At 61.1% G+C, this 112,273-nt stretch carries 107 protein-coding genes, 2 tRNA genes and 2 pseudogenes (2 of these 111 running past the window's edge); 57 read left to right on the top strand and 54 right to left on the bottom strand.

Annotated elements, in window-relative coordinates; genetic code table 11:
• Window positions 1-1,418, bottom strand: the 5' portion of a protein-coding gene (locus AC1Q9F_RS14715; protein ID WP_207984723.1) for a TonB-dependent receptor. 694 nt of this gene lie to the left of the window's left edge; 1,418 of the gene's 2,112 nt are visible here — the first part of the coding sequence; the start codon lies at window positions 1,416-1,418; its stop codon lies off the left edge, out of view.
• A gap of 255 nt (window positions 1,419-1,673) precedes the next feature.
• On the opposite strand from AC1Q9F_RS14715, the gene AC1Q9F_RS14710 reads away from it, so the two are divergent.
• From AC1Q9F_RS14710 to AC1Q9F_RS14685, 6 genes are all read left to right on the top strand, one after another.
• On the top strand, window positions 1,674-2,342 hold the full coding sequence (locus tag AC1Q9F_RS14710; RefSeq protein WP_492620198.1) for a DsbA family protein: 669 nt from the start codon (window positions 1,674-1,676) through the stop codon (window positions 2,340-2,342).
• A gap of 299 nt (window positions 2,343-2,641) precedes the next feature.
• Window positions 2,642-3,928, top strand: coding sequence for an OprD family porin (locus AC1Q9F_RS14705; protein ID WP_179692993.1), 1,287 nt, complete (start codon window positions 2,642-2,644; stop codon window positions 3,926-3,928).
• A 233-nt stretch (window positions 3,929-4,161) separates the two neighbouring features.
• A complete protein-coding gene (locus AC1Q9F_RS14700) occupies window positions 4,162-4,908 on the top strand; it encodes a 2OG-Fe dioxygenase family protein (protein WP_007952620.1) in 747 nt (248 codons plus the stop codon).
• Between the two features lie 79 nt (window positions 4,909-4,987).
• Entirely contained in the window at window positions 4,988-5,365 is a 378-nt protein-coding gene (locus tag AC1Q9F_RS14695; protein WP_007952618.1) for a GNAT family N-acetyltransferase, read from the top strand.
• Window positions 5,362-6,078, top strand: a complete 717-nt coding sequence (locus AC1Q9F_RS14690; RefSeq protein WP_085702720.1) for an AzlC family ABC transporter permease — start codon at window positions 5,362-5,364, stop codon at window positions 6,076-6,078. Before AC1Q9F_RS14695 ends, AC1Q9F_RS14690 begins: the two co-directional genes overlap by 4 nt.
• The gene (locus AC1Q9F_RS14685) at window positions 6,057-6,374 is read left to right on the top strand and encodes an AzlD domain-containing protein (protein ID WP_007952614.1); all 318 of its coding nucleotides are present in this window, start codon (window positions 6,057-6,059) and stop codon (window positions 6,372-6,374) included. The genes AC1Q9F_RS14690 and AC1Q9F_RS14685 overlap by 22 nt, the downstream gene beginning before the upstream one ends.
• Here AC1Q9F_RS14685 and AC1Q9F_RS14680 read toward each other — a convergent pair.
• Complete coding sequence (locus AC1Q9F_RS14680) at window positions 6,291-7,217, bottom strand: LysR family transcriptional regulator (RefSeq protein WP_085647967.1); 927 nt, start codon at window positions 7,215-7,217, stop codon at window positions 6,291-6,293. The two genes, AC1Q9F_RS14685 and AC1Q9F_RS14680, sit on opposite strands and share 84 nt — an antisense overlap.
• Before the next feature lie 378 nt (window positions 7,218-7,595).
• Here AC1Q9F_RS14680 and AC1Q9F_RS14675 point away from each other — a divergent pair, with 378 nt between their 5' ends.
• The 4 genes and pseudogenes from AC1Q9F_RS14675 to AC1Q9F_RS14660 all read left to right on the top strand — a co-directional run.
• A complete protein-coding gene (locus tag AC1Q9F_RS14675) occupies window positions 7,596-7,814 on the top strand; it encodes a tautomerase family protein (protein WP_007952610.1) in 219 nt (72 codons plus the stop codon).
• Window positions 7,811-8,455 (top strand): DsbA family oxidoreductase, encoded by a 645-nt coding sequence (locus tag AC1Q9F_RS14670; protein ID WP_492620038.1) that lies wholly within the window; start codon window positions 7,811-7,813, stop codon window positions 8,453-8,455. Before AC1Q9F_RS14675 ends, AC1Q9F_RS14670 begins: the two co-directional genes overlap by 4 nt.
• 33 nt (window positions 8,456-8,488) lie before the next feature.
• Entirely contained in the window at window positions 8,489-9,199 is a 711-nt protein-coding gene (locus AC1Q9F_RS14665) for an SDR family NAD(P)-dependent oxidoreductase (protein ID WP_492620039.1), read from the top strand.
• A 48-nt stretch (window positions 9,200-9,247) separates the two neighbouring features.
• A pseudogene (locus tag AC1Q9F_RS14660) lies at window positions 9,248-9,343 on the top strand (helix-turn-helix domain-containing protein); the annotation flags it as partial.
• Between the two features lie 130 nt (window positions 9,344-9,473).
• Here AC1Q9F_RS14660 and AC1Q9F_RS14655 read toward each other — a convergent pair.
• The 7 genes from AC1Q9F_RS14655 to AC1Q9F_RS14625 form a co-directional block, all read right to left on the bottom strand.
• Window positions 9,474-9,549 (bottom strand) — tRNA-Thr (locus tag AC1Q9F_RS14655).
• Window positions 9,550-9,625: 76 nt separating this feature from the next.
• Window positions 9,626-10,441, bottom strand: coding sequence for an FkbM family methyltransferase (locus tag AC1Q9F_RS14650; RefSeq protein ID WP_492620040.1), 816 nt, complete (start codon window positions 10,439-10,441; stop codon window positions 9,626-9,628).
• A gap of 344 nt (window positions 10,442-10,785) precedes the next feature.
• Window positions 10,786-12,021, bottom strand: coding sequence for a methyltransferase (locus tag AC1Q9F_RS14645; RefSeq protein WP_492620041.1), 1,236 nt, complete (start codon window positions 12,019-12,021; stop codon window positions 10,786-10,788).
• Complete coding sequence (locus tag AC1Q9F_RS14640; RefSeq protein ID WP_007952568.1) at window positions 12,002-12,691, bottom strand: ABC transporter permease; 690 nt, start codon at window positions 12,689-12,691, stop codon at window positions 12,002-12,004. Before AC1Q9F_RS14640 ends, AC1Q9F_RS14645 begins: the two co-directional genes overlap by 20 nt.
• The gene (locus AC1Q9F_RS14635) at window positions 12,688-13,383 is read right to left on the bottom strand and encodes an ABC transporter permease (RefSeq protein ID WP_007952567.1); all 696 of its coding nucleotides are present in this window, start codon (window positions 13,381-13,383) and stop codon (window positions 12,688-12,690) included. The genes AC1Q9F_RS14640 and AC1Q9F_RS14635 overlap by 4 nt, the downstream gene beginning before the upstream one ends.
• A 78-nt stretch (window positions 13,384-13,461) precedes the next feature.
• Entirely contained in the window at window positions 13,462-14,211 is a 750-nt protein-coding gene (locus AC1Q9F_RS14630) for an ABC transporter substrate-binding protein (RefSeq protein WP_492620042.1), read from the bottom strand.
• A gap of 13 nt (window positions 14,212-14,224) precedes the next feature.
• Window positions 14,225-14,998, bottom strand: a complete 774-nt coding sequence (locus tag AC1Q9F_RS14625) for an ABC transporter ATP-binding protein (protein ID WP_007897462.1) — start codon at window positions 14,996-14,998, stop codon at window positions 14,225-14,227.
• Between the two features lie 552 nt (window positions 14,999-15,550).
• Here AC1Q9F_RS14625 and gabP point away from each other — a divergent pair.
• A complete protein-coding gene (gene gabP, locus AC1Q9F_RS14620) occupies window positions 15,551-16,942 on the top strand; it encodes a GABA permease (protein ID WP_492620043.1) in 1,392 nt (463 codons plus the stop codon).
• A gap of 70 nt (window positions 16,943-17,012) precedes the next feature.
• On the opposite strand, the gene AC1Q9F_RS14615 is transcribed toward gabP, so the two are convergent.
• From AC1Q9F_RS14615 to AC1Q9F_RS14605, 3 genes are read right to left on the bottom strand one after another with little or no spacing between them, the layout of a single operon-like run.
• Window positions 17,013-17,465 carry a hypothetical protein gene (locus AC1Q9F_RS14615; protein ID WP_492620044.1) on the bottom strand — a complete coding sequence of 151 codons (453 nt, stop codon included), beginning with the start codon at window positions 17,463-17,465 and terminating at the stop codon, window positions 17,013-17,015.
• Window positions 17,466-17,471: 6 nt separating this feature from the next.
• A complete protein-coding gene (locus AC1Q9F_RS14610) occupies window positions 17,472-17,885 on the bottom strand; it encodes a hypothetical protein (protein ID WP_096821942.1) in 414 nt (137 codons plus the stop codon).
• Window positions 17,886-17,905: 20 nt separating this feature from the next.
• Window positions 17,906-18,859 (bottom strand): alpha/beta hydrolase family protein, encoded by a 954-nt coding sequence (locus AC1Q9F_RS14605; protein WP_492620045.1) that lies wholly within the window; start codon window positions 18,857-18,859, stop codon window positions 17,906-17,908.
• A gap of 266 nt (window positions 18,860-19,125) precedes the next feature.
• Between AC1Q9F_RS14605 and AC1Q9F_RS14600 the strand changes: the two genes are divergently transcribed.
• On the top strand, window positions 19,126-19,575 hold the full coding sequence (locus AC1Q9F_RS14600; RefSeq protein WP_207984754.1) for a carboxypeptidase regulatory-like domain-containing protein: 450 nt from the start codon (window positions 19,126-19,128) through the stop codon (window positions 19,573-19,575).
• Here the strand turns inward: AC1Q9F_RS14600 and AC1Q9F_RS14595 are convergent.
• From AC1Q9F_RS14595 to AC1Q9F_RS14575, 5 genes are all read right to left on the bottom strand, one after another.
• Complete coding sequence (locus AC1Q9F_RS14595) at window positions 19,572-19,910, bottom strand: hypothetical protein (protein WP_492620046.1); 339 nt, start codon at window positions 19,908-19,910, stop codon at window positions 19,572-19,574. The two genes, AC1Q9F_RS14600 and AC1Q9F_RS14595, sit on opposite strands and share 4 nt — an antisense overlap.
• A gap of 136 nt (window positions 19,911-20,046) precedes the next feature.
• Window positions 20,047-20,122, bottom strand: a tRNA-Phe gene (locus AC1Q9F_RS14590).
• A 104-nt stretch (window positions 20,123-20,226) separates the two neighbouring features.
• The gene (locus tag AC1Q9F_RS14585) at window positions 20,227-20,499 is read right to left on the bottom strand and encodes an oxidative damage protection protein (RefSeq protein WP_007952551.1); all 273 of its coding nucleotides are present in this window, start codon (window positions 20,497-20,499) and stop codon (window positions 20,227-20,229) included.
• A complete protein-coding gene (mutY, locus tag AC1Q9F_RS14580; protein WP_492620047.1) occupies window positions 20,496-21,563 on the bottom strand; it encodes an A/G-specific adenine glycosylase in 1,068 nt (355 codons plus the stop codon). Before mutY ends, AC1Q9F_RS14585 begins: the two co-directional genes overlap by 4 nt.
• Entirely contained in the window at window positions 21,560-23,785 is a 2,226-nt protein-coding gene (locus tag AC1Q9F_RS14575) for an AsmA family protein (RefSeq protein WP_492620048.1), read from the bottom strand. The genes mutY and AC1Q9F_RS14575 overlap by 4 nt, the downstream gene beginning before the upstream one ends.
• A gap of 355 nt (window positions 23,786-24,140) precedes the next feature.
• Between AC1Q9F_RS14575 and AC1Q9F_RS14570 the strand changes: the two genes are divergently transcribed.
• The 7 genes from AC1Q9F_RS14570 (at window position 24,141) to AC1Q9F_RS14540 (ending at window position 29,982) form a co-directional block, all read left to right on the top strand.
• Window positions 24,141-25,805, top strand: coding sequence for an OFA family MFS transporter (locus AC1Q9F_RS14570; protein ID WP_115076218.1), 1,665 nt, complete (start codon window positions 24,141-24,143; stop codon window positions 25,803-25,805).
• A 292-nt stretch (window positions 25,806-26,097) separates the two neighbouring features.
• Entirely contained in the window at window positions 26,098-26,691 is a 594-nt protein-coding gene (gene hisB, locus AC1Q9F_RS14565; RefSeq protein ID WP_007952547.1) for an imidazoleglycerol-phosphate dehydratase HisB, read from the top strand.
• On the top strand, window positions 26,691-27,329 hold the full coding sequence (hisH, locus tag AC1Q9F_RS14560; protein WP_192563169.1) for an imidazole glycerol phosphate synthase subunit HisH: 639 nt from the start codon (window positions 26,691-26,693) through the stop codon (window positions 27,327-27,329). The genes hisB and hisH overlap by 1 nt, the downstream gene beginning before the upstream one ends.
• Entirely contained in the window at window positions 27,330-27,590 is a 261-nt protein-coding gene (locus AC1Q9F_RS14555; RefSeq protein WP_011332018.1) for a DUF2164 domain-containing protein, read from the top strand. It begins immediately after the preceding gene.
• A 42-nt stretch (window positions 27,591-27,632) separates the two neighbouring features.
• Window positions 27,633-28,370, top strand: a complete 738-nt coding sequence (gene hisA / locus AC1Q9F_RS14550) for a 1-(5-phosphoribosyl)-5-[(5-phosphoribosylamino)methylideneamino]imidazole-4-carboxamide isomerase (RefSeq protein WP_003220753.1) — start codon at window positions 27,633-27,635, stop codon at window positions 28,368-28,370.
• Between the two features lie 9 nt (window positions 28,371-28,379).
• Window positions 28,380-29,150, top strand: coding sequence for an imidazole glycerol phosphate synthase subunit HisF (hisF, locus tag AC1Q9F_RS14545; RefSeq protein ID WP_007897430.1), 771 nt, complete (start codon window positions 28,380-28,382; stop codon window positions 29,148-29,150).
• Window positions 29,151-29,226: 76 nt separating this feature from the next.
• Window positions 29,227-29,982 carry a substrate-binding periplasmic protein gene (locus AC1Q9F_RS14540; protein WP_492620049.1) on the top strand — a complete coding sequence of 252 codons (756 nt, stop codon included), beginning with the start codon at window positions 29,227-29,229 and terminating at the stop codon, window positions 29,980-29,982.
• On the opposite strand, the gene AC1Q9F_RS14535 is transcribed toward AC1Q9F_RS14540, so the two are convergent.
• From AC1Q9F_RS14535 to gpmI, 5 genes are all read right to left on the bottom strand, one after another.
• Window positions 29,963-31,309, bottom strand: a complete 1,347-nt coding sequence (locus AC1Q9F_RS14535; RefSeq protein ID WP_492620050.1) for a Vps62-related protein — start codon at window positions 31,307-31,309, stop codon at window positions 29,963-29,965. The two genes, AC1Q9F_RS14540 and AC1Q9F_RS14535, sit on opposite strands and share 20 nt — an antisense overlap.
• 111 nt (window positions 31,310-31,420) lie before the next feature.
• On the bottom strand, window positions 31,421-32,197 hold the full coding sequence (locus AC1Q9F_RS14530) for a divergent polysaccharide deacetylase family protein (RefSeq protein ID WP_492620051.1): 777 nt from the start codon (window positions 32,195-32,197) through the stop codon (window positions 31,421-31,423).
• Window positions 32,198-32,199: 2 nt separating this feature from the next.
• Complete coding sequence (locus AC1Q9F_RS14525) at window positions 32,200-33,519, bottom strand: S41 family peptidase (protein WP_007952532.1); 1,320 nt, start codon at window positions 33,517-33,519, stop codon at window positions 32,200-32,202.
• A 31-nt stretch (window positions 33,520-33,550) separates the two neighbouring features.
• Window positions 33,551-34,837 (bottom strand): murein hydrolase activator EnvC family protein, encoded by a 1,287-nt coding sequence (locus tag AC1Q9F_RS14520; protein ID WP_115076224.1) that lies wholly within the window; start codon window positions 34,835-34,837, stop codon window positions 33,551-33,553.
• Window positions 34,838-34,973: 136 nt separating this feature from the next.
• Window positions 34,974-36,500, bottom strand: a complete 1,527-nt coding sequence (gpmI, locus tag AC1Q9F_RS14515; protein WP_085684054.1) for a 2,3-bisphosphoglycerate-independent phosphoglycerate mutase — start codon at window positions 36,498-36,500, stop codon at window positions 34,974-34,976.
• Between the two features lie 152 nt (window positions 36,501-36,652).
• On the opposite strand from gpmI, the gene AC1Q9F_RS14510 reads away from it, so the two are divergent.
• Genes AC1Q9F_RS14510 through secB form a run of 3 tightly spaced genes read left to right on the top strand, consistent with a single transcriptional unit; the run spans window position 36,653 to window position 37,865 of the window.
• Window positions 36,653-37,066 (top strand): rhodanese-like domain-containing protein, encoded by a 414-nt coding sequence (locus AC1Q9F_RS14510; protein WP_007952524.1) that lies wholly within the window; start codon window positions 36,653-36,655, stop codon window positions 37,064-37,066.
• 1 nt (window position 37,067) lies between these two features.
• A complete protein-coding gene (grxC, locus tag AC1Q9F_RS14505) occupies window positions 37,068-37,322 on the top strand; it encodes a glutaredoxin 3 (RefSeq protein ID WP_007952522.1) in 255 nt (84 codons plus the stop codon).
• A 57-nt stretch (window positions 37,323-37,379) separates the two neighbouring features.
• Window positions 37,380-37,865, top strand: coding sequence for a protein-export chaperone SecB (secB, locus tag AC1Q9F_RS14500; RefSeq protein ID WP_169428457.1), 486 nt, complete (start codon window positions 37,380-37,382; stop codon window positions 37,863-37,865).
• A 64-nt stretch (window positions 37,866-37,929) separates the two neighbouring features.
• On the opposite strand, the gene AC1Q9F_RS14495 is transcribed toward secB, so the two are convergent.
• On the bottom strand, window positions 37,930-38,385 hold the full coding sequence (locus AC1Q9F_RS14495) for a tRNA (cytidine(34)-2'-O)-methyltransferase (RefSeq protein ID WP_007952520.1): 456 nt from the start codon (window positions 38,383-38,385) through the stop codon (window positions 37,930-37,932).
• Here AC1Q9F_RS14495 and AC1Q9F_RS14490 point away from each other — a divergent pair.
• On the top strand, window positions 38,384-38,824 hold the full coding sequence (locus tag AC1Q9F_RS14490; protein ID WP_045121688.1) for a hypothetical protein: 441 nt from the start codon (window positions 38,384-38,386) through the stop codon (window positions 38,822-38,824). The two genes, AC1Q9F_RS14495 and AC1Q9F_RS14490, sit on opposite strands and share 2 nt — an antisense overlap.
• A 410-nt stretch (window positions 38,825-39,234) precedes the next feature.
• Here the strand turns inward: AC1Q9F_RS14490 and ntrC are convergent, their stop codons facing one another.
• The 5 genes from ntrC to glnA all read right to left on the bottom strand — a co-directional run bounded on the left by ntrC (window position 39,235) and on the right by glnA (window position 44,662).
• Window positions 39,235-40,671 (bottom strand): nitrogen regulation protein NR(I), encoded by a 1,437-nt coding sequence (gene ntrC, locus AC1Q9F_RS14485; RefSeq protein ID WP_007952518.1) that lies wholly within the window; start codon window positions 40,669-40,671, stop codon window positions 39,235-39,237.
• Entirely contained in the window at window positions 40,668-41,753 is a 1,086-nt protein-coding gene (glnL, locus tag AC1Q9F_RS14480) for a nitrogen regulation protein NR(II) (RefSeq protein ID WP_007952516.1), read from the bottom strand. The genes ntrC and glnL overlap by 4 nt, the downstream gene beginning before the upstream one ends.
• 230 nt (window positions 41,754-41,983) lie before the next feature.
• Window positions 41,984-42,607 (bottom strand): DUF4124 domain-containing protein, encoded by a 624-nt coding sequence (locus AC1Q9F_RS14475; RefSeq protein WP_492620052.1) that lies wholly within the window; start codon window positions 42,605-42,607, stop codon window positions 41,984-41,986.
• Window positions 42,604-43,113: a DUF4124 domain-containing protein gene (locus AC1Q9F_RS14470; protein ID WP_492620053.1), complete on the bottom strand. Its 510-nt coding sequence runs from the start codon at window positions 43,111-43,113 to the stop codon at window positions 42,604-42,606. The genes AC1Q9F_RS14475 and AC1Q9F_RS14470 overlap by 4 nt, the downstream gene beginning before the upstream one ends.
• A gap of 142 nt (window positions 43,114-43,255) precedes the next feature.
• The gene (gene glnA, locus AC1Q9F_RS14465) at window positions 43,256-44,662 is read right to left on the bottom strand and encodes a type I glutamate--ammonia ligase (protein WP_179692968.1); all 1,407 of its coding nucleotides are present in this window, start codon (window positions 44,660-44,662) and stop codon (window positions 43,256-43,258) included.
• Window positions 44,663-44,989: 327 nt separating this feature from the next.
• Here glnA and thiI point away from each other — a divergent pair, with 327 nt between their 5' ends.
• Window positions 44,990-46,444 (top strand): tRNA uracil 4-sulfurtransferase ThiI, encoded by a 1,455-nt coding sequence (gene thiI / locus AC1Q9F_RS14460; RefSeq protein WP_492620054.1) that lies wholly within the window; start codon window positions 44,990-44,992, stop codon window positions 46,442-46,444.
• A 139-nt stretch (window positions 46,445-46,583) separates the two neighbouring features.
• A complete protein-coding gene (gene typA / locus AC1Q9F_RS14455) occupies window positions 46,584-48,404 on the top strand; it encodes a translational GTPase TypA (RefSeq protein WP_007952502.1) in 1,821 nt (606 codons plus the stop codon).
• 148 nt (window positions 48,405-48,552) lie between these two features.
• Here typA and AC1Q9F_RS14450 read toward each other — a convergent pair whose 3' ends face one another.
• Window positions 48,553-48,990, bottom strand: a complete 438-nt coding sequence (locus AC1Q9F_RS14450) for a YkgJ family cysteine cluster protein (RefSeq protein WP_007952500.1) — start codon at window positions 48,988-48,990, stop codon at window positions 48,553-48,555.
• Between the two features lie 258 nt (window positions 48,991-49,248).
• On the opposite strand from AC1Q9F_RS14450, the gene AC1Q9F_RS14445 reads away from it, so the two are divergent.
• The 5 genes from AC1Q9F_RS14445 to AC1Q9F_RS14425 all read left to right on the top strand — a co-directional run bounded on the left by AC1Q9F_RS14445 (window position 49,249) and on the right by AC1Q9F_RS14425 (window position 58,565).
• Window positions 49,249-51,699: a glycogen/starch/alpha-glucan phosphorylase gene (locus tag AC1Q9F_RS14445; RefSeq protein ID WP_007952498.1), complete on the top strand. Its 2,451-nt coding sequence runs from the start codon at window positions 49,249-49,251 to the stop codon at window positions 51,697-51,699.
• Between the two features lie 102 nt (window positions 51,700-51,801).
• Complete coding sequence (locus AC1Q9F_RS14440; RefSeq protein ID WP_492620055.1) at window positions 51,802-55,392, top strand: DUF2339 domain-containing protein; 3,591 nt, start codon at window positions 51,802-51,804, stop codon at window positions 55,390-55,392.
• Window positions 55,389-56,753, top strand: a complete 1,365-nt coding sequence (locus AC1Q9F_RS14435; protein ID WP_492620056.1) for a DUF3999 domain-containing protein — start codon at window positions 55,389-55,391, stop codon at window positions 56,751-56,753. The genes AC1Q9F_RS14440 and AC1Q9F_RS14435 overlap by 4 nt, the downstream gene beginning before the upstream one ends.
• Window positions 56,754-56,948: 195 nt before the next feature.
• The gene (locus AC1Q9F_RS14430) at window positions 56,949-57,959 is read left to right on the top strand and encodes a class 1 fructose-bisphosphatase (RefSeq protein WP_007952492.1); all 1,011 of its coding nucleotides are present in this window, start codon (window positions 56,949-56,951) and stop codon (window positions 57,957-57,959) included.
• Window positions 57,960-57,962: 3 nt separating this feature from the next.
• Window positions 57,963-58,565 (top strand): DUF924 family protein, encoded by a 603-nt coding sequence (locus tag AC1Q9F_RS14425; protein ID WP_492620057.1) that lies wholly within the window; start codon window positions 57,963-57,965, stop codon window positions 58,563-58,565.
• A gap of 13 nt (window positions 58,566-58,578) precedes the next feature.
• Here the strand turns inward: AC1Q9F_RS14425 and AC1Q9F_RS14420 are convergent, their stop codons facing one another.
• The 3 genes from AC1Q9F_RS14420 to AC1Q9F_RS14410 all read right to left on the bottom strand — a co-directional run bounded on the left by AC1Q9F_RS14420 (window position 58,579) and on the right by AC1Q9F_RS14410 (window position 61,204).
• Window positions 58,579-58,911 carry a type II toxin-antitoxin system RelE/ParE family toxin gene (locus tag AC1Q9F_RS14420; RefSeq protein ID WP_085698076.1) on the bottom strand — a complete coding sequence of 111 codons (333 nt, stop codon included), beginning with the start codon at window positions 58,909-58,911 and terminating at the stop codon, window positions 58,579-58,581.
• Window positions 58,908-59,180 (bottom strand): type II toxin-antitoxin system Phd/YefM family antitoxin, encoded by a 273-nt coding sequence (locus tag AC1Q9F_RS14415; RefSeq protein WP_492620058.1) that lies wholly within the window; start codon window positions 59,178-59,180, stop codon window positions 58,908-58,910. The genes AC1Q9F_RS14420 and AC1Q9F_RS14415 overlap by 4 nt, the downstream gene beginning before the upstream one ends.
• Window positions 59,181-59,311: 131 nt before the next feature.
• Window positions 59,312-61,204 (bottom strand): methyl-accepting chemotaxis protein, encoded by a 1,893-nt coding sequence (locus AC1Q9F_RS14410; protein ID WP_492620059.1) that lies wholly within the window; start codon window positions 61,202-61,204, stop codon window positions 59,312-59,314.
• A 282-nt stretch (window positions 61,205-61,486) separates the two neighbouring features.
• Here AC1Q9F_RS14410 and AC1Q9F_RS14405 point away from each other — a divergent pair, with 282 nt between their 5' ends.
• Both AC1Q9F_RS14405 and AC1Q9F_RS14400 read left to right on the top strand, forming a co-directional pair.
• Window positions 61,487-61,741, top strand: a complete 255-nt coding sequence (locus tag AC1Q9F_RS14405) for a hypothetical protein (RefSeq protein ID WP_007952486.1) — start codon at window positions 61,487-61,489, stop codon at window positions 61,739-61,741.
• Window positions 61,742-61,772: 31 nt separating this feature from the next.
• Complete coding sequence (locus AC1Q9F_RS14400) at window positions 61,773-62,342, top strand: lipocalin family protein (protein WP_492620060.1); 570 nt, start codon at window positions 61,773-61,775, stop codon at window positions 62,340-62,342.
• A 48-nt stretch (window positions 62,343-62,390) separates the two neighbouring features.
• Here the strand turns inward: AC1Q9F_RS14400 and AC1Q9F_RS14395 are convergent, their stop codons facing one another.
• A complete protein-coding gene (locus AC1Q9F_RS14395) occupies window positions 62,391-63,755 on the bottom strand; it encodes a formimidoylglutamate deiminase (RefSeq protein ID WP_492620061.1) in 1,365 nt (454 codons plus the stop codon).
• 146 nt (window positions 63,756-63,901) lie between these two features.
• Here AC1Q9F_RS14395 and hutC point away from each other — a divergent pair, with 146 nt between their 5' ends.
• The 20 genes from hutC to AC1Q9F_RS14295 all read left to right on the top strand — a co-directional run bounded on the left by hutC (window position 63,902) and on the right by AC1Q9F_RS14295 (window position 88,318).
• Complete coding sequence (gene hutC, locus AC1Q9F_RS14390) at window positions 63,902-64,612, top strand: histidine utilization transcriptional repressor HutC (RefSeq protein WP_170844914.1); 711 nt, start codon at window positions 63,902-63,904, stop codon at window positions 64,610-64,612.
• Between the two features lie 9 nt (window positions 64,613-64,621).
• Window positions 64,622-65,191, top strand: coding sequence for a HutD/Ves family protein (locus tag AC1Q9F_RS14385; protein ID WP_492620062.1), 570 nt, complete (start codon window positions 64,622-64,624; stop codon window positions 65,189-65,191).
• A 420-nt stretch (window positions 65,192-65,611) separates the two neighbouring features.
• Entirely contained in the window at window positions 65,612-67,294 is a 1,683-nt protein-coding gene (gene hutU, locus AC1Q9F_RS14380) for a urocanate hydratase (protein ID WP_039764719.1), read from the top strand.
• A gap of 163 nt (window positions 67,295-67,457) precedes the next feature.
• Window positions 67,458-68,930, top strand: coding sequence for a purine-cytosine permease family protein (locus tag AC1Q9F_RS14375; protein WP_127796656.1), 1,473 nt, complete (start codon window positions 67,458-67,460; stop codon window positions 68,928-68,930).
• A 70-nt stretch (window positions 68,931-69,000) separates the two neighbouring features.
• Entirely contained in the window at window positions 69,001-69,969 is a 969-nt protein-coding gene (locus AC1Q9F_RS14370) for an ABC transporter substrate-binding protein (protein WP_007952476.1), read from the top strand.
• 84 nt (window positions 69,970-70,053) lie between these two features.
• Window positions 70,054-70,905 carry an ABC transporter permease gene (locus AC1Q9F_RS14365; protein WP_007952475.1) on the top strand — a complete coding sequence of 284 codons (852 nt, stop codon included), beginning with the start codon at window positions 70,054-70,056 and terminating at the stop codon, window positions 70,903-70,905.
• Window positions 70,902-71,732 carry a quaternary amine ABC transporter ATP-binding protein gene (locus AC1Q9F_RS14360; RefSeq protein WP_207984768.1) on the top strand — a complete coding sequence of 277 codons (831 nt, stop codon included), beginning with the start codon at window positions 70,902-70,904 and terminating at the stop codon, window positions 71,730-71,732. The genes AC1Q9F_RS14365 and AC1Q9F_RS14360 overlap by 4 nt, the downstream gene beginning before the upstream one ends.
• An 89-nt stretch (window positions 71,733-71,821) precedes the next feature.
• Window positions 71,822-73,345 (top strand): histidine ammonia-lyase, encoded by a 1,524-nt coding sequence (hutH, locus tag AC1Q9F_RS14355; RefSeq protein ID WP_007952450.1) that lies wholly within the window; start codon window positions 71,822-71,824, stop codon window positions 73,343-73,345.
• Window positions 73,346-73,461: 116 nt separating this feature from the next.
• Complete coding sequence (hutH, locus tag AC1Q9F_RS14350) at window positions 73,462-74,994, top strand: histidine ammonia-lyase (RefSeq protein WP_007952448.1); 1,533 nt, start codon at window positions 73,462-73,464, stop codon at window positions 74,992-74,994.
• Between the two features lie 130 nt (window positions 74,995-75,124).
• On the top strand, window positions 75,125-76,330 hold the full coding sequence (gene hutI, locus AC1Q9F_RS14345) for an imidazolonepropionase (protein ID WP_492620063.1): 1,206 nt from the start codon (window positions 75,125-75,127) through the stop codon (window positions 76,328-76,330).
• Window positions 76,331-76,340: 10 nt separating this feature from the next.
• Entirely contained in the window at window positions 76,341-77,144 is an 804-nt protein-coding gene (gene hutG / locus AC1Q9F_RS14340; protein WP_492620064.1) for an N-formylglutamate deformylase, read from the top strand.
• Between the two features lie 275 nt (window positions 77,145-77,419).
• Entirely contained in the window at window positions 77,420-78,367 is a 948-nt protein-coding gene (locus AC1Q9F_RS14335) for a choline ABC transporter substrate-binding protein (RefSeq protein ID WP_492620065.1), read from the top strand.
• Complete coding sequence (locus AC1Q9F_RS14330) at window positions 78,367-79,284, top strand: alpha/beta hydrolase (RefSeq protein ID WP_492620066.1); 918 nt, start codon at window positions 78,367-78,369, stop codon at window positions 79,282-79,284. Before AC1Q9F_RS14335 ends, AC1Q9F_RS14330 begins: the two co-directional genes overlap by 1 nt.
• Window positions 79,285-79,388: 104 nt before the next feature.
• On the top strand, window positions 79,389-80,360 hold the full coding sequence (gene pip, locus AC1Q9F_RS14325; RefSeq protein WP_007952436.1) for a prolyl aminopeptidase: 972 nt from the start codon (window positions 79,389-79,391) through the stop codon (window positions 80,358-80,360).
• The gene (dtd, locus tag AC1Q9F_RS14320; protein WP_064592873.1) at window positions 80,357-80,794 is read left to right on the top strand and encodes a D-aminoacyl-tRNA deacylase; all 438 of its coding nucleotides are present in this window, start codon (window positions 80,357-80,359) and stop codon (window positions 80,792-80,794) included. Before pip ends, dtd begins: the two co-directional genes overlap by 4 nt.
• A 321-nt stretch (window positions 80,795-81,115) precedes the next feature.
• A complete protein-coding gene (locus AC1Q9F_RS14315) occupies window positions 81,116-82,930 on the top strand; it encodes a glucan biosynthesis protein G (protein ID WP_230734841.1) in 1,815 nt (604 codons plus the stop codon).
• Window positions 82,923-85,493, top strand: a complete 2,571-nt coding sequence (gene mdoH, locus AC1Q9F_RS14310) for a glucans biosynthesis glucosyltransferase MdoH (RefSeq protein WP_262195755.1) — start codon at window positions 82,923-82,925, stop codon at window positions 85,491-85,493. The genes AC1Q9F_RS14315 and mdoH overlap by 8 nt, the downstream gene beginning before the upstream one ends.
• A 207-nt stretch (window positions 85,494-85,700) precedes the next feature.
• Window positions 85,701-86,498, top strand: a complete 798-nt coding sequence (locus AC1Q9F_RS14305) for a transporter substrate-binding domain-containing protein (protein WP_492620067.1) — start codon at window positions 85,701-85,703, stop codon at window positions 86,496-86,498.
• Window positions 86,499-86,631: 133 nt separating this feature from the next.
• Entirely contained in the window at window positions 86,632-87,591 is a 960-nt protein-coding gene (locus AC1Q9F_RS14300) for an amino acid ABC transporter permease (protein WP_114881120.1), read from the top strand.
• A complete protein-coding gene (locus AC1Q9F_RS14295) occupies window positions 87,584-88,318 on the top strand; it encodes an amino acid ABC transporter ATP-binding protein (protein WP_064592877.1) in 735 nt (244 codons plus the stop codon). The genes AC1Q9F_RS14300 and AC1Q9F_RS14295 overlap by 8 nt, the downstream gene beginning before the upstream one ends.
• Window positions 88,319-88,370: 52 nt before the next feature.
• Here the strand turns inward: AC1Q9F_RS14295 and AC1Q9F_RS14290 are convergent, their stop codons facing one another.
• From AC1Q9F_RS14290 to ubiE, 11 genes and pseudogenes are all read right to left on the bottom strand, one after another.
• On the bottom strand, window positions 88,371-89,084 hold the full coding sequence (locus AC1Q9F_RS14290) for a methyl-accepting chemotaxis protein (protein WP_371857706.1): 714 nt from the start codon (window positions 89,082-89,084) through the stop codon (window positions 88,371-88,373).
• Between the two features lie 141 nt (window positions 89,085-89,225).
• Window positions 89,226-90,170, bottom strand: a pseudogene (locus AC1Q9F_RS14285) (methyl-accepting chemotaxis protein); the annotation flags it as partial.
• A 228-nt stretch (window positions 90,171-90,398) separates the two neighbouring features.
• Window positions 90,399-91,106 carry a 16S rRNA (uracil(1498)-N(3))-methyltransferase gene (locus tag AC1Q9F_RS14280; protein WP_207984774.1) on the bottom strand — a complete coding sequence of 236 codons (708 nt, stop codon included), beginning with the start codon at window positions 91,104-91,106 and terminating at the stop codon, window positions 90,399-90,401.
• Window positions 91,103-91,891, bottom strand: a complete 789-nt coding sequence (gene tatC, locus AC1Q9F_RS14275) for a twin-arginine translocase subunit TatC (RefSeq protein WP_007952425.1) — start codon at window positions 91,889-91,891, stop codon at window positions 91,103-91,105. The genes AC1Q9F_RS14280 and tatC overlap by 4 nt, the downstream gene beginning before the upstream one ends.
• On the bottom strand, window positions 91,888-92,334 hold the full coding sequence (gene tatB, locus AC1Q9F_RS14270) for a Sec-independent protein translocase protein TatB (RefSeq protein WP_007952424.1): 447 nt from the start codon (window positions 92,332-92,334) through the stop codon (window positions 91,888-91,890). The genes tatC and tatB overlap by 4 nt, the downstream gene beginning before the upstream one ends.
• A 10-nt stretch (window positions 92,335-92,344) precedes the next feature.
• Window positions 92,345-92,623 carry a twin-arginine translocase TatA/TatE family subunit gene (locus tag AC1Q9F_RS14265; protein WP_007952423.1) on the bottom strand — a complete coding sequence of 93 codons (279 nt, stop codon included), beginning with the start codon at window positions 92,621-92,623 and terminating at the stop codon, window positions 92,345-92,347.
• Window positions 92,624-92,648: 25 nt separating this feature from the next.
• Window positions 92,649-92,981 (bottom strand): phosphoribosyl-ATP diphosphatase, encoded by a 333-nt coding sequence (locus tag AC1Q9F_RS14260; protein WP_007952422.1) that lies wholly within the window; start codon window positions 92,979-92,981, stop codon window positions 92,649-92,651.
• Window positions 92,974-93,375, bottom strand: a complete 402-nt coding sequence (gene hisI / locus AC1Q9F_RS14255) for a phosphoribosyl-AMP cyclohydrolase (protein WP_007909357.1) — start codon at window positions 93,373-93,375, stop codon at window positions 92,974-92,976. Before hisI ends, AC1Q9F_RS14260 begins: the two co-directional genes overlap by 8 nt.
• An 80-nt stretch (window positions 93,376-93,455) precedes the next feature.
• Window positions 93,456-95,060 carry a ubiquinone biosynthesis regulatory protein kinase UbiB gene (gene ubiB / locus AC1Q9F_RS14250; RefSeq protein WP_492620068.1) on the bottom strand — a complete coding sequence of 535 codons (1,605 nt, stop codon included), beginning with the start codon at window positions 95,058-95,060 and terminating at the stop codon, window positions 93,456-93,458.
• Window positions 95,057-95,680 carry a ubiquinone biosynthesis accessory factor UbiJ gene (locus AC1Q9F_RS14245; protein WP_007952419.1) on the bottom strand — a complete coding sequence of 208 codons (624 nt, stop codon included), beginning with the start codon at window positions 95,678-95,680 and terminating at the stop codon, window positions 95,057-95,059. The genes ubiB and AC1Q9F_RS14245 overlap by 4 nt, the downstream gene beginning before the upstream one ends.
• Window positions 95,680-96,450, bottom strand: a complete 771-nt coding sequence (ubiE, locus tag AC1Q9F_RS14240; protein WP_007952418.1) for a bifunctional demethylmenaquinone methyltransferase/2-methoxy-6-polyprenyl-1,4-benzoquinol methylase UbiE — start codon at window positions 96,448-96,450, stop codon at window positions 95,680-95,682. The genes AC1Q9F_RS14245 and ubiE overlap by 1 nt, the downstream gene beginning before the upstream one ends.
• Window positions 96,451-96,615: 165 nt before the next feature.
• Between ubiE and AC1Q9F_RS14235 the strand changes: the two genes are divergently transcribed.
• The 3 genes from AC1Q9F_RS14235 (at window position 96,616) to AC1Q9F_RS14225 (ending at window position 98,352) form a co-directional block, all read left to right on the top strand.
• A complete protein-coding gene (locus tag AC1Q9F_RS14235; RefSeq protein ID WP_007952417.1) occupies window positions 96,616-96,891 on the top strand; it encodes a polyhydroxyalkanoic acid system family protein in 276 nt (91 codons plus the stop codon).
• A gap of 161 nt (window positions 96,892-97,052) precedes the next feature.
• Window positions 97,053-97,475 (top strand): phasin family protein, encoded by a 423-nt coding sequence (locus AC1Q9F_RS14230; protein WP_007952416.1) that lies wholly within the window; start codon window positions 97,053-97,055, stop codon window positions 97,473-97,475.
• Window positions 97,476-97,485: 10 nt separating this feature from the next.
• Window positions 97,486-98,352, top strand: coding sequence for a phasin family protein (locus AC1Q9F_RS14225; RefSeq protein WP_115076253.1), 867 nt, complete (start codon window positions 97,486-97,488; stop codon window positions 98,350-98,352).
• A 70-nt stretch (window positions 98,353-98,422) separates the two neighbouring features.
• Here AC1Q9F_RS14225 and AC1Q9F_RS14220 read toward each other — a convergent pair whose 3' ends face one another.
• The 10 genes from AC1Q9F_RS14220 to AC1Q9F_RS14175 form a co-directional block, all read right to left on the bottom strand.
• Window positions 98,423-99,043 carry a TetR/AcrR family transcriptional regulator gene (locus AC1Q9F_RS14220; protein ID WP_492620069.1) on the bottom strand — a complete coding sequence of 207 codons (621 nt, stop codon included), beginning with the start codon at window positions 99,041-99,043 and terminating at the stop codon, window positions 98,423-98,425.
• A gap of 28 nt (window positions 99,044-99,071) precedes the next feature.
• Entirely contained in the window at window positions 99,072-100,754 is a 1,683-nt protein-coding gene (gene phaC / locus AC1Q9F_RS14215; RefSeq protein WP_179692938.1) for a class II poly(R)-hydroxyalkanoic acid synthase, read from the bottom strand.
• Between the two features lie 152 nt (window positions 100,755-100,906).
• Window positions 100,907-101,761, bottom strand: a complete 855-nt coding sequence (phaZ, locus tag AC1Q9F_RS14210) for a poly(3-hydroxyalkanoate) depolymerase (RefSeq protein WP_007952412.1) — start codon at window positions 101,759-101,761, stop codon at window positions 100,907-100,909.
• 68 nt (window positions 101,762-101,829) lie between these two features.
• Window positions 101,830-103,509, bottom strand: coding sequence for a class II poly(R)-hydroxyalkanoic acid synthase (phaC, locus tag AC1Q9F_RS14205; protein WP_039772445.1), 1,680 nt, complete (start codon window positions 103,507-103,509; stop codon window positions 101,830-101,832).
• Between the two features lie 258 nt (window positions 103,510-103,767).
• On the bottom strand, window positions 103,768-104,145 hold the full coding sequence (locus AC1Q9F_RS14200) for a gamma-butyrobetaine hydroxylase family protein (RefSeq protein ID WP_085698107.1): 378 nt from the start codon (window positions 104,143-104,145) through the stop codon (window positions 103,768-103,770).
• A 153-nt stretch (window positions 104,146-104,298) separates the two neighbouring features.
• Window positions 104,299-105,636 (bottom strand): ATP-dependent protease ATPase subunit HslU, encoded by a 1,338-nt coding sequence (gene hslU, locus AC1Q9F_RS14195; RefSeq protein ID WP_207984779.1) that lies wholly within the window; start codon window positions 105,634-105,636, stop codon window positions 104,299-104,301.
• 55 nt (window positions 105,637-105,691) lie between these two features.
• Window positions 105,692-106,222 carry an ATP-dependent protease subunit HslV gene (gene hslV, locus AC1Q9F_RS14190; RefSeq protein WP_003196958.1) on the bottom strand — a complete coding sequence of 177 codons (531 nt, stop codon included), beginning with the start codon at window positions 106,220-106,222 and terminating at the stop codon, window positions 105,692-105,694.
• 257 nt (window positions 106,223-106,479) lie between these two features.
• Window positions 106,480-107,196, bottom strand: coding sequence for an SPOR domain-containing protein (locus tag AC1Q9F_RS14185; RefSeq protein WP_011332070.1), 717 nt, complete (start codon window positions 107,194-107,196; stop codon window positions 106,480-106,482).
• Window position 107,197: 1 nt separating this feature from the next.
• Window positions 107,198-108,934, bottom strand: coding sequence for an arginine--tRNA ligase (argS, locus tag AC1Q9F_RS14180; protein ID WP_102718298.1), 1,737 nt, complete (start codon window positions 108,932-108,934; stop codon window positions 107,198-107,200).
• A 142-nt stretch (window positions 108,935-109,076) separates the two neighbouring features.
• Window positions 109,077-111,296 carry a primosomal protein N' gene (locus AC1Q9F_RS14175; protein WP_492620070.1) on the bottom strand — a complete coding sequence of 740 codons (2,220 nt, stop codon included), beginning with the start codon at window positions 111,294-111,296 and terminating at the stop codon, window positions 109,077-109,079.
• A gap of 169 nt (window positions 111,297-111,465) precedes the next feature.
• Here AC1Q9F_RS14175 and rpmE point away from each other — a divergent pair, with 169 nt between their 5' ends.
• Together rpmE and AC1Q9F_RS14165 are read left to right on the top strand one after the other, a co-directional pair.
• A complete protein-coding gene (gene rpmE / locus AC1Q9F_RS14170; RefSeq protein ID WP_007952398.1) occupies window positions 111,466-111,684 on the top strand; it encodes a 50S ribosomal protein L31 in 219 nt (72 codons plus the stop codon).
• Between the two features lie 41 nt (window positions 111,685-111,725).
• Window positions 111,726-112,273: the 5' portion of a thermonuclease family protein gene (locus AC1Q9F_RS14165; protein WP_492620071.1), read on the top strand. The gene runs 235 nt beyond the window's last position; only the first 548 of its 783 coding nucleotides appear in the window; the start codon lies at window positions 111,726-111,728; its stop codon lies off the right edge, out of view.

Genomic DNA, 112,273 nt, shown 5'->3' with positions numbered 1-112,273 from the left:
CAGACCACGCCGAAACGCGGGCTGGTGCTGTGGCTGTCACGGTCTTCGGAGATGTTGCGCAGCTTGTTGGTCGACTCGATGTCGAAGGTGTCGTAGCGCAGACCTGCAAGCAGTTGCCATTGATCGTTCAGGCGCAGTTGATCCTGAACGTAGACCGCGCGGCTTTCGACTTCGGTGTGGCTGCTGCTCGACACCTGCATGCGCCCGGTGTGGCGCAGGTCGCGGTTGGGGTTGTACAGATCCAGCGACGGCACGGCGGAACTGCCGCGCCCGGATGTGGCGGCGTTGTAGAGCGTCGGGTCGCGGCGCTGGCTGCCGGTTTCGAGGCCGGTCAGCAGGCGGTGCTCGAGGCCGAAGGTTTCGAATCCACCTTCCAGTTCGACGTTGTTGTAGACGTTGCGGGTGGTCAGGTCCTGTTGCCAGTGCTGGCGGATGACCTTGTTGGTTTTCGGATCGAAGTTGGTGAGATAGGTGTTGTCGAAATCGCTGTCGAGCTTGAACACCCCGAGCGTGTGGCGCAGCTGCCAGTTGTCGTTGATTTCATAGGCCAGCTTCGAACGCAGGGACTGGGTCTTGTCGTCGATGAAATCGTGATCGTTGCCGTAGGTCGTGTCCCGGCCGACGTCGGCCGGGCGCCCTTTGGCCCCGTTGATTCCGGGAATCGATGGAATACCACGATCCGGTGTGCGGTTGTAGCGGCTGTATTCGTATTGCACCAGCCAGTTCAGGTCAGGCGTGAGCTGCCAGCTCATCGAGGGTGCGAACAGTTGGCGGTTGCCGCTGACGCCGTCGCGGAAGCTGTTCTCGTCCATGTTGCCCATGTTCAGGCGCAGACTGATGTTGTCGCTCGGGTCGGTGCTGAGGTCAGCGTACAGGCTGCGCAGATCTTCGCTGCCCCCCTGGGCCTCGATGGTCGAGCGGCGGCCGGCCTCGGGTGCCTTGCTGACGCGGTTGACGATCCCGCCCTGGCTGCCGCGGCCGTACAACACAGCGGCCGGGCCCTTTAGCACTTCGACGCGTTCGATGTTGTGCAGATCGCGCTTGTACTGGCTGTCGTCTCGGATGCCGTCCAGATAGAAGTCGTTGCTGGCGTCGAAGCCGCGGATACGCAGGCTGTCGAAGCGCGTATCGCCGCCGCTGCTCACGTTGGGCATGCCGCTCAAGGCGTCGCCCAGGTCATTGGTGCCGTAGTTGGCGAAGTTGGCGGTCTTGACCGAGTCGATCGCCTGCGGCACATAGCGCACAGGGGTTGAGGTACGCGTGGCGGTGTTGCTGACCTTCACGCGCGGGTCGTCGGCCTGGGCAGTTTCAGCGCTGATTGAAGTGGCAGGCAGTTCGGTTGCGGAGTAAGCGAAACCGGAAGACAAAAAGGCAGAAAGCCCAAGCGTGACGGGCGTGAGACGGAACGGGGCAGGCATTGAAAAGCGCATCCGAAAGGGTGGAAGAATTCGAGCGCGCGAATGGTAATGCTTTGCATTTACTTCCGTTAATTATTCCTGAAAGGTTCCGTTGTTTGATTGTGTCAATTTATTTCAGCTTTCTATCGGAGCGGACAATGAGCGCATTTGACCGATTGCCGAAACAGACTGAAAGCCATTCCGGCGTTTTTCCGCAACGACCGAGGGACTAATGTGCCGACATCGTTTTTCCCACTTTCTGAGCGGAGCTTTCCGATGACGCTTCATTACATTTACGACCCTCTGTGCGGCTGGTGCTATGGCGCCAAACCACTGGTGCAGGCCGCGCAACAAGTGCTGCCGGTGATCGCCCACGCCGGCGGGATGATGACTGGCGCCAACCGCCAGAACGTTTCACCGCAACTGCGCAATTACGTGATGCCACACGACCGACGCATTGCCGAATACACCGGTCAGCCCTTCGGCGAAGCTTATTTCGAAGGTCTGTTGCGCGATCAAACAGCGGTATTCGATTCGGCACCGCCGATTGCCGCTGTGATGGCCGCCGAAAAAATCGACGGCCGTGGCCTGGAACTACTTGGCCGTTTGCAGACTGCGCACTATGTCGAAGGACGGCGAATTGCCGACGAAAGTGTGCTTGTGGAATACGCGGTAGAGCAGGGCTACAACGCCGATATGTTCCTGAACGCCGTGCAGTCCGTCGACACCGAACAACATATAAAGAACAGCCGTGCCCTGTTGGCAAACTTTGGTGGGCAGGGATTTCCAACTTTCGCACTGGAACAGGACGGTCAATTCACACTGGTTGATATCGGGCCGTGGCTGGGCAAACCAGAAGCCTTCGCCCGATGGTTGAACGAGTCGTTTACGTCTGCGCCTGGGACTGAAACCTTGCCAGTCTGTGGCCTCGAAGGTTGCGCGTGATCCCGCATCAAAATCCCTGACTGCTGGCATTTTCGTGCAATCAGCCATCGCAAAATTTACTTTTTTTAGACGTTTTTCGCCTATTTAAAGACGATTCTTGAAATTGACACATTGTTGAGGGCGCGGCTACGATTCGGCCCAACGCCTGTGGCTAACCGCCATGACTCAAAATCAGGAGCAGGCCCGCCAGGACATCGTCTTGCGCGGGTCTTTTTGTTTCGGGGTGAATAAAAGAGTGCAATAAGCGCCGTTTCAGCCGTTCGACACAGCGCGTTTCAACCCGTAATAAGGAAAACAAAATGTTGAACAAGCGAATCAGTCTGATCGCACTGGGGATGTTGAGTGCCACTTCGGCCATGGCTAACGACCAGGCCGAGTCCAAGGGTTTTGTTGAAGACAGCAGCCTCAAAGTGCTGCTGCGCAATGCCTACATCAATCGTGATTTCAAAGACGGCAACAAGGACAAGTCCGAGTGGGGCCAAGCGGCCATCGGTACATTCTCGTCCGGTTTCACTCAAGGCACCGTGGGTGTTGGTGTGGACGCGTTCGGTCTGTACGCACTGCGTCTGGACGGCGGCAAGGGCCGCAGCGGCGCCGGTGGTATCGACTTCTTCAAACAGGGTGACAGCGGCAACGCGGCTGACGACCTGTCCAAGGGCGGCGCAGCGGTGAAATTCCGTGTGTCCAGCACCACGTTGACCTACGGCGACCAGATGCCGGCACTGCCAGTGCTGAACTACGACAACTCGCGTCTGCTGCCGGAAAGCTACACCGGTACCTTGATCACTTCCAAAGAGATCAAAGGTCTGCAACTGGACGCCGGTCGTTTCACCGCCGAATCGCGCAAGAGCGCTGAAGGCCGTGACAGCGGTGGCCTGAAGTCGATCAACGTGTTGGGCGGTAGCTACCAGTTCACCGAACAGTTCAAGGCAGCGCTGTACGCTTCCGACGTCGAAGACGTGATGAAGAAGCAGTACGTGAACGCCAACTATGTGTTCCCGATCGACAAGGATCAGTCCCTGACCCTGGACTTCAACGGCTATCGCACCAAGCTGGACAAGTCCTACGCCGAACTGAAGAACTCCGGCGGCCAGGACAACAAGATCTGGAGTCTGGCAGCGACCTTCGCCACGGGCCCGCACTCGTTCACTGTTGCTCACCAGCGCAGCACCGGCGACAGCAACCTCGGCTACCCGTACGGCGGCTATCAGAACGCCGGCGCGCGTCAGGGTGACGGTGGTAACACTATCTACCTGGCCAACTCCTACTGGTCGGACTTCAACGCTGAAGACGAACGCAGCTGGCAGCTGGGCTACGGCCTGGACTTCAGCGCTTTCGGCGTACCGGGTCTGAGCTACAACTTTGCTTACGTGCGTGGCGACAACATCACCACCGACACCAGCAGCGGCGGCACCGAGCGCGAAATCTTCAACCAGTTCAAGTACGTCGTGCAAAGTGGCCCGGCCAAAGACCTGAGCGTGAAACTGCGCAGCTCGATCCTGCGCGTGTCGCAGAAGTCCAGCGACTACAACGTCGGTGGCAACGAAGTGCGTGTGTTCGTGGATTACCCGATCAACATCTTCTGATGATCGGCTGAAACCGCGAAACGCGTCAGAAAAACCCCGACTGGTTCGGGGTTTTTTTTTGACGGTTTTTGTGAAAAAAGCATAAAAACCCGTGTTTTTGTCATTTGAAATGCACTTTCAAGCCATTTCAAAACGCGTTTCAAACAGGGCTTTAAATGCCTGAAATTCTTTCTCATGGACGCAAATTCTCCACCTAATAGATTAGGCCGCTCAATGCAGCGGAGAATTTGGTAATGATCGTTTTAACCAGAGAAGTGGGCGAATCGCTACGGCGCGACAAGTACGCCAATGTGCAGGGTGCTGACTTCAATCTCTACGGTCATTTCGCCGACTTCGTCAGACTGACCAAAAGTTGGGAAAACATGGAGCCTGACAGTTACTACGGTCAGGCCGAAGCCGGCATGCGTTACCGTCGTTACAGCGACTTTGAATACAACCCCAAGACTCGCGAACTGAAGCAACTGGAACATCGCGCGTACGTGCAGTCCAAGGCCAACAACAGCTATGTGGGCGGCGTGGTGCGGCACTTCCAGGACTTCTCGGACGAAGTCATCAGCTCGCCGGTGATGCGCAGCCTGATCGACACCGATTTTGAAGTGTACAAAAGCGTGTTGCCGGAAGAGCTGCACGATGAAATCTGGCAGTGCCAGATCCATCAGATCCGCATCGAGATCAAACCCGGCAAACAACTGGAAATCACCCCGGAAGGGATTCACTGCGACGGTTATCCATTCAGCGGCGTGCACTTCTGGGGCCGCAACAATGTCGAGGGTGCGGAGAGTCGTCTGTACGACATCCACGAGCATCAACTGGCGTCGACCACCTACCAGGAAATCCTCGACACCACCTACTTCCTCGACCGCGACATGCGCCACTACGTGACACCGGCTCGCAACACTCACTCCCACGCCATGGCGTACCGGCAGATCCTGGCAATTTCTTTCTCGCGGCCCGGGACCGCTTTCGACATTGTTCGCTAATCAGATCACCCAAATAGACGGCGTCGAGTGCTCGACGCCGGTGGTGCTGCGGCGCGCGACGGCCAAGGACGCGCAGCGCATGGAGCGTTTCTTCCGCCAGTTCGACGAAGTGTCGTTCTGCGAATGGCAGGACGCCAAATGCCTGCGCGGCGTTCTGATCCAGAAAACCACCACGGCCTATCTCGCCTTCGATGTCGAAGGTGAAATCGTCGGCGCGGTGCTGGGCGGCATGCTGGGCAGTCGCGGCACGATCAACCATCTGGCGGTCAGCCTGCGCTATCGCAGCCAGGGCGTCGGTCAGCGGCTGGTGGAAGCGGCGTCGGCCGACATGAAACGGGTCGGTGTGCTGCGGATGTTTCTGTTCGTCGACGATGCTAACCTCGCGGGCAAGCGTTTCTGGACTGCCCAGGGTTTTTGCGAACCTCACGGCGAGCGGACATTTGAGAGGGATCTATGAATGAAACATCCGGCAGTGCGCCGCTGATGGTCGACCGTCAGCCATCGCGCACCTTTGCCGAAGCCAGCCCGGTGGTGGCCGGTTACTTCACCGTGTCGTTCGTGTTCGGGCTGATGGCGGTCAACGCCGGGCTGCCGCTGTGGCTGCCGGTGGCCATGTGTCTGTTCGTGTATGCCGGGGCTTCGCAATTTGCGGCGCTGGCGCTGATCAGCAGCGGGGCGTCGCTGACCACCATCGTGCTGACCACGTTTCTGATCAACGCGCGGCACATGCTGATGTCGGTCTACATGGCGAAGGCCCTGCGAGCGCTGGGCCTGAGCCGCATGGAGCGCTGGTGCTACGCCGGCGGCCTGACCGATGAATCGTTCGCCTTCCACAGCGTCAAACTGGGCACCGGTGCGCCGGTGAACATTCGATATCTGATCGGCTTCAACCTGTTCTGCCACACCTCTTGGGTGATCGGCGGATTGCTGGGTGCGCTGTGCGCGCAGTACGCGTCGCACTTGATCAAATACCAGCTCGATTACGCGCTGACCGCGATGATGCTCTACGTGCTGGTCTCGCTGTGCAACACCCGCAACAAACTCATCGCCGCTATGGCCGCAGTCGTCTGCATGGGCGCACTGAGTCTGGTGGGCAGCTCGCCATTCAACGTTTTCATCGCCACGTTTGTGGGCTGCGGAGTGGGTGTATGCCTGACCAAACGTTCCTGATACTGGTGGTCGCGCTGATGATGGCCGTGACCTTCCTGCCACGGGCCTTGCCGCTGCAGGTCAACACCGAGCACTGGCCGCCCTTCGTCGCCCGGGCGCTGGAGTACCTGCCGGTGGCGATCGTCGCTGCGATCAGCCTGACTCCCTTGTTGATCAAGGATCAGCACATACAGCTCGATCGCCCGGAATTCTATGCAGCGATTCCGACGCTTTTATGTGCGTATTTCAGCAAAAACCTCTTTCTCAGTGTGGCGGTTGGGACGGCTGCGTACATTGCGCTCGGCTCGTTCATGTAGCGGCAGATCGACCACGTCGTTCAACGCCTGGCCGGACAGATCCGGGTTGTTCACCGCCAGGCGCACTTCGAGGAAATCCTCGAATCCGGGGAAAATCGTCAGGCCGTTCTTCTGCGCGGCCTCGCGGGAGACCATGCCGACCGCGTCCATCTGGGTGATGAGCGACAGGGTCAGCGTTTCGCTGCAGGAGTAGATCGTCCGCTGACTGTTCTCGTGATTGCCCAGCCCGGCGTCGAGAAAACGCAAAAAGCTGTGGGAATACGGACAATCTTCTGCGGGACGCACCTGAAACTTGTTGCCGAGCAACGTCAGCGGATCGTTCTCCTGACCGCAATGCGCGCCGACCACCTGCACCTGCACTTCCGGAAGGACAATGCTCGGCAGACCCGGACGCTGCGGGCCGATCAGCACCGCAAGGTCGAAGTCTTCGTTCTTCAGCTTGCTGAGGTTTTCCATCGACTCGGCGTAGCTGAATTCCATCTGGTAGTCGGGAAAAACCTCGATCAGGCGCCCGATCAATCGCCGGTTGAAGTCCGGGTCCAGCGTGGTGTTCAACGCCACTTTCAACGTGCGCTGTCCCGGCACCTTCAATGCTTCGACTTTCTCTTCCATCTGCCGCGTGGCAATCAGCACTCTGTCCATATAAGGCGTCAGCTCGGTGCCTTGCGGCGTCAGCGTCAGCCCCTTGTTGGATCGTCTAAACAAGCGGAAACCGAACTGCTCTTCGACCTTGTTCAACTGTGCGGCCAGGGCCTGCACAGTCAGGCACGAATGCTCGGCTGCGGCCGACAACGAGCCGGTCTGCACGATGCGCATGAGGTTGCGTAAGGTTCTGCTATCCATGGGTAATGCCCTCTGAAGTGGGCTGGGTATTGTTGTGTACGTGACGACCTGAACGGCGCCATTTGCCGGCTATATTCCTGCACCTGAGCATAGTTGTCGCGCAATTAGTAGCGAATTGATGTCCCCGCCGATGGCTGGAGGCTGACACAGGATCGGGGTTTTTGGTGACGTGGGGGTGATTGGGGTCAAAAAAAGTGCACGGTTTGGGTGCGTCTTCGGGTTTTTCAAAGGAATTTTGGCGCGATTTTTACAGGCGATTCATTACACCGCCTCACAAATGAAGTACCCCACCCCTACTTTTTCCCCTCCCGGCACACGCCTACATTGAGCTCCAACACCTGACCATCATCCCGAGGGCAGGTCACTGGAGTCGTCGTCATGCCATTTGTCAGCGTACGCATCACCCGCGACGGTGTTACCCGCGAGCAGAAAGCTCAGGTGATCGCCGAAATCACTGAAACCCTGGAACGCGTCCTCAACAAGCGCCCGGACCTGACCCACATCGTGATCGAAGAAGTCGACACCGATAACTGGGGCTACGCCGGCATCACCACCACCGAATACCGCCGACAACTGGCGGAACGGGGCCAGTCATGACCCCGACCGTGACCATCGATTTCGTCTCTGACGTGGTGTGCCCCTGGTGCGCACTCGGGGCGACAGCGCTGGAGCAGGCGATCGGCAATCTGGCCGGTGAGGTTTCGGTAGAGCTGACCTACAAGCCCTTCGAACTCAACCCGGACATGCCCGCCGAAGGTGAACCGGCGGTGCAGCACCTGATGCGCAAATACGGTCGCACCTCCGAAGACGTCGCCGCCGGCAAGAAGATGCAGATCGAACGCGGCAAAGCCATCGGTTTCGAGTTCGACCTGGAGAAACGCACGCACTTTCACAACACCTTCGATGCCCATCGATTGCTGATGTGGGCAGCGCAGGAAGGGCGGCAGATCGCGCTGAAAAAGATCCTGCTGCGCGCTTACTTCCGCGACGGCGACAACCCCAACGATCACCTGACGCTGATACGTCTGGCGACCGAAGCGGGACTGGATGCAGCGAGGGCCCGCAAGTTGCTGGCCAACGATGAATTCGCCAGCGAAGTGCGGCAACTGCAGGCGTTTTACCGGCAGCACGGAATCAACTCGGTGCCCGCCCTGATCCTGAATGGCAAGCATCTGGTGTCCGGTTCGCAATCGGTCGAGTACTACGAACAAATGCTGAAACAACTGGCTGCGGCCTGATTCAACACCTACTTATTGATTGAGGATTTCATCATGAGCAACTCGAAAAAAACCGTCGTTATCACCGGTGCTTCCCAGGGGCTGGGCGAAGGCATGGTCAAGGCCTTCCGTGAGCTGGGCTACAACATCGTCGCCACTTCTCGCTCGATCAAAACGTCGAACGACCCGCAAATCCTGACCATCGCCGGCGACATCGGCGACCCGGCCACCGCTCAACGCGTGATCAGCGAAGGCGTGGCCCGCTTCGGCCGCATCGACACCCTGGTCAACAACGCCGGCATCTTCGTCGCCAAACCGTTCACCGCCTACACCCCGGAAGACTACGCGGCGGTGCTGTCGGTCAACCTCAACGGCTTCTTCTACATCACCCAACTGGCCATCGCCGAGATGGAAAAACAGGGCAAGGGCCACGTCGTCAACATCACCACCAGCTTGGTCGACCACGCCATCGACGGCGTGCCTTCGGTCCTCGCCTCCCTGACCAAGGGCGGCCTCAACGCCGCGACCAAATCCCTGGCCATCGAATACGCCAAACGCGGGATCCGGGTGAACGCGGTATCGCCGGGCATCATCAAAACGCCGATGCACGGCGAAGAAACCCACGCAGCACTGGGCGCGCTGCATCCGGTTGGGCACATGGGCGAGATCGACGATATCGCGCAGGCGGTCGTGTACCTCGATAACGCGAACTTCGTGACGGGCGAGATTCTGCATGTGGATGGTGGGCAGAGTGCTGGGCACTGATTGATGCGGTAACACAAAGCCCTTGCAGCGATGCGAGGGCTTTTTTGTGGGCGGCGTTTTATCGAGCCGACAGGCGCGGCACAGACTCTATTGCTTGTCGCGAGTCAGCATCCGGAAGCATTGCGGGATTTGCAGCCAGCCTGAGGTGAAATCGTCTACGGATTGTTCCGACTAGAAACTGGCAACACGGTTGCCGATGATCGGAATGTGGACGAAATGTGGACACTCCAGAAACAACAAAGCCCCTGCATTTCTGCAGGGGCTTCGTTTTGTATGGTGCCGGCACCAGGAATCGAACCCGGGACCTACTGATTACAAGTCAGTTGCTCTACCATCTGAGCTATACCGGCGTGTGGGCGACGATTATAGCGACTCGGGTGTTTCTGTAAACCCCTGAATTCAGACTATTTTTGCGCCCTCTGCGAATCACGCCCGGCGCAGGGCGTTGCGCAGTTTTTGTACGGTGCGCCAGGCGCGGCTGTTTTGCATGGCACGCAACTGGGCTTCGGCTTGTTCGGCGCGCTGCAGGGCGGTTTCCAGTGCCGGGTTTACCGGGTGGGCGAGGTTGTGGCCTTTGCACAGCTGGAAGTTGTCGAGGTTGCACGGTGGCAGGTCGAACGCGGGTTTGAGGCCGATGTGTTCGTTGGCCAGGAAGAAGCTGTTGAGGCCGTCGAACAGGACGTTGGTGTAGCCGGCCTCGGTCACCAGGTGTTCCCAGGTATGGTCGCGCTCCCATGGGGTTTCGATGAGGATGATCCATGGGCGGAAGCGGCTGAAATTCATGCCGCGCAGGACGGTTTCTTCGTGGCCCTCGACGTCGATTTTGAGGAAGTGGATCGGCCGCTCGGCGGCGTGTTCTTCGCAGATCGAGGTCAGTGTGCGTGCGTTGACGGTGAGGCTTTGCACGTCCATGCCGAGGTTTTTGCGTTCTTGTGCAACGACCGGGTCAGCGGTGGACAGGCCGGTGTCGGGAATGCCGTAGAAGGTCAGTTCGCCCGGCTGGTCGCTGGCCACGCATTGCAGCGTGGTGTCACGGGGGCGATGCTGGCGGAGTGCGTCGTGGTAGTTCTGCATCGGTTCGACATTGATGCCTTGCCAGCCGCGATCGTAAAAGGCCTTGGTGACCGAGTCGTGGATCGGGTCATTGGCTCCGACGTCGATATAAAAACCGTTTTCAAAATACTGCAGGGCGCGCCAAAGGCGAACGTCCTCGAAATTCTGTGCGTAAGAAATGAACGTCACGGTCGCTTCCTGTCGGTCAGATTTTTCTTGTTCGGGCGTGCGCTACCTGCACGGCGTAGGTCTGTATAGCAAGGGCGGATGGCAGGCGCAATTGCCCGTTCGCGGCGTCCGCGATTCGGCGGTTATGTCCTTTTGGTCGAGGGCTTATGCACAACAGGCTCTGAAGAGGGCGCGCTTAGGCAGGTTTTTGTGGACGGGTTCTCATTTGAGTCGCAAATCCCTGTTTTGCCGGTTTTTTATTTATGTGAACAAAAAATGAACAGCGCTGTTAATGGCCTGAAACAGCCGTGGATATTGGATCCACGAGAAATCCATCAACAGAGTTATCCACAGGCTGTGAAAGATTAAACGCGTTCGGCCAGCAACAGGAAATTGCGCGGTGTGAGCGGCGCCTCGCAGAAGGTGCCGAGGCGTACGATGTATCCCTGTTCGGTGAGGAAAAGTGCCCGATCAAGATTCAGCCAAAGCTCCAGCGGCCGTCGGAACAGTCCGCGCAGCAATTCCAGGTTGCGAACTTCGGCCAATCGCTGCCAACCGGCGGTTTCCAGTGCTAGCCAATCTGGCGAGCCGATTGTGGATAACTCTTTCAGCGCCGCCAGGTCGCGGCAGTAATCGGCGAACGGTTTGTCCAGCCAGGCGCTCGGCAGCGACGGCGTCGGCAGGTATTCGTCGGTGCCGCGTACCTGCCTTTGCAGAAGATCGAAAGCGAGGCGGCGGGCCATGGAGGTGTCACGTTGACATCGGACACGTGCACCGGCGGTGACGGTTTCGCTCATTGGCAGTGAAAGATCTTCCAGCGAGAGCTGTAGGTCTGATCGCGAACCTGCGGAGGACAACGCCTGATATTCAGTGCGACTGATCCGGTTGTAGCAGCACGGGGCGATCGCCAATTGTCGGCAGCCAGCGGCGGAGGCCAGTTGCATCAATCGAACATGCAGATCGCCACAAGCATGCAAGGCGACAGGCGTGTGCTCGGCGTTCAGCAATAGAGCGGTGTTCGCCGCGAGCACATCCTGCTCCACATGCAGCGCATGCAGGTGATGCCGCTGACTCAACGCCTGACCGCTGGCAACCAGCGCCGGGTCATATTCCAGGCAGGTGAGTTGCTGATCAGCGCCGAGCAGACGCCGACCCAAATGCCCTTTGCCCGAACACCAATCCAGCCAGTGCTTCGGTTGCGAGGCAAACGACAAGCGGCTGGCGAAGGCCTCGATCTGCTGCCATTTGCGCCCCGGCACATCGACATTCAGACGATGCCCGGCGGCTTCCAGCGAATGCGCAGGCAGTTCACCGACCGAACTCAACTCAAGCGACAGCGCCGCCAATGAAGCAAAAGGCTCCGGCGCATCCAAAAGTTCGGCTGGGTTGTTGTGGGCGTTTTCCGCATCTTCCAGCGACCGCCCGCGTAGCCACGAGGCCAGTTCCGGGTAGGATGCTTCCCATGGCACCTGCAGATGTGTGAATGGGCGGGGCTTCCACAGCGCCTGATGGGCTGTAAGAAATATATCCAGTGACGTGAAACGGGCGAGTAGGGCCTCACCCGTCAGCACGTCGGAAGAATCAGCGCCCCTGGCACGCATCGACGCGCAGCCAGCGTTCCAGCAGCTTGAAGCCGCGAACCAGCACGTAGGCCATCACCAGATAGAACACGCCGGCTGCGAAGAAGATCTCCACCGGCAAGTAAGTGCGGGCAATGATCGTGCGCGCCATCCCGGTCAGTTCCAGCAAGGTCACGGTGCTGGCCAGGGCGCTGGCCTTGAGCATCAGGATCACTTCGTTGCTGTAGGCCGGCAGGCCGATACGCGCGGCACGCGGCAGGATGATGTAGAACAGCGCTTTCGGTCGGGACATGCCCAGCGCCCGCGCCGCTTCGATTTCACCCGGCGGAATCGCCTGAATCGCGCCGCGCAGGATTTCGGCGATGTACGCCGCCGTGTGCAGGGTCATGGTCGCAGTGGCGCACCAGAACGGATCGCGCAGATATGGCCACATCGAACTGTTACGGACCGCGTCGAACTGCGCCAGGCCGTAATAGACCAGGAACAACTGAACCAGCAACGGCGTACCACGGAAAAAGAAGATGTAGGCGTAGGGCAAAGCGCGCACGTACCACAGCTTCGAAGAGCGGGCGATGCCCAGTGGAATCGCCAGCAGCAAACCGGCGATGACGGCGATGGCCACCAGCTCCAGGGTCAGCGTTGCGCCCTGAGCCAGTTTCGGCAGCCACTTGATGATGACTTCCCAATTCATTGAGCGCTCCTCGCGAAGCCGCGTGCGGCGCGTTTTTCCAGCAGGTGCATGCCGATCATCGCCAGCACGGTCAGGCACAGGTACATGAGCGCCGCCACCATATAGAAGGTGAATGGCTGCTTGGACACGGTCACGCCGATCTGCGCGTGGCGCATGATTTCTTCCAGGCCGATGACCGACACCAGCGCGGTGTCTTTCATCAGGATCATGAACAGGTTGCCCAGGCCGGGCAGGGCGATGCGCCACATCTGCGGCATGATCAGTCGGGTGAAGATCCGCCATTTCGACAGGCCCAGGGCCACGCCGGCCTCACGGTGGCCTTTGGGAATGGCGAGGATCGCGCCACGAAACACTTCCGTGGCATAAGCGCCGAAGCACAGACCCAGCGCGATGACGCCGGCGGCGAAGGCGCTGAGTTCCAGTTCGGGATTGCCGAGGAACTCACCGAGCGCGCGCATGGCGTTGACCGTACCGAAGTAGATCAATAGCACCCAGAGCAATTCCGGGACACCGCGCACCAGGGTTGAATAGGTTCCGCCAAGCCATTGCAACGGCTTGTACGGGGAAGTCTTGGCCAAGGCGCCGAGCAGACCGAGCACCAGCCCCAGGCACAGGGCCGAGAGTGCCAGTTTGACGGTCATCAGCGCGCCGGCGAAGAGCGCCGGGCCGAATCCGTAGAGGTCGATAATCATGGATTTCTTTTCAAATCGCGGCAGGCAAGGCCGGGGATCGGCGCCGTCATGTAACGGCGCCGATCCGGCAGGTCAGAATCAGTAGATGCTGAACGGGAAGTACTTGTCGTTGATCTTCTTGTAGGTACCGTCGGCAACGATTTCCTTCAGCGCGGCGTTCAGCTTCTCGCGGATCGGGTCGCCTTTACGTACAGCGATACCGATCTTGTCGCTTTCTTCCACCGGATCGCCCTTGAATTCATAGGCTTTGCCGGCGTCGCTTTTCAGCCACTCGTAGTTGACGTATTTGTCGGCGAGGATGCCGTCCAGACGACCGGAAGTCAGGTCGAGGTAGGCGTTTTCCTGGGTGTCGTACAGCTTGACGGTGATGTCGTCACCGAAGTTGTCTTCCAGGAAGGTGCCGGCCAGGGTCGCACGCTGGGCGCCGATCACCTTGCCTTTCAGCGCAGCCTTGTCGGTTTTGAAGTCGACGTTTTTCGGCGCGATGAATTGCAGCTTGTTGGAGTAGTACGGGTCGGTGAAGTCCACCGCTTGCTTGCGCTCGTCGGTGATCGACATCGAAGAGATCAGGAAGTCGAACTTCTTGGCGTTCAGGGCCGGGATGATGCCGTCCCAGTCCGAGGTGACTACGGAGCATTCAACTTTCATCTTGGCGCACAGGGCGTCGCCGACGTCTTTGTCGAAGCCGACGACGTTGCCGCTGGCGTCTTTGTTATTGAACGGCGGGTAAGCCGCTTCGATGCCCATCTTCAGGGTCTCGGCCATGGCACCGGCGCTGAACGCGAGGGTGACGGCGGCGGCCAGGAAGACCTTTTTGTAGTTCTGCATGCGGGTAGCTCCGTTAGCGGTTGCTGGACATGAATTGTTTGCAGCGCGCCGAAAGCGGGTTTTCGAACACCTGCTGTGGCGATCCTTGCTCTTCTACCAGGCCCTGGTGGAGGAACACCACTTCGCTGGAGACCTGACGGGCGAAGCCCATTTCATGGGTCACGAGCAACATGGTGCGGCCTTCTTCGGCCAATGCGCGGATGACATTAAGTACTTCCTGGACCATTTCCGGGTCAAGGGCGGAGGTGGGCTCGTCGAACAGGATCACCTTGGGCTGCATCGCCAGCGTACGGGCAATCGCCGCGCGCTGTTGCTGGCCGCCGGACAGTTGCGCCGGATACGCGTGGCGCTTGTCGGCGATGCCGACCTTGGCCAGCAGCGCTTCGGCGACTTCGATGGCTTCGGCCTTGCTCTGGCCGAGCACGCGACGCGGGGCTTCGATGATGTTGTCGAGCACGCTCATGTGCGGCCACAGATTAAAGTTTTGAAACACAAAACCAATCTCGGAGCGCAGGCGATTGATCTGCTTGCCGTCGGCGGCAACCAGTTCGCCATTCTTGGCGGCCTTGAGCTTGAGTTCTTCCCCGGCGACCAGGATCTGGCCTTGATGCGGGTTTTCCAACAGGTTGATGCAACGCAGGAACGTGGACTTGCCGGAACCGGAGGAACCCAGGATCGAGATCACATCGCCGTCGCGGGCGGTCAGCGAGATGCCTTTGAGCACCTCAAGCTGTCCGTAGCGTTTGTGCAAGTTGCGGATTTCAAGCGCGGGCGTGGCCTCAGCCATGTGCGTTCCTCATATATGTTGCGCTCCTGCTGTTGGTTGGCCTTCCTGGCGAGGCGGCCAAGCTAGCATAGCGTTTCAATGGCAGCCAACAGCGCTACGAGCGGTAAACGGATGGCGTGTGGCAGGTTGTCGCATCGGCGCAGCAGACTGTCGCCCCATCAACAACCGAACGGGTGTTTGAACGTGGATTCCCGTGGGTGTCGCGTAAAAAAAGGCGCGATGTTGCCACCTTTGGCGGGGTGTTGGAAGCGCTAACCGGCCGAACGTTCCTCATTCGCCCTTTTATTGTGCATCCCGTACTTTTTCAGTGTGTTTCTGGTGCGCTGATTCGTTTAGAAAGTGGGTCGCAGGGTAACGCTTTGGCGAAAGGCCAGTATTCTCAAGGACTTGCGATGACTGTCCGGTCGCGCTGAAAACCGCAGGCCAGAAGAGTTTGAAACATTTTGGCGCAATTATTGCGTGCAGAATCTGGAACGCCCCGTTGGTTTCTTTTTACGAGAAGGAAAACCAGACGGGACGGACTGAATCGCTTTCCTCGCAAAGGTAGTTTCAATGAGCAGTACCCAAAGCTCCAATGGCCTCGAACAGGGGCTCAAACCGCGTCATGTGACCATGCTGTCGATCGCCGGGGTGATCGGTGCAGGTCTGTTCGTAGGCTCCGGCCACGCCATCGCCGCTGCCGGTCCCGCTGTTCTGCTGGCTTACGCCGCTGCTGGCGCGCTGGTTGTGCTGGTGATGCGCATGCTCGGCGAAATGGCTGTCGCCTCGCCTGACACTGGCTCGTTCTCGACTTACGCCGACCGCGCTATCGGTCACTGGGCCGGTTTCACCATCGGCTGGCTGTATTGGTGGTTCTGGGTTTTGGTGATTCCGCTGGAAGCCAACGCCGCCGCAACCATCCTGCACGCGTGGTTCCCGGGTCTGGATATCTGGGCCTTCGCGCTGATCATCACCATGCTGCTGACGGTGACCAACCTGTTCAGCGTGAAAAACTACGGTGAGTTCGAATTCTGGTTCGCCCTGCTCAAAGTCGTGGCGATCATCGGTTTCATCATCCTCGGCGTCGCAGCCATTTTCGGCTTCCTGCCGAACAGCCAGGTCAGCGGCGTGTCGCACATCTTCGACACCCAAGGCTTCCTGCCAAACGGCATGGGTGCTGTGTTGGGCGCAATCCTGACCACCATGTTCTCCTTCATGGGTACCGAGATCGTGACCATCGCGGCCGCGGAATCGAAGAACCCGGGCAAACAGATCTCCAAGGCCACCAACTCGGTGATCTGGCGGATCGGCCTGTTCTACCTCGTTTCAATCTTCATCGTTGTGGCCCTGGTGCCATGGAACGACCCGGTTCTGGCCAGCCTCGGCTCCTACCAGACTGTGCTTGAGCGCATGGGCATCCCGAACGCCAAGATGATCGTCGATATTGTGGTTCTGGTTGCTGTGACCAGCTGCCTGAACTCGGCGCTGTACACCTCTTCGCGCATGCTGTTCTCCCTCGGCAAGCGCGGCGATGCTCCGGCCATGGCGACCCGCACCAACAAGAGCGGCACGCCTTACTGGGCGGTGATGCTGTCCACCGGTGCGGCATTCCTGTGCACCTTCGCCAACTACGTGGCCCCGGCTGCGGTGTTCGAGTTCCTGCTGGCCAGCTCCGGCGCTATCGCGCTGCTGGTGTACCTGGTGATCGCGATTTCGCAACTGCGCATGCGTAAACAACGCATGGCTCGCGGCGAGAAAATCGTCTTCAGCATGTGGCTGTTCCCAGGCCTGACCTACGCGGTGATCGTGTTTATCGTGGCCGCCCTGACCATCATGCTGTTCCAGGACGCCCACCGCGTGGAAATCCTCGCGACCGGCCTGCTGAGTCTGGTGGTGGTGGCGACAGGTCTGTTGGTAGCTCGCCGTCGCAAGGCGGAAAACCGTGGTGCGGCGGTTCTGAACTGATCCGTAACGCGTAAAGCAAAACGGCCGCTGTCAGTGATGACAAGCGGCCGTTTTTGTTACTGAGCGGGGTTTATTCGCTCTTCTCTTCCGGCGCATCCAGCGACTGGCCGTAGCTGTCCAGCGCAATCCCGAAATCAGTGATGAACTGCGGTTCGCTCAGCCAGGCCTGGGCGGTCTCGCGATCCATGCCGTCGGCCCACATGCGGTAGTCGATCAGCATGTCGGCGGCCAGGTGGGTGGCGGCCATGCCTTCGTTGTCGGCGTTTTCCATGTCCAGCAGTTCAGGATGATCAACGATGATGAACGCCAGCTCCCGCAGCAGCGTCAGCAGCATGTCGTTGCGGCTGACGGCTTCGGCCTCGCGCATCTTGCTGAACATCGCCAGGGTGTATTCCGGGATCGGCTCGGCCAGGTGACCGAGGTCATCGTCCTGGGCCAGAGGTTTGCGGCCGACCATGCGGATTTGCTTGGCTTTGGCCTTGGCGCGTTTGGCGCGTTTCTGCTGCTTGTTCAGGGATGCCATGGGAACTCAGTTTTTCTGTTGGGTTTGTGCGGCGATTGCGTCGGACGCGGCCACATAGTCTTTCTGGAAAGCAGGGGATTCGATCCAGGCCAGGGCGCCGGCTTCGTCGGTCTCGGTGGACCACTGGCGGTACTCGATCAGTGCGGCGAGGATGAAGTCCATCGCACCTTCTTCGCCTTCCTGCTCGTACACCAGCTCCAGCAACGGGTCTTCGAGGAACGCGGCGCACATGGCCTGCTGGCTGATCTTCTCGGCGTCGATCATTTTCTTGAACAGCTCGGTCAGGTCCACCGATTCGAAATCGATACGGTCGTCGTTCGGGTCCAGCTCGACTGGCGCTTCCGCACGTTTGGTGCGGTTCTGCTTGGCCTTGGTCTTGGCCCGGGCGGCGCGTTTTTGCTGCTTGTTGGCGGAAGCCATGGTGTGTGTTCCGTGGTGCGTTAAAGGGCTTGGCTGCGTGGGATTGTGCGCCCCGGCGTGTCGGAGGCCAATTCGCCGGTCTGCAGCCAGGTCAGAGCGATGGGCCATAGTGTGGCTTGGTATGCGCTGTGAAAAAAGGCGAAATGTCCGACTTGCTGTTCACCGATGTCCTGCGGCTCGATTCGCAGGTGGGTCTTTTGCGCGTTGTGGAAGTAAGCGAGCAGGCGTTCGATGGCGGGAATCGTGCCGTAGGGATCGTCACTGATGCTGATTGCCAAGGCTTTGGCCCGGACGTTGGCGAAGGGCAAGTCCGCCATGGTTCTACCGCTAGGGCGCCGCTCATAACGCGCGGCAGGCGTGCTCCAGTCGCGCACCACGCCGGCGGGCGTGTCTTCCAGCCAGCCAAGTCGTTTGCCCGGAAAATAGCCACAGAACAGTGTGACCAGCGGCATCAGCAGATGCCATTTGCCGAACATCCGCCAGCGATGCTCGGGTGTGTAATCGCGCCAGTAGGCGAACTGCGCGCCAACCGTCACCAGTCGTCGGATTATCTTCCCCGACGCCCCTAGGCCTGCTGCGCAGCCGCCGAAGCTGTGCCCGACCACATCGATCGGTTGACCAGGAAACTCCCGCTGTGCGCGTTTGAGCATCGCCTCGAAATCCAGCGCGCCCCAATCCGTCCACGAAGCCCGCAAATGCCTCATCGACTTCGGCCGCGATTCACCAATGCCCCGGTAGTCATAAATGATCACGTCGAAGCCGTTGGCGAACAGATACGCCGCGAAGCGCGAGTAGTGGCGGCAGCGCACGGACGTAGCGGCGTTGATGACTACCACTGGGCGTTGTGGATCCGGTGAGGCGTGACGCCAGGTGAAACCGCCGAGCAGATAGCCGTCGGCGGCGGGCTCGTGGAAGGGCTCGCTTTCAATGTCGGATGCTTGGCCAAGTGGAGGTGGCGCACTTTGTAGGTTCATGGATTTCGAGCCTGGCTAGGACGGGTCGAGAATGAACTTCACTCGGGATGTAACGCAATGACTTGGTATGCAGTGCGTACCGGATTGACGGTTCGATTAGGCGGGTCGCCAATCCGTGACGCAGTGCGTCACGAATTGGCTGGAAGATACCTCTGTAGTCCTTTTTGCATTCGAGGCAACTCCCAATCGTTCTAAAACCCAACCTGCAAGACAAAATCTAAAAAGAGGTAACGATTGGGTTCCGCGAGAGCCCGGGAGTCGTCCTCATGAAACGCGTTCTTTCATTCGTGCTGCCCGTCGCCGCTGCGGCGGTGCTGCTGTTTCCGATCATGGCGCAGGCTGCGAGTCTGGAGCCGGTCGACAGTTCTGCTGTGCAGGTTCAGCAGCAAGAGCAAAACGGTGTTCGTTATCTGGCCGGCGGGATTGGTGAAGATGAGTCGAAAGCCATTCAGCAATCCGCGGGCTACAACCTGCACATGACGTTTGCCGTTGGCATGCAGAACCAATACACCGCCGATGTCGACGTGATGATTCAGAAAGCCCCCGGCCAGACTGTGCTGACGCTGAATCAGACCGGGCCATTGGTGTACGTGCAGTTGCCGCCCGGCAAATACACGGTCGTCGCGACCCGCAATGGCGAAACGCGCCGGGATGCGGCGGAAATTGGCGGCGGCGCCGCGCGCAATCTGGTGTTCCACTGGAATGACAACAGCTAGCGTCGCCGACGGTCACGCCCGGGTGGCGTGACCGTCGCGGTGCGCCCCATCCAGATCAGTAGCCAGGCTGCGCTCGCCAGGAAGAGTGCAAAGATGCAGTGCGAGGCAGCGGTGAACCAGAAGTCGAAGGAGTGTTCGGCCTGTGAATACACGGCGAAGTGTTTCCCTCGCGCCATGTTGCTGATGCGCCCCTGAATCAGACCGTTCACCGTTTCATAAGTGATCAGGCCGACGCAGAGGGTCAATACGATGCCGAGAGCGATCATCAGCCAGTCGGTGCGTTTTACGGGTGGCGCGGGGTGGGGCAGGGGAACGCGGGTTCTTTTCTGGTTCATCGCGGGGATGACCCTCTTCCGTAAGGGTTGAGCAACGTATCGCGAATTACGGCCTGCAAGAAGGGCGGGATCGGGCCGTCATCAAATCGCAGGCATAAAAAAACCCTGAATCTTGCGATTCAGGGTTTTCGGTATTTGGTGCCCAGAGACGGAATCGAACCGCCGACACGGGGATTTTCAATCCCCTGCTCTACCGACTGAGCTATCTGGGCAACGGGGCGCATTAAAAGGGTTTTTCGGATTTACGTCAACGACTTTTTTAAAATTTCTTAAATTAATTCCGTCGCTTACGATCCGACCCCCGATTTCGCGGGGTTTACTCTGCGGGCGGAACGTAGCCTTCGGCCTGAGCGTATTCCTCGCCGGAGAAGTACTTGTCCATTTCGCCCTGAAGAAATTTGCGGTCTTCGGCGTTCATCATGTTCAGGCGTTTTTCGTTGATCAGCAGGGTCTGGTGTTTCTGCCAGTCGGCCCAGGCCTTGGCCGAGACGTGTTCGAAAATGTCCTGGCCCTTGGCGCCCGGGTACGGTGGGCGCTCCAGACCTTCGAGTTGTTCTTTGTACTTGCGGCACATTACGGTGCGGGTCATGTCGACTCTCCTGCATTCAAGACGGCGGCCGCGCGTTCGAGCAAAGTCTTGACCGGGGCGGCGAGGCCCAGGCGCGGCGGGGTGGCGAGGTTATACCAGAGCCAGTCGGCCTCGGCCACGTGACCGCCGGCTTCCTGCACGTGAACCAGCCAGGGTTCGATGGACAGCTGGAAGTGGCTGAAGGTGTGGACAAGGCTTGGCAGCGCCTGCTGCTCGCCCAGTTCCAGCGCGTGCTGCGCGGCGAGGTGTTGCAGGTCGTCGAGATCGTCGAGTTCCGGCAGGCTCCACAAACCACCCCACAATCCGCTGGACGGGCGGCGATAAAGCAGAATCGCGCCATCCTCGTTGGCCAGCAGCGGCATCAGCGTGCGTTTCTGCGGGATGGCCTTGCGCGGCTTGGGGATCGGGTAACGCGTCTCCAGGCCGAGCATGTGCGCTTCGCAGCCTTTTTCCAGCGGACACAGCAGGCAGCTCGGCTTGCTGCGGGTGCAGAGCGTGGCGCCCAGATCCATCATCGCCTGGGTGTAGGCGTTGACCCGATCCTGCGGTGTGAAGCGCTCGGCGTTGGCCCACAGCTGCTTTGCGACCTTCGGCTCGCCGGGGTAGCCCTCCTGCGCGGTAAAGCGCGCCAGCACCCGTTTGACGTTGCCGTCGAGGATTGGCGCGCGCAGGCCCATGCTGATGCTGGCGATCGCGCCGGCAGTCGACAGGCCGATGCCCGGCAAATCCGTGAGCTTCTCGACATCGCGCGGAAACTCGCCACCGTACTGGCTGACGACGATCTTCGCGGTCTTCTGCAAATTGCGCGCGCGGGTGTAGTAACCCAGCCCCGTCCACAGGTGCAGCACTTCGTCCTCCGGCGCTTCGGCCAGGGCTTCGACCGTCGGCAGCGCGGCCATGAACCGGTCGAAGTAATTGAGCACGGTGCTGACCTGAGTCTGCTGCAACATGATCTCGGACACCCACACCCGATACGGGTTGATGTTCTGTTGCCAGGGCAAATCATGGCGGCCGTGGCGGTCGAACCATTCCAGCACCGCCGTGGAAAACTGCTCCGCTCTCATCGCTTGAACAGCCCCTTCAATGCGTTTTTCAGTTCCGGGCTGACTTTGTCACCCAGTTTCTCGTCGATTTTTTCGCTGATCTTGTCGCCGGCCAGTTTGGTCGCGACCTGGCCCATGCGTTCGTTGTCCACGCGGCAGGCCTTGGCGCCCAGTTCCAGCGGGCCGCGGCAACGCAGCGGCCATTCGATGCCGACGAATTTGTCACCTACCTGGCAGGCCGGGTCCGGCATGGCGCTGGTGTCGCCTTCGACGATGATGCCGACGCGATAGTCCATGCCCAGCACCTTGAGGTCGATATCGCCGTCACCGTTGACGCTCATGCCGGGGATGCGCACTTTCAGGTCCGGGTTGCTGGCCACGCCGTTGCGGAAGGTCAGGTTGCCCTTGAGTTCCTGGAACGGAGTGTCCTTGCCGCGCGGCTCGCCGCTCAGGGATTTGCGGTTGAGGGTGGCGATGCCTTTGCACAGTTGCTGTTCAAGGTTGGCGTTGAGCAGCACGCCATTGTTGATCACGAAACTGGCGTTGCCGTTGAGGGTTTCAATCAGCGCCTGCTGGCTGTTGCCGCTGCCGGTGACGGTGCTGGTGAGATTGACCAGACCCTTGACCGGCGGATTCTTGCCCTGGCTTTCGAGGATTTTCTCTACCGGCACGCGGTTGATCCGGGTTTGCAGGTTCAGCACTGGCGCGGTCTGGCGTACATCCAGCGTGCCCTTGGCTTCGAAGTCGCCGTTGTACAGCTCGCCGCGCAGGTTCTCCAGGGTCAGCAGGCCGCCCTGACCGGTGGCTTTCAACGCAGCGTTCTGGATCGGCAGCTTGTCGAGGGTCAACTGGCCGAAGGTCAGGTCGGCGTTCACGTCGAGCTTGCTCAGGCGTTCGACAGGGAACAGGCGCTCGGTGCTCCAGGCGCTTTTGCTCGGTTTTTCCGGCAGTGGTGTGCTGCCGGCCCCGGCCATCGCATCGGCCTCGGTGCTGGCGACTTCGGCCTGACGGACCTGGGTGGCGTTGTTGGCTTTTTCCGATTTCGGCGTTAGGTAACGGTCGACGTTGAAGGTGTCGGCCTTGAGGGTCGCCCGCAGCGATTGCTTGGCGAAATCTTCGACGGCGATGCGGCCGCTGAAGCTGCTGTCGTCGAGTTTCAGGTTAATGTTGTCCAGCGCCACGCTGGTCGGCGTCGCGGCGACACGGCTGACCAGTTCAACCTTGCTCAGGCTGCCTTCGGCCATGGCCGGCAAGGTCTGGCCGATGCTGTCGACGAACTTCGCCAGATCGAACTGGGCGATGGAAATCCCGCCGGTGATCTGTGGCGTCTTGTCCAGGTCGTTGGCCTTCAGTTCGCCCAACGCACGCAGCTGATTGACCGAGAGCTTGATGCCGGTCCATTCGGCGACGTTGGCGGCCTTGTCCAGCAGCAGTTGGCCTTGGGCGGCGAAGGTCACGGTCTTGCCTTGCAGCGGATCGCCGGCGACTTCGCCGGACAGCTTCAGGTCTTCGAACTTGTAGCGTTGCAGGGCGCGCTCGAAGCGCAGCTCGCCGTTGAGCTCGGTGCGCACCCGCAGCACTGGCTGGTTGGTGCCGAGGAACGCGGTGGCTTTGACCGGAATATTGGTCGAGTCGTGAACAGCTCCGGTGCTCAGCTGGATGCTTTCGGCGCTGAATTGCTTGCCGGTCAACTCGTCGTTGTATTCCACGCGGGCGTTGTTGACGGTTAGGCTGTCGATGTCGAGGCGGATCGGCTGGGCCGGTTTTTCCGGTTGTGCAGGGGCCTCGGGAGTGGTTTCGGCTGTGGTGGTCGGCGCCGGATTGCTACCGGCCTTGGGCGGCACCTTGCCGATGTCTTCCCAGTTGCCATGCCCGTTCTTGTCACGGTTCAGGCGCAGGTTCAGACCTTCGACGCGCACGTCGCTCATCTGCACTTCGCGGCGCAGCAGCGGCAGCACGCGCACGGACAGGCCGAGCATCTGCAGGTCGGCGAACGGTTCGGCAGGCTTTGCCAGGGTCGCGACGCTGGCCTCGTGCAGTTCCAGGCCGAGCCACGGGAACAGGCTCCAGCCGATGTCGCCATTGAGCGTCAGCTCGATGTGGGCCTTGTCGCGGGCTATCTGGCGGATCTCGTCTTTGTAGTCGTTGGGATCAAACAGGTGGGTCAGGGCGAAGCCCGCCGCCACAATGATCAGCAACAGCCCGAGAAGTACCAGACCCAGGATTTTGCCGAACGCTTTCATGGGCGAGTCCTTGTAAGTAGTCGAATTCGTAATTTAGCCGGGGAGTATAGCGCTGCATCACCCCGCGCTGTTGCGGTGTCCCGTGCAGCCTGCTGAACCGTGATGTACAGCGCTTCGACAACGATCGGCATCGGGGTTCCCCGGCGGCAGGAGATCAGATGACTCAAAAAAGGTGATATCAGTTTGGTTTTTCTGTCACGTGCAAATGGTAACCTTCGCCCGTTCGTCCGCCCATCTGCGACTTAACGTCGCGCTTTCAAGGAGCTTCACCCGCAAAAAACGGTCATGCCTGCGTGCATAAAGGCCGGGGGTGAGCAGTGGCTGGCGAACCATACTAATAATTGGGGGATACACAATGAGCACGACCATTACGGCGGACGGCCTCAAAGCCGATCAGCCCGGGTTCCTGTCCAAGGAACGCATCATCGCCAAACCCGGTTTCAACCGTTGGCTGGTTCCGCCGGCCGCTCTGGCCATTCACCTGTGCATCGGCATGGCCTACGGCTTCTCGGTGTTCTGGTTGCCGCTGTCCAAGGCGCTGGGCGTAACCGCTCCGGTGGCTTGCGCACCGGACATGAGCTTCATCGCACAAGTCTTCTCGTCGCAATGCGACTGGCCGATCTCCATGCTCGGCTGGATCTACACCCTGTTCTTCATCTTCCTCGGCTGCTCGGCAGCGATCTGGGGTGGCTGGCTTGAACACGCAGGCCCACGCAAGGCCGGCGTTGTATCGGCACTGTGCTGGTGCGGCGGTCTGCTGATTTCCGCACTGGGTATCTATACCCACCAGATCTGGCTGATGTGGATCGGCTCCGGCGTGATCGGCGGTATCGGTCTGGGCCTGGGCTACATCTCGCCGGTCTCGACCCTGATCAAGTGGTTCCCGGACAAGCGCGGCATGGCGACCGGCATGGCGATCATGGGCTTCGGCGGTGGCGCGATGGTTGGTGCTCCGCTGGCAACCGCACTGATGAGCCATTTCGCTTCGCCGACTGGCGTGGGCGTGTGGCAGAGCTTCGTGGCCATGGCCGCGATCTACTTCGTGTTCATGATCGGTGGCGCCTTGGCCTACCGCGTGCCGCCAACCGGCTGGAAGCCTGAAGGCTGGACCGCGCCGGCGAAGAAAGCGTCGAACGCGATGATCACCCACCGTCACGTTCACGTGAATGTGGCGTGGAAAACCCCGCAATTCCGTCTGGTGTGGCTGGTGCTGTGCCTGAACGTGTCTGCCGGTATCGGCATCCTCGGCATGGCTTCGCCATTGTTGCAGGAAGTGTTCGGCGGCAAGCTGCTGGGCAATGATCTGCCGTTCGGTCAACTGGACGCCGGTCAACTGGCTTCCATCGCTGCCATTGCGGCCGGCTTCACCGGTCTGCTGAGCCTGTTCAACATCGGCGGTCGTTTCTTCTGGGCGTCGTTCTCGGACTACCTGGGCCGCAAGAACACTTACTTCGTGTTCTTCGCACTGGGTTTTGCGCTGTACGCACTGATCCCGAACCTCGGTCACCTGGGCAACGTTGCGCTGTTCGTGGCGGCGTTCTGCATCATCCTGTCGATGTACGGCGGTGGTTTCGCGACTGTTCCAGCATATCTGGCCGACCTGTTCGGTACGCAGATGGTGGGCGCGATCCACGGTCGTCTGCTGACTGCCTGGGCCGCTGCTGGCGTGCTGGGTCCGGTGCTGGTGAACTACCTGCGTGAGTATCAGTTGAGCATCGGCGTCGAACGCGCCGCCGCTTACGACATCACCCTGTACATCCTCGCCGGCCTGCTGGTGCTGGGTTTCCTGTGCAACCTGCTGGTGCGCCCGGTGGCCGACAAGTACTTCATGACCGACGCCGAACTGGCTGCCGAACAGGCGCTGGGCCACGACAAGGGTGCTGACGCCAGCACCGTGCTGGAGTGGAAAGCCGCGCCGGGCAGCAAGCCATTGGCGATCGCTGCATGGCTGGTGGTGGGGATTCCGTTAGCGTGGGGTGTGTGGGTGACCCTGCAGAAGACGGCAGTTCTGTTCCACTAAGAAGCTGAAGTTGCCGCCCTGATATCTCAGGCCGGCACCAACACCTGTGGGAGCGAGCTTGCTCGCGAAGAGGGGAGATCGGTCGACATCGCTGTCGGCTGAACCATCTCTTTCGCGAGCAAGCTCGCTCCCACATTTGTTTTCAGGCTGCCTGTAATGGCTTGTATGGACATGTCTACCCGCGACAGTCGGGACTTCTATCCGTCTGCCATATCACCTCTCGTGTTTCTGTTTCGGCCCCGCGCCCCTATAATGGCTGCCTTTTTCGCCCAATGATTTTGCGGAGCTGGTGATGGCCGAACGTAAGGCGTCTGTCGAGCGCGACACTCTGGAAACCCAGATCAAAGCCTCGATCAACCTTGATGGCACCGGAAAGGCCCGATTCAATATCGGTGTTCCTTTTCTTGAGCACATGCTGGATCAGATCGCCCGTCACGGGTTGATCGACCTGGATATCGAATGCAAGGGCGATCTGCATATCGACGACCACCATACCGTGGAAGACGTCGGTATCACCCTCGGCCAGGCCTTCGCGCAAGCCATCGGCGACAAGAAAGGCATCCGTCGCTACGGCCACGCCTACGTGCCGCTCGATGAAGCGCTGTCGCGCGTGGTGATCGACTTCTCCGGCCGCCCAGGCCTGCAGATGCACGTGCCGTACACCCGCGCCACCGTTGGCGGCTTCGACGTCGACCTGTTCCAGGAATTCTTCCAGGGCTTCGTCAACCACGCGCTGGTCAGCCTGCACATCGACAACCTGCGCGGCACCAACACCCACCACCAGATCGAAACCGTGTTCAAGGCTTTCGGCCGCGCGCTGCGCATGGCCGTCGAGCTGGATGACCGCATGGCCGGCCAGATGCCTTCGACCAAGGGCGTTCTGTAATGCAGACGGTTGCAGTTATCGATTACGGCATGGGCAACCTGCACTCGGTGGCCAAGGCCCTCGAGCACGTCGGTGCCGGCAAGGTGCTGATCACCAGCGACGCGGCAGTGATCCGCGAAGCCGACCGTGTGGTTTTCCCCGGCGTTGGCGCAATTCGCGATTGCATGGCGGAGATCCGTCGCCTCGGTTTCGATTCGCTGGTGCGTGAAGTCAGCCAGGATCGTCCGTTCCTCGGCATCTGTGTCGGCATGCAAGCCTTGCTCGACACGAGCGAAGAGAACGACGGCGTCGACTGCATCGGCCTGTTCCCGGGCGCGGTGAAGTTCTTCGGCAAAGACCTGCATGAAGACGGCGAGCACCTGAAAGTCCCGCACATGGGCTGGAACGAAGTGAAGCAGGCGGTGGATCACCCGCTGTGGCACAACATTCCGGATCTGGCGCGTTTCTACTTCGTGCACAGCTACTACATCGCCGCCGGTAATCCGCGTCAGGTGGTCGGCAGCGGTCATTACGGCGTCGATTTCGCCGCAGCGCTGGCCGAAGGTTCGCGTTTCGCCGTGCAGTTCCACCCGGAGAAAAGCCATACCCATGGCCTGCAATTGCTACAGAACTTCGCGGCATGGGACGGTCGCTGGTAAATGGCCGTCAAGAAATCCAAGCCGCCGATCCTGACCCTCACTCCCGAGCAGGAGAGCGAGGCCAACCGCAAGATTCAGCGGTTCATGGAGGATCGTTTCGAACTGGACCTGGGTTCGTTCGAGGCGGCGGAAATTCTTGAGCTGTTTACCCGCGAAATTGCTCCGCACTATTACAACAGGGCGATTTTCGATGTGCAGACCCACCTCAAGGAGCGGTTTGAAAGCATCGAAAGCGACCTGTGGGCGCTCGAGAAAAACTGATTTCCGAGCCAAGCTGAACATTCAAATTTGAAGGTTTGCCAGATGCTGATTATTCCCGCTATCGATCTTAAAGACGGTGCCTGCGTACGTCTGCGCCAGGGCCGCATGGAAGATTCCACAGTGTTCTCCGATGACCCGGTGAGCATGGCTGCCAAGTGGGTGGAGGGCGGTTGCCGCCGTCTGCATCTGGTCGACCTGAACGGCGCTTTCGAAGGCCAGCCGGTCAACGGCGAAGTGGTGACCGCGATCGCCAAGCGCTACCCGACCCTGCCGATCCAGATCGGCGGCGGCATCCGTTCGCTGGAAACCATCGAGCACTACGTCAAGGCGGGCGTCAGCTATGTGATCATCGGCACCAAAGCGGTGAAGGATCCGGCGTTTGTCGCTGAGGCCTGCCGCGCGTTCCCGGGCAAGATCATCGTCGGCCTCGATGCCAAAGACGGTTTTGTCGCCACCGATGGCTGGGCTGAAATCAGCACCGTGCAGGTCATCGACCTGGCCAAACAGTTCGAAGCTGACGGCGTGTCCTCGATCGTTTATACCGACATCGCCAAAGACGGCATGATGCAGGGCTGCAACGTTCCGTTTACCGCTGCGCTGGCTGCTGCCACGAAGATCCCGGTGATCGCTTCCGGCGGCATTCACAACCTGGGTGACATCAAGTCGCTGCTCGACGCCAAGGCACCGGGCATCATCGGCGCGATCACCGGCCGGGCGATCTACGAAGGCACTCTCGACGTCGCCGAAGCGCAAGCTTTCTGCGACTCGTACCAAGGCTGAGGACTGACCATGGCGCTGGCCAAACGCATCATCCCTTGCCTGGACGTGGACAACGGCCGGGTCGTCAAAGGTGTGAAGTTCGAGAACATCCGTGACGCCGGCGACCCGGTGGAAATCGCCCGTCGCTACGACGAGCAGGGTGCCGACGAGATTACCTTTCTCGACATCACCGCCAGCGTCGATGGGCGCGACACCACGCTGCATACCGTCGAGCGCATGGCCAGCCAGGTGTTCATCCCGCTGACCGTCGGCGGTGGCGTGCGTACCGTGCAGGACATCCGCAACCTGCTCAACGCCGGTGCTGACAAGGTGTCGATCAACACCGCTGCCGTGTTCAATCCGGAATTCGTCGGCGAAGCAGCGCAGCATTTCGGCTCGCAATGCATCGTCGTCGCCATCGACGCGAAGAAGGTTTCGGGCCCGGGCGAAACCCCGCGCTGGGAAATCTTCACCCACGGCGGTCGCAAGCCGACCGGCCTCGACGCGGTCGAGTGGGCGAAGAAAATGGAAGGCCTGGGTGCCGGTGAAATCCTCCTGACCAGCATGGATCAGGACGGCATGAAAAACGGCTTCGACCTCGGCGTGACCCGCGCCATCAGCGATGCGCTGGGCATTCCGGTGATCGCTTCCGGCGGCGTCGGCAACCTGCAGCATCTGGCGGATGGCATCCTTGAAGGCCACGCCAGCGCAGTACTGGCGGCGAGTATTTTCCACTTCGGCGAATACACCGTTCAGGAAGCCAAGGCCTACATGGCCCATCGCGGCATCGTAATGCGTTAAACATCCATACAGGCCAGTGGACAGCATGGCGTACCCAAGGCACTCTTGGGCACGCCATGGATTTCGGTAGCCCGACATGATCAAACGCCTGCTTCTCGCCCTCGCCAGTGCCTCCGTGTTGTTGATCAACACCGCCCACGCCGAAGAAAGTCCCGACACCGATCTGGTGCTCCTCACCGAAAACTTCCCGCCGTACAACATGGCGAAGAACGGCAAGAATTTCGCCCAGGACGAAAACATCAACGGCATCGCCACGGACATCGTGCGCGAGATGTTCAAGCGTGCCGGCATCACTTACAGCCTGACCCTGCGCTTCCCATGGGAGCGGGTCTACAAGCTGGCGCTGGAGAATCCCGGATACGGTGCGTTTGTCATGGCACGCCTGCCGGATCGCGAAAAGCTCTTCAAGTGGGTTGGCCCGATCGGGCCGGACGACTGGGTCATGCTGGCCAAGGCCGACAGCAAGATCACTCTCGAAACCCTCAATGATGCGCGCAAGTACAAGATCGGCGCCTACAAGGGCGATGCGATTGCCGAGACGTTGACCAAGCAGGGTCTGAAGCCGGTGGTGGTGCTGCGCGATCAGGACAACGCCAAAAAACTCGTCAGCGGCCAGATCGATCTGTGGGCCACCGGCGATCCTGCCGGCCGTTATCTGGCGCGGCAGGATGGCGTGACCGGGTTGAAAACCGTACTGCGCTTCAACAGCGCCGAGCTATATCTGGCACTGAACAAGGACGTGCCGGACGAAGCGGTTGCCAAGCTTCAAACCGCGCTCGATCAGATGCGCAAGGAAGGCGTGGTCGACGAGATCATGGGGCGGTATCTGTAGCTTCCGGCGATTCTGGTAACGTCGGCGGTTCCAGTTGTTCCGGCAGTGACGGGAGTGTCACCATGACGTCACTTGCGACTTCTGGCGGGTATTCGAGCCAGTGCAGGCTGTTCCTGTCGGAGTACCTGAAGTTGATGGCGGTTTCCGTTCGGTTATCCCGCCAGAGATCGTAGTTACTCTGCAGTTGATACAGCGCCATCATCTTGTGTTTCGTCACGTTGGCGGCGACCGCCACAATGTCAGGCGTGGTCCATCCACTGCTCGAAGTTCCGGTGTGGGTGAAGGTTTCGCCCAGCCTTGCCGAGAACTTTATCGGCCGCTCAATCGTTGAGTCGCTCGTTGGCCAAACCCCCGGGATCTGTATTGCGCTGATTTGGTTGAAGAGGCGCAGATCGCGGCGACGTAAAACCCTGGGTAATGTCCACTGAATCAGACTGTTCTTGTCAGTTGTGTTGTGGCTGGAGCCGATGAGCACATACTGGTCAGTCCTTTGCAGGTAGTAGTAGGGCGATTCCCGGAATCTTTTCAGTGCGGGCTGACCGTGATCCTCCACCGCAAACCAGGGCAGTTTGGCAATGTGGGTCGGTTGCGAGGGTTCCAACGGTTCCGGCGCTTCAAATCCTGACAGTTCCGGGAGTTCAGGCGCTGGATTGCTCTGTACCGCGATCTGCATTCGCAATGAATAGACTTCGGCGTCATCCACTGGGCTGTCGGGGTTGCCGGAGGCGATGAACGTGCCTGCTGCGAAGTTGATCGCCCCTGCATCGGCAGCCGGAGGATCGATGCTCCAGGTGCTGAAATACTGGCGGGAACGACCTCCCCGATCATTCCAGATCAACTCGGCGACGCTGGCCTCAATCACCAGATCTTCGCGCACACAACGTACCGAACTCAGTAAAGGCTTTTCGTGGTTGATGGAGCACACCGTTCCCAATGCGACATAACCTTCAGGCGCGATCGGTCGCCATAGCGTGCCCCCCGTCGGCGTCGAGGCTGCATCGCTCCAGATTTCTTCGAAATCATCCGGTGGACTGAGTGCATTTGTTTGCGCGGTTTCGCTGCTTGCGGCAGGGCCTTCGCGAACAACGGCCACGATTTTGCTGCCATTGATATTGTCGTTGCCGGAGATGGCGACGTCCCCGAGGGGGAAAAAACCAGGCAGCGAATCGGGGGAGGGTACCGGGCGCCAGAGCGCGCAAGGTGTCGATCCCGAACCGTTGCAGTTCCAGATCCGCTGGAATTCGGTGGTGAAGTTGATCAGCAGGTTATCGACCTGGATCGACTCCATCGGCCGGTCGGCCGTTGTTTCACTGTTTTCGCTGTTCATGGTCATTCCTGATAGTGAAGGCGACTCGTGGTCGCGACCTGTTGCAGGTCTCAATATCCGGAATTGGCCAAGGGGGCAGGCGGTAACTATTTATGGGTGTGTGACGGGGTGCTACCGGTAAATGCCGTTGTGGCCATGCGCGGCCGTGGCGCGATTGCTGCGCACACTGATCATCTGCTTGATGTCGATCCACTCGATGCCCTGCGCTTTCAACTTTGGCAGTTCACGCTCCAGCACCGCCAGAGTCTGTGGATAAGGGTGACCGATCATCACGGCCGAACCCTGCTTGTGCGCCAGGCTGATTGCCGTCTGCAATTGGGTCAGGATTGCCGCTTCTTCGCGCACGTCATCCAGAAACACATCCCGTGAAACGCTCGCCAGATCAATCTTCTGCGCTTGCTGCGCAGCGACGGTCTGGGCGCTGGTGCGGCTGTCGACGAAGAACTTGTGGCGGCGCTGCAACTCGGCCATCAACCACGCCATCGCCACTGGTTGTGCGGTCATGCGACTGCCCATGTGGTTGTTGATACCGGCGGTGTAGGGGACCATCTTGAACGCAGCGTTCAGGCGTTTTTCGAGTTCTTCGATGGGCAGCTCTGGATGCCAGGCGAACGGGCCGGTGGCCGGGTCCATCGGCATGTGCAGGATCACGACCTTGCCGGCACGATGGGCTTCGCGGGCAAATTCGGTGGCGTGCGGGGTGTCGGGCATGATGGCTGTGGTCACCGGCCCGGGGAGGGCCAGCACACGACGATCCCGGGGCAGGTTCTGCCCCAGGTCGTCGATGATCAGCGTCAGGTAGGCTTTTTGAGGTGTTGGTCTGGCAGGATCTGCGTGAGCAGCACCCGCCAGACAGCACAGCAGGACAAAGACGAAACGCAAAGACATCCTCAACGGCCGGACGTGATGCTCAGGCCTTTGAGCAGGCTCAGGGCCTGGGCCAGCTGGTAATCGTCATCCTGCGGCATCGCCTTGGCCTTGCCGCCGGAACCGGTCGGTTTGTCCGCGCCGCCGTTGCCGTTGCCCAGGTGACCTTGCAGATCGGCTTCCTTGAAGTAGTCGTTGTCCGCCTCGTTGGTGATCTTGGCACGGCGAACTTCGATGTCCGGGACGATGCCCTGGGCCTGGATCGAGCGGCCGTTCGGCGTGAAGTACAAAGCGGTGGTGATCTTCAGTGCGCGGTCGTTGTTCAGCGGCAGCACGGTCTGCACCGAGCCCTTGCCGAAACTGGTGGTGCCCATGACCACGGCGCGTTTCTGATCCTGCAGGGCGCCGGCGACGATTTCCGAGGCCGAGGCACTGCCACCGTTGATCAGCACAACCATTGGCACCGCTTCGCTTTCGTCCTTGCCGGTGGCGGAGAAGCGCAGTTCGGAATTGGCGATCCGGCCCTTGGTGTAGACAATCAGGCCTTTGGTGATGAAGTGGTCGACCACTTCCACCGCCGCCTGCAACACCCCACCCGGGTTATTGCGCAGGTCGAGGATGATGCCGTTGAGCTTCTTGCCGTTGTCCTTGCGCAGCTTGGCCAGCGCCTTGGAGACCTCTTCGCCGGTCTTGACTTGGAACTGGGTGATGCGGATCAGGCCATAACCCGATTCCAGCAGTTGCGCCTTGACGCTCTTCACCTGAATCACGGCGCGAGCGAGGGTCACGTCGAACGGCGTACCGCCGTCGCGCACCAGGGTCAGGGTGATTTTCTGGCCTATCTTGCCGCGCATCTTGTCCACGGCTTCGGTCATGGTCTGGCCGCGGGTCGGTGCGCCGTTGATCTTGACGATGAAGTCACCGGCCTGGATGCCGGCCTTCGATGCTGGCGTATCGTCAATCGGCGACACGACCTTGATGAAGCCGTCTTCGGCGCCGACTTCGATGCCCAGGCCGCCGAACTCACCGCTGGTGCTTTCCTGCAGCTCGGTGAAATCTTCAGGGCCGAGGTAGGCGGAGTGCGGATCGAGGTTGCTGAGCATGCCCTTGATCGCGTTTTCCAGCAGGGTCTTGTCGTCCACCGGCTCGACATAGGCGGCCTTGATCCGGTCCATGACCTCGGCAAAGGTACGCAGCTCTTCCAGCGGCAACGGCGCCTTGCTGGTGGCAGCGGTGCCTGCCGGAGCGACAGCCGGGGCCGGTTGAGCGGCAAACGCCAGAGGCGCGCCGATCACCAGGGCGATCGTCAGGGCCAGCGAGGTAAGACGGGACAAATGCAGCATGTCGAACGAACTCCTTAATTAGGCGGTGCGCTTATCCTTGCGCACGACACCATTGCGCCGGATCACTCGGGTGACCCTGCTGACGAATTGCGAAATACAGCGCTGGTGTGTCCTGGCCGCCACTGTTACCCACAGTGGAGATGGACTCACCGGCTTTAACCACGTCACCCGCCGACTTCAGTAGCGTCTGGTTGTGACCGTAAAGACTCAGAAAACCGTTGCCGTGATCGAGGATCACCAGCAGCCCGGCGCCACGCAACCAATCGGCAAACACCACACGCCCGCCGTGTACGGCATGCACCTGGCTGCCGGCGGAGGCGCTGATCATCACGCCGTCCCACTTGGTGCGGGCATCGTCGCCACGGGTTTCGCCGAAGCGTGCCAGCAGTCGACCATCAACCGGCCATGGAAGTTTTCCCCGACTTGACGCAAAAGGGCCACCGAAGGTCTCGCCGCCGCTGGAAACCAGGGCGCCGGGCGTCGATCTGACCGGTTTGCGTGGGGCGTCGGTGTTTTCCGCCTCGGCCTCACGCAAGCGCTTTTTTTCGGCTTCCTGCTGGGCGATGAGCGCTTTCTGCCGCGCTTCTTCTGCCTCACGAGCCTGGCGGGCCAGGGTTTCTTCAATGGTTTTAAGGACTTTAGACAGGTCTGCCTGATCCTGCTCGCGGGCGGCCAGTTTCTGGTCCCGGGCTTTCACGTCGTCATTGAGTTTGGCAAGGGCCTGCTGGCGCTCCTTGCGGACCTTGTCGAGCGCTTCGCGCTGAGTGTCGAGATCGCTTTGCTGTACCAGCAATTGCGCCTGCTGCAAGCCGATGTCCTTTTCGACATTGGCCAGTTGGCGCAGGGTTTCGTTGAAGCTTTTCAGCTGCTCCAGGCGAGCCTGGCTCAGGTAGTCGTAATAGGTGAGGGTGCGGGCGAATTTCTCGGGGTTCTGCTGGTTGAGCAGCAGCTTGAGGTATTCCTGGCGACCGTTCTGGTAGGCGGCGCGGGCCTGGATGGCGATCAGTCGCTGCTGTTCAGTGCGCGCGCTCTGGAGTTTTTTTTTCTCCGCATCGAGCCGCTGCAGCTCGGATTCGCTCTTCTTCAACTCTTTCTGCAGGGCTTCGACCTGTTTCTCGAGCTTGCCCATTTCGGTTTCGGTGCCCTTGAGCTCCTTTTGCACACCGGATTTTTCTTCCTGGAGCTTGCCCAGCAGTTTTTTCAGCTCGGCGATGTCCTGGCGCGTGGCGTCCAGTTGCTGTTGAGTTTGCGCGCGCTCATCCGCGAAGGCCGGTTGGAGCAGGCATGTCAGAGCGAGGGCGATCAGGACGCGAAGCATAGAGGCGGGCGGCACCAGGGTAAGGGACGGCCTAGTATGCCCGCCCGACGCGGCAAAAAAAACGCCTCAAAGCCAACTGCTTTGAGGCGTTCGTCATAAAAAGCCGTTTCAGGCTGATTACAGGGCGTTTTTGATATCAGACCAGAATCGAAGTGCCAGTCATTTCCGCCGGTTTTTCCAGACCCAGCAGTTTCAGCATGGTCGGCGCCACATCCGCCAGCACGCCGCCTTCGCGGACTTTCAGGTCGCGCTTGCCGACATAGATGAACGGCACCGGCTCGGTGGTATGCGCGGTGTGCGCCTGACCGGTGGATTCGTCGGCCATCTGCTCGACGTTGCCGTGGTCGGCAGTGATCAGTGCTTCGCCGCCGACTTTTTCCAGTGCTTCGACGATCCGGCCGACGCAGGTGTCCAGGCATTCCACGGCTTTCACCGCGGCTTCGAACACGCCGCTATGGCCGACCATGTCGCCGTTGGCGTAGTTGACCACGATCACGTCATAACGCTGGTTCTCGATGGCCTCGACGATGCGGTCGGTGACTTCCGGCGCGCTCATTTCCGGCTGCAAGTCATAGGTGGCGACTTTCGGCGACGGGATCAGGATGCGCTCTTCGCCCGGGAACGGTTCTTCGCGACCGCCGGAGAAGAAGAAGGTCACGTGGGCGTATTTCTCGGTTTCGGCGATGCGCAGCTGAGTCTTGCCGTTTTTCGCCAAATAGTCGCCGAGCACGTTTTCCAGGCTGCCCGGGGCAAAGGCTGCGGGGGCCGGGATGCTGGCGGCGTATTGGGTCAGGCCCACGTACTGCACTTTTGGCTGACGTGCGCGCTCGAATTCCTTGAAACCGTCTTCGACAAACACGCGGCTCAGCTCGCGGGCGCGGTCGGCGCGGAAGTTCATGAACACCACGGCGTCGCCGTCTTCGACTTTCACCGGCTCACCGATGCTGGTGGCTTTGACGAATTCGTCGCTCTCGCCACGGGCGTAAGCGGCTTCCAGACCTTCCTGAGCGGTGGCAGCGTTGAATTCGCCGTTGCCATCAACGATCAGGTTGTAGGCCTGGGACACGCGGTCCCAACGGTTGTCGCGATCCATGGCGTAGTAGCGGCCGATCAGGCTGGCGATGCGGCCCTTGCCGAGCGCCTGGAAAGTCGCGTCGAGCAGTTCGATCGACGAGGCAGCGCTTTTCGGCGGGGTGTCACGACCATCGAGGAAGGCGTGCAGGTAGATTTTTTCGGCGCCGCGCTTGAAGGCCAGTTCGGCCATGGCAATCAGGTGATCCTGGTGGCTGTGCACGCCACCATCCGACAGCAGGCCCATGAAGTGCACGGCCTTGCCGGCGGCCACGGCCTTGTCCACGGCGGCGCAGATGGTCGGGTTCTCGAAGAACTCGCCGTCGCGGATCGCTTTGGTCACGCGCGTGAAGTCCTGATACACCACGCGCCCGGCGCCGAGGTTCATGTGGCCGACTTCGGAGTTGCCCATCTGGCCGTCCGGCAGACCGACGTCCATGCCGCTGCCCGAGATCAAGCCGTTCGGCACGGTGGCCCACAGGCGATCCAGCACAGGCTTTTTGGCCGCATAGACGGCGTTGGATTCGGGGCTGTCGCTGTGACCGAAGCCGTCGAGAATCATCAGGACCAAAGGTTTAGGCGTGGTAGTCATGGAATCCACTCGTGGCTAATAAGAAGAGGGCGATGGAAAAGGGAGTTGGAGTTTAAAGCGAAGTTCCGGCGGCGTCACCGCCGGACGGGGTTTGGCCGACCATAGTGGCTGTGTATACTGGCCGACATTTTAACGCCCTGGAACCTCCTTCGATGGTTGCTCACCTGATTGAATTTGCCACTAACCACTACATTCTTGTCGGTATCTTCGTCGTACTGCTGGCTTTGCTGCTGGCGCATACGGTGCAGGGCGGCGGTAAAAGCCTGAGCACGGGCGAGCTGACCGCACTGGTCAACAAGGAAGCCGGCGTGGTGGTGGATATCCGTCCGAGCAAGGACTACGCCGCCGGTCACATCGTTGGCGCGGTGAACATTCCCCAGGACAAACTGGCCGCCCGTATCGGCGAGCTGGAAAAGCACAAGGCCAAGACCATCATTCTGGTCGACGCCCTGGGCCAGACCGCCGGCACCCACGCCCGCGAACTGATGAAGGCCGGCTTCACCGCCGCCAAGCTGTCCGGCGGGATTTCCAGCTGGAAAGGCGACAACCTGCCGTTGGTGAAGTGACATGAGCGACGTCATCGTCTACTCCAGCGATTACTGCCCTTACTGCTCGCGCGCCAAGTACCTGCTCGCGAACAAAGGCGTGGCCTTCGAAGAGATCAAGGTCGATGGCAAGCCGCAGGTGCGCGCCGCCATGGCCCAGAAGGCCGGACGCACGTCCGTGCCGCAGATCTGGATCGGCGACACCCACGTCGGCGGATGTGATGATTTGTATGCCCTGGAGCGCGCCGGCAAGCTCGACGCGCTGCTCAAGGCCTGAACTGCTGCACCTGCAAACCAAGAACCCTAAAAGACCCAAGATCAGAAAGGATCTGAGATGACTGACCAACAGAACACTGCAGCCAGCGAAGAAGAAACCGCACCGCAATTCTCCTTGCAGCGCATCTACGTGCGCGACCTGTCCTTCGAAGCCCCGAAAAGCCCGGCGATCTTCCGCCAGCAGTGGGATCCGGCGGTCGCTCTGGATCTGAACACCCGCCAGAAAGCCCTGGAAGGTGATTTCTACGAAGTCGTGCTGACCCTGTCCGTTACCGTGAAAAACGGTGAAGAAGTGGCCTTCATCGCTGAAGTGCAACAGGCCGGTATCTTCCTGATCAAGAACCTGGACGCGGGTTCGATGAGCCACACCCTGGGTGCGTTCTGCCCGAACATCCTGTTCCCGTACGCTCGCGAAACCCTGGACAGCCTGGTGACCCGCGGTTCGTTCCCGGCCTTGATGCTGGCCCCGGTGAACTTCGACGCCCTGTACGCGCAAGAGCTGCAGCGCATGCAGGAAGCCGGCGAGACTCCGACCGTTCAGTAAGCGGTCGATGCAACAACGAAAAAAGCGCCGTTACGGCGCTTTTTTCTTGGGCGATCGAATGGCGTTACTTGAAGTCGTTCTGCCGCCACGCTTCGTACACGGCCACTGCCACGGTGTTCGACAGGTTCAGGCTGCGGCAGCCTTCGCGCATCGGCAGGCGCAGGCGCTGTTCGCCGGGCAAGGCATCGAGCACTTCCGGCGGCAAGCCACGGCTTTCCGGGCCGAAGATGAACGCATCGCCTGGGACGAACGCGGCATCGTGAAACGGCCGTGAACCCTTGGTGGTGAAGGCGAACAGTCGTGGATGACCGAGGCTTTCCAGGCAGCTGGCGAGGTCGGCGTGGCGCTGCAAAGTGGCATACTCGTGGTAGTCGAGACCGGCGCGGCGCAGGCGCTTGTCGTCCATCTCGAAACCCAGCGGTTCGATCAAATGCAGGTGGCAGCCGCTGTTGGCGCACAGCCTGATAACGTTGCCGGTGTTCGGCGGAATTTCCGGTTGAAAAAGGATGACGTGAAACATGCACGGCTCCGAAGGTAAAGATGACGCGCATTCTACGCCGCAAGCGGATCCGCGTTCGAAACTATTCCCGCGGGTGATGGCTTCACTGGCGATCGTCGGTGTGATGGTCGGGATGATGATCGGCCGTTTGACCACGCCAGACCCAACCGTGTTGCAGCAGGTCGAGGTGATTGATGATGGTCTGGCGGTCTGGTTCAACAACGAGCCAAAGCTGCACGGCGAGATCGTTGATGGCAGCCTCGCGTTGCTGTTCGAAGCCGAAGGCAAGGCGCAGAAAGGTCAGCTCAAGTTCAACGGCAAGGACGTGAACTGGCGGACGCGGTTGAGTGACGGGGGATTGTTGCTGACGCTGGTGGCGGCGCGGCCGCTGCAGGGCGACTGGGCTGGCCAGGCGGTCGATGACCGCTGGCGGCTGGAGATCCATCTCCGGGAGCAATAAAAGAGGGAATCCCCGGCCTGCCTGTACCAAGGTTCCCGAAACGGGCGGGCTCATCGCATAGCGTTCTGAGCCGGTGTAAAGAAGGAACCCCTGACCTGCCTGTATCAAGGGCCCCAAAAGGGTGGACTCATCAAGTCCGGTGTAAAGAGGGGAATCCCCGGCCTGCCTGTACCAAGGCCCCCGAAAGGGTGGGTGAATCGAATCACCTGTATGAGTTATTGCAGGGGGCGTGCCAGGTTTTCGCGTTTTGAAACAAAAAAGCCCGACACAATGACGAAGGCCCCGTAATACGGGGCCTTCGTCTTTTTACAGGATGGGATTTTCAGCGGTTTACAGTGCAAGCCTGAGCCAGTGGCTGTGCCCGATTAAGGGTCACGGTGCCTTGCGGCGGTGCAAGCAGGCGCTGAATCTCAGCCTTCATCACCCTCATCGTCATCCCCGCCATCGACCTTCATCCCCAGTTCCTTGATCTTGCGGGTCAAGGTGTTGCGGCCCCAGCCCAGCAGCACTGCAGCATCACGACGACGTCCGGCGGTGTGCTTCAGCGCCGTCTCGATCATGATCCGCTCGAACGCCGGTACCGCGCTGTCGAGCAGGCTCGACTGACCGCGTGCCAAGGCCTGATCGGCCCACTGACGCAGGGCCTGTTCCCAGTTGGTCACTGGCGCCGAGTCCTGCGGCAGGCTCAGCAGTTCCGGCGGCAGGTCGCTGATGTGCACTTCGCGTCCGGACGCCATCACGGTGATCCAGCGGCAGGTGTTTTCCAGCTGGCGCACGTTGCCTGGCCATGGCAGGTTTTTCAGGTATTCCTCGGTCTCGCTTTTCAGCAGCTTCGGCTCCACCGCCAGTTCTTGCGCGGCGCGGCTGAGGAAGTGCTTGGCCAGGGTCGGGATGTCTTCGCGACGGTCCGACAGGCGCGGGATGTGGATGCGGATCACGTTGAGGCGGTGGAACAAGTCCTCACGGAATTTCCCGGCGTGAACCAGGGTTTCCAGATTCTGGTGCGTCGCGGCGATGATCCGCACATCGACCTTGACCGGCACATGCCCGCCAACGCGATAGAACTCGCCATCGGCCAGCACTCGCAGCAGTCGGGTCTGGGTGTCCGCCGGCATGTCGCCGATTTCATCGAGAAACAGCGTGCCGCCGTCGGCCTGTTCGAAGCGCCCGCGACGCAGGTTGGCCGCGCCGGTGAACGCGCCTTTCTCGTGGCCGAACAGCTCGGATTCCATCAGGTCTTTCGGGATCGCCGCCATGTTCAGCGCGATGAACGGCGAGGCCGCTCTTGGGCTGTGGCGGTGCAGGGCGTGAGCCACCAGTTCTTTACCGGTGCCGGATTCGCCGTTGATCAGCACGGTGATGTTGGAGTGGCTCAAGCGCCCGATGGCGCGAAACACTTCCTGCATCGCCGGCGCTTCGCCGATGATTTCAGGGGTGCGGGTCAGGGTCGGGGCGACTTCCAGGCCCTGTTGTTCCTGAGCGTGCTGATTGGCGCGCTTGACCAGCGACACCGCTTCGTCGACATCGAACGGCTTGGGCAGGTATTCGAATGCGCCGCCTTGGTAGGAGGCGACAGCGCTGTCCAGATCGGAATGAGCGGTCATGATGATCACCGGCAGCCGCGGGTGCTGCTCGCGGATCCGCGCCAGAAGATCCAGGCCACTGGCACCCGGCATGCGGATATCGGAGATGATCACGTCCGGCTGCTGGCGCGCGAGGCGGCTCATCACGCCATCGGCACTGTCGAAGCTCTGGGTGGTCATGCCTTCCTGTTGCAGGGCTTTTTCCAGAACCCAACGGATAGAACGGTCGTCATCGACGATCCACACGGTTTCACTACGGCTCATGTCGATGTGGCTCCTTGTTCCAGTGGCAGAAAGATCGAGAACGTGGTGTGGCCGGGGTGGCTGTCACACTCGATCAGGCCCTGGTGCTGGCTGATGATGTTCTGGGTGATGGCCAGGCCCAGCCCGGTACCGTCCGGACGGCCGCTGACCATGGGAAAGAAGATGGTTTCCTGAAGTTCCGCCGGAATGCCCGGGCCGTTGTCGATGATCTCGATCTTGGTCACCAGACGATGGCGAACGTGGCCGATGGTGAACTGGCGCATGGCGCGGGTGCGCAGGCTGATGCGGCCCAGGCGCAACTCGTTCTGGCTGCTGATGGCCTGCATCGCGTTGCGCACGATGTTCAACACCGCCTGAATCATTTGTTCGCGGTCGATAAGGACGTCGGGAATGCTTGGGTCGTAATCGCGCACCAGCGTGATGCAGCCCTGGCTTTCGGCCTCGACCAGTTGGCAGACGCGCTCCAGCACTTCGTGGACATTGCACAGGGCCAGCGACGGCAGTTTGTTCGAGCCGAGCATGCGGTCGACCAGGTTGCGCAGGCGGTCGGCCTCTTCGATGATCACGTTGGTGTAGTCGCGCAGGCTGTCTTCCGGCAGCTCCCGGGCCAGCAACTGCGCGGCACCGCGGATGCCGCCCAGCGGGTTCTTGATCTCGTGGGCCAGGCCGCGCACCAGCATCTTGCTGGTTTCCTGCTTCGACAACTGGGCCTCTTCCTTGGTGATCCGCAACAGGCGGTCACGGGGGTGGACTTCCAGCAGGAGCAGGGTCGCGCCGTTGCTGAGGATCGGTGTCACCGCGTAATCAACGGTCAGGGTCTGGCCGGTGAGGGCAGTGAGCATGGCTTCGCGCTTGGTGAACGGGTGCGCCTGCTCCACCGCCTGGCGCAACGAATTGAGCGCCTCGGTGGACTCGGTGAATAGCTCGCTGATGAACTGCCCATGGCTGCGCTGGCCGCTGATGGCCAGCAACATCTCCGCCGCCGGGTTCATGTACTCGAGGCGCAATTCGCTGTCGAGCAGGATGGTGGCGGTGGTCAGGTTGTCGAGTAGCAAGCGATGCAGTGCGTCACTGATGGTCATGAGGACCTCTTTTGGAGCATGGCGCGCGCAGGGATACAGCGCTGATGCGAGGAAAATGCAAAAACCAAACCAAGGCTCCGAAAAGAAGCGTTCAACCCCTGAAACGGGCGTTTGACGCTCGTTTGCGTGGCAGTCGAACCGCTCTGTCGGGTACTTTCGAACCAAAATGGGTTGGAATGTGAGTACGGTGCAGCGTATTGCACCAATATAGTGCGCAAAGCTGAGCGGCGTCAGAAGAAACGCAGGAAAGGGTTTTTCGGTTCGGCGGGTTTGTCTTTCAGCGGGCATTCCGGGCGAACGCCGTAGTCGGCGCTGACGCACGGTTTGACCTGACGCTTCTGTGCCAGGGAAATGCGCTGCATGTGGAACGGCTGGTTGGCGGTTTTCTCCACGGTTCGACCCTGAGCATCGAGGATCTCCACCGACAGGTTGTGGCTGCCACGATCAATGTTGCTCAGCGGGAACACCGGACTCAAGCCGGGTTCGCCGACGGCCTGGCCATCCAGCAGCAGGCGATACAGATGACCTCTTTGCAGGCCCGGCTCGCTGGTGACGCTGACGATCAGCTCGCCGGCGCTGCTGCGAATGGTTGCGTCCGGCTCGGGGATCAGCACGCGCAGCATGTCGTAGTGGAACAGCGGCGGCTCTGCTGATTTCTTCGACGGCGTGACCGGTGCAGCGGCGGTCGGATTCGAGGCCATCCGATTGCTGGTGGCCAGCGGCACACGCTTGGCGTTGCCGCGCGGTTGATCGGTGTAGACACGATTGCCCTGTGCATCGATGTAAGTGAACACCTCGGCCGATGCGCCAAATGCGATCAGCAACAGGCACCAGGTAATCAATCCCCGCGTCATGGCTTGTGTACCCGCTGCACGGTGAACACCACCGCCGGACTCTGCTGAATGATCGCCTCGCCATTGATCACCTGCACCGCCAGCCGATGCTCGCCCCGGTCAACGTTTACCAGTTGCAGGATCGGCACGTTGCTCGGCTGGCCATATGGCGCGTCGTCCAGCAGCAGACGCAATTGATGCGGCGGTTGCAGGCGCGGCTTGATCAGCACGCTGACTGTGAACGTGCCGTTGTTGGCGCGCAGGGCTTCTTCGGTGGGCAAGCCGGTCAGCTCCAGCACTTCATAGGCATTGCGCGCAGGCTCACGGCTGGTGGTGTCTGAAGAGGGCGCGCTCGGTGCCTGAGGCTGGACGCTGTTGAGCGGCGGCAACTCCACCGGCTGCGCCTGCACACCGTCCGGCGCGTGATCGCTGTACACCGTGTTGCCGCCGGCGTCGGTGTACTTGTAGATCTGCGCGGCAGCGGGCAGGGCGATCAGCAGCAGAATATAGGGAAGGGTGCGACCCATGAAATCGACCGGAAACGAAAACGATGGGATGCAGCATAGGACAGTGAAGCGGCGAAGGCTCGGATGGAAAACATCCGGCCATAAAAAAGGCCTCCCGAAGGAGGCCTCTTTTTGTCACGCCGCGTAGCGCGGCGCTACCGGATCAGCAGCTGTAGTACAGCTCATATTCCAGTGGGTGTACGAAGGTGCGGACCTTGATTTCTTCTTCGGATTTCAGCGCGATGTAAGCATCGATGAAGTCGTCGGAGAACACGCCGCCCTTGGTCAGGAACGCACGGCCCTTGTCCAGCTCTTCCAGGGCTTCTTTCAGGCTGCCGCAAACTTGCGGGATCTCTTTCGCCTCTTCAGGCGGCAGGTCGTACAGGTTTTTGTCAGCTGCGTCGCCTGGGTGGATCTTGTTCTGGATACCGTCCAGACCGGCCATCAGCAGTGCTGCGAAAGCCAGGTACGGGTTGGCAGCCGGATCCGGAAAACGCGCTTCGATACGACGGCCGCGTGGGCTGTTGACGTAAGGAATACGGATCGAGGCGGAACGGTTGCGAGCCGAGTAGGCCAGCATGACCGGGGCTTCGAAGCCTGGCACCAGACGCTTGTAGGAGTTGGTGGCCGGGTTGGTGAAGCCGTTCAGGGCCTTACCGTGCTTGATGATGCCGCCGATGAAGTACAGGGCGGTGTCGGACAGGCCGGCATAACCTTCACCCGCGAAGGTGTTCTTGCCATCTTTGGAGATGGACATGTGAACGTGCATGCCCGAACCGTTGTCGCCGTACAGCGGCTTCGGCATGAAGGTCGCGGTGCGGCCGTAGGCGTCGGCAACGTTGTGTACAACGTATTTCAGAGTCTGAACTTCGTCAGCTTTCTTCACCAGGGTGTTGAACTTGACACCAATTTCGTTCTGACCGGCAGTTGCCACTTCGTGGTGGTGAACTTCAACGGTCTGGCCCATCTCTTCCAGCGCGTTGCACATGGAAGTACGGATTTCGTGGTCGTGGTCGAACGGCGGAACCGGGAAGTAGCCGCCTTTCACGCCTGGACGGTGGCCTTTGTTGCCGCCTTCCACGTCCTGGTCGGACATCCACGAGCCTTGCTCGGAGTAGATCTTGAACATCGAGCCGGAGATGTCGGACTTGAACTTCACTTCGTCGAAGATGAAGAACTCAGGCTCTGGACCTGCGAATACGGTGTCACCGATACCGGTGGTCTTCAGGTATTCCTCGGCGCGGTGGGCAATGGCGCGCGGGTCGCGATCGTAACCTTGCATGGTCGAAGGTTCGATGATGTCGCAGACCAGGATCAGGGTCGGCTCTTCGGTGAACGGGTCCAGAACGGCGGTTTCGTCGTCCGGCAGCAGGATCATGTCGGAGGCTTCGATGCCTTTCCAGCCAGCGATGGAGGAACCGTCGAACATCTTGCCAACTTCGAAGAAGTCGTCTTCCAGCGCATCGCGAGCCGGCATGGTCACGTGGTGCTGAGTGCCTTTGGTGTCCGTGAAGCGCAGATCAATCCACTTGACGTCATGATCTTTGATGAGTTGAACCGACTTCGACATAGTGTCCTCCGGGTGAATTAGGGCGGGTAGTGGATGCCCTTAATAGTGGTGATGCCGGCGCGAATACTCTGCCAAGGCAACCTGCCTCACAAGGGAGCAAATTGCATGCCAGTGCCCCAGCATGGGTTTTTTGCCCCAAATTCACGCTTCTAAAGGTCGAAAGCGCCTTAAAGGCGAAAATTTCGCCCTCTAATGTAGCGCTCAAATCGAAAAATGACCCGTTTTGGTGCGTGCAAAACCTTCTGCACATTAACTGGTTAAACCTTGAGCAATTTCCGCTATAATCCGCGCCCCCCTTTTTCGGCTGGCCCTGCGCGCGCTGTTTTCATGAAACTAATCGTAAAAGTCTTCCCCGAGATCACCATCAAAAGCCGACCTGTCCGGACGAAATTCATCCGCCAGCTGGCCAAGAACATCCGCACCGTGCTCCGCGACCTGGACCCGGCCGTGGTGGTGAACGGTGTGTGGGACAATCTCGAGCTGGAAACCAGCGTCACCGACCCCAAGGCCCTGAAAGAGATGGGCGAACGCCTGACCTGCATGCCGGGCATCGCGCACTTTCTGCAGATCGACGAGTACCCGCTGGGCGACTTCGACGACATCACCGAGAAGTGCAAACAGCACTACGGCGATGCGCTGGCCGGGAAGATCTTCTCGGTGCGCTGCAAGCGTGCGGGCAAGCATGCGTTCAGCTCGATGGACGTCGAAAAATACGTCGGCAGCAAGCTGCGCCGTGAGTGCGGTGCCGCCGGAATCGACCTTAAACAGCCGGAAATCGAAGTCCGCATCGAAGTTCGCGACAAACGGTTGTTCGTGATTCACAGCCAGCACAATGGCATCGGCGGCTACCCGCTCGGTGCGCTGGAGCAGACGCTGGTACTGATGTCCGGTGGCTTTGACTCGACGGTTGCCGCGTACCAGATCCTTCGTCGCGGCCTGATGACGCACTTCTGCTTCTTCAATCTGGGCGGCCGTGCCCACGAATTGGGCGTAATGGAAGTCGCGCATTTCATCTGGAAGAAGTACGGCAGCTCGCAACGCGTGCTATTTGTCAGTGTTCCGTTCGAAGAAGTATTGGGCGAAATTCTCGGCAAGGTCGACGACAGTCATATGGGCGTCGTATTGAAGCGTATGATGTTGCGCGCAGCGTCGAGCATTGCCGAACGCCTGCACATCGATGCGCTGGTTACCGGCGAAGCGATTTCCCAGGTGTCGAGCCAGACGTTGCCGAACCTGTCGGTCATCGATTGCGTTACCGACAAACTGGTGCTGCGACCGCTGATCGTCGCCCACAAGCAGGACATCATCGATACGGCCGACCAGATCGGCACCGGTGATTTCGCCCGGCACATGCCGGAATACTGCGGCGTCATCTCGGTCAACCCGAAGACCGCCGCCAAGCGTGGCCGGGTCGAGCACGAAGAGCAGGAATTCGACATGGCGGTGCTCGAGCGTGCGCTCGCAAACGCCAGACTGGTGCCGATCGATCGGGTGATCGACGAATTGGGCCAGGATTTGCAGATCGAAGAAGTCAGCGAAGCGCTGGCCGGTCAGATCGTCATCGACATCCGTCACCCGGATGCCGCCGAGGATGACCCGCTGGAACTCGCGGGCATAGAGGTACAGACGATGCCGTTCTACGCAGTGAACGCTCGTTTCAAGGAACTGGACCCTACTCGCCAGTACCTGCTGTATTGCGACAAAGGCGTGATGAGTCGCCTGCATGCCCACCATTTGCTCAGTGAGGGGCATGCCAATGTGCGCGTTTATCGACCGAGCTAAGTGCCCGGGGCTGTTTGCCTGTGGCCTGCGTCACCGGCCCCCCGACACCGCCGTCAAGCTGTAACGGCCATGCCGGACACTACTGTCAATCGCTGCCAAGACTTGTCAGCAAACCGAATCCTCTGATCGAGATACACAAGTGATCGAAAATCTACGCAACATCGCCATCATTGCCCACGTTGACCATGGTAAGACCACCCTGGTAGACAAACTCCTGCGTCAATCCGGCACCCTGGAGCGCAACGAGCTCAACGACGAGCGCGTGATGGACTCCAACGACCAGGAAAAAGAGCGCGGCATTACCATTCTGGCGAAAAACACCGCCATCAACTGGAACGGCTACCACATCAACATCGTGGACACCCCGGGCCACGCCGACTTCGGCGGCGAAGTTGAGCGCGTAATGTCCATGGTTGACTCCGTGCTGCTGCTGGTCGACGCCCAAGACGGCCCTATGCCGCAAACCCGTTTCGTGACCAAGAAGGCTTTCGAAGCCGGCCTGCGTCCAATCGTGGTCATCAACAAGGTTGACCGTCCGGGCGCGCGTCCTGACTGGGTTCTGGACCAGATCTTCGATCTGTTCGACAACCTGGGCGCTACCGAAGAACAACTGGACTTCCAGGTTGTTTACGCTTCGGCCCTGAACGGCATCGCCGGTCTGGACCACACCGCCATGGGCGAAGACATGACCGCGCTGTACCAGGCGGTAGTCGACCACGTTCCGCCTCCGGCTGTTGACCGTGACGGTCCGTTCCAGATGCAGATCTCCGCTCTGGACTACAACAGCTTCCTGGGTGTTATCGGTGTTGGCCGTATCGCTCGTGGTCGCGTCAAGCCGAACACCCCGGTTGTCGCTATCAGCGCCGACGGCAAGCGCCGCAACGGTCGTATCCTGAAGCTGATGGGTCACCACGGTCTGCACCGCGTTGACGTTGAAGAAGCTGCAGCTGGCGACATCGTCTGCATCAGCGGTTTCGACGAGCTGTTCATCTCCGACACCCTGTGCGACATCAACAACGTCGAGGCGATGAAGCCTCTGACCGTTGACGAGCCAACCGTTTCCATGACCTTCCAGGTAAACGACTCGCCATTCTGCGGTAAAGAAGGCAAGTTCGTGACCTCCCGTAACATCAAGGATCGTCTGGACAAAGAGCTGCTGTACAACGTTGCACTGCGCGTTGAAGAAGGCGACTCGGCTGACAAGTTCAAGGTATCCGGCCGTGGTGAGCTGCACCTCTCGGTACTGATCGAAACCATGCGTCGCGAAGGCTTCGAGCTGGCCCTGGGCCGTCCTGAAGTGATCATCCGTGAAGTTGACGGCGTGAAGCAGGAACCGTTCGAAAACGTAACCATCGACATCCCTGAAGAATCCCAGGGCAAGGTCATGGAAGAAATGGGTCTGCGTAAAGGCGACCTGAGCAACATGGTGCCGGATGGTAAAGGCCGTGTTCGTCTGGAATACAACATCCCTGCTCGCGGTCTGATCGGTTTCCGTAACCAGTTCCTGACCCTGACCAACGGTGCTGGCATCCTGACCTCGATCTTCGACCGTTACGCTCCAGTGAAGTCGGGCCACATGTCCGGCCGTCAGAACGGCGTTCTGGTTTCGGTTGAAACCGGCAAGGCACTGACCTACTCCCTGGAAACCCTGCAAGCTCGTGGCAAGCTGTTCGTAGAACACGGCCAGGAGATCTACAACGGTCAGATCGTTGGTCAGAACTCCCGCGACAACGACCTGGGTGTGAACCCGACCAAAGGCAAGAAGCTCGACAACATGCGTGCTTCGGGTAAAGACGAAACCATCGCTCTGGTCCCACCTGTTCGCTTCACCCTGGAACAGGCTCTGGAATACATCCAGGAAGACGAGCTGTGCGAAGTTACTCCTAAGTCCATCCGTCTTCGCAAGAAGATCCTGGACGAAAGCGAGCGTACCCGCGCTGCCAAGAAAGCCAAGGCATAAGATTTAGCCAAGGCTGAAAAAAACGCCCCCGGTCGAGAGACCGGGGGCGTTTTTGTTTGTCCGGGATTTGATTATCGCGTTCGGCGTCTGGGACGCGGAGCGTCCCGGGCTGCATTCCCACGCAGAGCGTGGGAACGATCAAGCGGGATCAGAAGCGCTCGATCGACCGCGAATTCTGCACCCGCTCCACTTCCTTCGGCTTGTACGCGCAATAGCCAGGGCGCGGGCCGATCTTCGGGTGGTTGCGGCAGGTGTCCGGGCGCTTGTCATAAATGGTGCACAGGCGGCTCTTACGATCCAGGTAGTAGCAATCGTTGTTGCTCATGCGCTGCAGGGTGAAGATCCCCGACTTCTGGTTGAAGCGCTCGACCAGACCTTCTTTTTGCAGACGCTTGGCGATGTTCTTCGGCGGGTCACCCAGTTCGAACTCGTCGACCACACCGATGCGCACCAGATCCTTGATCTTGACCTCGACCGGCAGCGTGCAGCAGCTGGAAACGCACGAGCCGCACATCGGGGCCGAATATTTGGCCCAGGTATCGAGACGGTCGATCTCGGCTGCGGCGATCAGGTTGGGCTTCATCATCGGTGTTTACCAGGCGTGTGCATCAGGGCGCGCGATCATACCGGGACTGGTGGATTTTTGAACAACCTTTCGCCAGATTTTTTATTCATGCGCCCGCATCGTCCGACAATTCGGCACGGCCCCTGCATTCATTACCGCATTCGCCAGGGTATTGCCGGACGAAGTCTCACTCTCAGGAAAAACTGCCGAACCAGAGCCCCTACCGTCGGTCAGACCGTCTAGGCTCTGACAATTCCCCGCTCGCTCGAGGTCCTATCGATGACTCAAGAACCACTAGTTCGCGAAGCAGAGGTGGCCGCATTCCGCGACGCCGTCCTGACCAAACTCACCTACGCGGTGGGCAAAGACCCGGATCACGCCTTCGACCATGACTGGTTCGAAGCCATTGCCCTGGCGGCGCGCGATCACATGGTCGAGCACTGGATGGACCACACCCGGCAGATCTATCGCAAAGGCCAGAAGCGGGTGTATTACCTCTCGCTGGAATTTCTCATCGGCCGCCTGCTGTACGACAGCCTGAGTAACCTCGGTCTGCTGGACGTCGCCCGTGAAGCGCTGACCGAACTGGGCGTCGATCTTGAGCGCATCCGCATCCTGGAGCCGGATGCGGCGCTGGGCAATGGTGGTCTCGGACGGCTGGCGGCGTGCTTCATGGAAAGCATGTCGACCCTCGGCATCGCCGGCCACGGCTACGGCATTCGTTATGAACACGGGCTGTTCCGCCAGGCCATTGTCGACGGCTGGCAACAGGAACAGACCGAGCACTGGCTGGATTTCGGCAACCCCTGGGAGTTCGAGCGGCCGGAGGTGGTCTATCCGATCGGCTTCGGCGGCAGCGTCGAGACCGTCACCGATGCCAGCGGCAAGTCCCGGCAAGTCTGGCACCCGGCGGAAACCGTCCGGGCCATTGCTTACGACACCCCGGTGGTCGGCTGGCGCGGGGCGAGCGTCAACACCTTGCGCCTGTGGCGGGCGCGGGCCATGGAAGATTTGCATCTGGAGCGCTTCAACGCCGGTGACCACTTGGGTGCCGTCGCCGAAGTGGCCCGGGCTGAAAGTATCTCCCGCGTGCTTTACCCGGCGGACAGCACCGAAGCCGGGCAGGAACTGCGCCTGCGTCAGGAATATTTTTTCGTCGCCGCGTCGCTTCAGGATTTGCTGCGCCGTCATCGCAACATGCACACCTCGGTGCTGACCCTCGGCGATCACGCGGCAATCCAGCTCAACGACACGCACCCCTCGATCGCCGTTGCCGAACTGATGCGTCAACTGGTCGACGTTTATGACGTGGCATGGGACGCGGCGTGGCAAGTCACCGTCGATACGCTGTCGTACACCAACCACACGCTGCTGCCCGAAGCGCTGGAAACCTGGCCGGTGGGGCTGATGGAACGCATGCTGCCGCGGCACATGCAGATCATTTACCTGATCAACGCCCAGCACATCGATTCGCTGCGGGCCAAGGGCATCCACGATTTCGACGTGCTGCGCGCGGTCTCGCTGATCGAGGAAGACAACGGCCGTCGGGTGCGCATGGGCAACCTCGCGTTTCTCGGTTCCCACAGCGTCAACGGCGTGTCCGGGCTGCACACGCAGCTGATGCGCAAAACCGTGTTCGCCGAACTGCACAAGCTGTATCCGGAGCGGATCAACAACAAGACCAACGGCATCACCTTCCGCCGCTGGCTGTACCAGGCCAACCCGGAACTGACGTCGATGCTGGTCGATTCCCTCGGCGCTGATGTTCTGGATAACCCCGAACAGCGTCTGCTCGATCTTGAGCCGTTCGCCGAAAAACCCGCCTTCCGCAAAGCCTTCGCCGAGCAGCGGCTGCACAGCAAAAAAGCCCTCGCTTACCTGATTCACGAGCGGCTGGGGATTGCGGTCAATCCGGCGGCGATGTTCGACGTGCAGGTCAAGCGGATCCACGAATACAAGCGTCAGTTGCTCAATTTGATGCACACCGTCGCACTGTATCAGGCGATCCGCGCCGAGCCGGAAATCGACTGGGTGCCACGGGTGAAAATTTTCGCCGGCAAAGCGGCAGCGAGTTATCACCAGGCCAAGCTGATCATCAAGCTGACCAACGACATCGCCCGGGTGGTGAACAACGACCCGACCGTGCGCGGCCTGCTGAAAGTGGTGTTCCTGCCCAACTACAACGTGAGTCTGGCGGAAAGCATCATCCCTGCGGCGGACCTCTCGGAGCAGATTTCCACCGCCGGTTTCGAGGCCTCGGGCACCAGCAACATGAAGTTCGGCCTCAACGGTGCGCTGACCATCGGCACCCTCGACGGCGCCAACGTGGAAATGTGCGAAAACATCGGCGCCGAGCACATGTTCATCTTCGGTCTCAGCGCCCAGCAGGTCGAGGCGCGCAAGCAAAACCACGAGTTCAGCGCCTTGCCGGACATCGCTGCGTCCCATCGCCTCAATGATGTATTGCAGGCGATCCGCAGCGGGGTGTTCTCGCCGGACGATACGTCGCGCTACACCGGGCTGATCGATTCGCTGGTGGATTACGACCGGTTCTTCGTCTGCGCCGATTTCGACTCCTATTGGGATGCGCAGATGCGTGTCGATGCGCATTGGCACGACGCCAACAACTGGTGGCGTTCAGCGGTGCTGAACACCTCGCGCATGGGCTGGTTCTCGTCCGACCGGACGATCCGCGAGTACGCCACGGATATCTGGAAGGCACTGGAGTAACTTTTAGCGACAAATGTGCGCCCGGCCCCACGATTGTTGGGCCGGGCCGATATACTGAGCGTTGGTTCCGCCCCGCCACGGGGCTGCTCAGGGATATCGACCATGCAATGGATGTTCATGTTGATCGGGCTGCTGCTCGGCTGGCTGCTCGACGAGTCGTTCAGCGATGCGCTGTTGGGCGCGTTGCTGGGGCTCGCCATCGGGCAGGCGATGCGGATTGCCCGGCTCGGTTCACAGGCTGCCGAGCAACAGCGTCAGCTGGATCACGCGAAGATCGCGTTGCAGGGCGTCGAGCAGCGACTGTTTCTGCTGGAGGGCGCTCCGGCGCATTCGCCAGCGCCGCCGAGTGTCGCGCCGGCCAGCGAAACGATCGTTGAACCCGTCACGGTATTTGAACAACCCTCTGCCGCAGAACCCGAGCTGGTCTGGGAACTGCCACCCGAACTCGAACCTGTCGCCGTCGCTGCCAGCGAACCCGGTCAGCCGCTGCCGGTCGATGTCTGGCGCCCGGAGCCCGTCACCCGCGAACCACAACCGCCCGCCGAACCTCGTGGCCCGAACCTTATCGAGCGCGGCATCAGCGCGGCGCGCAACTGGCTGTTCGGTGGCAACACCGTGCTGCGGGTCGGTGTGGTGCTGTTGTTCTTCGGCCTGGCGTTCCTGCTGCGCTACGCCACCGAAGGCATGGTGGTGCCGATCGAATTGCGTTACGCCGGGGTTGCAGCGGCAGCGTTGGGATTGCTGGCGCTGGGTTGGTGGTTGCGCCATCGCAACAACAGCTACGCCTTGATGCTGCAAGGCACCGGGATTGCGGTGTTGTACCTGACGGTGTTTGCGGCGATGCGCCTGCACCCGCTGCTCGATCCGACTGCCGCGCTGGGCTTGCTGGTGGCGGTGACGGTGTTTTCGGCCATTCTGGCCATCACCCAGGATTCCCTGGCCCTGGCCTGCGTTGCCGCGCTTGGCGGTTTCGCCGCGCCGATTCTGACGTCGACCGGCGCCGGCAACCATGTCGCGTTGTTCAGTTATTTCGCGCTGCTCAACGCCGGCATTCTGGCCATCGCCTGGTTCAAGGCCTGGCGTCTGCTCAACCTGATCGGTTTCGTTGGGACCTTCGGCATCGGTTTCGCCTGGGGCCTGCGCTCGTACACGCCGGAACTGCTGTGGAGCACCGAGCCGTTCCTGATTCTGTTCTTCCTGATGTACCTGGCCATCGGCCTGCTGTTCGCCCGGCGCAAGTTGTTGGACATGCCGGACGCCCCGGCAGACGACGATCGTGAGGCGCTGCTGCACTGGTCGGCGCGCAAGGGCGACTACGTCGACGGCACGATGCTGTTCGGTCCGCCGCTGGTGGGTTTCGGTCTGCAATTCGCGTTGGTCCAGCATCTGGAATTCGCCGCTGCGTTCAGCGCACTGGCGCTGGGCATGATCTACATGGCCCTCGCCAAAGTGCTGATGGGCGGCCGGGCATTGTTGCTGGGCGAGACTTGCCTGGCGCTCGGGGTGATATTCGCCAGCCTGGCGATTCCGCTGGGGCTGGATGCACGCTGGACATCTGCCGCCTGGGCGGTGGAGGGTGCGGGGATTTTCTGGTTGGGTTTACGTCAGCAACGGCCATTGGCCCGGGCCTTCGCATTGCTGCTGCAATTGGGTTCGGCGCTGGCGTTTCTCAGCCAGTTGCGTGTCGGCGAAAGCAGTCTGCTCGACGGAGCGCCGCTGGGCGCATTGATGCTAGGCGCGGCGTTGCTGTTCAGCTTCTATCAATTGCGCAAGGCGTCGCTGGAGCAAACATCACCGTGGGAGCGTCAGGGGCTGCCAGTGCTGGCGAGTCTGGGGCTGACCTTCCTCTATCTGTTGGCGCCGCTGTTCTTCTTCACTCAGGGCACGGCGATCAGTTGGGCGCTGGCCGGTCTGGTGACCTTGTTCGTCGGCTTGCGCCTGCAATCGCGCACGTTCCTGTTCAGCGCGTTTGCTGTGCAATTGCTCGGCGGAGCGTTGTTCCTGTTGCGCCTGCAAGGGGCGGGCGAGGATTCGGCAGCCGTGTTCAGCGCCGGGTGGAGCGGTCTGCTCAGCGCCTCGTTGATCGGTCTGGCGCTGATCGCCGGCATGTTGCTGGCGGCACGTGACGAGATGGTGCGCAGCGATGTTCGTCTGTTGCGCGGTTTGTCGGTGGTGCTGCTGGCGGGGTTGGTGCTGATCAATCTGGCGGTGTTGTTCGTGCTGCCGTGGCAGACCGCGAGCGCGGTGTGGGCGGCCAGTGGCTTGCTGATCATCTGGCTCAGTCTGTACCTCAAGCAGCGCGTGAGTTTTGTCTTTGGTCTGCTGTTGCAACTGATCGGCGGCGCAGCGTTTTTGCTGGCCGGCCCCGAGCTGCTCGGGCCGTTGTCCAGCGAAGGTCTGCGACCGCTGGCCCATGGCGGATTCTGGACGCCGCTGGTGCTGGGCCTGGCGGCGATGATCGGGGCGTGGCGCCTGCAACTGGGCAATCACGCCTCGGCGTTCGATGTGCTGAGTCTGCAGCGCCTGTCCGAAGTGTTGCTGGTGTGGGGCGCCGGTTGGTGGGCGCTGGCGTGGGTCAGCGAAGTGCTGCGGTTTGCGCCACTGAATCTGCAGGTGCCGCTGTTGCTGCTGGTCGCCGCGCTGAGCGTTGCGTTGTGGACGCTGTTGGCCTTGCGTCTGAAATGGCCGTCGCTCGGGCTGCTTTGCACCGTGCTGATTCCGGCAGCCGGACTGGTGTTGCTCGCCGCGTGGCACTTGCGTTATCACCCGGCGGCGAATTTCGGCTGGCTGGCGTGGGCGGCGGTGTTCGTTGTGCATTTCATCAGCCTGCGGCGGCTGGCGCCGATGTTGCCGGCGCGGTCTTTGAGCACGGCGCATGTGCTCGGTTGCTGGCTGCTGATCGGCGTGCTGGCGCTGGAGTTGCGCTACGGCCTGCTGTTGTTGTCCGAGCAGTACAACGCCTGGCGCTGGCTGGGCTGGGCGATTCTGCCGAGTGTGTATCTGTTGTTGATGGCCGCACCGCGTCAGTGGCCGTGGCCGGTGGCAGCGTTCCCTCGCGAATATCGCCTGTACGCGGCGGCGCCGCTGGCGGTGCTGATGCTGGTCTGGTTCTGGCTGGCCAATGGCGTCAGCGATGGCAATGCCGAGCCGCTGCCTTATGTGCCGCTGCTCAACCCGCTGGAATTGGGTCTGCTGTTTGCGCTGTTCGGTGTTTACGTGTGGTCGCGCAGCGCCGTTGCCGAGCTGTCGATCCGCCAGGATTACGCGGCTTACGCGACTCAACTGATTGCCGGCGTTTCGCTGTTCGCGTTCTGCACTGCGCTGGTCACCCGCGCCGCGCACCATTGGGGCGGCATTCCGTTCGAGCTGGATCTGCTGCTCGAATCGATGCTGGTGCAGGCCGGTCTGTCCATCGTCTGGACGCTGATGGCGCTCGGGCTGATGATCGGCGGGCACCTGCGTCATCGCCGCGAAGTGTGGCTGATCGGCGCGGCGCTGATTGCGCTGGTGGTGGCCAAACTTATTTTTGTCGAATTGAGCAACCGTGGCGGACTGGCCCGGATCGTCTCGTTCATCGGCGTCGGCGTGTTGCTGCTGGTGGTGGGCTACTTTGCGCCGCTGCCACCCAAACGCGTCGAAGCTGCACCGGCGGCGGACAAACCGGCCCCGGAAACCGAAGGAGTGTCGTCTTGAGTCGCAAGCTTAATCTTGGGTGGCTGTTGCTGGGCGTGGCCATGACGGCCGGCGCCCAGGAAAAACCGGCGGACTTCGCCGCGCAGGTGCCATTGTCGGTCAGTGGCGCAGGCCCGTGGTATCGCCTTGAACTGCCGCTGAACGTGCAGTTGCAGGCGCGCCAGACTGATCTCAGCGACCTGCGGGTGTTCAACGCCGCCGGAGAACCGCAGGCCTATGCACTGGCCCGGGAGTCAGCGCAAACCCGCGACGATGGCCAGTTGCATGAGGTGAAGTGGTTCCCTCTGTACAACTCGGCGGATGCCACCGAGCGCGCGCCGAGCGTCCGCGTGCAATCCACCACCACCGGCACGCTGGTGGAAGTACAGCCGTCCAGTCAGCTTGAGGCCGGGGAAGAAGTGCTGCGCGGCTGGCTGCTCGATGCCAGCGCGATCAAGGCGCCGTTGCAGCAATTGATCCTCGACTGGACCAGCGAGCGCGACGGCTTCCAGCGTTTCAGCATCGAGGCCAGTGATGATTTGCAGCACTGGCAAGCCTGGGGCGAAGGCCAGGTCGCGCGCCTGACGTTTGCCGACGAACGGGTCGAGCAGCATGAAGTGGCGCTGCCGGGGCAATCGGCGCGGTATCTGCGTCTGCTCTGGGATTCGCCGGCCTCGGCGCCGGTCCTGACGTCGGCGCAACTGAAAAGCAGCGACCCGCGCAACCTGCCGCTGCCATTGGTCTGGTCGCCGGCGCTGGCCGGCAGCAGCGGCAAGGCCGGGGAATACACTTGGCAGTTGCCGATGGGGCTGAACATCGAGCGGGTGCAGGTCGAGCTGAAGCAAGCCAACAGCCTCGCGCCGGTGACCCTGTCGGGACGTCGCGAAAGCAGTCTGCCGTGGCAGCCGCTTAGCAGCGGCTTGCTCTATCGCCTGACCCAGAACGGCCAGGACGTGGTGCAGAACGAATTGCAGCTCTACGGGCAGACCGTGCAGCAGTTGAAACTGACGGTCGACGAACGCGGCGGCGGTCTCGGCGAACAGGCGCCGAGCGTGAAATACGCGGTGCGCGCCACTCAGGTGATCTTCCTCGCCCGGGGTGACGGGCCGTACAGCCTGGCGCTGGGCAATCCGACCGTGAAGACGGCGAACCTGCCGCTGACCACGCTGATCCCCGATTTCAAACCGGAGAAATTGGCCTCACTGGGCAAGGCCTCGGTGCAGGGCGAAGCGCTGGCGACCCAGACTTCGACAGCCACCACCTCGGCCACGGCGGACACCAACTGGAAGAAGTTCGGACTGTGGGCGGTGTTGCTGCTCAGCGTGCTGTTTCTGGCGGCGATGGCCTTCAGTCTGCTGCGCAAGCCGCCGGCCAAGTCGTGAATATGACGGGTGTGGTCTCTACACCCGTCGGGTTTCCAACTACGCTGAATCCGGTGCCTGAACTCTCTCGGTTCGATCACGTCTGATAGCAGGAATTGCACCCGACGCACGTTACCGGGCGTCATTGCTCGCTACGGTTTCAGACTCCCTGTAAACTGCGCGGGTTTTTAGCCCCCCATTCCACCGGAGCCGTCCATGTCCCGCGTTACCCTGAGTCGCTATTTGATTGAGCAGACCCGCAGCAACAACACTCCTGCCGATCTGCGTTTCCTGATCGAAGTGGTGGCGCGCGCCTGTAAAGAGATCAGCCACGCCGTGTCCAAAGGCGCCCTGGGCGGTGTTCTGGGCAGCATGGGCACGGAAAACGTGCAAGGCGAAGTGCAGAAGAAGCTCGACGTGCTGTCGAACGAAATCCTGCTCGAAGCCAACGAGTGGGGCGGTCACCTGGCCGGCATGGCGTCCGAAGAAATGGACAACGCCTACCAGATCCCGGGCAAATACCCGAAAGGCGCCTACCTGCTGGTATTCGACCCGCTGGACGGTTCGTCGAACATCGACATCAACGCCCCGGTCGGCACCATCTTCTCCGTGCTGCGTTGCCCGAACGAATACCTGAGCCAGAACGAAGCGCTGGATGAAAAGGCCTTCCTGCAGCCAGGCACTCAGCAGGTTGCCGCCGGTTATGCGATCTACGGCCCGCAAACCATGCTGGTGCTGACCCTGGGCCACGGTGTCAAAGGCTTCACCCTGGACCGCGAAATGGGCAGCTTCGTCCTGACCCACGAAGACATCACCATTCCTGAATCCACCCAGGAATTCGCCATCAACATGTCCAACCAGCGCCACTGGGAAGCTCCGGTACAGCGCTACGTTTCGGAACTGCTGGCCGGTGAAGAAGGCCCGCTGAAAAAGAACTACAACATGCGTTGGGTCGCGGCGATGGTTGCCGACGTTCACCGCATCCTGACCCGTGGTGGTCTGTTCATGTACCCGCGCGACAGCCGCGAGCCGTCCAAACCGGGCAAACTGCGTCTGATGTACGAAGCCAACCCGATGTCGTTCCTGGTGGAACAGGCAGGCGGCGCTTCCACCGACGGTCACCAGCGCATTCTCGACATCAAGCCTGAAGGCCTGCACCAGCGCGTAGCGGTGTTCCTCGGCTCGAAAGAAGAAGTCGCCCGCGCCACGGCTTACCACAAGGAATAAACCATGAACGCGCCCTGGCAGCCGTTGCTCGATTGGTGGTTCGGTCACTCCGAATCGGCTACAGAAGTGACGGCGCAACAGGGCGGGTTGTGGTTCGGCAAGAAAGACAGCCAGGACCTCGAAGCGCGTGAGCGTTTCGGGGTCTTTGTCGATCAGGCCCTGGCTGGCGAATTGACCGAGTGGACGCAACGTCCCGAAGGCTGGCTGGCGGTGGTGCTGTTACTCGATCAACTTCCGCGAATGATCTTTCGCGATACGCCCAAAGCTTTCTCGGGTGATCTACGGGCACAGAAACTGGTTGCCCAAGGTATCGCAGCGGATTTCGATCGGCAGTTGAGGCCAATCCAGCGACTCTTCATCTACCTCGTCTTCGAACACTGCGAAAACCTCGCGGTGCAGAATGAAGCGGTCTCTCGATTCATCGAGCTGGTAGCTGAGCAGCCGGAGGCGGAGCGCAGGGTGTTTGCCGACAACCTGGACTATGCCGAGCGGCATCAGAAGGTGATTGCGCGGTTTGGACGGTTTCCGCATCGCAATGCGGTGTTGGGGCGGGAGTCTACGGCGCAGGAGCTGGAGTTTCTTTCGCAGCCTGGGTCGAGTTTCTGAAGCTGCATCAGACTCACGGATTGCCTTGAAGCAAACGCTTCATCAAGAGTGCAGGCAGGTTTTTTCTCGTATCGGCGATGATATGGATATAGATGGTCTGCTCTCGGACTTCATAAATAATGCGATTCAAGCCAGAGATGACTTGTCGATATTGACCGAGGTTCAGCCTTTCTATTTCTTCGGGAATGGAACCTGAATAGGGTAAGGATGCGAGACTGCGAATAGCGACCTTCAAGCTGGCATAAGTGCTATGCCAGGTTTGAGGTGAGAACTGTTTGATGAGGTAGGTGCGAAGATCTTTGAGATCTGTTTCGGCGGACTGAAGAATAACGACCTTCAAACTCATTGGGGGTCGATCCTGTCCAGCTCTGCGAAAACGTCTTCAACGTCCCTGTACTTGCCTTCCTCAATTTCTCGATTTCCCATGGCAAGCAGTTTGAGCAGAGCCATTGTTTCTTCCTGCTCTTCAAAACTTTTGACGTCCATGACTACAAGCTTCGCTTCGCCGTTCTGGGTAATCACCAGCGGCTCACGGCTTTCGCTAATCTTTTTGACGATTTCGGCGGTATGGCTTTTCAGGTAGCTGATGGGTTTGATCTGGGATGAAAGCTTCACGGGCTGCGCCTCGCTGAGTGGACTAGGACTGAGTTTAGTCTTAATTCAGTCCTGAGTCAGTCCGAGGTGACAAGCGTGTCGAGCGTTGTTCCGTCTTCGCGGGTTCAAGTGCGAAGACGGCTTCGAACGACTTAGATCCGGAAACTACCCACCAACTGCTTGAGTCGAGCAGCCTGCTGCTCCAGATCCGCACAAGCCCGCAGCGTCGCCTGCAAGTTCTCCACGCCTTCCTGGTTCAGCGTGTTGATCTCATTGATATCAACGTTGATCGACTCGACCACCGCTGTCTGCTCTTCCGTCGCGGTCGCTACCGACTGGTTCATGCCGTCGATTTCGCCGATGCGCTGGGTCACGCTGCCCAGGCGTTCGCCGGCCTGGTTGGCGATGCCGACGCTGCTTTCGCTCTCACGCTGGCTCTCGGTCATGATGCCGACCGCCTGACGCGCGCCGACTTGCAGCTCTTCGATCATCTTCTGCACTTGCTGCGCCGAATCCTGGGTGCGGTGCGCCAGGTTGCGGACTTCGTCGGCGACCACGGCGAAACCACGACCGGCTTCACCGGCACGGGCCGCTTCGATGGCGGCGTTGAGCGCCAGCAGGTTGGTCTGCTGGGAGATGCTGGTGATCACTTCCAGAATCTGCCCGATGTTCACGGTGTTGCTGTTCAGGGTTTCGATGTTGCCGCAGGAGTCGCTAATTTTCGCCGACAGCTGTTGCATCGCGTGGATGGTCTTATCCACCACCTGCTGGCCGTCTTCGGCCAGGCTGCGCGCATCGCTGGAGTGTTGCGAGGCGAGGGCGGCGTTCTGGGCGATTTCCTGGGCGGCGGCGCCGAGCTGGTTGATCGCGGCGGCCACGCTGTTGGTGCGCGAGGCCTGCTGGTCGGAGTTGAACATCGACGAGTTCGACGCCGCGACCACGCGCAGGGCGACTTCGTTGACCTGCCCGGTGGCCGACGACACTTCGCGGATCGAGGTGTGGATGCGCTCGACGAAACGGTTGAACGACAGCCCCAGCGCACCGAATTCATCGTGGCCGTGGATGGTCAGGCGTTTGGTCAGGTCACCTTCGCCTTCGGCGATGTCGTGCATGGCGCGGCCCATGGTCAGCAGCGGCTGCATCAGCACGCGGATCAGCATGCCGAGCAGGGCGATGATGATCACCACAGCGATGATCATGGCGATCAGCGCCGAGGTGCGGAATTCGCTGAGCATCGAGAACGCGGTGTCCTTGTCCAGCACCAGCCCCACGTACCAGTCGGCCGACGGCACGCCGTTGACGCGGGTGAAGGAGATCAACTGGGTCTTGCCGTCGAACTCGACTTCCTTCAGGCCCGGGCTGACTTTCGGCGCGCCGTTGGGATAGGCCTCGGCCAGGGTCTTGAGCACCAGTTTGCTGTCCGGGTGGATCAGGATCTTGCCGTCGGCACCGACGATGAATGCGTGACCGTGGCCGCCGAAGTTCAGCGAGTTGATGATCGCGCTGACGCTCGACAGATCAATGTCGGCGCCGGCCACACCGATCATCTGGCCCTCGCGCTGCACCGGGGTAGCGACGGTGATCACCAGTTTGCCCGACGAGGCGGCGATGTACGGTTCGGTGACGATGGTCTGTTGCGCAGCGTTGGCCGCCTTGTACCAGCCACGGGCGCGCGGGTCGTAATCCGGCGCGCGGTTGCCGGCCGGGACCGAGAACATCACGCCGTCGGCGCCACCGAAGTAGCTGAGCTGGAAATTGCCGGTGTAGGCGGGCAGGTCGATGATGCGTTTCAGGCTGGTCGGAGCGTTGCCGTCGGCGACAACCTGTTGCGCCATCGATTGCAGCAACTGAATGCGGCTTTCCAGCCAGGTCTGGATGTTGCTGGTGGTCAGGCTGCCCAGTTCCTGCATCGACGCTTCGGTGCTGCTTTGCAGGGCTTCGCGCTGGCGATAGTCGTTGAACAAAATGAAACAGGCGAACGCAACGGCCACCACGAGGGCGGCAGCCAACAAGATCTTGTGGCTGAATTTCATGTTTCTGGTCATTAAGTGAGCTACCGCGAAGGGGCTGGTCAAGAAAGGGCGGCAATTTGCCACACTATCGGGCTTTGCGCTGCTCTTATTTCGACCGCTGCGCGCCAAAGATTAGGCGCCTTTTGCGAAATGCGACGAAATGCTCAATAGCCTTACAAACTGTCTGATTTACCGGCGAAAGCCGGACGAGCGGGCTAACAAATAGCCAGCCTCCCAGGGAACCAGACAGGGGTTTTCTCTTCTAAGCTTCTGGTTGGCGCCATGCCATCCCCCTTCCGTTCCAGGAGTTACACCATGTCGCTGCGATCTATCGCCCTGCTGTCGTTTTGCGTGCTGTTGGCCGCATGCAGCAAGGTCAATCAGGAAAACTATTCGAAGCTCTCGGCCGGCATGGCCAAGGCCGAAGTGGAGACGCTGCTTGGCAAGCCCACCGATTGCTCGGGCGCGCTCGGCATGTCCAGTTGCACCTGGGGCGACAAGAACAGCTTTATCAGCGTGCAGTACGCCGGTGACAAAGTGCTGATGTTTTCCGGCCAAGGCCTGAAGTAAACCGGGGCTACGCGCCCACGGGAGAAAAACAATGAAGCGGTTATTGCTTGTCCTTTTTGCCGGCCTGGTATTGGCCGGCTGCGCCACGACCGGTGAAGATCCGCTGGCGCCGAAGACGGTCAACAGTGTCAATCTCAAGCGTTACCAGGGCACCTGGTACGAACTGGCGCGTCTGCCGATGTATTTCCAGCGCCATTGCGCGCAATCCGAAGCCCGTTATTCCCTCAAGCCAGACGGCAATATCGCGGTGTACAACCGCTGCCTGACGGCGGACTGGACGTGGGAAGAAGTCAAAGGTACGGCTTATCCACAGGTGCCGGGCAAGACCGACAAGCTGTGGGTCGAGTTCGATACCTGGTTCTCGCGTCTGATTCCGGGTGTGGCGAAGGGGCAGTACTGGGTGCTGTACGTCAGCGATGACTACAAGACCGCCCTCGTCGGCGACCCGAGCCGTCGCTACCTGTGGCTGTTGTCCCGCACGCCGACCGTCAACGGTGTGGTGCGCGAGGAACTGCTGAGCAAGGCGCGTCAGCAGGGTTACGACACCACGCGCCTGATCTGGCGTACGTCGGATCAGCAGATGGCCAAGACGTCCAACTGACGCGCAACAAAAAACCTGTGGAGGTTGCCCTCCACAGGTTTTTTTGTGTCAGCCCAAAAGCTCTCGCAGAACCTGGGTGAAGGCGCGATTGCTGTCTTCCTCCCCGGCATGTCGCCCCTCGCACACGACCCACTGACCATTGACCAGCACGTCGCGTACCTGACGATCGCCACCGGCAAACAGCCAGCGATTGAGAATCCCGTCACCGCTGGCCGTGGCCAGATACGGATCGTTGCCATCGAGCACAATCCAGTCAGCCCGCTTGCCGACTTCCAGCGCGCCGATCGGCTGGCCCAGCGCCTGAGCGCCACCGTCCAGCGCTGCGTCATACAGCGTACGGCCGACCATCGGCTGATCCGCGCCATACAAGCGGTTGCGCCGCTGATCGCGCAGACGCTGGCCGTATTCCAGCCAGCGCAGTTCTTCCACCACACTCAACGACACATGGCTGTCGGAGCCGATGCCCATGCGCCCGCCCTGAGCGAGGAAATCCACCGCCGGGAAAATCCCGTCGCCGAGGTTGGCCTCGGTGGTCAGGCACAGGCCGGCGATGGCGCGACTCTTGGCCATCAGCGTGACTTCTTCCGGATTGGCGTGGGTCGCGTGAACCAGGCACCAGCGCTGATCGACTTCGGTGTTTTCGTACAGCCATTGCAGCGGACGACGACCGCTCCAGCTCAGGCAGTCGTCGACTTCCTTCTGCTGTTCGGCGATGTGGATGTGCACCGGGCATTGCTTGTCGCTAGCCGCCAGCACTTCGCTGATCTGCTGCGGCGTGACCGCACGCAACGAGTGGAAGCACAGTCCCAGCGACTGCGCCTTTTGCTGCGCCAGCAGGGGTTGCAGACGTGATTGCAGTTTCAGGTAATTTTCGGTGCTGTTGATGAAACGGCGCTGGCCTTCGTTCGGCGTCTGGCCGCCGAAACCGCTGTGGCTGTAGAGCACGGGCAGCAATGTCAGACCGATGCCGGCGGAACTGGCCGCCTGGCTGATGCGCAACGCCAGTTCGGCCGGGTCGGCGTAAGGCTGGCCGTTGTGATCTTGGTGGACGTAATGGAATTCGGCGACCGAGGTGTAACCGGCCTTGAGCATTTCGATGTACAGCTGACGGGCAATCACACCGAGCTGGTCGGGGCTGATTTTTCCGACGAGCCGGTACATCAGATCGCGCCAGGTCCAGAAACTGTCGTTGGGATTGCCGGCCACTTCCGCCAGTCCCGCCATCGCTCGCTGGAACGCATGGGAGTGCAGATTCGGCATCCCCGGCAGCAGCGGACCGCTCAACCGTTCGGCGCCGTCTGCGGTGGAATCGGCCTGGATTCGGGTCAACACGCCATCGGCGCTGACCTCGAGACGTACATTGTTGGCCCATCCGTTAGGCAGCAGCGCGCGTTCGGCAAAGAAGGCGGACATGGTTCAGCACCCCATCGTGTGTTATTTGTATATACATATACAGACGTTTGCCTGCCCGGTAAACTCCGGCAAGCTAGCAACTTTCATCCAATGAACAGGGATCCACCGTGCCGACTCCGCCTCCAGTCTCCCCGTTGGCCGCGAACATGGGCGACAGTCCGGCGCCCTTGTACGCCCGCGTCAAACAGATGATCACCCAGCAGATTGACAGCGGTAACTGGCCGCCGCATTACCGCGTGCCGTCGGAAAGCGAGCTGGTCAGCCAGCTGGGTTTCAGCCGCATGACCATCAACCGCGCGCTGCGGGAAATGACCGCCGACGGTCTGCTGGTGCGCATGCAAGGCGTCGGCACTTTTGTCGCCGAGCCGAAGAGCCAGTCCGCGCTGTTCGAAGTGCACAACATCGCCGACGAAATCGCCTCCCGTGGCCATCGCCACACTTGCCAGGTGATCACCCTGGAAGAAGAGGCCGCCGGTTCCGAGCGCGCGCTGGCGCTGGACATGCGCGAAGGGCAGAAGGTCTTTCACTCGCTGATCGTGCACTACGAAAACGACATTCCGGTGCAAATCGAAGACCGCTTCGTCAACGCGCTGGTCGCCCCGGAATACCTCAAGCAGGATTTCACCCTGCAAACGCCTTACGCCTACCTGAACCAGGTCGCGCCGCTGACCGAAGGCGAGCACGTGGTCGAAGCGATCCTTGCCGAAGCGTCTGAATGCAAATTGCTGCAGATCGAAAAAGGCGAGCCTTGCCTGCTGATCCGCCGTCGTACCTGGTCGGGTCGTCAGCCGGTGACGGCGGCGCGCCTGATTCACCCTGGTTCCCGTCATCGTCTGGAAGGTCGGTTTCATAAATAGAGAGCATAAATGAGTGAAGTGAAGGTTTTACGCGCTGAAGGCTACCCGCGCATGCCGTGGAAAAACGGCGGCGGCAGCACCGAGGAAATCACCCGTGACGCTGGCGCTGGCCTCGACGGTTTTGGCTGGCGTCTGTCGATTGCCGACATCGCCGAATCCGGCGGCTTCTCGACCTTCGCCGGTTACCAGCGGGTCATCACGGTATTGCAGGGCGACGGCATGACCCTGTGTGTCGACGGCGACGATACCCGGCCGTTGTTACCCCTCGACCCGTTTGCCTTCAGCGGCGAAAGCCAGGTGTCTTGCACCTTGCTCGGCGGCGCGATCCGCGACTTCAACCTGATCTACTCGCCCCAGCGTTACAGCGCACGCTTGCAATGGCTGGACGGCGAGCAGCGGTTTTTCAGTTCGGCCAACACCGTGCTGGTCTTCAGTGTCAGCGAACTGCTGGAGGTCACGGTCGGTGACAGTGCATCGCAACTCGGCCGCCATGACTGCCTGCAACTGGACGGTAACACCGGGCTGACGGAGATTGCCGTCAATGCCGGCTGCTGCGTGATCGAGCTGTCCCCGCGCTGATTCGTTCACTCGCCCTGAGTGGGAACGATCAAAAACCGCTGCTTTGAAAGCAGCGGTTTTTTTTCGTCCCGACGTTCCCGAAATGCGCACCAACTTGTTACCGAACGCCCCAGCGTGGCGCAAAACCACGCTTTCGTAACAACCTCTCGCTACCCTCAATCCACCCCGCGAAAAATTTCATGAACGCCAGAGCCCTTGATTCAGGCGCTCTCCAGCCCTGTCCGAAGTTTTTGTTGAACGGTCCTCCAACAAGTTGGCCGCTTGATTGCATATGCTTGTATGTACAAGTAAAGACGTATGCGTATGAGTCGATCGAGACTCTCCGCAGCGTCCACTGATTCGCTTGTCGCGCACTGATGCGCACAGGCTGCTCGCCCACTGCCAGGGTTGGTTTGAATTGATCGCTGAGGAGTCTTTTTCGTGACTGACAACAAAACCACTAAGTTTCGTGACGTCGAAATCCGTGCCGCCCGCGGCAACAAGCTGACCGCCAAGAGCTGGCTGACCGAAGCGCCGCTGCGCATGCTGATGAACAACCTCGACCCGGAAGTCGCCGAGAACCCGAAAGAGCTGGTGGTCTACGGTGGCATCGGTCGCGCTGCGCGTAACTGGGAGTGCTACGACAAGATCGTCGAGAGCCTGACCAACCTCAACGAAGACGAAACCCTGCTGGTGCAATCGGGCAAGCCGGTCGGCGTGTTCAAGACCCACAGCAACGCCCCGCGCGTACTGATCGCCAACTCTAACCTGGTGCCGCACTGGGCAACCTGGGAACACTTCAACGAACTCGACGCCAAAGGCCTGGCCATGTACGGCCAGATGACCGCCGGCAGCTGGATCTACATCGGCAGCCAGGGCATCGTCCAGGGCACCTACGAAACCTTCGTTGAAGCCGGTCGCCAGCACTACAACGACAACCTCACCGGCAAATGGGTACTAACCGCCGGCCTCGGCGGCATGGGCGGCGCCCAGCCACTGGCCGCGACCCTCGCCGGCGCCTGCTCGTTGAACATCGAGTGCCAGCAGATCAGCATCGATTTCCGCCTCAAGACCCGCTACGTCGACGAGCAGGCCAAAGACCTCGACGACGCGCTGGCCCGCATCGCCAAATACACCTCCGAAGGCAAGGCCGTTTCCATCGCCCTGTGCGGCAACGCCGCTGAAATCCTTCCGGAACTGGTCAAGCGCGGCGTGCGCCCGGACATGGTCACCGACCAGACCAGCGCCCACGACCCGCTCAACGGTTACCTGCCGGCCGGCTGGACCTGGGACGAATACCGCGCCCGCGCCAAGACCGAGCCAGCCGCTGTGGTCAAGGCCGCCAAGCAATCGATGGCCGTCCACGTCAAAGCCATGCTCGACTTCCAGAAGATGGGCGTGCCGACCTTCGACTACGGCAACAACATCCGTCAGATGGCTCAGGAAGAAGGCGTCGAAAACGCATTCGATTTCCCGGGCTTCGTACCGGCCTACATCCGTCCGCTGTTCTGCCGTGGCATCGGCCCGTTCCGCTGGGCTGCGCTGTCGGGTGATCCGCAGGACATCTACAAGACCGACGCCAAAGTCAAAGAGCTGATCCCGGACGACGCCCACCTGCACAACTGGCTGGACATGGCGCGCGAGCGCATCAGCTTCCAGGGTCTGCCGGCGCGTATCTGCTGGGTCGGCCTGGGCCTGCGCGCCAAGCTCGGTCTGGCGTTCAACGAAATGGTGCGCAGCGGCGAGCTGTCGGCACCGATCGTGATCGGTCGCGACCACCTCGACTCCGGCTCGGTCTCCAGCCCGAACCGTGAAACCGAATCGATGCAGGACGGCTCCGATGCAGTCTCCGACTGGCCGCTGCTCAACGCGCTGCTGAACACCGCGAGCGGTGCGACCTGGGTTTCCCTGCACCACGGCGGCGGCGTCGGCATGGGCTTCTCCCAGCACTCGGGCATGGTGATTGTCTGCGACGGTACTGACGAAGCGGCCGAGCGTATCGCTCGCGTGCTGCACAACGACCCGGGCACCGGTGTCATGCGTCACGCCGATGCCGGTTACCAGATCGCCATCGACTGCGCCAAGGAACAAGGGCTGAACCTGCCGATGATCACCGGCAAATAAGAGACTTTGGCTTTATGTGGGAGCGAGCTTGCTCGCGAAGAGGCCGGCACATTCAGTATCTGTGCTGACTGACAAATCGCTCTCGCGAGCAAGCTCGCTCCCACAGAAAAGCGGCCCTACAGAAGCTTAGTGAACAATTAAAACAATCCACAGAGGTTGAATCATGGCGGGCAACACCGATCGTGCAGGCAGTAAACCGTTGATCGAAAGGCGTTCGATCGACTACATCCCGGAAGCGGAAAGACACGGTCGTCTGTTCAGTCAGTTCACCCTGTGGATGGGTGCCAACCTGCAAATCACCGCGATTGTCACCGGGGCCCTGGCCGTGGTGCTGGGCGGCGATGTGTTCTGGTCGTTGATCGGTCTGCTGATCGGTCAACTGCTGGGCGGCGGGGTGATGGCGCTGCACGCGGCGCAAGGGCCGAAGCTTGGCCTGCCGCAGATGATTTCCAGCCGGGTGCAGTTCGGCGTCTACGGCGCGGCGATTCCGATCGTGCTGGTGTGCCTGATGTACCTCGGCTTCACCGCCACCGGGACCGTGTTGTCCGGTCAGGCGCTGGGCCAGTTGTTCGGGGTCAGCGACACCGTAGGCATCCTGCTTTTCGCCAGTGTCATCGTCGTGGTCACGGTACTTGGCTATCGGGTGATTCACTGGATCGGCCGCATCGCCAGTGTCATTGGCGTGATTGCTTTCGTGTACCTGTTCAGCCGTCTGATGAGTCAGGTGGACGTCGGCGCGCTTCTTGAAATCCGTCACTTCAGCTGGAGCAGTTTCCTGCTGGCGGTGTCGCTCGCGGCCTCCTGGCAGATCGCTTTCGGCCCGTACGTGGCGGACTACTCGCGCTACCTGCCGAGCAAGGTGTCTTCGGTGAAAACCTTCTTCGCCGCCGGTGCCGGTTCGGTGATAGGTGCGCAGGTGGCGATGATCCTCGGTGTGTTCGCGGCCGCTTCGGCCAACGGGCAATTCGCCGGTCATGAAGTTGCTTACATCGTGGGTCTGGGCGGGACCGGTGCCACTGCTGCGCTGCTTTATTTCAGCATCGCGTTCGGCAAGGTCACCATCTCCACCCTGAACTCCTACGGCAGCTTCATGTGCATCGCGACCATCATCAGCGGCTTCCGTGGCCACCTGACGGTCACCCGCATGCAGCGTCTGGTGTTCGTGCTGGTGATCGTCGGCGCGGCGACCCTGATCGCGCTGCTCGGCCAGCATTCGTTCCTCGGTGCGTTCAAGTCCTTCATCCTGTTCCTGCTGGCGTTCTTCACACCATGGAGCGCGATCAACCTGGTGGACTACTACTGCATCACCCGCGAGCGCTACGACGTACCGGCGCTGGCGGATCCGAACGGTCGCTACGGCCGCTGGAACCTCCTCGGTATCAGCGTTTATGTGTTCGGGGTGCTGGTGCAACTGCCGTTCATTTCCACCAAGTTCTATACCGGTCCATTGGTAGCGGCCCTGGGGGATGTGGATATTTCCTGGATCATCGGTCTCGTGTTGCCCGCAGCGCTGTACTACGTCTGCGCGAAAAAATGGCACGGCACCGTACCCGATCGACTGATTCTGCCCGTCGAGCAGGACAGCGTTGTACAACCTAAAACAAGCGGGGCCGGTCGCGCTGCGGCGCAGGCCTGATTTGGACGTGGACAGGGCTGGATGCCTCTTGACTGCCGTAAGCCAATTCATGATTAGGAGCGTCACAACAATGAAATCGAACAAGACCCTGCTGACCACATTGCTTTCCATGGGCCTGCTGGCCAGCGCCGGCGCGACCCAGGCCGCCGGCTGGTGCGAGTCCGGCAAACCGGTGAAATTCGCCGGCCTGAACTGGGAAAGCGGCATGCTGCTGACCGACGTTCTGCAGGTGGTGCTGGAGAAAGGTTACGACTGCAAGACCGACAGCCTGCCGGGCAACTCCATCACCATGGAAAACGCCCTGAGCAGCAACGATATCCAGATCTTCGCCGAAGAATGGGTCGGCCGCAGCGAGGTCTGGAACAAGGCCGAGAAGGCCGGCAAGGTCGTCGGTGTCGGCGCCCCGGTGGTGGGTGCGATCGAAGGCTGGTACGTGCCGCGCTACGTGATCGAAGGCGACGCCAAACGCAAACTCGAAGCCAAGGCGCCGGACCTGAAAAACATCGCCGACCTGGGCAAATACGCCGCCGTCTTCAAGGACGCCGAAGAGCCTTCCAAGGGCCGCTTCTACAACTGCCCGGCCGGCTGGACCTGCGAGCTGGACAACAGCGAAATGCTGAAAAGCTACGGCCTGGAAAACAGCTACACCAACTTCCGTCCGGGCACCGGTCCGGCGCTGGATGCGGCCGTGCTGTCGAGCTACAAGCGTGGCGAGCCGATCCTGTTTTACTACTGGTCGCCAACCCCGCTGATGGGCCAGATCGACGCGGTGAAACTGGAAGAAAAAGCGGGCGTCGACAAGACCGTGACCATCAAGGTCGGCCTGTCCAAGACCTTCCACGAACAAGCGCCGGAGCTGGTGGCCGTGCTGGAAAAAGTCAACCTGCCGATCGACCTGCTGAACCAGAACCTGGGCCGCATGGCGAAGGAACGTATCGAGTCGCCAAAACTGGCGAAAATCTTCCTCAAGGAACATCCTGAGGTCTGGCATGCGTGGGTGAGTGAAGACGCTGCCAAGAAAATCGACGCGGCGCTGTAGGTCGAATTCCTCCCGGCCAACCGAGAGGCTGGCCGGGGTATTCGCCGCAATCGCTTGATTGAGTTTCCTGATTGAGAGCCGCTTATGTTTCCCGAAAGCTTTACCTTTTCCATCGCCGACTGGGTCAACGGTTGGGTCGATGCGCTGGTCACCAACTACGGCGATGTGTTCCGCCATATCTCCGACACCCTGCTGTGGGCCATCGTCAATCTTGAAGGCCTGCTGCGCGCCGCGCCGTGGTGGTTGATGCTGGCCATCGTCGGCGTCGTGGCCTGGCACGCAACGCGCAAAGTCGTGACCACCGCGGTGATCGTCGGTCTGTTGTTCCTGGTCGGCGCTGTCGGTCTGTGGGACAAGTTGATGCAGACCCTCGCGCTGATGATGGTGGCGACGGTCATTTCGGTGCTGATCGGCGTACCGCTGGGGATTCTCTCGGCGCGCAGCAATCGCCTGCGTTCGGTGCTGATGCCGCTGCTCGACATCATGCAGACCATGCCGAGCTTCGTGTACCTGATTCCGGTGCTGATGCTGTTCGGCCTGGGCAAGGTGCCGGCGATTTTCGCCACCGTGATCTACGCCGCGCCGCCGCTGATCCGCCTGACCGATCTGGGCATCCGCCAGGTCGACGGCGAAGTGATGGAAGCGATCAACGCCTTCGGTGCCAACCGCTGGCAGCAACTGTTCGGCGTGCAACTGCCGCTGGCTCTGCCAAGCATCATGGCCGGGATCAACCAGACCACCATGATGGCCCTGTCGATGGTGGTGATCGCCTCGATGATCGGCGCCCGTGGCCTGGGTGAAGATGTGCTGGTGGGCATTCAGACCCTCAACGTCGGACGCGGCCTGGAAGCCGGTCTGGCGATCGTGATTCTCGCAGTGGTCATCGACCGCATTACCCAGGCGTATGGTCGGCCACGGCATGAGGTGAGCAAATGAGCAACGCAACCGTGAGCAAGATCGAAGTCAAAAACGTCTTCAAGATTTTCGGCAACCGCGCCAAGGACGCCCTGGCGATGGTCGGCCAGGGCAAGACCAAGGATCAGGTGCTGAGCGAAACCGGTTGCGTGGTCGGGGTCAACGACTTGTCCCTGAGCATCGGCACCGGCGAGATCTTCGTGATCATGGGCCTGTCCGGCTCGGGCAAATCGACACTGGTGCGCCACTTCAACCGCCTGATCGACCCGACCAGCGGCGCGATCCTGGTGGACGGCGTGGACATCCTGCAATACGACATGGAAGCCCTGCGCGAATTTCGCCGGCACAAGATCAGCATGGTGTTCCAGAGCTTCGGCCTGCTGCCGCACAAGACCGTGCTCGACAACGTCGCCTATGGCCTGAAAGTGCGCGGCGAGACCAAGCAATTGTGCGCCGAACGCGCGTTGCACTGGATCAACACCGTGGGCCTCAAGGGCTACGAAAACAAATACCCGCACCAGCTCTCCGGCGGCATGCGCCAGCGTGTCGGCCTGGCCCGCGCCCTGGCGGCGGACACCGACATCATCCTGATGGACGAGGCATTCAGTGCGCTGGATCCGCTGATCCGCGCCGAGATGCAGGACCAGTTGCTGGAGCTGCAAAAGACCCTGCACAAGACCATCGTCTTCATCACCCACGACCTCGACGAGGCCGTGCGCATCGGCAACCGCATCGCGATCCTCAAGGACGGCCGCCTGATCCAGGTCGGCACGCCGAAAGAGATCCTGCATTCGCCGGCGGACGAATATGTCGACCGCTTCGTGCAGCGGCGGGCGGCGGTGGTTTAAAGGTTTACGGCAGGCTCGTTCCCACGTCGAGGCGTCGAACCGTCTGCGTGGGAATGCATCCCGTGACGATCAGGTTAAAGAGGTTTTAGATGTCCCAGGCTGAAAAAATCGTTATCGCCGACGCTCCGATGCGTTGGCAGGATGTGGTCGCAGTCGCCCGTCACGGCGCGCAGCTCGAGCTGTCGGCGCAGACCTGGGCGCGCATTGAAAACGCACAGGGCATCGTCCAGCGCATCGTTGCCAGCGGCGAGCGCGCCTATGGTGTGAACACCGGGCTCGGTGCGCTGTGCAACGTCTCGCTGAAAGACGAACAACTCAGCCAGCTGTCGCGCAACACTTTGCTCAGTCATGCCTGCGGCGTCGGTCCGGTACTGGCCGACGAGCAGACCCGCGCAATCATGTGCTCGGCGATCCGCAACTACAGCCACGGCAAATCCGGCATTCATCGCCGGGTGGTCGAAGCGCTGCTGGCACTGCTCAATCGCGGCATCACCCCGCAAGTGCCGTCCCAGGGTTCGGTGGGTTATCTGACCCACATGGCGCACATCGGTATCGCGCTGCTGGGCGTGGGCAATGTCAGCTATCGCGGGCAAGTGGTGTCCGCGCAGCAGGCGCTGGCCGAAGAGGGCCTGCAACCGGTGCAGCTCGGGGCGAAGGACGGCCTGTGCCTGGTCAACGGTACGCCGTGCATGACCGGCCTTGGTTGCCTGGCGATTGCCGACGCCACGCGTCTGGTGCAATGGGCCGACGTGATCGGCGCCATGAGCTTCGAAGCCCAGCGCGGCCAGATCGCCGCGTTCGATGCCGAGATCATCGCGCTCAAGCCACACCCGGGCATGCAGCAAGTGGGCGTCAATCTGCGCGCCTTGCTCGATGGCAGCGAAGTGATCGCCGCGAGCAAAGGCATTCGCACTCAGGATGCCTTGAGCATTCGTTCGATCCCGCAGGTGCACGGCGCCGCCCGCGATCAACTGGAACACGCGATCAAACAGATCGAAACCGAACTCAACGGCTGCACCGACAACCCGTTGCTGCTGGGCACGCCGGACGATTTCCGGGTGATGTCACAGGCCAACCCGCACGGACAATCGGTGGCGCTGGCGGCGGATCTGCTGGCGATTGCGATGGCCGAAATCGGCTCGATTGCCGAGCGGCGTCTGGATCGCCTGATCAACCCGCACGTCAGCGGTCTGCCGGCGTTTCTGGTGGCCAATCCGGGGGTGAACTCCGGGATGATGATCGTGCAATACGTCGCTGCGTCGCTGTGCGCGGAAAACCGCCAGTTGGCGCAACCGGCAGTGCTCGACAACTATGTCACCTCGGGCCTGCAGGAAGATCACTTGAGCATGGGCACCAACGCCGCGCTGAAGCTGCACCGCGCGCTGGAAAACTGCACGCAGATCCTCGCCATCGAATACCTGCTGGCGGCCCAGGCGTTTGAATTCCTCAAGGAACAGCGCTTCGGCGCGGGCACCGATACCGCCTGGCGGCTGCTGCGCGAAAAAGTCCCGGCCTACGATCAGGACCGCTGGCTGGCGCCGGATATCGCCGCTGCTGCAAGCGTTCTGAAAGACACGGATCTGCTGCACAACGCATTACCGAATTTGCACTGAAAACTACCCACGCCAGCGTGCCAAGGCGCGGCTCCCCAAAAGGGCAGACGCGACGGACAACGGACATCTCCGGAGCGTCTGGCGAGTTAACAATAAACTCTCAAAAGGAGCACAAAATGACTGCGCTGAACCTGATCCCCGGCCAACTGAGCCTGGCCCAACTGCGTGACGTTTATCAGAACCCGGTCAAGCTGACCCTCGACAACAGCGCCAGCGCGCAGATCGAAGCCAGCGTGGCCTGCGTCGAGCAGATCCTCGCGGAAAACCGCACCGCCTACGGCATCAACACCGGTTTCGGCCTGCTGGCCTCGACCCGCATCGCCAGCGAAGACCTGGAAAACCTCCAGCGCTCGCTGGTGCTGTCCCACGCCGCCGGCGTCGGCCAGCCGATCAGCGATGAGCTGGTGCGCCTGATCATGGTGCTCAAGGTCAACAGTCTAAGCCGTGGTTTCTCCGGCATTCGTCGGGTGGTGATCGATGCACTGATCGCCCTGATCAACGCCGAGGTTTACCCGCACATTCCGTTGAAAGGTTCGGTCGGTGCATCCGGTGACCTGGCGCCATTGGCGCACATGTCGCTGGTGCTGCTAGGCGAGGGCAAGGCGCGCTACAAGGGCGAGTGGATGGAAGCGACCGAAGCGCTGAAAGTCGCCGGTCTGACCCCGCTGACTCTGGCGGCGAAAGAAGGTCTGGCGCTGCTCAACGGTACTCAGGTTTCCACTGCATTCGCTTTGCGCGGTCTGTTCGAAGGTGAAGACCTGTTCGCCGGCGCGCTGGCGCTGGGCGGTCTGACGGTGGAAGCGGTGCTCGGTTCGCGTTCGCCGTTCGACGCACGCATCCACGCCGCCCGTGGCCAGAAAGGCCAGATCGACGCCGCTGCCGCTTACCGCGATCTGCTGGGCGAGCGCAGCGAAGTCTCCGACTCGCACCAGAACTGCGAGAAGGTTCAGGACCCGTACTCGCTGCGTTGCCAGCCGCAAGTCATGGGCGCGTGCCTGACCCAGTTCCGTCAGGCCGCCGAAGTGCTGGCTGTCGAAGCCAACGCCGTATCCGACAACCCGCTGGTGTTCGCGGCTGAAGGCGACGTGATTTCCGGCGGCAACTTCCACGCCGAACCGGTGGCTATGGCCGCTGACAACATGGCCCTGGCCATTGCCGAAATCGGTTCGCTGAGCGAGCGCCGTATCTCGCTGATGATGGACAAACACATGTCGCAACTGCCGCCGTTCCTGGTGGCCAACGGTGGCGTGAACTCCGGATTCATGATCGCCCAGGTGACCGCTGCGGCCCTGGCCAGCGAAAACAAGGCGCTGTCCCATCCGCATTCGGTGGACAGCCTGCCGACCTCCGCCAACCAGGAAGACCACGTGTCGATGGCCCCGGCTGCCGGCAAGCGTCTGTGGGAAATGGCCGAGAACACCCGCGGCATTCTCGCGGTTGAATGGCTGGCGGCGGTGCAGGGGCTGGATCTGCGCAACGGCCTGAAGACCTCGACCAAACTGGAACAGGCCCGGGGAATTCTGCGTCGCGAAGTGCCGTTCTACGAGAAGGACCGCTTCTTCGCGCCGGACATCAATGCGGCGACCGAGTTGCTGGCTTCGCGGGTTCTGACTGAACTGGTTCCGGCGAAACTGCTGCCGAGCCTTTAACCCCACCACTGATCGTTCCCACGCTCCGCGTGGGAATGCAGCCCGTGACGCTCCGCGTCGCTGGACGCGGAGCGTCCCTTGAGGCATTCCCACGCAGAGCGTGGGAACGATCGCAAGACGAGGACTTGGGATGAAAACCCTCTGGCAACACTGCCACGTCGCAACCATGGCGCAAGGCGTCTACTCGATCATCGAGGATGCGGCCATCGTGACGTCCGGTGCACTCATCGAGTGGATCGGCCCGCGCAGCCAATTGCCGTCAGGCGAATACCCGGCGGTCAATGACCTGCACGGCGCGTGGGTCACCCCCGGCCTGATCGACTGCCACACCCACACCGTGTTCGGCGGCAACCGCAGCGGCGAATTCGAGAAGCGCCTGCAAGGCGTCAGCTACGCCGAAATCGCCGCAGCTGGCGGTGGCATCGCCAGCACCGTGCGCGCTACGCGCGAAGCCTCGGAAGACGAGCTGTTCGCCAGCGCCGCCAAACGTCTGAAAAGCCTGATGCGCGACGGCGTGACCACGGTCGAAATGAAATCCGGCTACGGCCTCGATCTGGACAGCGAGCGCAAGATTTTGCGGGTCATTCGTCGCCTCGCCGCCGAGCTGCCGATCAGCGTGCGCAGCACCTGCCTGGCCGCCCACGCATTGCCGCCGGAATACAAGGATCGCGCCGACGATTACATCGATCACATCTGCGCCGAGATGCTTCCCGCGCTGGCTGCCGAAGGGCTGGTGGATGCGGTGGATGCGTTCTGCGAATACCTGGCGTTCTCCCCGGAACAAGTCGAGCGGGTGTTCATCGCCGCGCAAAAACTCGGTCTGCCGGTGAAACTGCACGCCGAGCAATTGTCGTCGTTGCACGGCTCCAGCCTCGCGGCGCGGTATCACGCATTGTCCGCCGATCACCTGGAGTTCATGGACGAAGCCGACGCCATCGCCATGGCCGAGTCCGACACCGTCGCGGTGCTATTGCCGGGTGCGTTCTACTTCCTGCGCGAAACCCAATTGCCGCCGATGGAAGCCCTGCGCAAACACAAAGTGAAAATCGCCATCGCCAGCGACCTCAACCCCGGCACCTCGCCGGCGCTGTCATTGCGCCTGATGCTGAACATGGCCTGCACCTGCTTCCGCATGACCCCGGAAGAAGCCCTGGCCGGCGCCACCATTCACGCGGCGCAAGCTTTGGGCATGGCTGATACCCACGGCTCACTGGAAGCCGGCAAGGTCGCGGATTTTGTCGCCTGGCAAATCGATCGCCCGGCGGATCTGGCGTACTGGCTGGGTGGTGAACTGGACAAACGCGTCGTGCGTCACGGCGTTGAATCAAGTCTGTAGGAGAGCGGTTGTGGATAAGGTTCTGAACTTCAAACAAGGTCGCGTGCCGCTGCTGATCAGCATGCCCCACGCCGGTGTGCGCCTGACCCCGGCGGTCGAGGCCGGATTGATCCCGGACGCGAAAAGCCTGCCGGACACCGACTGGCACATTCCGCAGCTCTACGACTTCGCCGCCGAACTGGGCGCCAGCACGCTGGCGGCCGAATACTCGCGATTCGTGATCGACCTGAACCGTCCGTCCGACGATAAGCCGCTGTACGTCGGCGCCACCACCGGTCTGTACCCGGCGACGCTGTTCGATGGCATTCCCTTGTTCAAGGAAGGGCAGGAGCCGTCGAAAGAAGAACGTGCGACCTATCTGGAGCAGATCTGGACGCCGTATCACCGCACCTTGCAGGAAGAGCTGGCGCGGTTGAAGGCCGAGTTCGGTTATGCGCTGCTGTTCGATGCGCATTCGATCCGCTCGATCATCCCGCACCTGTTCGACGGCAAGCTGCCGGACTTCAACCTTGGCACCTTCAACGGCGCCAGTTGCGATCCACAACTTGCCACGCAACTGGAGGCGATCTGCGCCCGCCACGCCGCTTACAGCCATGTGCTGAACGGACGCTTCAAGGGCGGCCACATCACCCGTCACTACGGCAACCCGGCCGAAAACATCCACGCCGTGCAACTGGAACTGGGCCAGTGCACATACATGGAAGAGTTCGAACCGTTCCGCTACCGCGCCGACCTGGCGGAGCCGACGCGGGTAGTCTTGAAGGAATTGCTGCAAGGGCTGCTCGCCTGGGGCAAAAACCACTACAGCGCCTAACCCTTCTGATCGTTCCCACGCTCTGCGTGGGAATGCCTCTAGGGACGCTCCGCGTCCAGTGACGCAGAGCGTCACGGGCTGCATTCCCACGCAGAGCGTGGGAACGATCTGCAGTGAGTGAGCGATCTGGGCGCGCGCCCTCAAACAGTCGCCACCGTGCAAATCCCGGTCGCCACAGTTCGCTTTTCCCGCTCGTCTGCTGCGTAATGTTTCGGCCACGGTGCAAGAAGACACCGATCCGAACAATAACCCGCTGCCGCACGAGACGATCCCACATGAAAAGACTGTTCACTCGTTGTGCGTTAATCCTTACCGGCAGTGCGCTGCTCAGCGCCGGCGCCATGGCTTCCGATGATGCTTCCTGCAAAACCGTGCGCATGGGCGTGGTCAACTGGACCGACGTGATCGCCACCAGCGGTATGGCCGACGTGCTGCTCAACGGCCTCGGCTACGAAAGCAAACAGACCAGCGCCGTGCAGCAAATCATCTTCGCCGGCATCCGCGACAAGCGCCTCGATATCTTCCTCGGTTACTGGAAACCGGCGATGGACAAGAACATCGCGCCGTTCCTCGCCGCCAATCAGGTCAAGGTCATGGACAAGCCAAGCCTGGCCGACGCTCAGGCGACGCTGGCGGTTCCGGATTACGTGGCGGCGGCGGGGCTGATGACCTTCGGCGACATTGCAAAATTCAAGGATCAGCTCGGCGCCAAGATCTACGGCATCGAGCCCGGCAGCGGCGCCAACACCACGATCAAGACCATGATCGAAACCAACCATTTCGGCCTGAAGGATTTCAAGATCATCGAGTCCGGTGAGGCCGGCATGCTCGCCGCCGTGCAGCGGGCGGTGAACCGCAAGGAATTCGTGGTATTCGTCGGCTGGACCCCGCACCCGATGAACATCAACATGAAAATCACCTACCTGACCGGCAGCGAAGACGTCTACGGCCCGAACGAAGGCGCCGCCACCGTTTCCACTGTCACCGCGCCGGACTACGCCGAGCGCTGCCCGAACGTCCATCGACTACTGGAAAACCTGACCTTCACCGCCGCCCAGGAAAGCCAGTTGATGGTGCCGATCATGGAGCGCAAGACACCTCAGGAAGTGGCGAAAACCTGGCTGCGTGAGCATCCCGAAGACCTGCAACGCTGGCTGGCGGGTGTCAGCAGTGTCGACGGCAAGGACGGCGTGGCCACGGTTCAGGCCAGCCTGAAAAACTGATGAGTACCTATCCACTTTCACCGGCGATGACGGCGTTCGTCGCCAGAACCGAAAGCTTCGCCAGCGATGACAGCAGCCTCGGCGGGTTGCGCAAATCCTATGACGACATGTGCCGCGCCTTCACGCCCGAACGGCCGGTGGGTCTGGAGGTGGTGGATTTCCAGTTGAGCGGGGTGGCGGTGCGCTCGTATCGCCCGCCTGTCCGGCCATCGGCCAGTGGCTGGCCGTGCGTGTTGTATCTGCACGGCGGCGGTTGGGTGGTCGGCGGGCTGGATTCCCATGACTTCATCTGCTGCGAGCTGGCGATGGCGCTCGGGGCAATGGTGGTGGCGGTGGATTATCGGCTGGCGCCGGAGCATCCGTTCCCGGCCGGTTTCGAGGATTGCCTGAGCGTGTGGCGCGCGTTGCGCAGCGGGCCGTTCTGGTTCGATCCCGGGCTGATGCTGGTGGCGGGCGACAGCGCCGGCGGCAATCTGGCGGCGGCGCTGTGCCTGGCGCTACGCGATGCCGGCGAGCCACTGCCGGGCGCGCAGGTCTTGATCTATCCGGGGCTGGGTTGCGACGAGCAGTTGGCGTCACGCAGCGAATGCGCCGATGCGCCGTTGCTCGCCAGCAGCGATGTCGATTGTTATCACGCCCTGTACCTGCGCGGCACCGCGAAGCCGAACGCTTACGCGATGCCGTTGCTGGCCGGGGACTTCAGCGGATTGCCCCCGGCCTGGATCGCCGTGGCGCAGTTCGATCCGTTGCGTGACGACGGCGTGTGCTACACCGAACGGCTGAGCGCGGCGGGCGTCGACGCGGCGCTGTATTACGGCGAAGGGCTGGTGCATGGCTGTCTGCGGGCGCGGCATCAGGTCGCCGAGGTCGATCGTCTCTACGAAAACCTGCTGGGGTTCATGGCTGACAAATTGTGACAGCGCGCGGGCATGCTCATTGACGTAAATCGGGTTTATGATGCCGGACGGCAGAATAATAGAAGTCCCCCCAGGGATGACCTCGACCCCTTACGGAGCGCGCAATGCAGACTTTGTTTCCGCAGATCAAACCTCACGCACGGCACGATCTGGCCGTCGATGACACCCATACGCTGTACGTCGACGAAAGCGGTTCACCGGAAGGTTTGCCGGTGGTGTTCATCCACGGAGGTCCCGGCGCCGGGTGCGACGCCCAGAGTCGCCGCTACTTCGATCCGAATCTGTATCGCATAGTCACCTTCGACCAGCGCGGTTGCGGTCGCTCCACGCCCCACGCCAGCCTGGAAAACAACACCACCTGGGATCTGGTCGAAGACCTCGAGCGCATCCGCAAACACCTGGGCATCGACAAATGGGTGCTGTTCGGCGGTTCCTGGGGGTCGACCCTGGCGCTGGCGTACGCGCAGACCCACCCGGAGCGCGTGCATGGGCTGATCCTGCGCGGGATCTTTCTGTGCCGTCCGCAGGAAATCGAATGGTTCTACCAGGCCGGCGCCAGCCGTCTGTTCCCCGATTACTGGCAGGACTACCTTGCGCCGATCCCGCTGGACGAGCGGGACGACCTGCTCAGCGCTTTCCACAAACGCCTGACTGGCAACGACCAGATCGCTCAGATGCACGCAGCCAAGGCCTGGTCGACCTGGGAAGGGCGCACCGCGACCCTGCGTCCGAATCCGCTGGTGGTCGACCGCTTCTCCGAGCCGCAGCGCGCCTTGTCGATCGCGCGGATCGAATGCCACTACTTCACCAACAATGCGTTCCTTGAGCCGAACCAGCTGATCCGCGACATGGGCAAGATCGCCCATCTGCCGGGCGTGATCATCCATGGCCGCTACGACGTGATCTGCCCGCTCGACAACGCCTGGGAACTGCATCAGGCCTGGCCGAACAGCGAATTGCAGGTGATCCGCGATGCCGGCCACGCCGCGTCCGAACCGGGCATCACCGATGCGCTGGTGCGCGCCGCCAGCAAAATGGCCCGTCGTCTGCTCGACCTGCCGCCTGAAGAAGCATGAAGGGTCTGTTGCAGCGCGTGAAAGGCGCGCGAGTCGAAGTGGCGGGAGAGGTGGTTGGCAGTGTCGATCAGGGTTTATTGGTGCTGGTGGCGGTCGAACCCGACGACACGCCGGCCAGCGCCGACAAACTTCTGCATAAGCTGCTTAACTATCGAGTGTTCAGTGACGCCGAGGGCAAGATGAATCTGTCCCTGGCGGATGTGGGCGGCGGGTTGCTGCTGGTCTCTCAGTTCACCCTCGCTGCCGACACCAAAAGCGGGTTGCGCCCGAGTTTCTCGACCGCCGCCCCTCCGGCGCTGGGTGAAGAATTATTCGACTATCTATTAAGCAAAGCGAAACAGATGCATGGCACAGTGGCATCAGGTAGATTCGGCGCGGATATGCAGGTGCACCTGGTCAACGATGGCCCGGTAACCTTCCTGTTACAGACATGAAAGCGCTTGAAACATCTTTTTAAGGGCTTTTCGACTGAAAACAGGGAATTTTCGCGATAAATACTTTGTTACCCCTGATGCGTTGTCACGCGGGCTACTAGATAATCGCGCGCTACGGGGATCAGCGTTCGTTGGTCCATTTTGACTTAGGTAGAGACTTGTCCGGATCCGATTGGGGAATCATTTTGACCCAGCGGAGTCGGAACAATGCTCGCCAACTTGGCAAGGGTGTCCTGAAAGGTCGGTTTTTTTGTACCGAATTCCTCACAGGCACTTCATCTGGCCGTTGGTTTATTGATCTGTTTTCGGCGAGGGTTGCTCGTGATTGTTAGTCCCTGTAATGCAGCAAAATTGTCTGCCAAACGCTTGCGCAGCGCTCTGGTAGCGGGCTCGGCAGTACTCTGCCTGCTCAGCGCCGGCCAGCTTTGGGCATTCAATCTTGACGATGTGTCGGCCAAGGCCAAAGAGCTGGCCGGGCAGAAGTTCGAAGCCCCGCGCAGCAACCTGCCGAACGAATTCCGTGAAATGAAATTCGCGGACTATCAGAAGATTCGTTTCCGCACCGAAAAAGCCGAATGGGCCGACCAGAAGAACCCGTTCAAGCTGTCCTTCTATCACCAGGGCATGCACTTCGATACGCCGGTGAAAATCAACGAAATCACCGCGAACACCGTCGAAGAGATCAAATACGATCCTAGCCGTTTCGATTTCGGCGACCTGCAGTTCGATCCGAAGGCCACCGAACAACTGGGCTATGCCGGTTTCCGTGTGCTGTACCCGATCAACAAGGCTGACAAGCAAGACGAAATCATGACCATGCTGGGCGCGAGCTACTTCCGCGTTGTCGGCAAGGGGCACACCTACGGTCTGTCGGCCCGTGGCCTGGCGATCGATACCGCTTTGCCGTCCGGCGAAGAGTTCCCGCGTTTTCGCGAGTTCTGGATTCAGCAGCCGAAGCCGGGTGACAAGCACCTGGTGATCTTCGCCCTGCTGGATTCGCCACGTGCGACCGGCGCCTACCGTCTGATCCTGCGTCCGGGCAGCGACACCATCGTCGACGTCAAGGGCCAGATGTACCTGCGTGACAAGGTCGGCAAGCTCGGCATCGCGCCGCTGACCAGCATGTTCCTGTTCGGCGCCAACCAGCCGTCGAAAGTGCTCAACTACCGTCGTGAACTGCACGACTCCAGCGGTCTGTCGATCCATGCCGGCAACGGCGAGTGGATCTGGCGTCCACTGAACAACCCTAAACATTTGGCTGTCAGCCAGTTCAGCGTCGAGAACCCGCGTGGTTTCGGTCTGCTGCAACGTGGCCGTGACTTCAGCCACTACGAAGACCTCGACGACCGCTACGACAAGCGCCCAAGCGCCTGGATCGAGCCGAAGGGCGACTGGGGCAAGGGCACCGTCGATCTGGTCGAGATCCCGACCGCCGACGAAACCAACGACAACATCGTTGCGTTCTGGAACCCGGAAAAACTGCCGGAGCCTGGCCAGCCGCTGGACTTCGCCTACCGCATGCACTGGACCATCGACGAAGCCGCACTGCACGCACCGGACAGCGCCTGGGTCAACCAGACCCTGCGTTCCACGGGTGACGTCAAGCAATCGAACCTGATCCGCCAGCCGGATGGCAGCGTTGCCTACCTGGTCGATTTCGAAGGCCCGTCTCTGGCCGCTTTGGCCCCGGATGCAGACGTTCGCAGTCAGGTTAGCGTCGGCGACAACGCCGAGCTGGTCGAGAACAGCGTGCGCTACAACCCGGAAACCAAGGGCTGGCGCCTGACCCTGCGGATGAAGATCAAGGACGCGAGCAAGTCCACCGAGATGCGCGCCGCTCTGGTGCAGCCAGTGGTCACCGCTGATCTGGCCAAGTCTTCGGTGCCGACGTCCAACTCGTCGGTGGCCAAGGCCGACAAGGTTGCCGCCAAGCAACAAGAGAAAGCCGACAAGGAAGCCAAGGCCGCCGAGGCCAAACAGGCCGACGCCAAGCCGGTTGCAGATGCCAAGGACAAGGCCAACAAAGACGCCAAGCAGCCAGCCGCTGCGGACGCGGCCCCAGCCACACCGGAATCGGCACCGACTGAAGAAGTCCTGACCGAGACCTGGAGCTATCAGTTGCCTGCCGATGAGTAACTCTCAAGTACAGCCAGAGACTCTGTCCGAGTACCTGGCGCATCTGCCGATGACCGACGAGCAGCGCGCGGAACTCGCGGGCTGCCAGTCCTTCAGCGAATTGCATGAACGCCTGTCGTCCAAGACCTTTGACGCACCGACCGAAGCCGCCCAGGCTTCGGTGGGCAAGCGCCTGACCCTGAGCACCGCCGAAGAGCTGGAAGACGCGGAAATGCTGGTGCTCGACGCCAGCGGCCGGGTCAGTATGAAGGCCACGCCGCCGATCCGTCGGACCAAAGTCGTGCCGGAGCCGTGGCGCACCAACATTCTGGTGCGTGGCTGGCGCCGCCTGACCGGCCGGACCAACCCGCCGCAACCGCCGAAGGACGCCAATGTGCTGCCGGCGGCGCGCTGGCGCACGGTCGGTTCGATCCGTCGCTACATTCTGCTGGTACTGATGCTGGGTCAGACCATCGTCGCCGGCTGGTACATGAAAGGCATCATGCCGTACCAGGGCTGGTCGTTCGTCGATCTGGAAGAAGTCCTGCATCAACCGCTGCTGCAAACCGCCACGCAAGTGCTGCCGTATGCGCTGCAGACCAGCATCCTGATCATGTTCGGGATTCTGTTCTGCTGGGTGTCGGCCGGTTTCTGGACCGCGCTGATGGGCTTTCTCGAATTGCTCACCGGCCACGATAAATACCGGATCTCCGGTAAAAGTGCCGGCAACGAGCCAATTCCGAAGGATGCTCGCACCGCACTGGTGATGCCGATCTGCAACGAGGACGTGCCTCGGGTGTTCGCCGGTCTGCGCGCGACCTTCGAGTCGGTCGCCGCTACCGGTGACCTGGACCGTTTCGACTTCTTCGTCCTCAGTGACAGTAACGACACCGACATCTGCGTTGCCGAGCAGCAGGCCTGGCTGGACGTCTGCCGCGAAGCCAAGGGCTTCGGCAAGATCTTCTATCGTCGCCGTCGCCGCCGCGTCAAACGCAAGAGCGGCAACCTCGACGACTTCTGCCGTCGCTGGGGCGGTGACTACAAGTACATGGTCGTACTCGACGCCGACTCGGTCATGAGCGGCGAGTGCCTGACCAGTCTGGTACGCCTGATGGAGGCCACTCCGGACGCCGGCATCATCCAGACCGCGCCGCGCGCTTCGGGCATGGACACGCTGTATGCACGCATGCAGCAGTTCGCCACCCGTGTGTACGGTCCGCTGTTCACTGCCGGTCTGCACTTCTGGCAGCTGGGTGAATCCCACTACTGGGGTCACAACGCGATCATCCGCATGAAGCCGTTCATCGACCACTGCGCCTTGGCGCCGTTGCCGGGCAAGGGTGCGTTCTCCGGTGCGATCCTCTCTCACGACTTCGTTGAAGCAGCGTTGATGCGCCGTGCCGGCTGGGGCGTGTGGATTGCCTACGATCTGCCGGGCAGCTACGAAGAACTGCCGCCGAACCTGCTCGACGAGCTCAAGCGTGACCGTCGCTGGTGCCACGGCAACCTGATGAACTTCCGTCTATTCCTGGTAAAAGGCATGCACCCGGTGCACCGCGCGGTGTTCCTGACCGGCGTGATGTCTTACCTGTCGGCACCGCTGTGGTTCTTCTTCCTGGTGCTGTCGACCGCGCTGCTGGCGGTGAACACGCTGATGGAGCCGCAGTACTTCCTCGAACCGCGCCAGCTCTATCCGCTGTGGCCGCAATGGCACCCGGACAAGGCGATCGCGCTGTTCTCGACGACGATCGTGCTGCTGTTCCTGCCGAAGCTGTTGAGCATCATCCTGATCTGGGCCAAGGGCGCGAAAGAGTTCGGCGGCAAGTTCAAGGTGACCCTGTCGATGCTGCTGGAGATGCTGTTCTCCATGCTGCTGGCGCCGGTGCGGATGATTTTCCACACCCGTTTCGTTCTGGCCGCGTTCCTCGGCTGGGCCGCGACCTGGAACTCGCCGCAGCGTGACGACGACTCGACGCCATGGAGCGAAGCGGTCAAGCGTCACGGTCCGCAGACCCTGCTGGGCTTCTTCTGGGCGCTGCTGGTGATCTGGCTGAACCCGAGCTTCCTGTGGTGGCTGGTGCCGATCGTCGGTTCGCTGATGCTGTCGATTCCGGTGTCGGTGATTTCCAGCCGCGTCGGTCTGGGCCTGAAGTCCCGTGACGAGAGCCTGTTCCTCATCCCCGAGGAATACAATCCGCCCCAGGCGCTGCTGGCCACCGATCAGTACACCCACGAAAACCGCTGGCACGCACTGAACGACGGCTTTGTCCGCGCCGTGGTCGATCCGCAGCAGAACGCCCTGGCGTGCTCGCTGGCGACCTCGCGTCACGGTGAGGCCGAGCCGATCGAATGGCTGCGCCAGGAACGTGTGCGTCACGCGATCAAGGTCGGCCCGGCCGGGCTGAACAACCATGATCGCCTGCAACTGCTGAGCGATCCGGTGGCCCTGGCCCGTCTGCACGAGCAGGTGTGGGCCGAAGGTCACGCCGAGTGGCTGGACGCCTGGCGGGCTTCGGTGAAAGCCGATCCCCATGCGCCGCTGCTGCCGCTCAAGCCGGTGAGCTTGCAGGCGCAACCGGCCTGATGAAGAACCCCGCGAAAGCGGGGTTTTTTTTGATCTCGATAAAAGAGCCCTTCACTCCGGCCCTTGATTGTTAAACAAATCGTCCATTAAACCTTGTGCAAAAAATCGAGTGCGTTAGCATCCGTCCCCGAATTGGCGCACCCGGACAATCTTGTCCATTTCTGTCGGTTTTCGCGCCGCAAACGCAATGGTTTTGGGGACTTGAAGATGAAGAAGTATCTGTCGATGCTGCTGGTCGGCGTCACGGCACTGGTTGCAGTCAATGCGGCGCAGGCCGGCGCAATCGATGACGCGGTCAAGCGCGGCTCGTTGAAAGTCGGTATGGATCCGACCTACATGCCGTTCGAAATGACCAACAAGCGCGGCGAAATCATCGGTTTCGAAGTCGACATCCTCAAAGCCATGACCAAGGCCATGGGCGTCAAGCTGGAGCTGGTCTCCACCGGTTACGACGGGATCATCCCGGCGTTGATGACCGACAAGTTCGACATGATCGGCAGCGGCATGACCCTGACCCAGGAACGCAACCTGCGCCTGAACTTCAGCGAACCGTTCATCGTGGTCGGCCAGACCCTGCTGATCCGTAAAGAGCTGGAAGGCTCCATCAAGTCCTATAAAGACCTGAACACCGCCGACTACCGCATCACCTCCAAGCTCGGCACCACCGGCGAGATGGTCGCCAAGAAGCTGATCTCCAAGGCCAAGTACCACGGCTACGACAACGAGCAGGAAGCCGTGCTCGATGTGGTCAACGGCAAGGCTGACGCCTTCATCTACGACGCGCCGTACAACGTCGTTGCAGTTAACAAGGTCGGCGCCGGCAAGCTGGTGTTCCTCGACAAGCCGTTCACCTACGAGCCGCTGGCGTTCGGTCTGAAGAAGGGTGACTACGACAGCATCAACTTCATCAACAACTTCCTGCACCAGATCCACGAAGACGGCACCTACGATCGCATCCATGACAAGTGGTTCAAGAGCACCGAGTGGCTCAAGGACATGGAATAACTCGGTCATATAGACCGAGTCGCCCCATTCGCGAGCAAGCTCGCTCCCACATTGGAATGCGTTCCCCTGTGGGAGCGAGCTTGCTCGCGAAGAGGCCTTCCTGGCGACACAGAATTCGGAACCTGCAAATCCAATGAAACAGAAAAAAGCCCAATGGCCCTGGCACGTCCTGACCGTGCTGGTGCTGGTCGGCCTGGCCGGCGCGCTGTATTACGCCACGTCGCTGATGTCCTACGAATGGCGCTGGAACCGTGTGCCGCAGTACTTCGCCTACCAGGCCGAGGAAACCCAGCGCGCGACTGACATTTCCACCGTCAGCGAACTGGTGCGCAAGGGCGGCAGCGCGCAGGTCACCCTGCGCAACGATGCCGGTGACGAGCAGCATCTGATCGTCGACGAAAACAGCCTGCAATTCGCTCAGGGCGACGATGTGGCCGAAGGCGACGTCGTGGGCGTGACGCGGCACTGGGCGGCAGGTCCGCTGTTGTGGGGCCTGTGGACGACGCTTTGGCTATCGGTGGTGTCCGGGGTGCTGGGTCTGCTGATCGGTCTGGCCACCGGGCTGTGCCGGCTGTCGAGCAATCCGACCCTGCGCGACCTGTCGACGATCTATGTCGAACTGGTGCGCGGCACGCCGCTGCTGGTGCAGATCTTCATTTTCTATTTCTTCATCGGCACGGTGATGAACCTGTCCCGGGAGTTCGCCGGGATCGCCGCGCTGTCGCTGTTCACCGGCGCCTACGTGGCGGAAATCATCCGTTCCGGTGTGCAGTCGATTGCCCGCGGGCAGAACGAAGCGGCGCGTTCGCTGGGCCTGAGCGCCGGCCAGTCGATGCGTCATGTGGTGCTGCCGCAAGCGTTCAAGCGCGTGCTGCCGCCGCTGGCCGGGCAGTTCATCAGTCTGGTCAAAGACACCTCGCTGGTGTCGGTGATCGCCATCACCGAGCTGCTCAAAAGCGGTCGTGAAGTCATCACCACGTCGTTCTCGCCGTTCGAGATCCTGTTCTGCGTCGCCGGCCTGTACCTGTTGATCAACCTGCCGCTGTCGAAAATCGCCAGCCGGCTTGAGCGGAGGCTCGCGCAAAGTGATTGAAGTCCGCGATCTGGTAAAAGTCTTCGACACCCGTGGGCAAGTGGTGCGCGCGGTGGATAACGTCAGCACGTCCGTCGCCAAGGGTGAAGTGTTGGTGGTGATCGGCCCGTCCGGTTCCGGCAAGTCGACCTTCCTGCGTTGCCTCAATGGTCTGGAAGAATTCGATTCCGGCTCGGTGAGCATCGACGGTCTGCAACTGGCCGACCCGAAAACCGACGTCAACGCCTACCGCCGCGAAGTCGGCATGGTGTTCCAGCATTTCAATCTGTTCCCGCACATGACCGTGCTGGAAAACCTGTGCCTGGCGCAGAAAGTCGTGCGCAAGCGCGGCCAGAAGGAAAGCGAAGCCAAGGCTTTGGCATTGCTGGAGAAGGTCGGCATCGCCCAGAAGGCCCGCGAATATCCGTCGCGCCTGTCCGGCGGTCAGCAGCAGCGCGTGGCGATTGCCCGGGCGCTGGCGATGGACCCCAAGGTCATGCTGTTCGACGAGCCGACCTCGGCCCTCGACCCGGAAATGGTCGGCGAAGTGCTGGACGTGATGAAGAACCTGGCCGTGGAAGGCATGACCATGGTCTGCGTGACTCACGAAATGGGTTTTGCCCGGGAAGTGGCGGATCGGGTGCTGTTCTTCGATCACGGCAAACTGCTGGAAGACGCCTCGCCGGCGGAGTTCTTCGATGCACCGAAGGATCCACGAGCCCAGGCGTTCCTGCGGCAAGTCCTCTAAACGCAGGGCAAAAAAAACGCAGCCATTGGCTGCGTTTTTTTGTGTGCGCGGTTTACACCTTGAACCGGCCCACCAGTGTTTGCAGGTGAGTGCCCAGGCGCGCCAGCTCGACGCTGGAGGCCGCCGTCTCTTCACTGGCCGCCGAGGTCTGGTCCGAGACATCCCTCACGTTCAGCACGCTGCGGTTGATCTCTTCGGCCACGGCGCTCTGCTGCTCGGCCGCCGCAGCGATCTGCTGGTTCATCGCCTGAATCGCCGAAACGGTGCGGGTGATGCTTTCCAGCGAACCACCGGCACGCCGGGTCAGCTCGACGCTGCTGTCGGTCAGGGTGCGGCTGTTGTCCATGATCGTCGCCACTTGCTGGGTGCCGTTCTGCAGGCCGACGATCAGCTCTTCGATCTCTTCCGTGGACTTCTGGGTACGCTGGGCGAGGCTGCGGACTTCGTCGGCGACCACCGCAAAACCACGTCCGGCTTCACCGGCACGGGCGGCCTCGATGGCGGCGTTGAGGGCCAGCAGGTTGGTTTGCTGAGCCACGGACTTGATCACGTCGAGCACGCTGCCGATCTTGTCGCTTTCGCGCTTGAGCTCGCCCATGGCCTCGGTGGAGTGGCCGACTTCGGCAGCCAGGCGTTCGATCTGGGCGATGGCCTCGCCAACCACCTTGTCGCCTTCACGGGCCTGCTGGTCGGCGGCGACCGCTGCTTCCGAAGCTTCCTCGGCGTTGCGCGCGACTTCCTGCACGGTGGCGGCCATTTCGTTCATGGCGGTGGCGACCTGGTCGGTCTCGACTTTCTGATTGTTGACTCCGGCGCTGGTCTGCTCGGTCACGGCGGACAACTCTTCGGCAGCGCTGGCGATCTGGGTCACGCCGTCGCTGATCCCGCCGATCAATTCGCGCAGACCCTGGGTCATGCTCTGCATCGAGCGTTGCAGTTGGCCAAGTTCGTCGCGGCGCTGGGAAATCAGGTTGTGGGTCAGGTCGCCAGAAGCTACACGCTCAGCCACTTTCAGGGTCTGGTTCAGTGGGATGATGATCTGCCGGGTGATCGCCCAGGCGGCGAGCAGACCGAAGGCCACGGCCAGCAGAGTGGCGATCAGCAGCTGGTTCTTGGCGCTGGCGGCATCGGTGTCGCGGACGATGGTTTGGGATTCGGTGAGTTTCTTGCTGACGTCGAGCAGGATGTCGCCCTGAGCGGACATGCGTGCCATGGCCTTGGCGTTGTTCACCTGGGAGTCGCGGAACTGGCTGACGGCAGCGCGGTAAGCCTTGAGCGATTCGGTGGCCTGTTGCAGGTTGGCAATGTGTTGCTCGGGCAGTTTGCTCGGCAGGCTTTCAAGATTGTTCAGGGCGGCGGCGATGGCATCCAGCGCCGGTTGTTCGGCGTCGGCCTTGCCGCTGTAGGTGTAGCCGCGCACCTGATAGCGCGCCTGTTGCAGCAGTTTGCTCAGTTCGATCACGCTGTTGAACTGCGCAACGCTGTCGCCTTGCAGCAGCGATTTCTCGACTTCACTGACCTTGGCCACGGCATTGTCGGCGCTGGCGCCGAGTTTGCTGCGGGCGTCTTCACGCTGCACGGTGGCCTGGGTCATGTCGCCAAAGGCGCGTTTGTACTCGGCGACTGCCGCCAGTTGCTGGTCGATCATGGCCACGTCGGACGGTTGCTCGATCATGCCGCGAGCGCTTTGCAGGCCGCTGTCGAGTTTGCCGAGCAGGTCGTTGACCGCGCCGGGGCCTTGTTCGCCACGGCGGGCTTCATAGTCCAGGCGCGCCAGGCGCAGGTCTTTGGTCAGCTCATTGAGGCTGGAGATGAACCCGAGCTTGTCGCCCCGGCTGATGATGCCGCTCATGCCGGTCCAGCCGGTAAAGGTGATCAACAGCGTCAGCAGCAGCACCAGGCCGAAACCGATTCCCAGCTTGCGTTTGACGCTGACGTTTCCAAGATTCTCGGCTAACCAACGGTACATGCGACGACTCCCCTCGGACCACTAACTAATTGGACTTATGGAGAGTGTATCGGCCGCATGATGGCAATCTGTAACGCGATTTGTCTGGAGAAGGGCTTGGAACAGCAGTGCTTAGAACAACCGGGCGAGCAGCGCGGTGACGGCGGTTTCGACCCGCAGGATGCGGTCGCCCAGTTGCACCGGTTGCAGGCCGGCCTTGGCCAGAAGGTCGATTTCGTAGGGAATCCAGCCACCCTCGGGGCCGATGGCCAGGGTCACCGGTTCGTTCAGGGCGCGGGGGCAGGGCGGGAAATTCCCCGGATGGCCGACCAGACCGAGGGTGCCGTCGGTGATGGCCGGCAGGCGATCTTCGACGAACGGCTTGAAGCGCTTCTCGATGATGATTTCCGGCAGCACCGTATCCCGGGCTTGTTCGAGGCCGAGGATCAGCTGTTCGCGGATCGCTTCCGGTTCGAGGAACGGCGTCTGCCAGAAGCTTTTCTCGACCCGGTAGCTGTTGACCAGAATCACCTTCGACACGCCCATGGTCGCCACGGTCTGGAACACCCGGCGCAGCATCTTCGGGCGGGGCAGGGCGAGTACCAGGGTCAGCGGCAGTTTGGCCGGCGGCGGTTGATCGAGGGTGACTCGCAGTTCGGCTTCACCCGCGTCCAGACGCAGCAGCTCGGCCGAGCCCATCAACCCGTCGATGCGCCCGACCCGCAGGCTGTCGCCGACTTCCGAACGGTGGACTTCCTGCATGTGGGTCAGGCGCCGATCACGCAGCACGACGCGGTCGGCCGCGATGAAGTCGGCCTCTTCGAGCAGCAGCAGGTTCATGGCTGAGTCGCTGGCGGCTGGTCGTTGTGATCGTCGGCGGTTTCTTCCGGGCGCTCGCGCTTGCTCACCAGGCTGCCGAACAGGATGCCGACTTCGAACAGCATCCACATCGGCACGGCCAGCAGGGTCTGGGAGAAGATGTCCGGCGGAGTCAGGATCATGCCGACCACGAAGCAGCCGATGATCACGTACGGACGGATCTTCTTCAGGTATTTGACGTCGACCACGCCGATCCACACCAGCAGCACCACGGCCACGGGGATTTCGAACGCCACGCCGAAGGCGAAGAACAGCGTCATGACGAAATCGAGGTAACTGGTGATGTCGGTCATCATTTCAACGCCGGCCGGGGTGGCGGAGGCGAAGAACTTGAAGATCAGCGGGAACACGAAGAAGTAGGCGAACGCCATGCCGGTGTAGAACAGCAGGATGCTGGAGATCAGCAACGGCACTGCGACACGCTTTTCATGCTTGTACAGGCCCGGTGCGATGAAGCCCCAGATCTGGTGCAGGATCACCGGAATCGCCAGGAACAGCGAGACCATCATCGTCAGTTTCAGCGGCGTCAGGAACGGCGACGACACGTCGGTGGCGATCATCGTCGCGCCGGCCGGCAGGTATTCGCGCAGCGGTGTCGAGACGAAGGTGTAGATCTGCTGGGTAAAGGCAAACAGCCCGGCGAAGATGATGAAGATCGCCGCGACGCAACGCAGCAGGCGGGTGCGCAACTCGGTGAGGTGCGAAACCAGCGGCATGTGCTGGTCGTTTTCGGGGAGATCGCTCATGGGGCTCGCGGCGGCAGTGTTGGGTCGTGAGGCGCTGGTGTGGTCGGCGCGGCGGTTTGGGCTACGTGTTCAACCGAGGCTGGCGCGACGACAGGCGCTGGTTCGGTTGGCGCTACAGCAGGTGCCGCTGGCGTTGGAGCGGCAGGGCTGTGAATCGTCTGCTCACCCACGTGCTCGACCGGCGTCGGCTCCTGCTGAACCGGCGTGAAAATCTTCCGCGCCTCCTGTTCCAGCGACAGGATGTGCTCGTTGTGCAGTTGCCGACGGATTTCGTCGGCACCGATTTCACGCTCAACTTCCTGTTTGATCGCGTTGAAGCTGCGCTTCAGCCGTCCGACCCACAGGCCGGCGGTGCGCGCAGCGCCCGGCAGACGCTCGGGGCCCAGCACCAGCAGGGCGACGAGGCCGACGAGCAGCAGTTCAGAGAAGCTGATACCAAACATTAGTCAGTGCTCACACGTCTTTGCGGATCGGCTCTTCGACTTTCTGCGCCTGCACGTCGATGGTGTGCGGCGGGTTGGCCTGAGCGGTGGCTTGCGGCTGAACCGGTGGAACCGGCTGCGCAGGCGTGACGGTCGGATCGGCCGGTTTTTCGTCGTCGTTCATGGCTTTACGGAAGCCCTTGATCGATTCGCCAACGTCGGTGCCGAGGTTTTTCAGTTTCTTGGTACCGAACACCAGTACCACGACCACCAGGATGACGATCCAGTGTTTCCAGTCAAAAATGCCCATGTTGCTGTTCCTCTCTAATAGTTGTTCAGGCGGACGGACGCGAGGCTTTCTCGACGTGTCCGGACAGGCCGAAACGGCGATCCAGTTCATCCAGCACCGCCTGCGGATGCTGCCCCAGCTGGGCAAGCATGACCATGCTGTGGAACCACAGGTCGGCGGTCTCGTAGATCACGTCGCTGCAGTCGCCGCTGACGGCGGCGTCCTTGGCGGCAATGATCGTTTCGACCGATTCTTCGCCGACTTTCTCCAGAATCTTGTTCAGACCCTTGTGGTACAGGCTGGCGACATACGAGCTGTCGGCGGCTGCGCCTTTGCGCTCTTCCAGCACCTGAGCAAGGCGGGTCAGGGTGTCACTCATGTTTGTGTCCTGCGGAATAGATGGCGTGCGGGTCTTTCAGGACCGGGTCGACCGTTTTCCAGTCGCCGTTTTCGAAGACGCGGTAGAAGCAGCTTTGACGGCCGGTATGGCAAGCGATGTCGCCGATCTGTTCGACCATCAGGATGATGACGTCGGCGTCGCAGTCCAGACGCATTTCATGCAGCGTCTGTACGTGGCCGGACTCTTCGCCCTTGCGCCACAGCTTGCCACGGGAACGTGACCAATAGATGGCACGGTTTTCCGCCGCGGTCAGCTCCAGGGCTTCGCGGTTCATCCAGGCCATCATCAATACGCGTCCGGTCTTGTGATCCTGGGCAATCGCCGGCACCAGGCCATCGGCGTCCCACTTGATCTCGTCCAGCCAGTTTTTCATCTTCGACTCCGACAGCGAACCCACACTTCAATAGTCGGGTTCAGGCGTTGAAACAGTGTGCCAGCCGATCACGGAACTGGCTATCGGCGAACGACCAGATACAAGCCGACTGCCACCATGATTCCGGCGGGCCAATGCCCCAGTTCGTGCATCGGGCCCCCGGCGGCGAGGATCGTACCGCCCGCCAGATGGGCACTGCCGAGCAGGCGCAGAAACCAGTCGTCCTTGCGTTTTTTCCACGGTGGCGGCGGGTCGTTGGCGTGGGGCTGGGACATGCGTTCGAGCAGATCGCGGGCCATGTTGGCCAGGTGCGGCAGCTGTTCGAACTGGCTCTGGACGTTGCCGATCAAGGCTTTCGGGCTGACGCGCTCGCGCATCCAGCGTTCGAGGAACGGCTGCGCGGTGTTCCACAGATCGAGGTCCGGGTACAGCTGACGGCCCAGGCCTTCGATGTTCAGCAGGGTCTTTTGCAGCAATACGAGTTGCGGCTGCACTTCCATGTTGAAGCGGCGCGCGGTCTGGAACAGGCGCATCAGCACCTGGCCAAATGAAATATCTTTTAATGGTTTTTCGAAGATCGGCTCGCACACGGTACGGATCGCCGCTTCGAATTCGTTGAGCTTGGTTTCCGCCGGCACCCAGCCCGAATCGATGTGCAATTGCGCCACGCGGCGGTAGTCGCGCTTGAAGAAGGCGAACAGGTTGCGCGCCAGATAATCCTGGTCTTCCGGGGTCAGGCTGCCGACGATGCCGCAGTCGATCGCGATGTACTGCGGGCTCCACGGGTTGACGGTGCTGACGAAGATGTTGCCCGGGTGCATGTCGGCGTGGAAGAAACTGTCGCGGAATACCTGGGTGAAGAAGATCTCCACGCCACGTTCGGCGAGCATTTTCATGTTGGTGCGCTGGTCGGCGAGGGTCGCCAGATCCGTCACCTGAATCCCGTAGATGCGCTCCATCACCAGCACTTTCGGCCGGCACCAGTCCCAGTAGACTTGCGGCACGTAGAGCAGCGGCGAGCCTTCGAAGTTACGCTTCAACTGGCTGGCGTTGGCCGCCTCGCGCAACAGGTCGAGTTCGTCGTAGATGGTTTTTTCGTAGTCGCTGACCACGTCCACCGGGTGCAGCAGACGGGCGTCGGCGGAGACCTTTTCGGCGGCGCGGGCGAGGATGAACAGCCACGCCAGATCCTGCGCGATGATCGGCTTCAGGCCCGGGCGGATCACCTTGACCACCACTTCTTCACCGGTCTTCAGTTGCGCGGCGTGTACCTGCGCCACCGAGGCCGAGGCCAGCGGTTCGACGTCGAAACGGCTGAACACTTCGCTGATCTTCTTGCCCAGTTGCTCTTCGATCAGTTTGACCGACAGCTGCGAATCGAACGGCGGTACGCGGTCCTGCAACCGCATCAGCTCATCGGCGATGTCTTCCGGCAGCAGGTCGCGGCGGGTCGAGAGTATCTGCCCGAACTTGATGAAGATCGGCCCCAGGTCCTGCAAGGCCAGGCGCAGGCGTGCGCCACGGCTCAGATCCAGCGGCTTGCGCGGGAACCAGCGCCACGGCAGAACGTAGCGCAGCGCCAGCAGGAACCACGGCAAAGGCAGATCGAACAGCAGGTCATCGAGGCGGTAGCGGATCACGACGCGCTGGATGCGCAACAGACGGCGGACGGCGAGCAGCTTCATGCGTTATCGCTTGGGTCGAGGGATCGGGAAAGGCGCTCGAAGCGCGCCTCGAGACGTTCCAGATCGAGTTTGATCCGGTCCAGTTCGCTGAAGCGGGCTTCGGCTTCGCGCTGACCGACGAGGGTGCGCGATTCTTCGGCCAGGTATTCGGCGAGGTTCTGGTTGAGGCTGGCAAATCCTTGTTGATACCAGCGGGCGCGGCTGCGCAGGTGACCGCCGACCAGTTGCGTGGCGACAGGTCCCAGCCAGCGCGAGAGTTCGTACTCCCAGTCCAGCTCCAGATCCTGCAGCACGCCCGCCAGCTCCAGCAGCACGCCGCTGTCGCCGTCGAGTTCGACTTCCGGCGCGTGCAGCACCGCCGTCTTGTCCTTGCTCAGGGCCAGTTTCACCAGGCTCGAGGCCGGGGCGCGCAGGGTACAGTCGACGCCGGTTTCCCAGTGGGACGCCAGCATCAGGCCTTCGTCGCTCGGCAGGATGAACAGTTGCAGCGCCGGGCTGCGGCAATCCACGGCAATCACTTTGCCGGTCAGATGCGCCAGTCGCGGCAGCGCCGTGCTGTCGAGACGCAGCACGCGGTTCAGGCCGAGTTCGACGCTGGCGAGCAGCCCGGTCAGCAGCATCAGGGTTTGATGCCGCGGTGCAGGGCGACGATGCCTGCGGTCATGTTGTGATAGGTCACGCGGTCGAAACCGGCGTCGACCATCATCGACTTCAGGGTTTCCTGATTCGGGTGCATGCGGATCGATTCGGCCAGGTAGCGATAGCTTTCCGAGTCATTGGTGATCAGCTTGCCCATCAGCGGCATGAAGGCGAACGAGTAGGCGTCGTAGGCCTTGGACATCAGCGCGTTGGTCGGCTTGGAGAATTCCAGCACCAGCAGGCGGCCGCCCGGCTTGAGTACGCGCAGCATCGAGCGCAGGGCGTCTTCCTTGTGCGTCACGTTGCGCAGGCCGAAGGCGATGGTAACGCAGTCGAAATGGTTGTCCGGGAACGGCAGCTTTTCAGCGTCTGCCTGGACGAACTCGACGTTGCCCGAAACACCGACGTCCAGCAGGCGGTCACGACCGACCTTGAGCATGGATTCGTTGATGTCCGCGAGAACCACCTGACCGGTCGGGCCGACCAGGTGCGAGAATTTCTTGGTCAGGTCGCCGGTGCCACCCGCGATGTCCAGCACGCGGTTGCCGGCGCGCACGCCCGACAGTTCGATCGCGAAACGCTTCCACAGACGGTGCATGCCGCCCGACAGAAGGTCGTTCATCAGGTCGTACTTGGCGGCCACGGAGTGGAACACCTCAGCGACTTTTTCCGCTTTCTGGCTTTCCGGAACGTTTTTGAAGCCGAAGTGAGTGGTGGGTTCGGCATCGCTGCCTTTGCGCTGATCAGTCATATCGCTGTCACCAAAAGAGAATGCGCGACATTCTAATCCCCAAGCCATGCTTTGTCTTGGAATGGCTAAAGGTAAGATGGGCAACCTTCGGGACGATTTGCCGCAGTGGCGGTCAAGATTCGTTGCAGGCATTCATAGCCCCATTCAAAAAGCAGGAGTCATTCAATGGCCCATATCAGTGTTGAGCGTGCCCACAGCCTGGGCAAGGAAGCGGCCCGCGAGAAAGCCGACAAACTGGCGCAGAAACTCTCCGATCAATATGGCCTCGAGCCGCAGTGGTCGGGCGATGTCCTGAACCTCAAGCGTTCGGGCGTGAAGGGCGCGGTGCATGTGGCCGAGGATTCGATCCGGGTCGACGTCGAACTGGGCCTGATGATGTCGGCCATGAGCGGCATGATCAAAGCCGAGATCGAAAAGGCGCTGGATAAAGCGCTGGTCTGATCGGGACAAAACGGGGAGCTTCGGGCTCCCCGTTTTTTTCTCGTGCACCTGCCTTTCATGTCAGTTGTTAGGGTGCCGTTTCTAATTTTTCTCCCTACTTTGTGCCTGAGCCCGACACTCGTCAGGGCAGTTCCTCAAACCTTCTGCGCGTGAGGTGCACCATGGCCAAAGTCATTTTGAAGAAAAAAATCGACGCTTCGACTTCCGCTCTGAGCGACGTCAAATCCTATGCCCGCAAGATCTGGCTGGCAGGCCTGGGTGCCTACACCAAGGTCGGTCAGGAGGGCAGCGAGTACTTTCAGGAGTTGATCAAGGCTGGTCAAACTGTTGAAAAGAAAGGCAAAAAAGCTGTCACCGAAAAACTCGAAGCGGCTAACGCCGAGATCGATGAAGCCAAGAGCGAAGTCAGCTCTTTCAAAGGCCGGGTCGAAGTTCAGCTCGACAAGGTCGAGAAGGCGTTCGACACGCGTGTCGCCAGTGCCTTGAATCGTATCGGCATTCCGTCTAAACATGACGTTGAGGCACTCTCTGCTAAGCTCGATGAGCTGACGGCATTGCTCGAACGCGTCGCGCGTAAATCTTAAGGAGAACGGGATGGCTGGTAAAAAGAACACCGATAAAGAAGGCAGCTCGTGGATCGGAAAAGTCGAAGACTATTCCCGCAAGATCTGGCTGGCTGGTTTAGGCGTGTACTCGAAGATCGACACTGACGGCAGCAAGCTCTTCGATACATTGGTCAAAGACGGCGAGAAAGCCGAGAAGCTCACCAAGGCTGCAGTCGGCAAGAAAGTCGATGCTGCCAAGGACTCTGCAAGCTCGGCAAAATCGCGCATCAGCGGCGTGAAAGATCGCGCTCTGGGCACCTGGGATCAGCTGGAAGGGGCTTTCGACAAGCGCCTGAACAGTGCGATCTCGCGCCTGGGCGTACCGAGCCGCAACGAGGTGAAGGATCTGCACAAGAAGGTCGATACCTTGACCAAGCAGATCGAAAAACTCACCGGCCTGAAAGCTCAGCCTGTCGCGGCCAAAACCGCAGCAGCCAAGCCTGCGGCCAAAACCGCTGCCAAGCCACTGGCTAAAGCCGCCGCCAAACCGGCCGCAAAACCAGCGGCTAAAACTGCTGCCGCCAAGCCTGCAGCGAAAGCCGCGGCCAAACCGGTTGCCGCCAAGGCCGCCGCCAAGCCGGCTGCAAAACCAGCTGCCAAACCTGCGGCCAAGCCAGCAGCGAAAACCGCTGCCGCCAAACCCGCTGCCAAGCCTGCCGCCAAACCGGCTGCGGCGAAAAAACCGGCAGTGAAAAAACCGGCCGCGCCAAAAGCCGCTGCGCCGAAACCAGCTGCACCAAAACCGGTGACCACACCGCAAGCACTGGCAAGCACGTCGAACTCGGCCTCGGCTCCAACCCCGGCGCCTGCTCCGACTGCTGCATCGACTCCGTCGACGCCAACCAGTCAGTCCTGATTTTTCAGGGCTCAAAAAAACGCCCGGCCTGTGAAGGTCGGGCGTTTTTGTTTGGGTAAAAGCCGTCGGATTACTCGTGATCTTCGAGATACTGCAAAGCCATCCTCTCCGTCGCCACCTTCACCGGCGGCAACAGATGCGGTGCCACCAGCATCATGATCTGGTACACCACCAGCCGCACTTCCCCTTCACGATCAAGAATCCGCTGATAGTCCAGCGAGAACAGCAACGTCATGGTGATCTGCTCCACCAGTTGCCCCAGCGCCTGAGTGTCGCTGACCAACTGCCCCGACGCCTTCAATCGCGCCAGCAATGACGCCAGCGTGCGCTTGAGTACGTTGAGAAACTGGCGAATGCCCTTGGCCAGTTTCGGCAACCGTCCCGCCAGGTTCGACAGGTCCTGGAACAGGAAGCGGTACTGCGCCAGCCTTTCGACGATCAGGTGCAGGAACAGCCAGTAATCCTCCGGCGCCAGTTCGACATCGGCGGGCGGGTCGAGCAGCGGGGCGAGGTCGCTCTGGAAGCGCTCGAACAGTCCGAGAATCAGTGGTTCCTTGCCGTGGAAGTGGTAGTAGAGGTTGCCGGGGCTGATCCCCATTTCATTGGCAACCTCCATGGTGGAGACGTTCGGCTCGCCCTTCTCATTGAACAACTGCAGGGCACATTCGAGGATCCGTTCGCTTGTTTTCATCCAGTCTTCTTAAAAGGGCTTGAGTCAGTCAGCGCACACGCACATAGGTGCCGGGTGCCGCTTCCATCGGTGGATAATTGGCGTTGCCGAGGGTCATCTGGGTTTCGCGCAGGGTGCCGGAGCGCTGCTGCACCCACTCCAGCCATTGCGGCCACCAGCTGCCGTCGACTTTCTTGGCGTCGTAGTACCAGGCGCGCGGATCACCGCTGAGCTTTCCGTTCTCGACGTAATTGGCTTTCGGGTTGCCCGGCGGGTTGAGGATGCTCTGCACGTGGCCGCTGTTGGACAGCACGAAGCGCCGCTCACCGCCCAGCAACAGCGTCGAGCGATACACCGCGTCCCACGGCGTGATGTGGTCGTTCATGCCGGCCACGCTGAAGCTGTCGACCGTGACCTTTTGCAGATCGATCGGCGTGCCGCACACTTCCAGGCCACCCGGATGGGTCAACGGGTTGTGCTTGAAGAAGTCCAGAATGTCGCCATGAAACGCGGCGGGCAGGCGGGTGCTGTCGTTGTTCCAGTAGAGGATGTCGAACGCCGGCGGCTCCTTGCCCAGCAGGTAGTTATTGACGAAATAACTCCAGATCAGATCGTTGGGGCGCATCCAGGCGAACACCTTGGCCATGTCGCGGCCGTCCAGCACGCCTTTCTGATAGGAGCGCCGCTTGGCCGCTTCGAGCGTTTGCTCATCGGCGAACAGGGTGGCCGGGGTGTTCATTTCACTGTCGAGCAGGCTCACCAGATAGGTGGCGCTGGAGACTCGCCGCAACTGCCGCTTGGCCTGCAGATGCCCTTGCAGCGCCGCGATGGTCAGCCCGCCGGCGCAGGCGCCCATCAGGTTGACCTCGCGGGCACCGGTGATCGCCCGGCAGATATTCATCGCTTCTTCCACGGCTTCGACGTAGGTCGACAGGCCCCATTCGCGATGGCGCACATCCGGGTTGCGCCAGCTGATCATGAAGGTCTGCAAGCCGTTCTTCAGGGCGAACTGGACGAAGCTGTTGCTCGGGCTGAGGTCGAAAATGTAGTACTTGTTGATTTGCGGCGGCACCACCAGCAGCGGTTTCGAATACTGCTTTTCGCTCATCGGCCGGTACTGGATCAGTTCGAGCATTTCGTTGCGAAACACCACCGAGCCGGTGGTGGTGGCGACGGTCTTGCCGACTTCGAAAGCCTGTTTGGTCACCTGGCGTGGCAGGCCGTCGTTGTGCAGCAGGTCATCGAACAGATGGCTCAGCCCGCGCACCAGGCTGTGGCCGCCGGAGTTGAACAGTTCTTTCACTGCCAGCGGATTGAGCAGGGTATTGGAGGGCGCCACGGCGTCGTTGAGCAGGGTGAAGGCGAAGTGCGCACGGGCGCGGTCGTCGTCGCTCATGCTGCTCTCGTCGATCCAGCTCTTGACCTGTTTTTGCCAGGCCAGATAAGCCTGAAGGCTGCGCCGATAGAACGGGTTCAGGCTCCACGCCGGATCGGCGAAGCGGCTGTCCTGCGGATTGGTCGGGTGCAGGGTTTCGCCGAGCAGCACGCGTCCGAGCGCGCCTCCCAGCTTCAAGGCGTGTTTTGCACTGTGGATCGGATTGCGCAGCCCGTGGGCCGCGACGTTGCGCAAGGTCGAGATCAGGTCCCGGCCGCGCAGACCGGTCATGGCACTCTGTGCATTGATGAACACGGCGGGGCTGGGCACGACGCCCGTCGCTGGTTTGTCACGCATGACTCAACACTCCTTCGTCTTCAGGCCAAAAACAAACACACCGAACCAGAACACCATAGACGCTGTTGCGGGTTGTTGCCTGCGCAGGCTCCCTGCCACGCACCTGTCCGGAAGCGCTGCAAGACGCTGTCCAGAAATCCGCGCCGGGACGGTTATCCGCCCAGCGGTGTCGGGTGCGGATGCATCACCGCACGCTGACGTTCCTCCTGGAGGAATTTCATGATGATCGGCGCCACCGCCTCGGCCCGGGTTATCAGGAACAGATGCCCGTCGTCGATGATGTGCAACTGCGCGTTGGGGATTCGCCAGGCGAGCATGCGCATGTTAATCAGCGGGATCAGCGGATCGTCATCACCGGCCAGCACCAGCGTCGGCTGGTGGATCTTGTGCAGCCAGTGAATGCTGGTCCAGCCCAGGCCCGCGAACAGTTGCCAGTAGTAACCGAGCTTGCCCGCCGAACGCACCTTGGCCGCATGGCTGGCGGCGAGTGTCGGGTCGCGGCGGAACGAGCCGCCGTAGATCATCGGGGCGATGCGGATCACATGGGACGGCTGGATATAGCGCCGCGGACTGGCCATCATCCACAGCACTTTCGGCTTGCCCGGCACCATCACCGCACCGGCAGCGGTCGCCGCCAGCACCAGCTTCTTGCAGCGTTCGGGATAGTCGTAGGCGAACTGCTGCGCCAGCGCGCCACCCCAGGACACGCCGATCACGTTGACCTGTCCGTAGTCGAGGTAATCGAGCATCCGCGCGGTGAGTTTCGCCAGTCCCGGAAAGCGGTACGGCCGGCTCGGCGTCGAGGAACCGCCGACACCGGGCACGTCGAAGGCGATCACTTCCAGGTCCGGATCCAGCGCCGCGACAAAAGGAAACACCAGCTCCAGGTTGGCGCCGATGCCGTTGAATATCAGCAAGGGCGTCAAGTGAGGCTTGCCGGGGCGGACCGCCGTGCGGATGGTCTGACCATCCAGCTCGACGGTTCGAAAGATGAACGGGTGCGGCATGCTTCAAGGCCCTGTGGGTCGCAATCTCAGTGTTCACCTCACTCCCGAAAGGGAGTGAGGTGTGTCGGTTACCGCTCGTGAACGTAAGTGCCCGGTGAAGCCTCGCCTGCGGGATACGCCTTGTTGCCCAGCTTGGTCGGCGCCTTTTTCAGCTCGCCCGAACGCGCGGCCTGCCACGCCTGCCAGTACAGCCACCAGGAGTCGGCGTGCTTGGTCGAGTTTTCCTGCCAGTCATCGGCATTGGCGGTCATTTCATCGCTGGTCATGTAGCGCGATTTCGGGTTGCCCGGCGGGTTCAGAATGCTCTGGATATGCCCGCTGCTGGACAGCACGAATTCCACCTTGCCACCGAACAGCTGCGCCGACTTGTAGCAGGACTTCCACGGGGTGATGTGGTCGTTGGTGCCGGCCAGCGAGAAGATGTCGGCGGTCACCTGCTTGAGGTCGATCGGCGTGCCGCACACTTCCAGTGCATTGGGGCGGATCAGTGGGTTGTTTTTGAACATCTCGATCAGGTCGCCGTGGAACGCGGCCGGCAGTCGAGTCGTATCGTTGTTCCAGAACAGGATGTCGAACACCGGAGGCTCGTTGCCGAGCAGGTAGTTGTTGACCCAGTAGTTCCAGATCAGATCGTTGGGGCGCATCCAGGCGAAGACCTTGGCCATGTCTTTGCCTTCGAGCACGCCGGCCTGATACGAGTGGCGCTTGGCGGTTTCCAGGGTCTGCTCGTCGACGAAGAGCGCGACGTCGCTGTCCAGCGTTGTATCGAGCACGCTGACCAGCAGGGTCAGGGCATTGACCTTGTTCTCGCCGATCGCCGCGTAGTGACCGAGCAGGGCGGTGCAGGTGATGCCGCCGGAGCAGGCGCCAAGCATGTTGACGTCCTTGCTGCCGGTGATCGCGGTGACCACGTCGACCGCTTCCTTCAGGGCTTCGATGTAAGTCGAGAGGCCCCACTCGCGCTGTTCCTTGGTCGGGTTGCGCCAGCTGACGATGAAGGTCTGCACATTGTTGCGCAGGCAGAAGCGCGCCAGGCTCTTGTCCGGGCTGAGGTCGAATACATAGAACTTGTTGATTTGCGGCGGCACCACCAGCAGCGGGCGCTCGTGCACTTGCTCGGTGATCGGTTTGTACTGGATCAGCTCCAGCACGTCGTTGCGAAACACCACCGCGCCTTCGGTCACGCCCAGGCTCTTGCCGACCTCGAACGCGCCCATGTTGACCTGGCTCGGCATGCCGCCGTTGTGCACCAGATCCTTGGCCAGATGCGAGAGACCGTCGAGCAGGCTTTTGCCGCCGGTCTCGAAGAAGCGTTTGACCGCCGCCGGGTTGGCTGCCGTGTTGGTCGGTGCCATGGCCTCGGTCATCAGGTTGATCACGAAGTGGCCGCGCGCGATGTCCTTGGGCGAGAGGCTGCTGTCGTCGATCCAGGCATGGAGTTCCTTGCGCCATGCCAGGTAGGTTTGCAGATAACGTTTGTACAGCGGGTTCTGACTCCACGCCGGATCGACGAAGCGACGGTCATCGCCCGCCGGTTGCAGGTCTGATTTGCCGAACAGCACGTTCTTCAGTTCGAGGCCGAACTGGGTGACGTGTTTGACACTATGGATCGGTTGTTTGATGGCCTGGGTCAGCACCATTCGAGCAGAGGCCAGCAGATCCTTTCCGCGAAGCCCAACGACAGGATTCAGCCCCAGGGTGTTCTCCGAGGCCTGGTACTTCAAATCATCGTTATTCTTGTTACTCATCTACGACGCTCCATTGTCCTGAGACGAGTACCCGGTTTTCTGCTGTGCAGTTCCACAGCCAATGCCAGGTACTACTGCTCGGGTGACCGTTGATTCTGCATAGCTGCTTTACAGTCGTAGAGCACTGCAGGGAACTTGCCAGTTCCATTGGTTACCCGAGATTGATTTTTTTCGCAAGCAGCCGATCCCGGGCCGCTTTAGCGGAGCATTCAAACAGATGAATCTAGAAAATGCCCTCTAAACAGTCCGAGGCGCGGACTAGAGCATCAGCTTGACGACGGACTGGTCCGGGTCGCGGGTTTTGCCGGCGGCTTTGAGCTCGGCCAGATAATCCGCCCAGAGTGCGTCATAACGTCGCCCCAGCTCGTACAGATAATCCCAGGTGAACAGACCGCTGTCGTGACCGTCATCGAAGGTCAGTTTCAGTGCGTACTGACCGGCCGGTTCTACCTTGGTCAGGCCGACGTGCAGCTTGCCGAATTGCAGGATCGGTTTGCCGTGGCCCTGGACCTCGGCGGAGGGGGAATGCACGCGCAGGAATTCGGCGGGCAGGGTGTATTCCTCGCCGGACGCGTATTTGAGCGACAGGGTTTTCGAGGCTTTGTGCAGTTTGATGTCGGTGGGGAGTTGGGTCATGGGCTGGCGTCCGAAGTGTGGGCGACCCTTGAGCAAGTGTGGGAGCGAGCTTGCTCGCGAAAGCGGTGTGTCAGACAACATTGATGTCGACTGACACGGCCTCTTCGCGAGCAAGCTCGCTCCCACAGGGTCCGCTACCGCTGTAAGTATGGCTTACAGGATATAACGGGACAGGTCTTCGTTCTGCGCCAATTCGCCCAGGTGGCTGTTGACGTATTCGGCGTCGATCTGGATCGCCTTGTCGTCGTGGGCGCTGGCCAGATCGCCGGCACTGAACGACACCTCTTCCAGCAGGCGCTCGAGCAGCGTGTGCAGGCGACGGGCACCGATGTTCTCGGTCTTCTCGTTGACCTGCCAGGCGATTTCCGCCAGACGCTTGATGCCTTCCGGCTGGAACTGGATGTTCAGGCCTTCGGTTTTCAGCAGTGCGCAGTACTGCTCGGTGAGCGAGGCGTGCGGTTCGCTGAGGATGCGTTCGAAGTCCTGCGGGCTCAGGGCCTTGAGTTCGACGCGGATCGGCAGACGGCCTTGCAGCTCCGGTACCAGATCGCTCGGCTTGCTCAGGTGGAACGCACCGGAGGCGATGAACAGGATGTGGTCGGTCTTGACCATGCCCAGCTTGGTGTTGACGGTGCAGCCTTCGATCAGCGGCAGCAGGTCACGTTGCACGCCCTCGCGGGACACATCGGCGCCGCCGACATTGCCGCGCTTGGCGACCTTGTCGATCTCGTCGATGAACACGATGCCGTGCTGCTCGACTGCTTCCAAGGCCTTGGCCTTCAACTCTTCTTCGTTGACCAGGCGACCGGCTTCTTCATCGCGTACCAGTTTCAGCGCTTCCTTGACCTTGAGCTTGCGGGCCTTCTTCTTGCCCTTGCCCATGTTGGCGAACAGGTTCTGCAACTGGTTGGTCATTTCTTCCATGCCCGGAGGCGTGGCGATTTCGATGCCGGCCATTTCGGCGACTTCGATCTCGATTTCCTTGTCGTCCAGCTGGCCTTCGCGCAGGCGCTTGCGGAACAGTTGGCGGGTGTTGGAATCCGGGCTCGGCGCTTCTTCGTTGCTGAAACCCATGCGTGCCGGCGGCAGCAGGGCGTCGAGGATACGGTCCTCGGCGGCGTCTTCGGCGCGGTGGCGAACGCGGGTCATTTCCTGTTCGCGCAGCATCTTGATCGCGGCATCGGCCAGATCACGGATGATCGATTCGACGTCACGGCCGACGTAGCCGACTTCGGTGAACTTGGTCGCTTCGACCTTGATGAACGGCGCGTTCGCCAGTTTGGCCAGACGACGGGCGATCTCGGTTTTACCGACACCGGTCGGGCCGATCATCAGGATGTTCTTCGGGGTCACTTCAACGCGCAGCTCTTCAGGCAGCTGCATGCGGCGCCAGCGGTTGCGCAGGGCAATCGCGACGGCGCGCTTGGCATCGTCCTGGCCGATGATGTGGCGGTTGAGTTCGTGGACGATTTCGCGGGGAGTCATGGACATAATAATTGACGGTCCTCAAGCAGAAACAAGCCGTGGCACAGGGGCCGCGTCAGGCTTATTCAGCGAGATCCTGCTCCTCAATGGTCTGGGTGTGGTTGGTGAATACACAGATGTCGCCGGCAATGCCGAGAGCGGTCTCGACGATTTCGCGGGCCGACAGGTCGGTCTTCTTCAGCAGGGCGCTGGCGGCGGCTTGCGCATAGGCGCCACCGGAACCCATGGCGATCAGGCCGTCTTCGGGTTCGACCACGTCACCGTTGCCGGTGATGATCAGGGATGCGTCCTTGTTGGCGACCGCGAGCATCGCTTCGAGGCGGCTCAGGGAGCGGTCGGTGCGCCATTCTTTGGCGAGTTCGACGGCGGCGCGAACCAGGTGACCCTGGTGCTTTTCAAGCTGGCCTTCGAAACGTTCGAACAGGGTAAAGGCGTCGGCGGTGGCACCGGCAAACCCGGCGATGACTTCGCCGTGGTACAGGCGACGAACTTTCTTCGCGTTGCCTTTCATCACGGTGTTGCCGAGAGAAACCTGGCCGTCGCCGCCCATGACGACTTTGCCGTGGCGGCGGACTGAAACGATGGTGGTCAAGGGAAGAGTCTCCACACTGCGGGGCGAAAATGCCTTATGCCCATTCATATGGGGGTGGTGGAGAGGATTTCAACTGCGGGGCGGGAGAGGGGATGAACGGTGGTTTCTAAGTGATCGCTTCCAGCGTAGCGACGTGATCGTTCCCACGCTCCGCGTGGGAATGCCTCAATGGACGCTCCGCGTCCCTGCGGCAAGGGACGCGGAGCGTCCCGGGCTGCATTCCCACGCAGAGCGTGGGAACGATCGGTGGGGAGGTATCAGCGGCTCTGGCGTTGTTGTAACAACAGGTTGCTGAAGCCGGCGCCCGCCAGTTGTTTCTGGGCGGTGGTCAGCTGTTCGCGGTTGCTGAACGGGCCGACCAGTACGCGGTACCAGGTTTCATCCTTGACCGTCCCGGACTCAACCGCGACCGCCTGGCCGAGCAGAATGATCTGCGCGCGCACCTTGTCGGCATCCGTCTCTTTGCGGAACGAGCCGGCCTGCAGGAAGAACTTGGTCACTGGCGCAGCCTTGGTCACCGGTGGCGCTGGCGGCGGGGTGATCCCGGCCAGTGCAGCCTGCGCGCGCGCGGTGTCGATCTTCGCCGCTTCCGCCGGGGTCACCGGCGTGGTCGGGATTGCCGGCACTTGTGGCGTCGGCAGGGTTTTCTCCGGCACCGCGTCCGGCGGCACGATCACTTCCGATTCCGGTAGCAGGGTGTAGAAGTCGTACTTCGGCTTCACCGGTTGCGTCGGGCTCGGCGGGGTCTTGTTGGCCTCGGCGATCTTGGTGGCTTTCTGTTGCTGCTGTTGCTCGATCTTCTCGCGCTTGACCGTGTCGCTGCCCTTGCCCGGCTCCAGCTTCATCAGGAACACGATGAACGCGCCGACCGTCAGGCCGATGGCCATCCACAGCCAGCCCGGAATCGGCTGCTTCGCTGGAGCTTGGTAACGGCTGGCGCCACGCTTGGGTGCAGGTTTTTTCTTGGCAGCCAACTTACATGCGCTCCAGGGTTTCCAGGCCGAGCAGTTCCAGGCCTTGCTTGAGGGTACGGCCGGTCAGCGCGGCAAGGCGCAGACGGCTTTGCATTTGTGCCGGGGTGTCGGCGGCGAGGATCGGGCAGTTCTCGTAGAAGCTGGAGAACAGGCCGGCCACGTCGTACAGGTAAGTGCAGAGGGTGTGTGGCGTGCCCTTTTCCGCAACGTTGTTCAGCACTTCACCGAACTGCGCGAGTTTGGCCGCCAGTTCCTGCTCGTGCGCCGCTTCGAGGACGATCTGGCCGTCGACTTCGCTGAAATCCTTGCCCAGTTTGCGGAACACGCCGGCCACGCGGGTGTAGGCGTACAGCAGGTACGGCGCGGTGTTGCCTTCGAAGTTGAGCATCAGGTCGAAGTTGAAGCTGTAGTCGCTGGTGCGGTGCTTCGACAGGTCGGCGTACTTCACCGCGCCGATGCCCACAACTTTGGCGATCGCGCGCAGTTCGTCTTCGGCCAGTGTCGGGTTCTTTTCCTTCACCAGGCTGTAGGCACGTTCCTGCGCTTCGGTCAGCAGGTCGATCAGCTTCACGGTGCCGCCATCACGGGTCTTGAACGGACGGCCGTCGGCGCCGTTCATGGTGCCGAAGCCCATGTGCTCCATTTCCATCGGATGGGTCACGAAACCGGCCTTGCGCGCCACGGCGAACACTTGCTGGAAGTGCAGGGCCTGACGCTGGTCGACGAAGTACAACGCACGGTCGGCCTTCAGCTTGCCGCTGCGATAACGCACGGCCGCCAGGTCGGTGGTGGCGTACAGGTAGCCGCCGTCAGCCTTGACGATGATCACCGGCAGCGGCTCGCCTTCGGCGTTCTTGAATTCGTCGAGGAACACGCACTGGGCGCCGTTGCTTTCGACCAGCATGCCGGCGGCTTTCAGGTCGTTGACCACGTTGATCAGGTCGTCGTTGTAGGCGCTTTCGCCCATCACGTCGGCCATGGTCAGTTTGACGTTGAGCAGTTCGTAAATCTTCTGGCAGTGCGACAGCGAGATGTCCTTGAACTTGGTCCACAGCGCCAGGCACTCGGCATCGCCGGCTTGCAACTTGACCACCAGACCACGGGCGCGGTCGGCGAATTCCGGAGATTCGTCGAAGCGCTGCTTGGCGGCGCGGTAGAAGTTTTCCAGGTCCGACAGTTCGTCGCTGGTGATCGGGTTTTCCTGCAGGTACGCCATCAGCATGCCGAACTGGGTGCCCCAGTCGCCAACGTGGTTCTGACGGATCACGGTGTCGCCGAGGAATTCGAGTACCCGCGCCACGCCGTCGCCGATGATGGTCGAGCGCAAGTGGCCGACGTGCATCTCTTTGGCCAGGTTCGGTGCCGACAGGTCGACCACGGTGCGTTGCGCCGGGCCAGCCTTGCGCACGCCAACGTGAGCGTCGGCCAGGGCGGCGTCGAGGCGCGAGGCCAGGGCTTGAGTGTTCTGGAAGAAGTTGATGAAGCCTGGACCGGCGATTTCGGCTTTGGTGACGTTCTCGTCAGCCGGCAGGGCGGCGATGATTTTTTCCGCCAGGTCGCGTGGCTTCATGCCCGCAGGTTTGGCCAGCATCATCGCGATGTTGCTGGCGAAGTCGCCGTGGGTCTTGTCCCGGGCGTTTTCCACCTGGATCGCCGGCGTCAGGCCTTCAGGCAACACACCTTCGTTGACGAGTTGGGTGAGGGCTTGTTGGATCAGCTGGCGAATGGTGTCTTTCATGGTCTTCTCTTTCGACCGCAAGCGCGGCGGCGCATCGATGCGCGGGTGGAAAAACTGGGCATTATCCGTTGCGAAGACGGGCTTGCCAACCTTAGCAGGCAGGATGTGGATGTGTGGTGACAATTCGGCCGGTTTTGCCCGGTCAGTACAGATCCACCGGATCGACATCCAGCGACCAGCGCACCGCCCGGCCGCTTGGCATCTGTTCCAGCACCAGCAGCCAGCTCGCCAGCAATCGGTGCAGCGGCGCCCGGGCCGTGGCTTGCAACAGCAGCTGCGCGCGGAAGCGCCCGGCCCGACGTTCCATCGGTGCCGGCACCGGTCCCAGCAGTTCGATGCCGCTCAGATTCTGTTCGGCCAGCAAACGCTCGGCCGCGCTGCATGCCTCATCAAGAAAGCCTTCGGCTTGCCCCGGCTTGTGCGCTTCGGCGCGCAGCAGGGCGAGGTGGGCGAACGGCGGCAGGCCGGCAGCGCGGCGTTCGCTCAGGGCCTGCTCGGCGAAGGCGAAGTAACCCTGCTCGGTCAGTTGCACCAATAAAGGATGGTCGGCCAGATGCGTCTGGATGATCACCTTGCCCGGTTCTTCCGCCCGCCCGGCACGGCCGGCAACCTGCACGATCAATTGCGCCATGCGCTCGCTGGCGCGGAAGTCGCCGGAAAACAGCCCGCCGTCGGCATCGAGGATCGACACTAGCGTCACTCGAGGGAAGTGGTGCCCCTTGGCCAACATCTGGGTGCCGACCAGAATGCACGGCTGGCCTTTCTGGATCGTGGCGAACAACTGATTCATCGCGTCCTTGCGCGACGTGCTGTCCCGGTCGACGCGCAGCACCGGATAGTCCGGGAACAGAATCGCCAGCCGTTCCTCGGCCCGCTCGGTGCCGGCGCCCACCGGCCGCAGATCGACCTTGTTGCACTTCGGGCATTGGCGCGGCACACGCTCGACGTACCCGCAGTGGTGGCAGCGCAATTCGCCGTAGCGCTGGTGCACGGTCATCCGCGCATCGCAGCGCTGGCACTCGGACATCCAGCCGCAATCGTGGCACAGCAGCGTCGGGGCAAACCCCCGGCGGTTGAGGAACACCAATACCTGCTGGCCGGCGGCGAGGGTCTGGCCGATGGCTTGCTGCATCGGTCCGGAAATGCCGCTGTCCAGTGGACGACTTTTCACATCGAGGCGCAGGAAACGTGGCTGTTTGGCGCCGCCGGCACGTTCGTTCAGGCGTAGGAGTCCGTAACGGCCGGTGTAGGCGTTGTGCAGGCTTTCCAGCGATGGGGTCGCGGAGCCGAGCACGATCGGGATGTTTTCCTGCCGCGCCCGCACCAGCGCCAGGTCCCGCGCGTGGTAGCGCAGGCCTTCCTGCTGTTTATAGGAGCCGTCGTGTTCTTCGTCGATGATGATCAGCCCCGGATTCTTCATCGGGGTGAACAGCGCCGAGCGGGTGCCGATAATAATGTCGGCCTCGCCGTCACGGGCGGCGAGCCAGGCATCCAGACGATCACGATCGTTGACCGCCGAGTGCAGCAGGGCGATCCGGGCGTTGAAGCGTTGTTCGAAACGGGCGAGGGTCTGCGGGCCGAGGTTGATCTCCGGGATCAGCACCAGCGCCTGTTTGCCGGCCTCGAGGGTTTCGCGGATCAGCTGCAAATAGACTTCGGTCTTGCCGCTACCGGTAACCCCGGCCAGCAGGAATGCGTGATAACTGTCGAACCCGGCGCGGATCGCCTCGTACGCGGCGCGCTGCTCGCTGTTGAGCGGCAACTCCGGCTGGGCCAGCCAGTGTTCATGGCGCGCGCCGGGGGCGTGGCGGCGCACTTCGACCTGCACCAGATCCTTGGCCAGCAGCAGATCGAGGCTGTCCTTGCTCAGCATCAGTTTGCTCAGCAACTGATGGGCGACGCCGTGAGGGTGCTGGGCCAAAGTCGCCAGGGCTTCACGCTGGCGCGGGGCGCGAGCGATGCGCGGGTCATCGAGGCTGGCGCCGGGAGCGGCGGACCAGAAGCGTTCCTGCCGAACCTCGGCCAGTTCACCCTGACGCAACAGCACCGGCAACGCCCAGCTCAGAGTGTCGCCGAGGCTGTGCTGATAATACTGAGCCGTCCACAGGCACAGCTTGAACAACGCCGGCGGCAGAGGTGCGGTAGCGTCGAGCAGCGCCAGCGCCGGTTTGAGCTTTTCCACCGGCACTTCGCTGGTGTCAGTGACTTCCACCAGAATCCCGATCATCTCCCGTCGGCCGAACGGCACCCGCAGGCGCATGCCCGGTTGCAACTGCGAACGCAGCACGCCGGCCGGGGCCCGATAGTCGAACAGGCGGCGCAGGGGCGAAGGCAGGGCGAGGCGCAGAATGGCGTCGGGCACGCGGGGGGATCTCAATGGGCGGGTGGGTAAAGAAGGGCCGGAGCCTAGCAGACGGTCGGTCTCAGTGACAGCTTGCGTGATCGGGATTGTCTGGTAGAATCCGCGGCCTAATTACGTGCGGTATTCAACAATCGTGTTGGATGGCGGCACGCCAGCTGAGGAAAACACCATGAAAGCCGATATCCACCCGAATTACCCAGAAGTTGCAGTAACTTGCAGCTGCGGCAACAAGTTCGAAACCCGTTCGACCTTCGGCAAAGCCCTGGCGATCGACGTTTGCAACGAGTGCCACCCGTTCTACACCGGTAAGCAGAAGACTCTGGACACCGGTGGTCGCGTTCAGAAGTTCGCCGACCGTTTCGGTGCTTTCGGCGCGAAAAAGGCCTAAGGCCCTTCATTCTGGAAAACCTCAGCGGCTTTTCCGGTCTGATGAAAAAGGCGTCCCTTGCGGGCGCCTTTTTTGTGTCCGCGATTTGGCTCTCCGCCGCCCAGGCCTTCTGCCCGGCGCCGGCCGGGCTGGACAGCGCCACGGTGCAGCGGGTGGTCGACGGCGACACTCTGCGCCTGAGCGACGGGCGCAATGTGCGGATGATCGGCCTCAATACGCCCGAGCTCGGCAAGCAGGGCCGCAGCGACGAGCCGTTTGCGGTAGCGGCGCGCAAGCGTCTCGAAGCTCTGGTCGCCGAGAGCGACGGGCGGGTTGGCCTGCGACTCGGCACCGAGTCCAAGGACCGCTACGGCCGCACCCTGGCCCATGTTTTCAGCGCCAAGGGTGAGAACCTCGAAGCACAGATGCTCGCCGATGGCCTCGGTTTCCAGGTCGCGGTGGCGCCGAATGTCGATCTTGTCGATTGCCAGCAAGCCGCCGAACGCCGCGCGCGACAGGCCGGGCTTGGCCTGTGGAAACGCTCACCTGTACTGAAAGCGGAGCAGATCGAGCGCTCGGGTTTCGCGCTGGTCAGCGGTCGTGTGAGCAA

Source organism: Pseudomonas sp. GW823-FHT04A03, from assembly GCF_058796615.1.
The sequence above is the reverse complement of the archived record's forward strand: the minus strand, read 5'-3'. Positions and strand labels throughout refer to the sequence as shown.

Coding starts and splice junctions, on each gene's coding strand:
- AC1Q9F_RS14710 (WP_492620198.1), top strand. CDS start 1,674: ATGACGCTTCATTACATTTACGACCCTCTGTGCGGCTGGTGCTATGGC.
- AC1Q9F_RS14705 (WP_179692993.1), top strand. CDS start 2,642: ATGTTGAACAAGCGAATCAGTCTGATCGCACTGGGGATGTTGAGTGCC.
- AC1Q9F_RS14700 (WP_007952620.1), top strand. CDS start 4,162: ATGATCGTTTTAACCAGAGAAGTGGGCGAATCGCTACGGCGCGACAAG.
- AC1Q9F_RS14695 (WP_007952618.1), top strand. CDS start 4,988: ATGGAGCGTTTCTTCCGCCAGTTCGACGAAGTGTCGTTCTGCGAATGG.
- AC1Q9F_RS14690 (WP_085702720.1), top strand. CDS start 5,362: ATGAATGAAACATCCGGCAGTGCGCCGCTGATGGTCGACCGTCAGCCA.
- AC1Q9F_RS14685 (WP_007952614.1), top strand. CDS start 6,057: ATGCCTGACCAAACGTTCCTGATACTGGTGGTCGCGCTGATGATGGCC.
- AC1Q9F_RS14680 (WP_085647967.1), bottom strand. CDS start 7,217: ATGGATAGCAGAACCTTACGCAACCTCATGCGCATCGTGCAGACCGGC.
- AC1Q9F_RS14675 (WP_007952610.1), top strand. CDS start 7,596: ATGCCATTTGTCAGCGTACGCATCACCCGCGACGGTGTTACCCGCGAG.
- AC1Q9F_RS14670 (WP_492620038.1), top strand. CDS start 7,811: ATGACCCCGACCGTGACCATCGATTTCGTCTCTGACGTGGTGTGCCCC.
- AC1Q9F_RS14665 (WP_492620039.1), top strand. CDS start 8,489: ATGAGCAACTCGAAAAAAACCGTCGTTATCACCGGTGCTTCCCAGGGG.
- AC1Q9F_RS14645 (WP_492620041.1), bottom strand. CDS start 12,021: ATGCGTGCCAGGGGCGCTGATTCTTCCGACGTGCTGACGGGTGAGGCC.
- AC1Q9F_RS14640 (WP_007952568.1), bottom strand. CDS start 12,691: ATGAATTGGGAAGTCATCATCAAGTGGCTGCCGAAACTGGCTCAGGGC.
- AC1Q9F_RS14635 (WP_007952567.1), bottom strand. CDS start 13,383: ATGATTATCGACCTCTACGGATTCGGCCCGGCGCTCTTCGCCGGCGCG.
- AC1Q9F_RS14630 (WP_492620042.1), bottom strand. CDS start 14,211: ATGCAGAACTACAAAAAGGTCTTCCTGGCCGCCGCCGTCACCCTCGCG.
- AC1Q9F_RS14625 (WP_007897462.1), bottom strand. CDS start 14,998: ATGGCTGAGGCCACGCCCGCGCTTGAAATCCGCAACTTGCACAAACGC.
- gabP (WP_492620043.1), top strand. CDS start 15,551: ATGAGCAGTACCCAAAGCTCCAATGGCCTCGAACAGGGGCTCAAACCG.
- AC1Q9F_RS14615 (WP_492620044.1), bottom strand. CDS start 17,465: ATGGCATCCCTGAACAAGCAGCAGAAACGCGCCAAACGCGCCAAGGCC.
- AC1Q9F_RS14610 (WP_096821942.1), bottom strand. CDS start 17,885: ATGGCTTCCGCCAACAAGCAGCAAAAACGCGCCGCCCGGGCCAAGACC.
- AC1Q9F_RS14605 (WP_492620045.1), bottom strand. CDS start 18,859: ATGAACCTACAAAGTGCGCCACCTCCACTTGGCCAAGCATCCGACATT.
- AC1Q9F_RS14600 (WP_207984754.1), top strand. CDS start 19,126: ATGAAACGCGTTCTTTCATTCGTGCTGCCCGTCGCCGCTGCGGCGGTG.
- AC1Q9F_RS14595 (WP_492620046.1), bottom strand. CDS start 19,910: ATGAACCAGAAAAGAACCCGCGTTCCCCTGCCCCACCCCGCGCCACCC.
- AC1Q9F_RS14585 (WP_007952551.1), bottom strand. CDS start 20,499: ATGACCCGCACCGTAATGTGCCGCAAGTACAAAGAACAACTCGAAGGT.
- mutY (WP_492620047.1), bottom strand. CDS start 21,563: ATGAGAGCGGAGCAGTTTTCCACGGCGGTGCTGGAATGGTTCGACCGC.
- AC1Q9F_RS14575 (WP_492620048.1), bottom strand. CDS start 23,785: ATGAAAGCGTTCGGCAAAATCCTGGGTCTGGTACTTCTCGGGCTGTTG.
- AC1Q9F_RS14570 (WP_115076218.1), top strand. CDS start 24,141: ATGAGCACGACCATTACGGCGGACGGCCTCAAAGCCGATCAGCCCGGG.
- hisB (WP_007952547.1), top strand. CDS start 26,098: ATGGCCGAACGTAAGGCGTCTGTCGAGCGCGACACTCTGGAAACCCAG.
- hisH (WP_192563169.1), top strand. CDS start 26,691: ATGCAGACGGTTGCAGTTATCGATTACGGCATGGGCAACCTGCACTCG.
- AC1Q9F_RS14555 (WP_011332018.1), top strand. CDS start 27,330: ATGGCCGTCAAGAAATCCAAGCCGCCGATCCTGACCCTCACTCCCGAG.
- hisA (WP_003220753.1), top strand. CDS start 27,633: ATGCTGATTATTCCCGCTATCGATCTTAAAGACGGTGCCTGCGTACGT.
- hisF (WP_007897430.1), top strand. CDS start 28,380: ATGGCGCTGGCCAAACGCATCATCCCTTGCCTGGACGTGGACAACGGC.
- AC1Q9F_RS14540 (WP_492620049.1), top strand. CDS start 29,227: ATGATCAAACGCCTGCTTCTCGCCCTCGCCAGTGCCTCCGTGTTGTTG.
- AC1Q9F_RS14535 (WP_492620050.1), bottom strand. CDS start 31,309: ATGAACAGCGAAAACAGTGAAACAACGGCCGACCGGCCGATGGAGTCG.
- AC1Q9F_RS14530 (WP_492620051.1), bottom strand. CDS start 32,197: ATGTCTTTGCGTTTCGTCTTTGTCCTGCTGTGCTGTCTGGCGGGTGCT.
- AC1Q9F_RS14525 (WP_007952532.1), bottom strand. CDS start 33,519: ATGCTGCATTTGTCCCGTCTTACCTCGCTGGCCCTGACGATCGCCCTG.
- AC1Q9F_RS14520 (WP_115076224.1), bottom strand. CDS start 34,837: ATGCTTCGCGTCCTGATCGCCCTCGCTCTGACATGCCTGCTCCAACCG.
- gpmI (WP_085684054.1), bottom strand. CDS start 36,500: ATGACTACCACGCCTAAACCTTTGGTCCTGATGATTCTCGACGGCTTC.
- AC1Q9F_RS14510 (WP_007952524.1), top strand. CDS start 36,653: ATGGTTGCTCACCTGATTGAATTTGCCACTAACCACTACATTCTTGTC.
- grxC (WP_007952522.1), top strand. CDS start 37,068: ATGAGCGACGTCATCGTCTACTCCAGCGATTACTGCCCTTACTGCTCG.
- secB (WP_169428457.1), top strand. CDS start 37,380: ATGACTGACCAACAGAACACTGCAGCCAGCGAAGAAGAAACCGCACCG.
- AC1Q9F_RS14490 (WP_045121688.1), top strand. CDS start 38,384: ATGCACGGCTCCGAAGGTAAAGATGACGCGCATTCTACGCCGCAAGCG.
- AC1Q9F_RS14495 (WP_007952520.1), bottom strand. CDS start 38,385: ATGTTTCACGTCATCCTTTTTCAACCGGAAATTCCGCCGAACACCGGC.
- ntrC (WP_007952518.1), bottom strand. CDS start 40,671: ATGAGCCGTAGTGAAACCGTGTGGATCGTCGATGACGACCGTTCTATC.
- glnL (WP_007952516.1), bottom strand. CDS start 41,753: ATGACCATCAGTGACGCACTGCATCGCTTGCTACTCGACAACCTGACC.
- AC1Q9F_RS14475 (WP_492620052.1), bottom strand. CDS start 42,607: ATGACGCGGGGATTGATTACCTGGTGCCTGTTGCTGATCGCATTTGGC.
- AC1Q9F_RS14470 (WP_492620053.1), bottom strand. CDS start 43,113: ATGGGTCGCACCCTTCCCTATATTCTGCTGCTGATCGCCCTGCCCGCT.
- glnA (WP_179692968.1), bottom strand. CDS start 44,662: ATGTCGAAGTCGGTTCAACTCATCAAAGATCATGACGTCAAGTGGATT.
- thiI (WP_492620054.1), top strand. CDS start 44,990: ATGAAACTAATCGTAAAAGTCTTCCCCGAGATCACCATCAAAAGCCGA.
- AC1Q9F_RS14450 (WP_007952500.1), bottom strand. CDS start 48,990: ATGATGAAGCCCAACCTGATCGCCGCAGCCGAGATCGACCGTCTCGAT.
- AC1Q9F_RS14445 (WP_007952498.1), top strand. CDS start 49,249: ATGACTCAAGAACCACTAGTTCGCGAAGCAGAGGTGGCCGCATTCCGC.
- AC1Q9F_RS14440 (WP_492620055.1), top strand. CDS start 51,802: ATGCAATGGATGTTCATGTTGATCGGGCTGCTGCTCGGCTGGCTGCTC.
- AC1Q9F_RS14430 (WP_007952492.1), top strand. CDS start 56,949: ATGTCCCGCGTTACCCTGAGTCGCTATTTGATTGAGCAGACCCGCAGC.
- AC1Q9F_RS14425 (WP_492620057.1), top strand. CDS start 57,963: ATGAACGCGCCCTGGCAGCCGTTGCTCGATTGGTGGTTCGGTCACTCC.
- AC1Q9F_RS14420 (WP_085698076.1), bottom strand. CDS start 58,911: ATGAGTTTGAAGGTCGTTATTCTTCAGTCCGCCGAAACAGATCTCAAA.
- AC1Q9F_RS14410 (WP_492620059.1), bottom strand. CDS start 61,204: ATGACCAGAAACATGAAATTCAGCCACAAGATCTTGTTGGCTGCCGCC.
- AC1Q9F_RS14405 (WP_007952486.1), top strand. CDS start 61,487: ATGTCGCTGCGATCTATCGCCCTGCTGTCGTTTTGCGTGCTGTTGGCC.
- AC1Q9F_RS14400 (WP_492620060.1), top strand. CDS start 61,773: ATGAAGCGGTTATTGCTTGTCCTTTTTGCCGGCCTGGTATTGGCCGGC.
- AC1Q9F_RS14395 (WP_492620061.1), bottom strand. CDS start 63,755: ATGTCCGCCTTCTTTGCCGAACGCGCGCTGCTGCCTAACGGATGGGCC.
- hutC (WP_170844914.1), top strand. CDS start 63,902: ATGGGCGACAGTCCGGCGCCCTTGTACGCCCGCGTCAAACAGATGATC.
- AC1Q9F_RS14385 (WP_492620062.1), top strand. CDS start 64,622: ATGAGTGAAGTGAAGGTTTTACGCGCTGAAGGCTACCCGCGCATGCCG.
- AC1Q9F_RS14375 (WP_127796656.1), top strand. CDS start 67,458: ATGGCGGGCAACACCGATCGTGCAGGCAGTAAACCGTTGATCGAAAGG.
- AC1Q9F_RS14370 (WP_007952476.1), top strand. CDS start 69,001: ATGAAATCGAACAAGACCCTGCTGACCACATTGCTTTCCATGGGCCTG.
- AC1Q9F_RS14365 (WP_007952475.1), top strand. CDS start 70,054: ATGTTTCCCGAAAGCTTTACCTTTTCCATCGCCGACTGGGTCAACGGT.
- AC1Q9F_RS14360 (WP_207984768.1), top strand. CDS start 70,902: ATGAGCAACGCAACCGTGAGCAAGATCGAAGTCAAAAACGTCTTCAAG.
- hutH (WP_007952450.1), top strand. CDS start 71,822: ATGTCCCAGGCTGAAAAAATCGTTATCGCCGACGCTCCGATGCGTTGG.
- hutH (WP_007952448.1), top strand. CDS start 73,462: ATGACTGCGCTGAACCTGATCCCCGGCCAACTGAGCCTGGCCCAACTG.
- hutI (WP_492620063.1), top strand. CDS start 75,125: ATGAAAACCCTCTGGCAACACTGCCACGTCGCAACCATGGCGCAAGGC.
- AC1Q9F_RS14335 (WP_492620065.1), top strand. CDS start 77,420: ATGAAAAGACTGTTCACTCGTTGTGCGTTAATCCTTACCGGCAGTGCG.
- AC1Q9F_RS14330 (WP_492620066.1), top strand. CDS start 78,367: ATGAGTACCTATCCACTTTCACCGGCGATGACGGCGTTCGTCGCCAGA.
- pip (WP_007952436.1), top strand. CDS start 79,389: ATGCAGACTTTGTTTCCGCAGATCAAACCTCACGCACGGCACGATCTG.
- dtd (WP_064592873.1), top strand. CDS start 80,357: ATGAAGGGTCTGTTGCAGCGCGTGAAAGGCGCGCGAGTCGAAGTGGCG.
- mdoH (WP_262195755.1), top strand. CDS start 82,923: ATGAGTAACTCTCAAGTACAGCCAGAGACTCTGTCCGAGTACCTGGCG.
- AC1Q9F_RS14305 (WP_492620067.1), top strand. CDS start 85,701: ATGAAGAAGTATCTGTCGATGCTGCTGGTCGGCGTCACGGCACTGGTT.
- AC1Q9F_RS14300 (WP_114881120.1), top strand. CDS start 86,632: ATGAAACAGAAAAAAGCCCAATGGCCCTGGCACGTCCTGACCGTGCTG.
- AC1Q9F_RS14290 (WP_371857706.1), bottom strand. CDS start 89,084: ATGAACGAAATGGCCGCCACCGTGCAGGAAGTCGCGCGCAACGCCGAG.
- AC1Q9F_RS14280 (WP_207984774.1), bottom strand. CDS start 91,106: ATGAACCTGCTGCTGCTCGAAGAGGCCGACTTCATCGCGGCCGACCGC.
- tatC (WP_007952425.1), bottom strand. CDS start 91,891: ATGAGCGATCTCCCCGAAAACGACCAGCACATGCCGCTGGTTTCGCAC.
- tatB (WP_007952424.1), bottom strand. CDS start 92,334: ATGTTTGGTATCAGCTTCTCTGAACTGCTGCTCGTCGGCCTCGTCGCC.
- AC1Q9F_RS14265 (WP_007952423.1), bottom strand. CDS start 92,623: ATGGGCATTTTTGACTGGAAACACTGGATCGTCATCCTGGTGGTCGTG.
- AC1Q9F_RS14260 (WP_007952422.1), bottom strand. CDS start 92,981: ATGAGTGACACCCTGACCCGCCTTGCTCAGGTGCTGGAAGAGCGCAAA.
- hisI (WP_007909357.1), bottom strand. CDS start 93,375: ATGAAAAACTGGCTGGACGAGATCAAGTGGGACGCCGATGGCCTGGTG.
- ubiB (WP_492620068.1), bottom strand. CDS start 95,060: ATGAAGCTGCTCGCCGTCCGCCGTCTGTTGCGCATCCAGCGCGTCGTG.
- AC1Q9F_RS14245 (WP_007952419.1), bottom strand. CDS start 95,680: ATGCTGCTGACCGGGCTGCTCGCCAGCGTCGAACTCGGCCTGAACCGC.
- ubiE (WP_007952418.1), bottom strand. CDS start 96,450: ATGACTGATCAGCGCAAAGGCAGCGATGCCGAACCCACCACTCACTTC.
- AC1Q9F_RS14235 (WP_007952417.1), top strand. CDS start 96,616: ATGGCCCATATCAGTGTTGAGCGTGCCCACAGCCTGGGCAAGGAAGCG.
- AC1Q9F_RS14230 (WP_007952416.1), top strand. CDS start 97,053: ATGGCCAAAGTCATTTTGAAGAAAAAAATCGACGCTTCGACTTCCGCT.
- AC1Q9F_RS14225 (WP_115076253.1), top strand. CDS start 97,486: ATGGCTGGTAAAAAGAACACCGATAAAGAAGGCAGCTCGTGGATCGGA.
- AC1Q9F_RS14220 (WP_492620069.1), bottom strand. CDS start 99,043: ATGAAAACAAGCGAACGGATCCTCGAATGTGCCCTGCAGTTGTTCAAT.
- phaC (WP_179692938.1), bottom strand. CDS start 100,754: ATGCGTGACAAACCAGCGACGGGCGTCGTGCCCAGCCCCGCCGTGTTC.
- phaZ (WP_007952412.1), bottom strand. CDS start 101,761: ATGCCGCACCCGTTCATCTTTCGAACCGTCGAGCTGGATGGTCAGACC.
- phaC (WP_039772445.1), bottom strand. CDS start 103,509: ATGAGTAACAAGAATAACGATGATTTGAAGTACCAGGCCTCGGAGAAC.
- AC1Q9F_RS14200 (WP_085698107.1), bottom strand. CDS start 104,145: ATGACCCAACTCCCCACCGACATCAAACTGCACAAAGCCTCGAAAACC.
- hslU (WP_207984779.1), bottom strand. CDS start 105,636: ATGTCCATGACTCCCCGCGAAATCGTCCACGAACTCAACCGCCACATC.
- argS (WP_102718298.1), bottom strand. CDS start 108,934: ATGAAAGACACCATTCGCCAGCTGATCCAACAAGCCCTCACCCAACTC.
- rpmE (WP_007952398.1), top strand. CDS start 111,466: ATGAAAGCCGATATCCACCCGAATTACCCAGAAGTTGCAGTAACTTGC.